General features: G+C 63.9%; 104 protein-coding genes, 2 tRNA genes and 3 pseudogenes (1 of these 109 only partly in view). 67 read left to right on the top strand and 42 right to left on the bottom strand.

Going from position 1 to position 114,944, the window contains the following annotated elements; all coding sequences use genetic code 11:
* Window positions 1-57: 57 nt before the first annotated feature.
* Window positions 58-1,062 carry a malate dehydrogenase gene (locus ACQY5K_RS11510; protein WP_428115297.1) on the top strand — a complete coding sequence of 335 codons (1,005 nt, stop codon included), beginning with the start codon at window positions 58-60 and terminating at the stop codon, window positions 1,060-1,062.
* A gap of 18 nt (window positions 1,063-1,080) precedes the next feature.
* Here ACQY5K_RS11510 and ACQY5K_RS11505 read toward each other — a convergent pair whose 3' ends face one another.
* Together ACQY5K_RS11505 and ACQY5K_RS11500 are read right to left on the bottom strand one after the other, a co-directional pair.
* On the bottom strand, window positions 1,081-1,482 hold the full coding sequence (locus tag ACQY5K_RS11505) for a type II toxin-antitoxin system VapC family toxin (RefSeq protein ID WP_419921322.1): 402 nt from the start codon (window positions 1,480-1,482) through the stop codon (window positions 1,081-1,083).
* Complete coding sequence (locus ACQY5K_RS11500) at window positions 1,479-1,727, bottom strand: FitA-like ribbon-helix-helix domain-containing protein (protein ID WP_428115294.1); 249 nt, start codon at window positions 1,725-1,727, stop codon at window positions 1,479-1,481. The genes ACQY5K_RS11505 and ACQY5K_RS11500 overlap by 4 nt, the downstream gene beginning before the upstream one ends.
* Before the next feature lie 318 nt (window positions 1,728-2,045).
* Here ACQY5K_RS11500 and ACQY5K_RS11495 point away from each other — a divergent pair, with 318 nt between their 5' ends.
* The 10 genes from ACQY5K_RS11495 to ACQY5K_RS11450 all read left to right on the top strand — a co-directional run bounded on the left by ACQY5K_RS11495 (window position 2,046) and on the right by ACQY5K_RS11450 (window position 16,723).
* Window positions 2,046-5,342 (top strand): bifunctional proline dehydrogenase/L-glutamate gamma-semialdehyde dehydrogenase, encoded by a 3,297-nt coding sequence (locus ACQY5K_RS11495; RefSeq protein ID WP_428115291.1) that lies wholly within the window; start codon window positions 2,046-2,048, stop codon window positions 5,340-5,342.
* Window positions 5,343-5,370: 28 nt separating this feature from the next.
* Window positions 5,371-6,504, top strand: coding sequence for an NAD(P)/FAD-dependent oxidoreductase (locus ACQY5K_RS11490; RefSeq protein WP_428115288.1), 1,134 nt, complete (start codon window positions 5,371-5,373; stop codon window positions 6,502-6,504).
* 117 nt (window positions 6,505-6,621) lie between these two features.
* Complete coding sequence (locus ACQY5K_RS11485; protein ID WP_428115285.1) at window positions 6,622-7,437, top strand: aspartate/glutamate racemase family protein; 816 nt, start codon at window positions 6,622-6,624, stop codon at window positions 7,435-7,437.
* A 56-nt stretch (window positions 7,438-7,493) separates the two neighbouring features.
* Window positions 7,494-8,561 carry a DUF917 domain-containing protein gene (locus ACQY5K_RS11480; protein WP_428115282.1) on the top strand — a complete coding sequence of 356 codons (1,068 nt, stop codon included), beginning with the start codon at window positions 7,494-7,496 and terminating at the stop codon, window positions 8,559-8,561.
* On the top strand, window positions 8,558-10,132 hold the full coding sequence (locus tag ACQY5K_RS11475; RefSeq protein ID WP_428115279.1) for a hydantoinase/oxoprolinase N-terminal domain-containing protein: 1,575 nt from the start codon (window positions 8,558-8,560) through the stop codon (window positions 10,130-10,132). Before ACQY5K_RS11480 ends, ACQY5K_RS11475 begins: the two co-directional genes overlap by 4 nt.
* Before the next feature lie 66 nt (window positions 10,133-10,198).
* Window positions 10,199-11,221, top strand: a complete 1,023-nt coding sequence (locus tag ACQY5K_RS11470) for a dipeptidase (protein WP_428115277.1) — start codon at window positions 10,199-10,201, stop codon at window positions 11,219-11,221.
* 79 nt (window positions 11,222-11,300) lie between these two features.
* On the top strand, window positions 11,301-12,908 hold the full coding sequence (locus ACQY5K_RS11465) for a helix-turn-helix domain-containing protein (RefSeq protein WP_428115274.1): 1,608 nt from the start codon (window positions 11,301-11,303) through the stop codon (window positions 12,906-12,908).
* Between the two features lie 104 nt (window positions 12,909-13,012).
* Window positions 13,013-14,182: a substrate-binding domain-containing protein gene (locus ACQY5K_RS11460; RefSeq protein WP_428115271.1), complete on the top strand. Its 1,170-nt coding sequence runs from the start codon at window positions 13,013-13,015 to the stop codon at window positions 14,180-14,182.
* Window positions 14,183-14,270: 88 nt separating this feature from the next.
* The gene (locus ACQY5K_RS11455) at window positions 14,271-15,779 is read left to right on the top strand and encodes a sugar ABC transporter ATP-binding protein (protein ID WP_428115269.1); all 1,509 of its coding nucleotides are present in this window, start codon (window positions 14,271-14,273) and stop codon (window positions 15,777-15,779) included.
* Between the two features lie 2 nt (window positions 15,780-15,781).
* Window positions 15,782-16,723: an ABC transporter permease gene (locus tag ACQY5K_RS11450; protein WP_428115266.1), complete on the top strand. Its 942-nt coding sequence runs from the start codon at window positions 15,782-15,784 to the stop codon at window positions 16,721-16,723.
* Between the two features lie 129 nt (window positions 16,724-16,852).
* Here ACQY5K_RS11450 and purH read toward each other — a convergent pair whose 3' ends face one another.
* Both purH and purN read right to left on the bottom strand, forming a co-directional pair.
* Window positions 16,853-18,430: a bifunctional phosphoribosylaminoimidazolecarboxamide formyltransferase/IMP cyclohydrolase gene (gene purH / locus ACQY5K_RS11445; RefSeq protein ID WP_428115263.1), complete on the bottom strand. Its 1,578-nt coding sequence runs from the start codon at window positions 18,428-18,430 to the stop codon at window positions 16,853-16,855.
* Window positions 18,427-19,065, bottom strand: a complete 639-nt coding sequence (gene purN / locus ACQY5K_RS11440) for a phosphoribosylglycinamide formyltransferase (RefSeq protein ID WP_428115260.1) — start codon at window positions 19,063-19,065, stop codon at window positions 18,427-18,429. The genes purH and purN overlap by 4 nt, the downstream gene beginning before the upstream one ends.
* A 38-nt stretch (window positions 19,066-19,103) precedes the next feature.
* Between purN and ACQY5K_RS11435 the strand changes: the two genes are divergently transcribed.
* From ACQY5K_RS11435 to ACQY5K_RS11395, 9 genes are all read left to right on the top strand, one after another.
* Complete coding sequence (locus tag ACQY5K_RS11435) at window positions 19,104-22,076, top strand: UPF0182 family protein (RefSeq protein WP_428115258.1); 2,973 nt, start codon at window positions 19,104-19,106, stop codon at window positions 22,074-22,076.
* A gap of 274 nt (window positions 22,077-22,350) precedes the next feature.
* Window positions 22,351-22,647, top strand: a complete 297-nt coding sequence (locus ACQY5K_RS11430; RefSeq protein ID WP_428115255.1) for an AbrB/MazE/SpoVT family DNA-binding domain-containing protein — start codon at window positions 22,351-22,353, stop codon at window positions 22,645-22,647.
* Window positions 22,607-23,077, top strand: a complete 471-nt coding sequence (locus ACQY5K_RS11425; protein WP_428115253.1) for a PIN domain-containing protein — start codon at window positions 22,607-22,609, stop codon at window positions 23,075-23,077. The genes ACQY5K_RS11430 and ACQY5K_RS11425 overlap by 41 nt, the downstream gene beginning before the upstream one ends.
* Before the next feature lie 111 nt (window positions 23,078-23,188).
* A tRNA-Met gene (locus ACQY5K_RS11420) sits at window positions 23,189-23,265 on the top strand.
* Window positions 23,266-23,368: 103 nt separating this feature from the next.
* The gene (locus ACQY5K_RS11415; RefSeq protein WP_428115250.1) at window positions 23,369-23,809 is read left to right on the top strand and encodes a hypothetical protein; all 441 of its coding nucleotides are present in this window, start codon (window positions 23,369-23,371) and stop codon (window positions 23,807-23,809) included.
* The gene (locus tag ACQY5K_RS11410; protein WP_428115247.1) at window positions 23,788-24,081 is read left to right on the top strand and encodes a helix-turn-helix domain-containing protein; all 294 of its coding nucleotides are present in this window, start codon (window positions 23,788-23,790) and stop codon (window positions 24,079-24,081) included. The genes ACQY5K_RS11415 and ACQY5K_RS11410 overlap by 22 nt, the downstream gene beginning before the upstream one ends.
* 19 nt (window positions 24,082-24,100) lie before the next feature.
* Entirely contained in the window at window positions 24,101-24,388 is a 288-nt protein-coding gene (locus ACQY5K_RS11405) for a DUF1971 domain-containing protein (protein ID WP_428115244.1), read from the top strand.
* Window positions 24,389-24,438: 50 nt separating this feature from the next.
* Complete coding sequence (locus tag ACQY5K_RS11400; RefSeq protein ID WP_428115242.1) at window positions 24,439-24,693, top strand: hypothetical protein; 255 nt, start codon at window positions 24,439-24,441, stop codon at window positions 24,691-24,693.
* 93 nt (window positions 24,694-24,786) lie between these two features.
* Window positions 24,787-25,155 carry a hypothetical protein gene (locus ACQY5K_RS11395; protein ID WP_428115239.1) on the top strand — a complete coding sequence of 123 codons (369 nt, stop codon included), beginning with the start codon at window positions 24,787-24,789 and terminating at the stop codon, window positions 25,153-25,155.
* Window positions 25,156-25,267: 112 nt separating this feature from the next.
* Here the strand turns inward: ACQY5K_RS11395 and ACQY5K_RS11390 are convergent, their stop codons facing one another.
* Window positions 25,268-25,987, bottom strand: a complete 720-nt coding sequence (locus tag ACQY5K_RS11390) for a Coenzyme F420 hydrogenase/dehydrogenase, beta subunit C-terminal domain (protein WP_428122650.1) — start codon at window positions 25,985-25,987, stop codon at window positions 25,268-25,270.
* Window positions 25,988-26,016: 29 nt separating this feature from the next.
* Between ACQY5K_RS11390 and ACQY5K_RS11385 the strand changes: the two genes are divergently transcribed.
* Both ACQY5K_RS11385 and ACQY5K_RS11380 read left to right on the top strand, forming a co-directional pair.
* On the top strand, window positions 26,017-26,373 hold the full coding sequence (locus ACQY5K_RS11385) for a hypothetical protein (RefSeq protein ID WP_428115237.1): 357 nt from the start codon (window positions 26,017-26,019) through the stop codon (window positions 26,371-26,373).
* A gap of 305 nt (window positions 26,374-26,678) precedes the next feature.
* Entirely contained in the window at window positions 26,679-27,074 is a 396-nt protein-coding gene (locus tag ACQY5K_RS11380; protein WP_428115234.1) for a hypothetical protein, read from the top strand.
* Between the two features lie 151 nt (window positions 27,075-27,225).
* On the opposite strand, the gene ACQY5K_RS11375 is transcribed toward ACQY5K_RS11380, so the two are convergent.
* The 6 genes from ACQY5K_RS11375 to ACQY5K_RS11350 form a co-directional block, all read right to left on the bottom strand.
* Window positions 27,226-27,963 (bottom strand): NYN domain-containing protein, encoded by a 738-nt coding sequence (locus ACQY5K_RS11375; RefSeq protein WP_428115231.1) that lies wholly within the window; start codon window positions 27,961-27,963, stop codon window positions 27,226-27,228.
* Window positions 27,964-28,123: 160 nt separating this feature from the next.
* Complete coding sequence (locus ACQY5K_RS11370) at window positions 28,124-28,672, bottom strand: peroxidase-related enzyme (protein WP_428122648.1); 549 nt, start codon at window positions 28,670-28,672, stop codon at window positions 28,124-28,126.
* 69 nt (window positions 28,673-28,741) lie between these two features.
* Entirely contained in the window at window positions 28,742-29,242 is a 501-nt protein-coding gene (locus ACQY5K_RS11365) for a DUF488 family protein (protein WP_428115229.1), read from the bottom strand.
* 11 nt (window positions 29,243-29,253) lie between these two features.
* Complete coding sequence (locus tag ACQY5K_RS11360) at window positions 29,254-29,628, bottom strand: type II toxin-antitoxin system PemK/MazF family toxin (RefSeq protein WP_428115227.1); 375 nt, start codon at window positions 29,626-29,628, stop codon at window positions 29,254-29,256.
* Window positions 29,628-30,284 (bottom strand): Panacea domain-containing protein, encoded by a 657-nt coding sequence (locus ACQY5K_RS11355; protein ID WP_428115224.1) that lies wholly within the window; start codon window positions 30,282-30,284, stop codon window positions 29,628-29,630. The genes ACQY5K_RS11360 and ACQY5K_RS11355 overlap by 1 nt, the downstream gene beginning before the upstream one ends.
* Window positions 30,285-30,459: 175 nt before the next feature.
* A complete protein-coding gene (locus tag ACQY5K_RS11350; RefSeq protein ID WP_428115222.1) occupies window positions 30,460-30,942 on the bottom strand; it encodes a DUF6642 family protein in 483 nt (160 codons plus the stop codon).
* Between the two features lie 145 nt (window positions 30,943-31,087).
* Here ACQY5K_RS11350 and ACQY5K_RS11345 point away from each other — a divergent pair, with 145 nt between their 5' ends.
* Both ACQY5K_RS11345 and ACQY5K_RS11340 read left to right on the top strand, forming a co-directional pair.
* Complete coding sequence (locus ACQY5K_RS11345) at window positions 31,088-31,852, top strand: DUF433 domain-containing protein (RefSeq protein WP_428115219.1); 765 nt, start codon at window positions 31,088-31,090, stop codon at window positions 31,850-31,852.
* A 77-nt stretch (window positions 31,853-31,929) separates the two neighbouring features.
* Window positions 31,930-32,085, top strand: coding sequence for a hypothetical protein (locus ACQY5K_RS11340; protein WP_428115217.1), 156 nt, complete (start codon window positions 31,930-31,932; stop codon window positions 32,083-32,085).
* Between the two features lie 40 nt (window positions 32,086-32,125).
* Here ACQY5K_RS11340 and ACQY5K_RS11335 read toward each other — a convergent pair whose 3' ends face one another.
* A complete protein-coding gene (locus ACQY5K_RS11335; RefSeq protein ID WP_428122646.1) occupies window positions 32,126-32,674 on the bottom strand; it encodes a peroxidase-related enzyme in 549 nt (182 codons plus the stop codon).
* A 155-nt stretch (window positions 32,675-32,829) separates the two neighbouring features.
* Between ACQY5K_RS11335 and ACQY5K_RS11330 the strand changes: the two genes are divergently transcribed.
* The 3 genes from ACQY5K_RS11330 (at window position 32,830) to ACQY5K_RS11320 (ending at window position 35,103) form a co-directional block, all read left to right on the top strand.
* Window positions 32,830-33,510 (top strand): hypothetical protein, encoded by a 681-nt coding sequence (locus ACQY5K_RS11330; protein WP_428115215.1) that lies wholly within the window; start codon window positions 32,830-32,832, stop codon window positions 33,508-33,510.
* A gap of 148 nt (window positions 33,511-33,658) precedes the next feature.
* On the top strand, window positions 33,659-34,309 hold the full coding sequence (locus tag ACQY5K_RS11325) for an NYN domain-containing protein (protein WP_428115212.1): 651 nt from the start codon (window positions 33,659-33,661) through the stop codon (window positions 34,307-34,309).
* A 197-nt stretch (window positions 34,310-34,506) separates the two neighbouring features.
* Window positions 34,507-35,103 (top strand): hypothetical protein, encoded by a 597-nt coding sequence (locus ACQY5K_RS11320; RefSeq protein WP_428115209.1) that lies wholly within the window; start codon window positions 34,507-34,509, stop codon window positions 35,101-35,103.
* Here the strand turns inward: ACQY5K_RS11320 and ACQY5K_RS11315 are convergent.
* Window positions 35,072-35,260 (bottom strand): hypothetical protein, encoded by a 189-nt coding sequence (locus tag ACQY5K_RS11315; protein WP_428115207.1) that lies wholly within the window; start codon window positions 35,258-35,260, stop codon window positions 35,072-35,074. The genes ACQY5K_RS11320 and ACQY5K_RS11315 overlap by 32 nt on opposite strands.
* A 162-nt stretch (window positions 35,261-35,422) precedes the next feature.
* Here ACQY5K_RS11315 and ACQY5K_RS11310 point away from each other — a divergent pair, with 162 nt between their 5' ends.
* The 5 genes from ACQY5K_RS11310 to ACQY5K_RS11290 all read left to right on the top strand — a co-directional run bounded on the left by ACQY5K_RS11310 (window position 35,423) and on the right by ACQY5K_RS11290 (window position 39,563).
* Window positions 35,423-36,382, top strand: a complete 960-nt coding sequence (locus tag ACQY5K_RS11310; RefSeq protein WP_428115205.1) for an RDD family protein — start codon at window positions 35,423-35,425, stop codon at window positions 36,380-36,382.
* A gap of 246 nt (window positions 36,383-36,628) precedes the next feature.
* Entirely contained in the window at window positions 36,629-37,570 is a 942-nt protein-coding gene (locus tag ACQY5K_RS11305; protein WP_428115203.1) for a DUF4268 domain-containing protein, read from the top strand.
* A 118-nt stretch (window positions 37,571-37,688) separates the two neighbouring features.
* Entirely contained in the window at window positions 37,689-37,919 is a 231-nt protein-coding gene (locus tag ACQY5K_RS11300; protein ID WP_428115201.1) for a hypothetical protein, read from the top strand.
* 127 nt (window positions 37,920-38,046) lie between these two features.
* Window positions 38,047-38,898, top strand: coding sequence for a TIGR04255 family protein (locus ACQY5K_RS11295; RefSeq protein WP_428115199.1), 852 nt, complete (start codon window positions 38,047-38,049; stop codon window positions 38,896-38,898).
* On the top strand, window positions 38,895-39,563 hold the full coding sequence (locus tag ACQY5K_RS11290) for a hypothetical protein (protein WP_428115197.1): 669 nt from the start codon (window positions 38,895-38,897) through the stop codon (window positions 39,561-39,563). Before ACQY5K_RS11295 ends, ACQY5K_RS11290 begins: the two co-directional genes overlap by 4 nt.
* Before the next feature lie 295 nt (window positions 39,564-39,858).
* Here the strand turns inward: ACQY5K_RS11290 and ACQY5K_RS11285 are convergent, their stop codons facing one another.
* The 4 genes from ACQY5K_RS11285 to ACQY5K_RS11270 form a co-directional block, all read right to left on the bottom strand.
* A complete protein-coding gene (locus tag ACQY5K_RS11285) occupies window positions 39,859-40,227 on the bottom strand; it encodes a type II toxin-antitoxin system PemK/MazF family toxin (protein ID WP_428115194.1) in 369 nt (122 codons plus the stop codon).
* Complete coding sequence (locus ACQY5K_RS11280) at window positions 40,227-40,883, bottom strand: Panacea domain-containing protein (RefSeq protein WP_428115192.1); 657 nt, start codon at window positions 40,881-40,883, stop codon at window positions 40,227-40,229. The genes ACQY5K_RS11285 and ACQY5K_RS11280 overlap by 1 nt, the downstream gene beginning before the upstream one ends.
* Window positions 40,884-41,059: 176 nt before the next feature.
* Window positions 41,060-41,281 (bottom strand): hypothetical protein, encoded by a 222-nt coding sequence (locus tag ACQY5K_RS11275; protein ID WP_428115190.1) that lies wholly within the window; start codon window positions 41,279-41,281, stop codon window positions 41,060-41,062.
* Window positions 41,275-42,798: a phospholipase D family protein gene (locus ACQY5K_RS11270; RefSeq protein ID WP_428115187.1), complete on the bottom strand. Its 1,524-nt coding sequence runs from the start codon at window positions 42,796-42,798 to the stop codon at window positions 41,275-41,277. Before ACQY5K_RS11270 ends, ACQY5K_RS11275 begins: the two co-directional genes overlap by 7 nt.
* A 320-nt stretch (window positions 42,799-43,118) precedes the next feature.
* Here ACQY5K_RS11270 and ACQY5K_RS11265 point away from each other — a divergent pair, with 320 nt between their 5' ends.
* Window positions 43,119-44,279, top strand: a complete 1,161-nt coding sequence (locus tag ACQY5K_RS11265) for an exonuclease domain-containing protein (protein WP_428115185.1) — start codon at window positions 43,119-43,121, stop codon at window positions 44,277-44,279.
* 96 nt (window positions 44,280-44,375) lie between these two features.
* On the opposite strand, the gene ACQY5K_RS11260 is transcribed toward ACQY5K_RS11265, so the two are convergent.
* Window positions 44,376-47,111 carry an ATP-dependent helicase gene (locus ACQY5K_RS11260; protein ID WP_428115182.1) on the bottom strand — a complete coding sequence of 912 codons (2,736 nt, stop codon included), beginning with the start codon at window positions 47,109-47,111 and terminating at the stop codon, window positions 44,376-44,378.
* A 172-nt stretch (window positions 47,112-47,283) separates the two neighbouring features.
* Here ACQY5K_RS11260 and ACQY5K_RS11255 point away from each other — a divergent pair, with 172 nt between their 5' ends.
* On the top strand, window positions 47,284-47,736 hold the full coding sequence (locus ACQY5K_RS11255) for a hypothetical protein (protein ID WP_428115180.1): 453 nt from the start codon (window positions 47,284-47,286) through the stop codon (window positions 47,734-47,736).
* On the opposite strand, the gene ACQY5K_RS11250 is transcribed toward ACQY5K_RS11255, so the two are convergent.
* Genes ACQY5K_RS11250 through ACQY5K_RS11240 form a run of 3 tightly spaced genes read right to left on the bottom strand, consistent with a single transcriptional unit; the run spans window position 47,733 to window position 48,697 of the window.
* Window positions 47,733-48,227, bottom strand: a complete 495-nt coding sequence (locus ACQY5K_RS11250) for a hypothetical protein (RefSeq protein ID WP_428115178.1) — start codon at window positions 48,225-48,227, stop codon at window positions 47,733-47,735. The genes ACQY5K_RS11255 and ACQY5K_RS11250 overlap by 4 nt on opposite strands.
* Entirely contained in the window at window positions 48,197-48,448 is a 252-nt protein-coding gene (locus ACQY5K_RS11245; RefSeq protein WP_428115175.1) for a helix-turn-helix domain-containing protein, read from the bottom strand. The genes ACQY5K_RS11250 and ACQY5K_RS11245 overlap by 31 nt, the downstream gene beginning before the upstream one ends.
* A 54-nt stretch (window positions 48,449-48,502) precedes the next feature.
* Window positions 48,503-48,697, bottom strand: a complete 195-nt coding sequence (locus ACQY5K_RS11240; protein WP_428115173.1) for a hypothetical protein — start codon at window positions 48,695-48,697, stop codon at window positions 48,503-48,505.
* Between the two features lie 90 nt (window positions 48,698-48,787).
* On the opposite strand from ACQY5K_RS11240, the gene ACQY5K_RS11235 reads away from it, so the two are divergent.
* Together ACQY5K_RS11235 and ACQY5K_RS11230 are read left to right on the top strand one after the other, a co-directional pair.
* Window positions 48,788-48,964, top strand: a complete 177-nt coding sequence (locus ACQY5K_RS11235; protein ID WP_428115170.1) for a hypothetical protein — start codon at window positions 48,788-48,790, stop codon at window positions 48,962-48,964.
* A 217-nt stretch (window positions 48,965-49,181) separates the two neighbouring features.
* A complete protein-coding gene (locus tag ACQY5K_RS11230) occupies window positions 49,182-54,383 on the top strand; it encodes a RecQ family ATP-dependent DNA helicase (protein ID WP_428115167.1) in 5,202 nt (1,733 codons plus the stop codon).
* A gap of 72 nt (window positions 54,384-54,455) precedes the next feature.
* Here the strand turns inward: ACQY5K_RS11230 and ACQY5K_RS11225 are convergent, their stop codons facing one another.
* Genes ACQY5K_RS11225 through ACQY5K_RS11210 form a run of 4 tightly spaced genes read right to left on the bottom strand, consistent with a single transcriptional unit; the run spans window position 54,456 to window position 59,011 of the window.
* Window positions 54,456-56,546, bottom strand: coding sequence for a reverse transcriptase domain-containing protein (locus ACQY5K_RS11225; RefSeq protein WP_428115165.1), 2,091 nt, complete (start codon window positions 56,544-56,546; stop codon window positions 54,456-54,458).
* Window positions 56,547-56,589: 43 nt separating this feature from the next.
* Window positions 56,590-57,924 carry a hypothetical protein gene (locus ACQY5K_RS11220; protein ID WP_428115163.1) on the bottom strand — a complete coding sequence of 445 codons (1,335 nt, stop codon included), beginning with the start codon at window positions 57,922-57,924 and terminating at the stop codon, window positions 56,590-56,592.
* Entirely contained in the window at window positions 57,921-58,559 is a 639-nt protein-coding gene (locus ACQY5K_RS11215; RefSeq protein WP_428115160.1) for a hypothetical protein, read from the bottom strand. The genes ACQY5K_RS11220 and ACQY5K_RS11215 overlap by 4 nt, the downstream gene beginning before the upstream one ends.
* Window positions 58,556-59,011 (bottom strand): MerR family transcriptional regulator, encoded by a 456-nt coding sequence (locus ACQY5K_RS11210; RefSeq protein ID WP_428115158.1) that lies wholly within the window; start codon window positions 59,009-59,011, stop codon window positions 58,556-58,558. The genes ACQY5K_RS11215 and ACQY5K_RS11210 overlap by 4 nt, the downstream gene beginning before the upstream one ends.
* Window positions 59,012-59,215: 204 nt before the next feature.
* Here ACQY5K_RS11210 and ACQY5K_RS11205 point away from each other — a divergent pair.
* Window positions 59,216-59,650 (top strand): annotated as a pseudogene (locus ACQY5K_RS11205) (DUF4011 domain-containing protein); the annotation flags it as partial.
* A gap of 298 nt (window positions 59,651-59,948) precedes the next feature.
* On the opposite strand, the gene ACQY5K_RS11200 reads toward ACQY5K_RS11205, so the two are convergent.
* Window positions 59,949-60,039 (bottom strand) — tRNA-Lys (locus ACQY5K_RS11200).
* Between ACQY5K_RS11200 and ACQY5K_RS11195 the strand changes: the two genes are divergently transcribed.
* From ACQY5K_RS11195 to ACQY5K_RS11175, 5 genes are all read left to right on the top strand, one after another.
* A complete protein-coding gene (locus ACQY5K_RS11195) occupies window positions 59,999-63,310 on the top strand; it encodes an AAA domain-containing protein (RefSeq protein ID WP_428115155.1) in 3,312 nt (1,103 codons plus the stop codon). The two genes, ACQY5K_RS11200 and ACQY5K_RS11195, sit on opposite strands and share 41 nt — an antisense overlap.
* Window positions 63,311-63,377: 67 nt before the next feature.
* Window positions 63,378-63,575: a hypothetical protein gene (locus tag ACQY5K_RS11190; protein WP_428115153.1), complete on the top strand. Its 198-nt coding sequence runs from the start codon at window positions 63,378-63,380 to the stop codon at window positions 63,573-63,575.
* Window positions 63,576-63,653: 78 nt separating this feature from the next.
* Window positions 63,654-63,821 carry a hypothetical protein gene (locus ACQY5K_RS11185; protein WP_428115150.1) on the top strand — a complete coding sequence of 56 codons (168 nt, stop codon included), beginning with the start codon at window positions 63,654-63,656 and terminating at the stop codon, window positions 63,819-63,821.
* A 190-nt stretch (window positions 63,822-64,011) separates the two neighbouring features.
* Complete coding sequence (locus ACQY5K_RS11180) at window positions 64,012-65,178, top strand: hypothetical protein (protein ID WP_428115148.1); 1,167 nt, start codon at window positions 64,012-64,014, stop codon at window positions 65,176-65,178.
* A gap of 454 nt (window positions 65,179-65,632) precedes the next feature.
* Window positions 65,633-66,664 (top strand): DUF4268 domain-containing protein, encoded by a 1,032-nt coding sequence (locus tag ACQY5K_RS11175; RefSeq protein WP_428115145.1) that lies wholly within the window; start codon window positions 65,633-65,635, stop codon window positions 66,662-66,664.
* A 16-nt stretch (window positions 66,665-66,680) separates the two neighbouring features.
* Here the strand turns inward: ACQY5K_RS11175 and ACQY5K_RS11170 are convergent, their stop codons facing one another.
* A complete protein-coding gene (locus tag ACQY5K_RS11170) occupies window positions 66,681-66,863 on the bottom strand; it encodes a YjzC family protein (RefSeq protein ID WP_428115143.1) in 183 nt (60 codons plus the stop codon).
* A 207-nt stretch (window positions 66,864-67,070) separates the two neighbouring features.
* On the opposite strand from ACQY5K_RS11170, the gene ACQY5K_RS11165 reads away from it, so the two are divergent.
* Together ACQY5K_RS11165 and ACQY5K_RS11160 are read left to right on the top strand one after the other, a co-directional pair.
* On the top strand, window positions 67,071-68,312 hold the full coding sequence (locus ACQY5K_RS11165; protein WP_428115140.1) for an HNH endonuclease: 1,242 nt from the start codon (window positions 67,071-67,073) through the stop codon (window positions 68,310-68,312).
* A gap of 211 nt (window positions 68,313-68,523) precedes the next feature.
* Window positions 68,524-68,943 carry a helix-turn-helix domain-containing protein gene (locus tag ACQY5K_RS11160; RefSeq protein WP_428115138.1) on the top strand — a complete coding sequence of 140 codons (420 nt, stop codon included), beginning with the start codon at window positions 68,524-68,526 and terminating at the stop codon, window positions 68,941-68,943.
* A gap of 573 nt (window positions 68,944-69,516) precedes the next feature.
* Here the strand turns inward: ACQY5K_RS11160 and ACQY5K_RS11155 are convergent.
* Entirely contained in the window at window positions 69,517-69,981 is a 465-nt protein-coding gene (locus tag ACQY5K_RS11155; protein ID WP_428115135.1) for a Panacea domain-containing protein, read from the bottom strand.
* A gap of 334 nt (window positions 69,982-70,315) precedes the next feature.
* Here ACQY5K_RS11155 and ACQY5K_RS11150 point away from each other — a divergent pair, with 334 nt between their 5' ends.
* The 3 genes from ACQY5K_RS11150 (at window position 70,316) to ACQY5K_RS11140 (ending at window position 74,527) form a co-directional block, all read left to right on the top strand.
* Complete coding sequence (locus ACQY5K_RS11150; RefSeq protein ID WP_428115133.1) at window positions 70,316-71,542, top strand: IS110 family transposase; 1,227 nt, start codon at window positions 70,316-70,318, stop codon at window positions 71,540-71,542.
* Window positions 71,543-71,759: 217 nt separating this feature from the next.
* On the top strand, window positions 71,760-72,848 hold the full coding sequence (locus tag ACQY5K_RS11145; protein WP_428115131.1) for a DNA sulfur modification protein DndB: 1,089 nt from the start codon (window positions 71,760-71,762) through the stop codon (window positions 72,846-72,848).
* A gap of 167 nt (window positions 72,849-73,015) precedes the next feature.
* Window positions 73,016-74,527, top strand: coding sequence for an RNA-directed DNA polymerase (locus ACQY5K_RS11140; protein ID WP_428115128.1), 1,512 nt, complete (start codon window positions 73,016-73,018; stop codon window positions 74,525-74,527).
* A 232-nt stretch (window positions 74,528-74,759) separates the two neighbouring features.
* On the opposite strand, the gene ACQY5K_RS11135 is transcribed toward ACQY5K_RS11140, so the two are convergent.
* Window positions 74,760-75,182, bottom strand: coding sequence for a hypothetical protein (locus ACQY5K_RS11135; protein WP_428115125.1), 423 nt, complete (start codon window positions 75,180-75,182; stop codon window positions 74,760-74,762).
* Between the two features lie 256 nt (window positions 75,183-75,438).
* On the opposite strand from ACQY5K_RS11135, the gene ACQY5K_RS11130 reads away from it, so the two are divergent.
* Window positions 75,439-76,725, top strand: a complete 1,287-nt coding sequence (locus ACQY5K_RS11130; protein ID WP_428115123.1) for an IS1380 family transposase — start codon at window positions 75,439-75,441, stop codon at window positions 76,723-76,725.
* Window positions 76,726-76,971: 246 nt separating this feature from the next.
* Here the strand turns inward: ACQY5K_RS11130 and ACQY5K_RS11125 are convergent.
* Window positions 76,972-78,103, bottom strand: a pseudogene (locus ACQY5K_RS11125) (IS630 family transposase).
* Window positions 78,104-78,506: 403 nt separating this feature from the next.
* Between ACQY5K_RS11125 and ACQY5K_RS11120 the strand changes: the two are divergent.
* A complete protein-coding gene (locus ACQY5K_RS11120; protein WP_428115120.1) occupies window positions 78,507-79,181 on the top strand; it encodes a type I restriction-modification system subunit M N-terminal domain-containing protein in 675 nt (224 codons plus the stop codon).
* A gap of 241 nt (window positions 79,182-79,422) precedes the next feature.
* On the opposite strand, the gene ACQY5K_RS11115 is transcribed toward ACQY5K_RS11120, so the two are convergent.
* Both ACQY5K_RS11115 and ACQY5K_RS11110 read right to left on the bottom strand, forming a co-directional pair.
* Window positions 79,423-80,439: a restriction endonuclease gene (locus tag ACQY5K_RS11115; protein ID WP_428115118.1), complete on the bottom strand. Its 1,017-nt coding sequence runs from the start codon at window positions 80,437-80,439 to the stop codon at window positions 79,423-79,425.
* The gene (locus ACQY5K_RS11110; protein ID WP_428115115.1) at window positions 80,430-81,668 is read right to left on the bottom strand and encodes a DNA cytosine methyltransferase; all 1,239 of its coding nucleotides are present in this window, start codon (window positions 81,666-81,668) and stop codon (window positions 80,430-80,432) included. Before ACQY5K_RS11110 ends, ACQY5K_RS11115 begins: the two co-directional genes overlap by 10 nt.
* A 99-nt stretch (window positions 81,669-81,767) precedes the next feature.
* Here ACQY5K_RS11110 and ACQY5K_RS11105 point away from each other — a divergent pair, with 99 nt between their 5' ends.
* Window positions 81,768-84,947, top strand: coding sequence for a DEAD/DEAH box helicase family protein (locus ACQY5K_RS11105; RefSeq protein WP_428115113.1), 3,180 nt, complete (start codon window positions 81,768-81,770; stop codon window positions 84,945-84,947).
* A 19-nt stretch (window positions 84,948-84,966) separates the two neighbouring features.
* Here the strand turns inward: ACQY5K_RS11105 and ACQY5K_RS11100 are convergent, their stop codons facing one another.
* Both ACQY5K_RS11100 and ACQY5K_RS11095 read right to left on the bottom strand, forming a co-directional pair.
* Complete coding sequence (locus tag ACQY5K_RS11100; protein WP_428115110.1) at window positions 84,967-85,500, bottom strand: RES family NAD+ phosphorylase; 534 nt, start codon at window positions 85,498-85,500, stop codon at window positions 84,967-84,969.
* A 1-nt stretch (window position 85,501) separates the two neighbouring features.
* Window positions 85,502-85,837, bottom strand: coding sequence for an antitoxin Xre/MbcA/ParS toxin-binding domain-containing protein (locus ACQY5K_RS11095; protein ID WP_428115108.1), 336 nt, complete (start codon window positions 85,835-85,837; stop codon window positions 85,502-85,504).
* Window positions 85,838-85,917: 80 nt separating this feature from the next.
* Between ACQY5K_RS11095 and ACQY5K_RS11090 the strand changes: the two genes are divergently transcribed.
* Window positions 85,918-86,859 carry a hypothetical protein gene (locus ACQY5K_RS11090; protein ID WP_428115105.1) on the top strand — a complete coding sequence of 314 codons (942 nt, stop codon included), beginning with the start codon at window positions 85,918-85,920 and terminating at the stop codon, window positions 86,857-86,859.
* Window positions 86,860-87,014: 155 nt separating this feature from the next.
* Here the strand turns inward: ACQY5K_RS11090 and ACQY5K_RS11085 are convergent, their stop codons facing one another.
* Window positions 87,015-88,325, bottom strand: a complete 1,311-nt coding sequence (locus tag ACQY5K_RS11085) for an IS1380 family transposase (protein WP_428115102.1) — start codon at window positions 88,323-88,325, stop codon at window positions 87,015-87,017.
* Window positions 88,326-88,434: 109 nt separating this feature from the next.
* Here ACQY5K_RS11085 and ACQY5K_RS11080 point away from each other — a divergent pair, with 109 nt between their 5' ends.
* Entirely contained in the window at window positions 88,435-89,175 is a 741-nt protein-coding gene (locus ACQY5K_RS11080) for a helicase-related protein (RefSeq protein WP_428115100.1), read from the top strand.
* Between the two features lie 661 nt (window positions 89,176-89,836).
* Window positions 89,837-90,853, top strand: coding sequence for a hypothetical protein (locus ACQY5K_RS11075; RefSeq protein ID WP_428115097.1), 1,017 nt, complete (start codon window positions 89,837-89,839; stop codon window positions 90,851-90,853).
* Here the strand turns inward: ACQY5K_RS11075 and ACQY5K_RS11070 are convergent, their stop codons facing one another.
* Window positions 90,854-92,392, bottom strand: coding sequence for an RNA-binding domain-containing protein (locus tag ACQY5K_RS11070; RefSeq protein ID WP_428115095.1), 1,539 nt, complete (start codon window positions 92,390-92,392; stop codon window positions 90,854-90,856).
* Between the two features lie 103 nt (window positions 92,393-92,495).
* Between ACQY5K_RS11070 and ACQY5K_RS11065 the strand changes: the two genes are divergently transcribed.
* Window positions 92,496-93,167: a hypothetical protein gene (locus ACQY5K_RS11065; protein WP_428115092.1), complete on the top strand. Its 672-nt coding sequence runs from the start codon at window positions 92,496-92,498 to the stop codon at window positions 93,165-93,167.
* Window positions 93,164-93,589 (top strand): hypothetical protein, encoded by a 426-nt coding sequence (locus ACQY5K_RS11060; RefSeq protein ID WP_428115090.1) that lies wholly within the window; start codon window positions 93,164-93,166, stop codon window positions 93,587-93,589. The genes ACQY5K_RS11065 and ACQY5K_RS11060 overlap by 4 nt, the downstream gene beginning before the upstream one ends.
* Before the next feature lie 219 nt (window positions 93,590-93,808).
* On the opposite strand, the gene ACQY5K_RS11055 is transcribed toward ACQY5K_RS11060, so the two are convergent.
* Window positions 93,809-94,906 carry a DUF2806 domain-containing protein gene (locus ACQY5K_RS11055; RefSeq protein WP_428115088.1) on the bottom strand — a complete coding sequence of 366 codons (1,098 nt, stop codon included), beginning with the start codon at window positions 94,904-94,906 and terminating at the stop codon, window positions 93,809-93,811.
* 327 nt (window positions 94,907-95,233) lie between these two features.
* Window positions 95,234-96,184, bottom strand: a complete 951-nt coding sequence (locus ACQY5K_RS11050; protein ID WP_428115086.1) for a hypothetical protein — start codon at window positions 96,182-96,184, stop codon at window positions 95,234-95,236.
* 19 nt (window positions 96,185-96,203) lie between these two features.
* On the opposite strand from ACQY5K_RS11050, the gene ACQY5K_RS11045 reads away from it, so the two are divergent.
* The 12 genes and pseudogenes from ACQY5K_RS11045 to tcmP all read left to right on the top strand — a co-directional run bounded on the left by ACQY5K_RS11045 (window position 96,204) and on the right by tcmP (window position 112,832).
* Window positions 96,204-96,515, top strand: coding sequence for a DUF4268 domain-containing protein (locus ACQY5K_RS11045; RefSeq protein ID WP_428115083.1), 312 nt, complete (start codon window positions 96,204-96,206; stop codon window positions 96,513-96,515).
* Between the two features lie 434 nt (window positions 96,516-96,949).
* Window positions 96,950-98,308 (top strand): ATP-binding protein, encoded by a 1,359-nt coding sequence (locus ACQY5K_RS11040; protein ID WP_428115080.1) that lies wholly within the window; start codon window positions 96,950-96,952, stop codon window positions 98,306-98,308.
* Window positions 98,308-99,252, top strand: a complete 945-nt coding sequence (locus ACQY5K_RS11035; protein WP_428115078.1) for an O-methyltransferase — start codon at window positions 98,308-98,310, stop codon at window positions 99,250-99,252. Before ACQY5K_RS11040 ends, ACQY5K_RS11035 begins: the two co-directional genes overlap by 1 nt.
* Window positions 99,253-99,270: 18 nt before the next feature.
* Window positions 99,271-100,365, top strand: coding sequence for a DNA cytosine methyltransferase (locus tag ACQY5K_RS11030; RefSeq protein ID WP_428115076.1), 1,095 nt, complete (start codon window positions 99,271-99,273; stop codon window positions 100,363-100,365).
* A gap of 121 nt (window positions 100,366-100,486) precedes the next feature.
* Window positions 100,487-102,046, top strand: a complete 1,560-nt coding sequence (locus tag ACQY5K_RS11025; RefSeq protein WP_428115074.1) for a type I restriction-modification system subunit M — start codon at window positions 100,487-100,489, stop codon at window positions 102,044-102,046.
* Window positions 102,043-103,164 carry a restriction endonuclease subunit S gene (locus ACQY5K_RS11020; RefSeq protein WP_428115072.1) on the top strand — a complete coding sequence of 374 codons (1,122 nt, stop codon included), beginning with the start codon at window positions 102,043-102,045 and terminating at the stop codon, window positions 103,162-103,164. Before ACQY5K_RS11025 ends, ACQY5K_RS11020 begins: the two co-directional genes overlap by 4 nt.
* Window positions 103,161-106,607, top strand: coding sequence for a DEAD/DEAH box helicase family protein (locus tag ACQY5K_RS11015; RefSeq protein ID WP_428115069.1), 3,447 nt, complete (start codon window positions 103,161-103,163; stop codon window positions 106,605-106,607). The genes ACQY5K_RS11020 and ACQY5K_RS11015 overlap by 4 nt, the downstream gene beginning before the upstream one ends.
* 122 nt (window positions 106,608-106,729) lie before the next feature.
* Complete coding sequence (locus ACQY5K_RS11010; RefSeq protein ID WP_428115067.1) at window positions 106,730-107,704, top strand: AAA family ATPase; 975 nt, start codon at window positions 106,730-106,732, stop codon at window positions 107,702-107,704.
* A 183-nt stretch (window positions 107,705-107,887) separates the two neighbouring features.
* On the top strand, window positions 107,888-110,035 hold the full coding sequence (locus tag ACQY5K_RS11005; protein ID WP_428115064.1) for a S8 family peptidase: 2,148 nt from the start codon (window positions 107,888-107,890) through the stop codon (window positions 110,033-110,035).
* 134 nt (window positions 110,036-110,169) lie between these two features.
* A pseudogene (locus ACQY5K_RS11000) lies at window positions 110,170-110,304 on the top strand (topoisomerase DNA-binding C4 zinc finger domain-containing protein); the annotation flags it as partial.
* A 697-nt stretch (window positions 110,305-111,001) separates the two neighbouring features.
* A complete protein-coding gene (locus ACQY5K_RS10995) occupies window positions 111,002-111,748 on the top strand; it encodes a DUF5131 family protein (RefSeq protein ID WP_428115062.1) in 747 nt (248 codons plus the stop codon).
* 4 nt (window positions 111,749-111,752) lie between these two features.
* Complete coding sequence (gene tcmP, locus ACQY5K_RS10990; RefSeq protein WP_428115060.1) at window positions 111,753-112,832, top strand: three-Cys-motif partner protein TcmP; 1,080 nt, start codon at window positions 111,753-111,755, stop codon at window positions 112,830-112,832.
* A 53-nt stretch (window positions 112,833-112,885) separates the two neighbouring features.
* Here the strand turns inward: tcmP and ACQY5K_RS10985 are convergent, their stop codons facing one another.
* The 4 genes from ACQY5K_RS10985 to ACQY5K_RS10970 all read right to left on the bottom strand — a co-directional run.
* Window positions 112,886-113,056: a hypothetical protein gene (locus ACQY5K_RS10985; RefSeq protein ID WP_428115057.1), complete on the bottom strand. Its 171-nt coding sequence runs from the start codon at window positions 113,054-113,056 to the stop codon at window positions 112,886-112,888.
* Between the two features lie 144 nt (window positions 113,057-113,200).
* Window positions 113,201-114,145, bottom strand: coding sequence for a nucleotidyl transferase AbiEii/AbiGii toxin family protein (locus ACQY5K_RS10980; RefSeq protein WP_428115055.1), 945 nt, complete (start codon window positions 114,143-114,145; stop codon window positions 113,201-113,203).
* Window positions 114,142-114,759: a hypothetical protein gene (locus tag ACQY5K_RS10975; RefSeq protein ID WP_428115053.1), complete on the bottom strand. Its 618-nt coding sequence runs from the start codon at window positions 114,757-114,759 to the stop codon at window positions 114,142-114,144. The genes ACQY5K_RS10980 and ACQY5K_RS10975 overlap by 4 nt, the downstream gene beginning before the upstream one ends.
* A gap of 84 nt (window positions 114,760-114,843) precedes the next feature.
* On the bottom strand, window positions 114,844-114,944 hold the 3' portion of the coding sequence (locus tag ACQY5K_RS10970; protein ID WP_428115051.1) for a helix-turn-helix domain-containing protein. 727 nt of this gene lie beyond the right edge of the window; the window shows 101 of its 828 coding nt (coding positions 728-828); its start codon lies off the right edge, out of view — the gene reads right to left on this strand; it ends in the stop codon at window positions 114,844-114,846.

Here is a 114,944-nt window from a genome sequence, read left to right as displayed (position 1 = left end):
GCCGGGACGAGGTGTCCGCGCCCGAACCGAGCCCGCAACTGACCCAGGGAGAATGCCGTGAACGATGCAGCCGTCAAGAATCCAGTCCGGGTAGCCGTGACGGGAGCTGCGGGACAGATCGGTTACAGCCTGCTGTTCCGCATTGCGTCGGGTGCGATGCTCGGCCCCGATCAGCCAGTCGAGCTGGCGATGCTGGAGATCCCGCCGGCGATGGGCGCGCTCGACGGTGTGATGATGGAACTGGACGACTGCGCATTCCCGCTGCTGGCCGGGCGCAAGGGCACCTCCGATCCGAACGAGGCCTTCGACGGCGCTGACTATGCGCTGCTGGTGGGATCGATGCCGCGCAAGGCGGGCATGGAGCGCAGCGATTTGCTGGAAGCCAACGGCGGCATCTTCACTGTGCAGGGCAAGGCGCTGAGCGACGCGGCGAGCCGCTATGTGCGAGTGCTGGTGGTGGGCAACCCGGCCAACACCAACTGCCTGATCGCCATGCGCAACGCGCCCGACATCGACGACTCGCAGTTCACGGCGATGACCCGCCTCGACCACAACCGGGCCATCGCGCAGCTGGCTAGCAAGGCCGGCATGTCGGTGAATGACGTGACCCGCATGACGATCTGGGGCAACCACTCGGCCACGCAGTACCCCGACATCTTTCACGCCGAGGTCGGCGGCCACAACGCGGCGGCACTGGTCGACGATCAGGCGTGGCTGGAGGACGACTTCATCCCCACGGTCCAGCAGCGCGGCGCAGCCATCATCGGCGCCCGCGGCGCTTCCTCCGCCGCGTCGGCAGCTTCGGCAGCCGTCGATCACATGCGCAACTGGGCCGCAGGCACGCCCGGCGGCGACTGGGTATCCATGGCGATCCCCTCAAGCGGCGACTACGGGGCTCCCGAGGGGATCATCACGTCGTACCCGGTAACGACGTCCGGCGGTGCCTACCACGTCGTCACCGGCCTCGACATCGACGGCTTCAGCCGCGCTCGCATCGAAGCCTCCTGGGCCGAACTGGTCGAAGAGCGCGACAGCGTCGCCGGAATGGGCCTGCTCGGCTGATCTCGCCCGCCCCACCGTTCACGTCAACGAGACGTAGTGAACGGCAATCCCAAGGTTCGGTGCCCGGGCTAGTTTGCCGTCCGCTGTCATCAGTGGAGCATCGACAGCTTCGGCTGTGGCCACATACATGGCGTCGTAAGCGGAGACGTTTTGTCTGTGCTTCCACGCCGAACTCGTGAGAAACCGATGCGAAATGCGATTGATGGGCCACGACGCGAGGTCTTCGATCAATAGCTCAGCCTGTGCGTCGGTGAGCAGCCCTGCGTTGACGTGTCGGCGCAAGGCTGACACGACTTCGGGATCAAGCAATTCTGGAGCGTCAATAGAAGCCGAGTCGAGCGTGCTGGCAAGCGCTGCTCCGACGGGCGATTGCATCAGGTACTCAACTGCCACCGATGCGTCGACAACGTATCGAGTCATGGGACGTAGCGACGTGCGAGTTCTTCATCGCGTTCGCGGCGCACCTCAGCAATCACGTCGGCGGCGCTGATGCCAAGGTCGAACTTTGGCCGCGTCGCCCGACGCTCCAGCCAGTCCCACCGCTCGAGTTCGCGTTCGATGGCCTGAAGCACCACCGCACTCATCGAACAGTTGCGCTGCTGTGCGCAGCGGCGGAGGCGCTCATGGAGTTCATCCGGCATGTTCCGCACCTGAAGGCTCGTCATTGCATGAAGTTAGCATGAAGAATTCATGCTTTATGCCTGCACAAGGCCCAGCGATTTGCGTCGGAAAGACACTGAAATTCATCGGACAAATGTGACACGCCCGACAGTGGCGCGCATCATGGATATCCGATCAGGTGCATCCCGACTCTGCGAGAGGCTCGCCTGTGGAGGGCAGAGTGCGCTCTTGGCCAAGCCTGGGGTTGCGAAGTGCCCATCGATGGCGTCTTCGTCGGCTACATAGGTTTTGGACTCAGGCAGTCACCCCGTCATACCGATTGCCGTTCGGGTCTGTTCTTGGACGAAGGGAGCGGTTGACTCATGGCCAGCGACACTGGTCTGCTCGTGGACGCGGCAATCGAGCGCGTCGTCCGATGGCTCGAGGCGGCTGATCGGAGCATTCCCAAACGGGAACGAGCTGGAGCCAAACGTCTGGCCGGGCTGGTCACCGATGAATCCGCCACCGCATTTGCGATGCGATTCGTCGACCGAGTGGTACGGCCAGAGAACCCGGCCGTCGCCGCTGATCAGCTCGGATCGCTTGTCAACGAGGCACCATTGCCTGCGTTCTTGTCCCCCCTGGATCGGACGCTGCTGCGAGCGGGCGCACGGCTTGGCCGGTGGCTGCCTCGCTTGGTAATGCCGATTGCTCTTCACAGGATGAGGTCGCTCGTCGGGCACCTCGTCGTTGACGCGGAACCCGACCGACTCGCTAGCCACCTTCGTGCGAGGACTCTGGAAGGCTTCGCACTCAATGTCAACATGCTCGGCGAAACCGTCCTCGGTGACGTCGAAGCCAAACGACGGCACCGAGAGGTCCTCGACACCTTGACGTTGCCTGACGTGAACTATGTCTCCGTCAAAGTGTCATCGATCGTGTCCCAGCTGAATGTCTGGGATTTTGATGGCTCACTCATGCGCGTCTCGGAGGCTTTGCGCCCGCTGCTGAGAGCGGCGGCGACTACGCAACCCGCCACTTTCGTCAATCTCGACATGGAGGAATATTGCGATCTGGAACTCACAGCAACGGTCTTCCGCACGCTTCTCGATGAACCTGAATACGCAGATCTCGACGTAGGCATCGCATTGCAGGCCTATCTCCCGGACTCATTCGAGACGCTGAGGAACATTGTCGAGTGGCACAACCGCAAGGCCGCCGCAGGTCAGCGGCGTGGCACCATCAAGATCCGTTTGGTGAAGGGTGCGAATCTCGCGATGGAGCGAGTTGAAGCGGCCATACACGGCTGGGTTCAAGCTCCGTACGCCACAAAGGCCGAGACCGACGCGAACTACAAGCGCTGTCTCGACTGGGTTCTCGCCGAAGATCGCACGGCGTCAGTCCGGTTAGGCGTGGCCAGCCACAATTTGTTCGACGTGGCATGGGCCGACTTGCTTGCCGGCCAGCGCGATGTCCGTCACCGAGTGGAGTTCGAGATGCTTGAGGGCATGGCTCCCGCTCAGGCAGCGCTGCTCCGCCGTGAGCGCCGAAGTGTGCTGCTCTACACCCCCGCAGTCGCCGAGAGGGACTTCGACGTAGCGATCAGTTATCTCTTCCGGCGCCTAGAGGAGAACGCTTCCGACGAGAACTTCATCCATCATCTGTTCGGCCTTCGGCCTCGAAGTGCCGCTTTCGAATCTGAGGCCCGCAAGTTCCGGACCGCCGTTGCGCAACGCTGGGCCGTCGGCAGCTCCCCGCGCCGCCACCAAAACCGCCGCCGCGGACCCCAAGCCGTCCAATCAGGTATCGGATTCTTCAATGAAGCCGACACCGACCCAGCTCTGGCAGATAATCGGGTCTGGGCACAGGATCTACTGCGCCAGGCTCTGAGCAACGACGGGAGCGACCCGATCGCGACCGTCACCCGAGAGCTGGCGACCGTCGATTCCGTCGTGAACGCGGCCGCCTCCGCGCAGCAGGAGTGGGCCGCCACACCGGCGAGCGAACGCCGTGAGTTCTTATGGCAAGCGGCCGCAGAACTGAGCCGGAGGCGGGGTGACTTGGTAGCCGCGATGATTCGTGAAGGCCACAAGACGATGGCCGAAGCGGATCCGGAAGTGTCCGAGGCAATCGACTTTGCCCGCTGGTACTCCGAATGCGGGCGCGGCTTGACGGAATATCGACATGCCCGGTTTCAGCCATTCGGCACCGTGCTCGTCGTGCCGCCGTGGAACTTCCCAGTGGCCATTCCGGCTGGTGGCGTGTTTGCGGCGTTGGCAGCGGGCAATGCGTCCATCCTCAAGCCCGCGCCCGAGACACCGGGCTGCGCTGAGTTGCTGGCCCAGTGCTGCTGGACTGCGGGCCTGCCCCCCGGGTTGGTCGGTTTCATCCGGACTCTTGACGACGAAGTCGGACGCCACCTGGTCAGCCATCCAGGCGTGGATGCCGTCATCCTCACCGGCGCGCACGACACGGCACGCATGTTCCAGTCGTGGAAACCCGACCATCGGCTCTTTGCAGAAACGTCAGGCAAGAACGCCATGGTGATCACGCCCAATGCCGACATCGACTTGGCAGTGGGCGACCTTGTGTCATCGGCCTTCGGACATGCTGGCCAGAAGTGCTCAGCTGCCAGCCTGGCGATCTGCGTGGGAGACGCCTACACGTCCCCTCGTCTGCGTCGCCAGCTCGCCGACGCAGTGAGGAGTATTGCCGTCGGCGACGCGACGAACATAGCCACCACGGTGGGGCCGCTTATCCGTCCGCCCGAACCCCGACTGCTGCGTGCGCTGACACAGCTCGACTCCGGCGAGGAATGGCTCGTTGAGCCTCGACAGATCAGCGATCGATCGTGGACACCCGGAGTGCGGATCGGTGTGAGGGCCGATTCGTGGTTCGCCAGCACCGAGTGCTTCGGCCCAGTGCTTGGACTCATGCGGGCCGAGTCGCTCGACCACGCCATCCACATGCAGAACTCGAGCCCCTTCGGACTGACTGGGGGCATCCATACGCTCGACCCGGAGGAGATCCGCCGCTGGACCGATGCCGTCGAAGTCGGCAACGCCTACGTCAACCGTGCCACGACTGGCGCCATCGTGCGGCGGCAGCCCTTCGGTGGATGGAAGCAGTCCTCGATCGGCCCCGGTGCGAAGACCGGCGGACCGAACTACGTGTCTCAGCTCGGAACGTGGCACCCCGTAGATGCCGGTCTCGGTGACGACGAATGGCTGACAACGGCACGCGCTAGCGACGAGAAAGCGTGGCAGGCTGAGTTCGTCGCCGAGCACGACCCGTCGGGTTTGTTCTGCGAGAGCAACATATTTCGCTACCGGCCGCTGGCATCGCTGGCGCTTCGCGTCGAAGCCGATGCTGCTCCTCGAGACGTCGAACGCGTGCGTATCGCGGCAAGTCGGTGCGGTGTGCGGCTGGTCGAGTCACACGCCCCCTCAGAGTCGAGTGCCGAATTCGCTGCGCGGCTCAGTTCGCTTGGCGTCGAGCGCATGCGGCTGGTGGGAACCTGCAGCACCGATATAAAGGCGGCTGCAAATGACGCCGGCGTGCACATCTGCGGAGATCCGGTGACTGCCGAGGGCCGTCTTGAGCTAGTCCACTATCTCCGCGAGCAAGCGGTCAGCCAAGCCACACACCGCTACGGCAATGTCTTCTTGGCAGGGCCATAGCGACGACGTCGTGGAGAGGGCGCGAGTCATGGCAGGAGAGGATTCCCAATCGTTCGATGTGGTCGTAGTCGGTGGCGGCATTGCCGGAATGTCAGCTGCATTCGCCCTGGCGCAGCGTGGTCACGAGGTGGCTGTGGTCGAGCGGGAAGCGACGCTGACCGCTCACAGCACGGGCCGTTCGGCAGCACAGTTCTTGGCCTCCTACGGCGAGCCGGCGAACCGGGTGCTGAGCGCTGCGTCCCGGGACTTCTTGGCCTCCGATGCCGATGGTCTCGCCGACAATGCCGTGCTCGTGCCGCGCAACGTCTTGTGGGTGGCGCCAGCCGGATTCGAGGATCATCTGGTCGAACGGGTCGACGCCAACCGGGTCGCCGCGACCGAGTGCGAGCTGATCGATGCCGCCCGCACGATCGAGATCTGCGCTGCGCTCGACCCCGATTGGCTCGCCGGGGGCGTTATCGAGTACGGCGGCTTTGACATTGACGTCGCCGGGCTGCACCAGGCCTACGTACGGGGCGCCCGTGCGAGTGGCGTGACGATCCTTCGGGACCACGGCGTGCGTGGGCTCGACCGGCAGGGCAGCAGTTGGAAGGTCGAGACGGGCAGTGGTTCACTGAGCTGTGATGTCGTGGTGAATGCCGCTGGCGCATGGGCTGATGAAGTGGCAGCGGTGGCGGGCACCGAGACCTTGGGCATGCAACCGCTCCGGCGCACGATCTTCACCTTCTCGACCGGTCATAACACCGATGAGTGGCCGCTCGTGATTGCTGCCGATGAAACGTTCTACTTCAAACCCGAAGGACCGAGCCAGCTGCTGGGATCGCCAGCCGACGAGCATCTCGACAGACCGTGTGACGCTCGGCCGCGCGAGATCGACGTAGCGGTCGGCATCGAGGCCGTCAACCAGGCGACGAGGCTCGAGATCCGCTCGGTTCGCTCGACGTGGGCCGGTCTGCGGACATTTGCGCCAGACCGCGTCCCCGTCGTCGGGTTCGATCGCAATGTCGGGGGCTTCTTTTGGTGCGCCGGCCAGGGTGGCACGGGGATACAAACCGCACCGGCCATTGCCTCGCTAACAGCCGACTTGATCTGCGGCGACAGGCCCGCTGGCGGCGTCGGAGACCTAGAGGCCGAACTCAGTGCCGAGCGATTCACCGCCTGAGCAGTGCTTGCTGCACAATTGACGACACTGCACCAAGCGAATTGCCCAAGATTCGGTGGTGAGGCCTCCACATAGTGTGCTTCTCGACTCCCGCTGCACGAGGAGGCGAGATAGCAGATGGCCCGGATCTTGTGGATCAATCCTGTAGGCACTGACGCCTACGACGCACCAATTGGGGCAGAGCTGCGTCGCGAGGCCGCACCGACGACACGCGTTGATGTCTGCTCGCTTCCCGATGTCGGCCCCCAGCATCTTGAGTGGAATGCGCTCGAGGCTGTCGTTGCCGGCCCGACGATGGGCGTGGTGCGCTGGGCTGCCGAGCAGCGAGCTTACGATGCCGCAGTCGTCGGCTGCTTCTACGACCCCTTTTTGCGCGGGGCTCGGGAGCTGGCAGGCCGAATGGCAGTCACGGCCCCCGCCGAGGCCTGCCTGCGCATAGCTGCCACCATCGGCGAGCGAGTCTCCATCCTCGTCGGCCGCCGCAAGTGGATCCCCGAAATGCACGAGAACGTCGTGAAGTACGGCTTTGGTGAGCATCTGGCGTCGTTTCGAGTCCTGGAAATGAGCGTTGACGAGTTTCAAGCCGATGCAGTGGAGACGCAGCAGCGCATCGTGCACGAAGCCGAACGCGCCGTGCGCGACGACGGCGCTGACGCAGTTGTGCTGGGCTGCACCATTGAATTTGGCTTCTACCGTCAGGTGCAGGACAAGATCGGCGTGCCCGTCATCGATGCCATCACCGCCCCGTTGCGATACGCAGAGTTCCTTGCAGAACTGGGAACAGATCATGGTTGGCGCACGAGCCGAGCGGGCGGCTACGAGTCGGTGCCTGCGCGCGAGCTGGGATGGATTCCGATCGTGGAGCCGGTTCTCGACGCGGACCCGCGTCCCGAGCCGGCGAAGACATCGTCCCACCCGCCTCCTGCGTCGTGAACATAGACAGGTCTTGCCGCCGAGACTCGTTGGACCGACCACTTGAGGGACACGCCATGGAAACGCTGACAGCCGACGACATCGAAGCACTCTGTCTCGGCGCGACCCTGCTGGGCAGCGGCGGCGGCGGAGACCCCTACATCGCCAAGCTCGTCGCCCACCAAGCACTCGAGACCTACGGTCCGGTCCAGGTGGTGAACGCCGCGGACCTGCCGCCCGATGCCCTAGTGCTCACGACCGCGGTGATCGGCGCTCCAACCGTGATATTGGAGAAGATCCCCGCAGGCACCGAATACGTCGCCGGCGTCCGGGCGCTTGCTTCCTACCTCGGAAAGGAGCCCGCGGCGATCATGCCCATCGAGGTCGGCGGATGCAACACCTTGCTCCCGATCGCCACAGCTGCCGAGATGGGCCTTCCCATCGTCAACGCCGACTCGATGCGCCGGGCCTTCCCGCAGATCGAAATGACGGTCTTCACGCTTGCCGGACTGCCGGCGGGGCCGTTGTCTGTCGCGGACGAGAAGGGCAATCAAGCCGTCTTCGAGACGACCACAAACCATGTTGCTGAGACACTGGCCCGCACCACGGTTATCCAGCTGGGACTCGCCAACTCCATCAGCTGCTATCCCCTCACTGCCGCGCAGGTGGCGGAGCACGCGATTCAGGGCTCGCTGACCTACTGCACCGAAATGGGCCGACTGCTCCAAGCCGTGAAGGACGGCGCCGTGGGGGCGTGGGAGCGCTTCTTGAGCGAGTCCGGTTCGAGAAAGTTTTTCACCGGCAAGGTGATGGACCTCGACAGGCGAACCACCGATGGCTTCGCCCGCTCCACCGTCATTCTCGAAGATCTCGACGGTCTCGACGCAACGATGCGCATCGAGGTGCAGAACGAGAATCTCATCGCGTTTGTCGACGGCGAACCCGCCATCACCACACCCAACCTCATCTGCCTGCTCGACTGCGAGACCTTCGAACCCATCACCACCGAGGCATTGGCGTATGGAAATCGGGTGATCGTGATCGGCATGCCGTGTGCACCCGAATGGCATCAAGACGGGATGCTCGACCTCGTCGGGCCTCGGGCGTTCGGCTACGACATCGACTTCGTGGAGCTTCCAGCATGAGCACGGTCGACGAATTCCGCATCGGCATCGACGTCGGGGGCACGAACACCGACGCGGTCGTCATCGACAGCGCCGGCAATGTCGTCAGGGCGGTCAAGGTCGCCACGACCCCCGCACCCATCGAGGGCATCCGTGAGTCCCTCGACGAACTGCTCTCGGACGTGGAAAAATCGCTGGTCGCCAAAGCGATGCTCGGCACGACCCACCCAACGAACGCGATCATCCAGCGACAAGGGCTCGACACCGTGGGCGTGTTGCGCTTGGCAGCACCCTCGTCACTGGGCGTGCGCCCCGGCGCAGCATGGCCCGCTGACATCCGAGACATGGTGATCGGCGCCTCGTCGATCATCGAAGGTGGCAATGAGTACACCGGTGCAGAGATTGCGCCGCTCGACACGGATGCCGTTCGACGATTCGCGGCCGAGGCCACCGCCGCGGGTTGCACAGCGATCGCCGTATCGGCTGCCTTCAGCCCAGCCACCAGCGACCATGAGCTGCGTGCTGGCGACATCCTGGGCACCGAACTCGGCGCGGCCTTTCCGGTGTCGCTGAGCCATCAGGTGGGTTCGCTCGGCCTGCTGGAACGCGAGAACGCCACGATCCTCAACGCAGCATTGCTGAGCGTGGCGTCCAACGTCGTGAACGGTTTTGGAGAGGCCCTTGCCGCTCATGATCTCGCCGTCGACGCCTACCTCACACAGAACGACGGAACACTGCTGACTGCGGCTGAAGCTGGGCGCTTTCCGGTGCTGACACTGGGATCGGGGCCCACAAACTCGATGCGAGGCGCGTGCGCACTGGCCGGGGTGAATGACGCGGTCGTCATCGATGTGGGCGGCACATCGGCCGACGCCGGAATCTTGGTGGACGGCTTCCCGCGTGAGTCGACCGCCGCAGTCGAAGTAGGCGGTGTGCGGACCAACTTCCGCATGCCGGACCTGATCTCCATCGGACTCGGCGGCGGCACCATCGTGCGCGACGCGCGGGCTGGCAACGGTTCGGATCTCGTGATCGGCCCCGATTCAGTCGGCTATGCCGTGGCCACCGAAGCCATCTGCGTCGGCGGCGAGACCTTGACGCTCTCGGATGTGTCGCTGGCGTCTGGGCGCCTCGACGGTTTCGGCGACCCGGCGCTGGTCCAGCATCTCGACACTGGTCTCGTCCGCGACACCTTGGCGTGGGTGGATGACCAAGTGTCGATCATGAGCGATCGAATGAAGTCGAGCAGGGCCGAGATCACGCTGCTCGCGGTCGGCGGAGGCGCTCACCTCATCACCGAGCGGGTGCCCGGGACCTCACAGGTCCTCAGGCCCCAGCACTACTCGGTCGCAAACGCGTACGGGGCCGGCATCGCCGAGGCTTCGGGGACCGTCGACCGCGTCTACAGCTATGACCGCACGAGCCGCGAGGAGTGCCTTGACGATGCGAAGGAGCTCGCGGCGAACTCTGCGGTTCGATCAGGTGCCCATCCCGACCGCATTCGCATCACCGCGATCACTGAGGTGCCGATGACCTACGTGCCCGGCGGCGGCTGCCGGGTCCTGGTGAAGGCCGTCGGCCCGCTCGCTTGAGATGTGCATGCGACCAGCTCGCCCTCTGCTCTGCGTCCGGGGTCATCCCGGTGAGGATGCGTCACGGTGACCTCCGAAGAGGCTGAGCGCGCTCACCTGCCGATCGCCGATGCCCACAACGACCTGCTGTTGGCGTGCATGCATCGCAAAGAGCGCGGTGTTGCCGATCCCTTCGGTGACGATTGGCTGCCAGGCCTGCGAGTGGGCGGCGTCGTGTTCCAAGTGCTCCCCATCTTCACCGAAGAGCAATTCGTCGGCGAGGCCGCGCTGCGGCGGACGTTGGAGATCATCGCCCTCGCCCATGAGATCGCTGACCTGCACCGGGCAGATGTCGCCATAGTCGAGCACGGTTCTGACATCGACCCCGTCATCGACAGCGGCCGGATAGCGTTGCTGCTCGCCCTGGAGGGCGCTGAGCCCATCGGCTCGTCGCTCGCCATGTTCGAGACGATGTCTCGCTTGGGGGTGCGCCTCGCATCGCTGACGTGGAATCGGCGCACCATGCTGGCGGACGGAACAGCGGAAGCGGGTACCGGAAGCCGGCTCTCTTCGCTCGGCATTGAGGCCGTCGCTGAGATGGAGCGTCTGCAGATGGTGCTGGACGTCAGCCACCTTTCTGACGCGGGGGTGCAGCACATCGCCGAGGTGGCGGTAGCGCCATTTGTGGCAACTCATTCCTCATGCCGAGCGCTGTGCCGCCACGCTCGAAACCTCACGGATGTCCAGATCCGAACGGTGGCGGGCTCCGGCGGGTTCGTCGGGATCAATGCCTTCGGGCCGTTCGTGTCGGAAACGGCACCCACGCTCGACGACTTCATCGACCACATCGCCCATGCAGCACGCGTCGCCGGCGACGATCATGTAGGCATCGGCGCCGACTTCATCGACGATCTTGTTCGCACCGTTAACCCGATACTCGGCCGTCAACTCTTGATCGACCCCGATGAAATCTCCTTCATCGACGTTCTGAAAGCACCAGCCGACTTCGCGGGCCTGTCGAGCCGCCTGGTTGAGCGATTCGGGGTGCATCGGGCACTCCGATTCGCCAGCGCGAACATGGTTGATTTCTTTCGAGCGGCAGTGATCTGACGCGAAGGTCCTACGGCGCGACACGATGAGACTGATGAGCGAAGTCATTCGCGAAGAACTTCCTCAGTAGGTTTGAACCATGGGCAATGAGCGCCCGGTCACGGTGGCGCAGATGCTGGCTTCGCCCGCATTCACCGACGCCGAGATCCTCGCCGGTGAGAGCGGTCTGCATGCGACGGTTTCGGAGGTCGCCCTGCGCATGCGGTTGAGAGACGATTCGCCGCCGAGCCCGGGCGAATTCGTCGTGCTCGATGCTGCTGGAATCGGGGAGCACTTCTACCAGGTCGACATGGCCATCCGCATCATCGCCGACGCTGGGGCGGTGAGCCTTGTCGTCACGAATCCTGGCTTCGAATTGGGACTGGGCGTTCGCCGGCTCGCCAACCGCTTCGATGTCCCCCTGATCGTCGTACCTGACGCCGACGCGTTGCACTTGACTCACCGTCTGCGATCCCAGTTGTGGGCGTCCGACGTCGAGCAGGCCTCAGCAGTGAACTCGTTGCTGGCCACGCTCAGCCAATCACACGTTGCAAGCGTTGACCGGGTGCTCGAGGTCCTTGCCAACCTCAGCGCCTCAAGAGTCTGCTTGCTCGGCCAGGACCGCAGCTTGGTGGCAGGCGAGCCGGTCGACATCGGTGATCGCCGGCTGGCATCCGGCGCGGCTCATCTCGTGGACAACTCGACCGCCGCGGCCTTGCACAGCACTCCGATAGTGCTGACCTTCGGCGAGCGCGCCGAGGAAGCCGACTACTGGCTGGTGGCCGAATGCGGTGGTTCGCGTGGCATGCAGCGCCTGCTCCGATCCCTGATGCTGATCGGCTCCTGGCACTTGGCGGCATTGCTGTCATCGGCGCGAGCACGAACGGAGAGCGACGCGCGCAGACGAATCGCCGTGCTGAATGAGCTCTTGGCGACCAGCGACCTTCACGAACGCGACATCCGCCATCAGATGCTGGCGTTGGGATGGAGCGCTGCGGGATGGAACACCGGTCTCCACTTGACGCTGCGAGGTGCTGACACGACCAGAATCATCGACTTGCACGCAGAAGTGCGCGAGCGGCTGCGCGATGCCGGCCTGGACGGCCCTCTCGTCGAGCGCAACGACGGATGGAGCGGTTGGGTCACCGATGCGGCGGAACCGGCAGCGGAGAGCTACTCGGCGACGGTGCGGCAGCTGGGCGACGCGTTGGAAGCATTCGTGAATGCACACTCGGGCCTACAGGTCCACGCCGGCATCGGCCGCCCCTATCTCGATCTGAACGGACTGCGTCGATCGCTCACGGAGGCTCACGAGGCAGCACTCATCGCCAACGCACGGTTCGGCGGCCGATCCGGTGCTGCTCACATCGACCAACTTGGCGTCCAACGAGTGCTCATGGGCTGGTTCGGTTCCGACGATTTTGCCCGCTATGCGCGGTTCATCCTGCAGCCGGTCCTTGACGTCGACAGCGATCACGAGCTCCTGCGAACCCTCGAGGTGTATCTCGATTCCAGTTGCTCCACGACCGTGGCGGCGCAGATGCTGGGGCTCCATCGCAATACGATCGCCAACCGGATGCGTCGCATCGCCGATCTCTTGGGAGTAGCCCTCGACGACGCTGAGAACAGGCTCTCCCTCCAGCTCGCTTGCCGGATGCTGCGGATACACCGCCAACCGAGCCTTATTGTGCAAAATGCACTTCAATAGGGATTCAGCAGGTCAAGAGGCATAGATCTCCAATTTTGGGCGCACCTTAGTGTGAGGGCGACTCGACACCAGTCGAGTGACACACCAATTGGGGGTGACGCCTTATGGCGACAATCTCGCGAAGGAGACGCTCATTCATCTGGCTGGCTCTCGTTGCAGCCATTTCGTTGGCCACCGCCGCGTGCGGCGACAGCGACGACGGTGGCACGACTGCGAGCCCGGCGGAGACCGCAGCCTCACCCGATGACGGAACCGAGGCCGCTTCGGCGACGGAGCCCGAGGTCGCCGATGAGACCGAACCGACAGCGGCAATGCCTACAGACGACGACGATGCAGAAAGCGAGCCGGATCCCGCCGAGCCCGCTGAACCGTTCCAAGTCGCATACCTGTCGGCCAGTTCGGCGAACACGTGGCTGCTGTCATCCCGCAATGAAATGGAGGCGGTCGCGGCAGCCAACAATGCGGAGGTCACCGAATTCGACGCTCAATTCGACCCGAGCCTGCAGACGACGCAGTTTCAGGACGTGATTGCGTCGGGTGCGTACGACGGTGTCATATTGGTCTCGATCAACGGGATCGGCTCTGCTCCCGACATCGCCGCCGCAGTCGACGCAGGCATGGAAGTAGTCATCTTGAACCAGGTCGTCGGCGAGGACTTCTCCACCTCAGAACCCCAAGTGCCTGGCGTCAGCGCCAACGTGATGGCTGCGCCGTTTGTCAACGGCAGACGTCTCGGCGAGCTCACCGTGCTTGCCTGCGCCGATCGCGACCCGTGCGAAGTCGTGTACATCTACGGGATCAAGGGGCTGCCCATCGATGACGCCGCCCGCGCCGGGCTCGACGAGGTCATCGCTGACCATCCGTCCATCTCGATCGTGGCCGAGGGCGAAGGCCAGTACCTGGGCCCAGAGGGTGGCATCAACGCCACGCAGGACATCCTGCAAGTGGCGCCGGACTTCGACGTGCTCGTCGGTGCAGACCAATCGGTGCAGGGCGCCGAGATCGTGCTTGCCGAAGAAGGCAAGCTGGACCATGTGCGACTCGTCGGATGGGGAGGCTCGACCCCATCGCTTGAAGGCATCGCTGCAGGTCGGTGGTTCGGCGGCGTCTTCGGCGCCCCAGGCGACGAGGGCCGCATCGCGATGGAAGCCATGGTCTCGGCCCTCACTGGCGGCCCCGACTTCGGAGGAGTGGATCCCCTAGCCGCACTGCCAGACAATGGATTGGTGACAGCCGACAACGTGGATCTGTTCACCGCGCAGTGGGACGGCTGAGCCCGTCCTCCGCGCCCCTCCCTCCCGGGGCGGCAACTGGCGCGGCTCAGCGATGACAACCGCCGAAGCGCTTGTGAGCGTGCGCAACGTGAGCAAGCGCTTCGGCGCGACCAATGCCCTGACCGACGTCAGCGTGGAGTTCCACGCCGGACGAGTTCACGGACTCGTCGGCGAGAACGGTGCCGGCAAGTCCACCCTGGCCGGCGTTGTGCTCGGGGTTCATGCGCCTGAGGGGGGCGAACTGTGTCTCGACGGATCGCCGCTGCGCCTCGACAACCCGGCGGATGGCGTTGCTCATGGTCTGGTGGGCGTCGCTCAAGAGCTCTCGCTGCTGCCCGCGATGAGCGTCGTGGACAACGTGGTGCTCGGCACCGAAGAGCACATCGGGCCGTTCTCGAAGCGTCGGGCCGATCGAGCCAGGGTCGAGGCGCTGATTGCCGAACACGGTTTGGAAGTACCCGTCGACGCTCGGGTCGGCTCCCTGCCGGTCGCAGATCAGCAGAAAGTGGAAATACTGCGCGCATTGGGGCGCCGATCCCGCCTGATGGTTCTCGACGAACCCACTGCTCGGCTGGCCAGTCACGAAGCCCTCGAACTGGGGCGCACCGTGCGCGAGCTGGCAGCGCGCGGCGTGGCCGTGGTGTATGTGTCGCATTTTCTGGACGAGGTGCTGTCGGTCTCCGACACGGTGACGATCATGCGGGACGGCCGAATCGTCCGCACCGGCCCGGCAAGCGACGAGACCCACGAGTCGCTGGTGGAGGGCATGACCGGCCACCGTATAGGAGATGTGTTTCCCGCCAAGCCTCCTGCGCCGACACGCGGCGCACCGTTGGTGCTGCAAGTCGACGGGTTGTACTCGGCTCGTACAGACGCACGCGTCATCGACTTCTTCGACGTGTCCTTCAGCATCCGGGCAGGCGAGATTGTCGGGCTGGTGGGGCTGGTCGGCGCAGGAAGAAGTGAGGTCGCGCACGCTGTCTACGGGGGGTCGCGTTTCGGGGCAGGCTCCATCCGGGTGTGCGGGAGCCGCTTGGCGGGTTCGATCACGGATGCACTGGCTGCTGGCGTCTCGCTGATTCCGGAGTCGCGCCGCCAGCAGGGCCTGATCGCCCAGAGATCCGTGCGTGACAACACGACGCTGCCGCACCTTGGCAGCTTCAAAGGCCGGCTCGGCATCCGGACACGCCAGGAAGAACGAGCAGCTGCTGTCGCATGCGACCGCGTGGGAGTGCGCAGGTCGGGCTTGACTGCACGGGTAGCAACGCTCTCGGGCGGCAACCAACAGAAGGTGCTGTTCGCCCGGGCGGCGATGGGACAACCGAGGCTGCTCATCGCCGATGAACCGACGCGAGGCGTGGACGTCGGATCGAAGCGTTCGATCTACGAGACGATCAACGACATGGCCGACACGGGTTGCGCGGTGCTCATGATCTCGTCCGAGCTCGAGGAGGTGATCGGCACCTGCCACCGCGTACTAGTGATGCGCAGAGGCCGGATAGTCGCTGAGTTCGCCGGCGACGAGATCGTCGAGGCTGACCTCCTCGCCGCCGCCTTCGGCAACACGAGCCGATCGACCACCGACACGGACGGCTAAGCGTGAACTCCCGCGCGCTTCCAGCGATCCGGCACTACGGAATCGCCGTCGTCACTGCGGTCCTGTTTGTCTTGTTGGCTGCGACGACGGACGGCTTCTTGAGTCAGGCGAACTTCCGCAACATCCTCGATCAGCAATCAGCGCTGCTCATTGCTGCCTCATTCGCCACCATCACCATGATTGCGGGCGGGTTCGACATCTCGGCTGCATCGGTCTTTGTGGTGGCCCCCCTGTTTGCCCTGCAGGTCGAGAACGCCACCGGCAATGCCGTCTTGGCGGCAGCAGTTGGTGTGGCTGTCGGGCTAGTTGTCGGTGTTGCGAACGGTCTGGTGGTGACCGCCCTGAAGGTCAATTCGTTCATCGCCACGCTGGCCACGTCATTCATGGTGTTCGGAATCGGCTTCCTGGTGAGCGACCGCAGTGTCCTGCGCGCCGCCACCGACGCGTATCCCGCCATCGCACGCACCCGATGGCTGGGTATCACCACCGGCGCATGGCTAGCGGCCGTGGTTGTAGCGACAGCGTGGTTGTTGTTGAGCCGGACACGCTTTGGTCGCCACGTCTACGCGACCGGTGGCAACGCCGAGGCCGCACGTCTCGCGGGTGTTCCGGTCGCGCGTGTCAAGACGATCTGTTTTGCTCTCTCGGGAGCTGCCGCCGGATTGGCCGGGGTGGTGTCGTCGTCGCGTTCGTTGTCGGCGTTGCCCTCGGACGACTTCAGCTTCGTTTTCGGCGTCATCGCCGCGGTGGTGGTGGGTGGGACGTCCATCGCGGGCGGTGAGGGTGCCGTTTGGCGCACCATCGCGGGCGCATTCTTCATTGCCCTGATGATCAACGGCTTCAACCTGCACCAGGTCGACCCCATCTGGCAGAGGGTCATTCAAGGAGCGGTGATTCTTGGAGCCGTATCAATCGACTCCTGGACCCAACGCCGCGAGCGCTAGCACTTGGCCTGTCTGCAGCTTCTGCCTCCGGCAGATGCGTCCCATGCGCGAGGCATTCCTGACGCCCGAGAATGCCCAATGTGTCTGATGGTTTCGGCACTAGTGCCGCTGTGTCTGATGGTTCCGGCACTAGTGCCGGAACTGGCGCTCTCCGGTGAAGAGCATGGCGATGCCGAGGGCGTTGGCGCGGGCGACGACATCGTCGTCGCGCAGGGCGCCGCCGGGTTGGACGACGACGACGGCACCGGCTTCCGCGGCGGCTTCGACGCCGTCGGGAAAGGGGTAGAACGCGTCGCTGGCGCAGGCGCCCCCGGCTGCCCGGCCGTCGGCCTTCGAGGCTGCCAGCAGGCCTGATTCGACTCGGTTCTGCTGGCCTGCGCCGATGCCCCACGCGGTGCGATCACGCGCCAGCACGATGGCGTTCGAGGTGACGTGCCCGCACACACGCCAGGCGAAGCGGGCGTCGGCCAGCTCACGCTCGGTCGGCTTGCGCTCGGTCACCACCTGCCACTCATCGGGCGCAGCGGCGAACGTGTGCGGTGATTGCACCAGCCAGCCGCCGTTGATCTGCCGCAGCGAGAGGCCCACCGGATCCGGTCGCGGCCCCTCCAGCACCCGCGTATTGCGACGCTTGGCTGCGATTCGCTCGATGACGCCGTCCTCGTAGCCGGGAGCGATCACCAAGTCGGCCTGCGCTGCTTCCTCGAGACGCTCGACGGTGGCCAGGTCCACCACTCGGTTGAACGCCACGATGCCGCCGAACGCCGAGCGCGCATCACAGTCGTATGCACGCTGGTACGTGTCGGCCAGGTCGTCGCCCGCGGCCGCTCCACACGGGTTGGCATGCTTGACGATCACGACAGCCGGCGAGCCCTCAGCGCCGCCGAGGTCATGCACGATCCGCCAGGCCGCGTCGGCATCGAAGAAGTTCAGGTAGCTGAGCGCCAGCCCGCCGTGCTGGACGGTGTGGTCCCACCACGTCAACGACCCCACCGGCCGGTACCGGGCCCCGAGGTGGTGCGGGTTCTCGCCGTATCGGCACTCGTCGACACGCTCCAGCGCCAGATGAACCGTGGGCGGCAGCGACGAAGCATCGCCCGCATCGGCTGTACCGCCTGCACCGCGCGCTTCACCCCCATCGCCGGCGATCTCCTCATCGAGCCAGCCGACGATGGCGGCGTCATACGCGGCGGTGTGTGCGAACGCGGCACGCGCCAGGCGGCGTCGCGTCGCAGCACTCAGCGCGCCGTGCTCGCCCAGCTCAGCCAGCACCGGTTCGTAGTCGGCCGGATCCACCAGCACGCCCACGCCGCCGGCGTCGTTGCCGTGGTTCTTGGCCGCTGCGCGCACCATTGCCGGCCCGCCGATATCGATCAGCTCGGGCCCGGGCTCAGATCGAAACGGGTACAGGTTGCACACCACCAGGTCGATGGCCGCAATGCCGTGCTCGTCCAGCGACGCCAAGTGCACGGGCTTCGACCGGTCGGCCAGGATCCCGCCGTGGATGCGCGGGTGCAACGTCTTCACCCGGCCGTCGAGCATCTCCGGGTTGCCGGTCACGTCCTCGACGGCCAGCACCGCCACGCCGGCACCGGCCAGCGCCGACGCTGTGCCGCCGCTCGAGACGATCTCCCATCCCAGCTCCGACAGCCGCGCAGCGAAGTCCACCACGTCTGTCTTGTCCCACACCGAGATCAACGCCCTCATCGGCTTCCCTTCTCCGCTCTGCGGCGTTTCGCTTGCTCGCAGCTTGCTCGGCGGCATTGCTCGACGAACTCTGCGATTGTCGCCGGGTAGAGCTCTCGCTCAACCGTCTTGATGCGTTCGTGCAGTGACGCTTCGTCATCGGTGGCCGCCACGGGCACCGCACGCTGCGCCAGGATCGGGCCGGCGTCCACCTCGGGGATCGCCACATGCACCGTGCAGCCGGTCTCGGAAACCCCCGCTGCCAGCGCATCGCGCACCGCGTGCCAGCCCGGGAATGCGGGCAGCAGCGATGGGTGCGTGTTCAGTACCTGTCCGGCAAAGCGGCCCAAGCAGCACTCGAAGAACGTCTCGCTCAGCACGGTCCCGAAGCCGGCCATCGCCACCACGTCGATCTGGCGCGCTGCCAGCACCCGAGCCAGCTCGGCGCTGTAGCCGTCGCGGTCGAACCGGCGTCGCGAGCCGTCGGCGGCCGTCCACTCGTCCCGAATGACCGACACCGTGTCCATGCCGGCGTCGGCGGCTACCGCCAGCCCCCTGCATGGGCGGTCCGCTGCCACGAGGTCCACACCCAGCCCACGGCCGAGCATTGCTTCGAGATTCGAGCCGGTTCCCGAGACCAATACCGCTAGGCGCACCCCGACGAACCTACGCGCCCCAGTAGCCTCGCACCTGTATGCGCCCACCCGAGGAAATGCCGCCCTCCACCCCCCCACAGCAGCCTCCGCAGGTGCCGCGCCGCCGCAATGTGAGGCGCTTCCGCGTCATCATCGGCCTCGTCGTGCTTGTCGGCTTCATTCTGCTGCTGTCGGTGCGTGGACTGGCCGGCTTCTACACCGACTATCTGTGGTTCGACAGCCTGGGCTACGCCTCGGTGTTTTGGAAGGTGCTGTGGGCCAAGATCGGCCTCGGCCTGCTGTTCACGGCGATCTTCTTCGTCCTGTTGTGGGTGAACCTGTTCATCGCCGAGCGCTTTGCGAGCAAGTCGCAGCTTCCGGGGCCGGCCGAGGACGTCGCTGCGCGCTGGCACCAGCTGACCGGTCGCCGCCGGGGCCTGGTGCGCCTCGGGGTCTCGCTGATCTTGGCGCTGATGGTCGGGGCTGGGGTCTCGGGCCGCTGGCAGGAGTGGCTGTTCTTCATCAACGCCACCGACTTCGATCTCGCCGATCCGCAGTTCGGCCGCGACGTCGGCTTCTACCTCTTCCGCCTGCCCTTCCTGACGTTCTTGGTGAGCTGGGTGTTCGCGGCCGTCTTGGTCACGTTCATCTTCACCGCCATCTGGCATTACCTCAATGGCGCGATCCGGCTGCAGGCCCCCGCGGGCAGCCGTGTCATGCCGCAGGTGAAGGCCCACCTGTCGCTGCTGCTGGGCATCTTGGCGCTCACCAAGGCGGTCGGCTACTACTTCGACCAGTTCGAGCTGACGCTGTCGACGCGGGGCTTCGTGGACGGCGCCACCTACACCGACGTCAAGGCGCAGCTGCCGGTGCTGCAGCTGCTCATGGTCATCAGCGTGTTCAGCTTCGTGCTGCTGGTGGTGAACATCTGGCGGCGCGGCTTCACCTATCCGGTGCTCGCTGTGGCGCTGTGGGCGGTGATCGCCGGCCTGGCCGGGGCGGCGTACCCAGCAATCGTCCAGCGGTTCCAGGTGGAGCCGTCGGAGTCCACCAAAGAGGCTCCCTATATCCAGCGCAACATCGAGATGACCCGCATCGCGCTCGGCATCGACGGCGTGATGCCGCGCGAGTTCAACTATGTGCCGACGCTGACCGCGGAAGACATCGAGAACAACATCGACACGGTCCGCAATGTGCGGTTGCTCGACCCCGCCGTCATGCAGGACACGTTCCAGCAGACGCAGGGCATCAAGAGCTTCTACGACTTCCGCGACATCGACGTCGACCGCTACGAGATTGACGGCAAGATCACCCAGATCGTGCTGGCGGCGCGCGAGCTGAACCCGGCCGACCTCCCGACCGACACCTGGGAGACCGAGCACGTCGCGTACACCCACGGCTACGGCGTGGCGGCGGCGCCGGCCAACGCAGTGAACGCCAACGGCCGTCCGGCGTACGCGCTGGGCGACATTCCGAACGTGGCAATCCCCGGCGCCGAAGCGCTCGCGCTGGACGAGCCGGGGCTGTATGTGGGCGAGGGCCTGTCGGGCTACGCCATCGTCGGCGCCCAGCGTGACGAGGTCGACTTCCAGGATGACGACGACCGCACCGAGTCCACTCGCTATGACGGCGCCGACGGCGTCGGCATCGGCGGGTTCCTGCGCCGGATCGCGTTCGCGCTGCGCTTCGCCGAGCCGAACTTGGTGGTGTCGGGCGAGATCAGCGGCGACAGCCGCATCCTGTACAACCGCGATGTCGCCGATCGGGTGAAGCTGCTAGCGCCGTTCCTGGACTACGACAACGATCCGTATCCCGTCGTCATCGACGGGAAAGTGAAATGGGTGCTCGACGCCTACACCACCAGCACGCAGTTCCCGTACGCGCAGCGTGCCAGCACCCGGGCGGTGCGGTCAGGCGATCTCAGCCGGCCGCACAACTACGTGCGCAACTCGGTGAAAGCCGTGGTGGATGCGCACGACGGGACGGTCACCTTCTACATCATCGACCCGAGCGATCCGATCGCCCAGTCCTACGCCAGGCAGTTCGGCGACCTGTTCGCCGACGGCGATCCGCCGATCGAGCTGCAAGAGCACTTCCGCTATCCCGAGGACCTGTTCCGGATTCAGACCGATGCCTGGGGCCGCTACCGCATCACCGACCCGGCCGAGTTCTACGACGCCGCCGGCGCGTGGGCCGTGGCGCAGGACCCGGGCGACTCGATCGGTCAGACCACCGTCGAGACGGTGCGTGACGCGACCACGGGCCAGATCATCTCGACATCCGAGGCTCGGATCTCGCCGCAGTACCTGCTGTTCCGATTGCCGGGGGACGACTCTGAGTCGTTCGTGATCTTCCGGCCGTTCGTGCCGTTCTCCGAGGATGATTCTCGAAAGAACCTTGAAGGCTTCATGATCGTGCACAACGATCCGGACCGGTATGGCCAGATCGAGGTGTTCGAGATCCGCTCCGATCAGCCGATCGATGGGCCTGCGCTGTTCAACTCGAACATCCAGACCGAAGAAGAGATCTCCGAGCGCCTGACGCTGTTGAACCAGAACGGCTCGGTGGTGCGGCCCGGCAACCTGCTGCTGATCCCGGTGGAGAACTCGCTGCTGTACGTGCGCCCGCTGTTCATCGCGGCGACGGGCCCGACGGCGGTGCCCGAGCTGCAGCTGGTGATCGCCGGCATCGGGTCTGAAGTGGTCATCGCCGAGACGTTCGAAGCCGCCCTTGAGAAAGCCATCGGCGCGGTCGACCTCGCATTGAGCGACGCCGCGAGCCGCGCAACACTTGGCGACGTCGCAGACGATCAGGCCGACGACACGTCGAGTGCGGGCGATGATGATGCTCCTGCCGACGGCGAACCCGACACCGCGACAGTGAGCAACCTGCTGGAGCGGGCCGCACGGGCGTTCGACCGGGCCGACACCGCCCTGCGTGACGGCGACTTGGCCACCTATCAGGAAGCCGTCGACGAGGCTCAGGGCCTCATCGCCAGGGCCGCCCGCATCCTCGAACAAGCCGCCAACTAGCGCTGTTCCGGCCCCATCGCCCGCGGTGCGGCTGCCAACTGTGGGCTGAGATGTTCGCGAGCGGTGGACTAGGAGCGCTACCGCTTGGTGGGCTCGCAATCCTCTGAGATGTCTGCTCATCCCATGTGATGTCGATAAATCGCTGGTGCCCGCGACGAGCGAGCGACATGATGGGCGGACTTTGGGGGCTGGTGGAGTGGTCGAGAACTCGTATTGCACGTGCCGACGGCCACGGATGATGAGACAAGGAATATGTCCTTGTTAGAGTAAGGATATGTCCAAAGTGACAAGCAAGTTGCAAGTGACGGTGCCCAAGGCGTTGGCGGATCGTTACGGCATTCGCCCCGGCGATGACATTCGATTCGAAGAAGCCGGTGAGGTCATTCGAGTAGTGCCCGCTTCGGCGTCTGCGCAGGTTGACCTAGCGGACGTAGCAACTCGTCTTCGCCTCTTCGATGTCGCGACCGAGCGGCAACGAGAACGGGACGCGGTTTGGACGCAAGTCGACGCAGGCTCAAGGGGTTGGACCCGTGACGAGCTCCATTTGCGTGGCGGGCCCCGTGCTGATTGACACCAACATCCTCGTGTATCGCGTCGATCCGAGGTTCCCCGAGAAGCAACAGATCGCGACCGAGCAGATGCGCGCCGGCATCGCATCAAGCAGCGCGCACATCGCCCACCAGTCGATCATCGAATTCGTTGCCGCGACCACCCGAGGTGGGCCGGAGCGACGCCTCCTCGACTTCGCCGAAGCCGCCCGAGAGGCCGAGGAGATGATGGTTCAGTTCCCAATCGTCTACCCCGATGCGGCCGTCCTGCGCACTGCACTGCGGGGCGTGGCGGCATATGGCATGTCGTGGTTCGATGCGCATATGTGGGCCTGCGCCGAGGTCAACGGCATCACCGAACTGCTGTCCGAAGACTTCGAACACGGTCGGATGTACGGCACGGTGATGGTGCGAAACCCCTTCGTTCGTCCGGCCGCAAGGCCGAACGCCTGATCGCAAGGGCTGCCCGCATCCTCGAACAAACCGCCAACTAACGCTGTTCGCAGGGTCGCGGCAGCCGCATTGCTGGTCTCGGGAGGCCGCTGGTAGCCTTGCCGTTCTCGCCGCGGGGTGGAGCAGTCTGGAAGCTCGTCGGGCTCATAACCCGAAGGTCGCAGGTTCAAATCCTGCCCCCGCCACCAATTTGGGAGGCCCGGAACCTGTTGAAGTTCCGGGCCTTGCGCATTTGGAGCCAGCCCTTGACGTGCGTCGTGAGGGCTGTGGGTGCCCGATATTCGGACGTGAGTGCTGACCAGGCACGATGTGCTGCGATTCTCGTGCCTCGTGTTTCGCATTCTGTACCGCTTCCTCGCGGCGCTGGCCGGTCTGGCCGTGCGCTCGGGCCGTTCCAACGATCTCGAGATCATCGTGTTACGCCACCAACTGACGGTGCTGCGCCGGCAGGACAATCGGCCCCAGCTCAACCACAACGACCGGACCCTGCTGGGCGCGATCGCCGCTGCGGTTCGCCGGCTGGTCATCGACATGGCCACCGACAACCCCACCTGGCGATACCGCCCTACTGCGCCGCTGCTACCTGCTGTTGTGCATCGACACCACAAACCGAGAGGTCTTCTTCGCCGGCATCACCACCAACCCAACCGGCGCCTGGACCACCCAAGCAGCCCGCAGCCTGTTCCTGCGCCACAACGAACGACTCGCCGATGCCCGAGCACTCGTCGGTGACCGTGGCAGCCAATTCATCGACACCTCCGACCCTGGGGGATCCCCCGCATTCAGACCAGGACGCTCGCACCACCGACTCCACCCTCAAACGCGAAGCGCCGGCAAACACGGGCCACGATCTGACCCAGGCTGAGTTGGCTGAGCGCTGCGGCATCGATCAGGCTGACATCAGTCGGATCGAACGCGGTGCGACGAGTCCCACCGCTCGCACACTGCAACGAACCGCAGCTGCTCTCGACGCCGACGTTCGTGTCGTGGCACGCGCCTCGTGACCGGTCACGGGCGAGTTCGGTGACCGAGAGCGGCGACGGGCCGGAAGTCCCGGCGACGGCGGTCCGAGGGCGCCGCACACCCACATTCAGCCTCGACACGGTGCCTGCCGCGCTCACGAACGCACACGTCACGGCCACATGGGCCGAGCTCGTTGTGCTCGGCGGCTCGGTGGTCTTCGTCGACGAGTCGCCGCGGCGGATCGTCGCTGCGCCCGGCAGTCGAGTCCCGATCATTCCCGGCGTCCGCCACCACGTCGAGCCCGACACGAGCGCCGAGTTCTACGTCCAGTTCTACGAGCGGAGCTAGCCGTGCTTTCGGGCTTTGCTCGTTGTCGGCACCAATAGCCTCCAAGACACATGCTGATGGCTGCGTCAGCACCACCGCTGTTGACCGAACTTGCGATTCTGCTGGTAGCAGGAACGCTGATCGCTTTCCTTTCTTCGCGGTTCGGTGTCTTGCCGATCGTCGGCTTCCTGATCGCCGGCGCGGTGATCGGACCCGGCGGCGCCATTCAGGTGGGCCTGACCACCGGAGTCGTCACAGCGATCGTCGCTGCCTTCGGCGTCGATTGGCGAACGTCGATCTTCACCTGCGCGACCACGCTGTCGTGAACGGCTTCGGGCCCCGGGCCCGCCGGATCGTGGCTGCCCTCGAGTTGGCGAACGTGCCCCACACCGTCGTCTCGATGGACCCAGCAGCGAGCAATGGGCAGCCGCGACGGGCCGCACGGTGGTGGCAGGCGACATGTCCGTCAATTCATCGCGGACCGGGCAGGCTTGCGAGACGCGCGGGTTGCTCTTTCGGTGGACAGCCCGCCGTTCGCCATCGAACAATTCGCTCGCATCGCACGTGAGCACAACCCTGAGATTGCGGTGCTCGCTTGGGCGGCCGACCCCGCCGATCTGGAGCGCGACGGGCTCGTCGACCATGTCGTCGCTGAACGGCAGGCTGCCCTCGATGCGCTCATTGTCCATGTTCTCGGTCACTTCGAAGTGCCCGAGCCGGACAGCGAAGCTGTCACGCACGCGGTCTTGCATGACGATGACTCCGAAGACGATCGCCCGAGTCACTGACCCCCAGGCATTCGTCCTGAGGCTCGTCGGGCTCGTACGTATCTTCAACGCTGATTGCCTTGGTCGGAGCGCCAGAGATCGCGTCGGCAGCTTGACCTCGCGAGGTTGCAGGTCAGTCTGTGAGCTGGCGGGATCGCGCCGCCTCGATCCTTTGTTGTGCGCCGGCGCGCTGTTGTTCGAACCGTTCCGGGTCCATCCGGCTGCCGAGTTCGGCGATCCGCAGGCCGTGGGTCTCGATGGGGGAGATGCCGGCGTCTGACAGCCCTTGGTAGCGGGTGGCCAGGGCTTCCTTCCTGCGTACCTGGTGCGGTTGGAGGTTGTCGAATTGGCGGGGTGTGATGGGGTCGTCGAGGGCGAGGTCGCCGGATGCGATCGCCGAGGCCACCAGTTCATCGCCGACGACGGTGCGGACGATGATGCCGTTGAACCCCTCGTCCTCGCCCGTCGGTGCACCCCCGGGCCAGACATCGGCCGCGGCGACGTCGGAGGCTTCGCCGAGGGCGTCGGGGCACAGCTTGCAGCGGGTCTCGACCTCCCAGCCGGACTCGTCTTCCCACATGTCCAGGTAGGTCTTGGCGTAGCGATCGCCGGCGGCGGTCTCGATGACCGTGGGTCCCGGGTTGCCGTGCCCGCGGTAGCGGAACAGCGTGACCTCGCTTTCGTCGACGCCGAGTTCGTGGAGGACCGCTTGCGACTTCGACAGGCGCGACTGGCCGCCGCAAACGAGCGCCAAGCGGATCACGCACAGCTCGTCGACCCGGGGGTCGGACTTCGAGAGGGCATGCACGGCCCCGAGATCGCAGGTCGGGCCTCGGCGACTGCGCCCGGGCAGGCAGCCAAGAGCTGGGTTCTTCGTGGTGCGTGAACGCGTCAGTAGTCGAGGGCCGCAGCGACCCTGCGGGAGTCATCTCCATCGTGACCCTGCCGCCGGTGAGCGCCTCGCACAGCCCGCAGCCCATGCACAGGTCGTTGGCGACGACCTCCGCAATGGAGTTCGCTGTGATGGGCGGCGCTGGCTCGTCGGTCATTGTGTGGTTCAGCGTGACACACGGGCGTGGGGGCGCGAACGAGCTGTCTGAGGCGGATCGGCGCCTCACTATGGTGGGCCGCGTCGAGGTGAACGTCTATGAGTGTCGGCGCCGAGTCCAACCCTTCCCCTCGAGAGCCACCGGTGAGGTCGTCGTCGCCGTCTTCGTGGCGTCGGCCCCGCTGGGCTGATGGGCGGTTGATCAGTCCGCGCGATGACGGGATCGCCGCGTGGATCAAGATCGGCTCCTGGTGTCTGGCCGCAGCCGGATTCTGGTTGTTCGGGTTGGCGGGCATTCCGACCAGTGCAACGGTGCCTGGGGCCGGGTTGGTGGTTGTGCTGTTGGTGGCTGTGTCGGTTGGTGCTCTGCGGGTGGTGAACGTTCGGGCTCTTTCGGTGGCTGAGCGTGGGTCGTGGGCCGTTGCCCCAGTCGAGTACATGTTGCTCGACACTGCTGGTTCGACGACTTGGTGGCGGGCGGCACGTTGGCCGTTATGTGGCCGCCGGTGGCGTCATCGCCTACATCGCCGGGTTCGCCGCGCCGGTGTTGTTGTCCTTGGCACTGTGGGCGCTTGGGCGGATGAGCGCGCCGGATCTCGGCGTTTCGTCATGGTGGGGATCGTTGGGCTCCGCGCTGCTCATGCCGCTCGCCGCGGTGTGGCTGGCGTTCCGGCGCAGCGTGCGGCTGGGTGCTGCGTTGTTCGCCGCGTCGATGTATGCCTCGTTCGTGTTCGGCTACCTGCTCCACTTCGTCATCGACAGCCCAGACCTGCACTCGAATGTCGTCGGTGACGGCGCCGGCGTGTTCTTCCACACGGCGCTGAGCCTGGCGCTCATCGAGTTCGTCGGTTTCGCGATCGGGCTGGTTGCCGCGGTACGACGGATTCGCTGAGAGCTGTGCGGGCAGTGTCGCGGTGGGCTCGACGGCGAAGCAATGCTCGACGCTGTCGGGCATGGGGACTATTTCCTTGCTTTCGCGAATGGCACCACCTAGGGTGAGCACTTAGACCACCCGGCCCTTGAGGGGCCGGGTTTTCTTTTGCCTACCAGCCCGTCGGTTTGGACAGGGTGCCGACCGGATCGGGGAGTTGGCAGCTGGTGAAGTCAGTCGCACTCAGCTGTCGCCACCAGTGGCCGCCAACGCCGTCGTTGGGTTGACCTGCGAGATCGCCTGCAAGCCATCGGTTGCTTGGGTTGACGGTTCCCACTGGCACGCGCAGACGGCTTTCGCGAACGGGAAGGCTCAGGTCGCTGTCATTCGTGATCACGACGGCTGCGTCGACACGTTCCGTCAGCACGTCAACCAGGAGCTGCGAAGCGAGGTTGACATCGGCCCCCTTCTCTTCGCTGCGGATATGTGACGCCATGAAGACCGCATCGGGGACATCAACGCCCGAGGAATCCTGCACCATGATTGGCCACTGCGATGTCACGACCTTCGGTTTGCGGTCTCGGCCGGCGACAGCGAGTGGTGACCGCACGACTCGTGCAACGAATCTGCCCACCAGGATTCGGTCAAACGATTGGTGGTGCCGCAGCGCCGCCACATAGCGGTCTTGATGACTCCTGCCGTTGCTGTTTCTGCGCCCGTCAACGAACGCCGTGCAGTACACGACTCGATCCAGCACCGCACCTTGAGCAACCCACGACGGGACTCCACCGATCAAGCGCAATGCGAGTTGGCGGAGGTCGAGCCAGCGCCATCCGGCCTGGCTGCGTCCGCAGATTGAGCGCCCTCCGTAGAACAGGTTCAGTCCGTCGATGTAGGCCCCGACTCTCATCAGTCACCTTCGCTCGCGAGGTTTGAACACGAGACGGTTGCACAGACTGTGCCACGCGGCCTTCTACTTTTCTCCTGACCGGACTGCTGACGCTGCGCAGGCGCAGGGAGCGGTCCGTCGCCGGACACGGCGTCTAACCGGGCGCAGCGTGGGCTGGGGGTCAGTCGGGGATCCAGTCTTCGGTTTGGAGGCCGAGCCCGTCGGCGATGCGGTTGGCATACGCGTAGTAGCCGACGACTTCTGTGATGTCGAGGATGTCCCGGTCGCTGAAGCCGGCTTCGCGCAGGGCGTCGACGTCGGCGTCGCTGGTCGCGGCTGGGGTCTGGGTGAGCTTGACGGCGAATCGGAGCATGGCGGTGCGCTTGGGCGACAGCGGGGCGGTGGTCCAGTCGTGCTCGACGGCGGCGACGAGTTCGTCGTGTTTGAGGAGGCGGCGCAGACCGCGCCGGTGGTGGACCACTCAGTAGTGGCAGTCGTTGGTGAGGCTGACGACCAGGGCGATGAGCTCGCGTTCGGCCTTGCGCAGCGTGGCGGTGCCGGCCATGGCCGACTCGTATAGGCCTTGGTGTGCAGCCATGGAGCGGGGGTTCAGCGAGTGGATGGCGAGGATGTTGTCGACCCGGCCGTAGGTGGGGTCCACGACCCGGGGATACAGCTCGCCGAGGGGGCCGTCCCAGGCGTCGTCAGGAATGACCGTGATGCGTGCCATGAGCCAGCGTGACACACGAGCAGGCGAATCCGTGAGCTGGCGACTCCGCGGTTGCTCGTAGCCGCCGCGCTAGAGGTTCGTCACGCGCAGGGCTCGGTCCTCGGTCTGGAGCGCACGCGCGATCAGGCTGCGATGGCACGTCCGATGGTCGCGTTCGAAACACAAGAGGGCTACGTGCTCGTTTCGCAGCACTTGTTTCAGGTGCTTCAAGTCTTCCGCGCCGTCGGCGAGCAGCCGATTGTCAAAGAATCTGACGGCGCGTTCATCGCCTGAACGGAGAGCGGCACGATTCTCCTTGGGATTGCCCAGTTCCTTCAGGTGTTCGTAGGAAATTCCGGACTCTGCAAGCGCCTCGTGCAGCTTGCGCTTCGAGAAGCCTCGAATACGGCTCACCGCGTTCTCGCGAACATCGACGACCAGCGTGACGCCTGCCGCAGCGAGGACTTCGATGAACTCGGCGATGTCGCGTCCCTGGTAGCCGATGGTGCCGATGCGATGGAGGCTCGAATGGGCAAGCCTGTGCTCCTGGCCGACAGACATGCGGGCTGCGGAGCCGTCTTCGCATTGCATCGTCAGCCGGCTCAACCCTCGCCGACGAGTCCGACGTACTGAGCGACTCTCGTTTGGGTCTCGGACAGTTTCTGCGGTGTAAGCGTTCCGCTCAGATCGCCGAGTCGTCGCTTCGCAATCGGCTGCAATGCCGGCACCCTGATCCACGATTTCTTGACGCAGCCAGACTCGCCTGCACCGAGCTTCACGCACAATCTCGTTCGGGAGGTCGTGGAGCTTGACAATGGGCACCCCAGCACGAGGCTCCAATCCTGCTCCCCATTGAACATCGCTGCGCTGAGCACGACGAATCGTCTCCCGTCCGGGTGCGGGTCATATTCGTCGCCGAAGGTGATGTGCTCATCCGCGACAAAGTAGATGCCGCCAGCGACGGGGGAGCGCTGCACTATTCCGCAAGGAGAATGCGGTTCGCCTCAGCGCGTGCCGTCTGGAGTGGCACCAACAGCTCTTCGCTGCAGCCCGCGGGTGCCGGTCCGTCTTCGTCGTCGTGAGATTCGAGTTCTGTCAGCCGCCGCTGCAGTTTCCCGACAACTCCGGTGATGTCGGGCAGCGGTGCGCTCTCGCCGAGGTCAAGGAAGCCGCCGCGTTCGCCACCGTCTTGAGCTTCGAGCATCGGCTCAGTCTCGTACGTCAGGTCCTTCAGTTCCGTGGCACTGAGGTGCCCGTGCTCGGCCAACACCGCGTCGAGGTGTGCGATGTACCGATCGGATTCGTCGAGGAGTTCGACTGAGCGTGCCGGAGCAGACAAGCGGTACTCGGGCTTGCCGTACCAGTTCCACGTTCGGTTCATTGTGACGTGCCCTGCCGCGACGAGATCGTTCTCGACGTTCAGAAGCCGATCTGAGAACGGGCCATGTTTCAGCCACTGCCAAGCGACCCCCGACCCTGGCGCGCCGTCATGGTTGATGGATCGCAAGTCGGCCAAGTACAGGAGCTTGGCGACCTTCGTGCGGCTCATGCGCAACTGTCGCGATGCGGCCAGCCCGAGCAGTTCGCGTATGGCTCGGGCGGCTCGCGTTGCGTCCGTCCGAAGCCGAGCCACGATGCCAGCGTAACCACCCGTCGCTCGAATGGGCGGTGCCCCTCGACGTCTCAACATGTCGAAATGCTGCAGGAGGGGTGTGACATCGAGCCATTTCCACGGCACGCCGTTCAGACACGGCAGTCACGTCGACAGGTTCACTTCCTGCAACTCCGGGAGTAGGAGGACTTCTCGCTCAGTAGATGTATTCGAAGCCGAGCTTGTCGCAGAGGTAGGCGTGGTTGTCGCGCAGGTGCCGGGCGGGAGCGCCGATCTGGCGATATCGGCTCAGCGCCTCCAATAGCAGGATCTCGAACGCGGCCCAGTTGAGGTCGCTGTCGACGTCCCGTCTGTAGCCGATGACGGCGCGTGCTCGGGTGTTTTCCTGGAACGCCTTCAGCCGTGTCTCGGCGGCCCGCATGACCGAGCACGAGCCGAAGTGGATGATGCGGCCGTCGGCGCGTCCGTCGGTCATCGCCTCAAGGTCTTCCAGCGAGACGTAGCGCTTGCCGCCCAGCCACAGGCTGCCGGGCCCGCCGTGGAAGCCGAAGTAACCGACTTGGTAACCGGCGTAGCGCTTCTGGAGCCACTTGTCGACGTAGTGCTCCAGTTCGGGCACGGTGGCGACGTTGCGGCGGATGCAATCGATCTCGCCAATGTCTCGCAGGGCGTGGAGCATCGGTTCGATGCTCCATGGATCACGCCGGGAAGCTGATCACCGACGTAGCTGGCGCTTCGAAGCCGGATTGCAGCCCACGAGCCAAGCGTCAGGGCACACAGGGCCTTTGGAATCTGCGCCCACTGTTGTGGGCGACGGGCGCCAAATGTCTCTTCGCTCGACCCAATCTGGTGGTAGTGATGGTGTTCGACAGCCCCATGGACTGGAGTGGACCCTGAACGGAACGCAAGAATTCGACCTGAGCCGACCCGTCTACTCGCTGACCGACGCGGCGGAAATCCTTGCCGTCAACCGAAGCACGCTCGGTTGGTGGCTCGAGGGTGGCGAACGTCGCGGTCGCTACTACGGACCGGTCATCCGGGCTGAAGCGACTGGTGAGACCAGTCTCACTTGGCCCGAATTCGTGGAAGCAGGGCTCCTGCGGCAGTACCGGCGCAAGCTCCGTGTCCGGCTCCACGAGATCCGGAGCTTCGTTTCCGCCCTCCGGGACGAGTTGGGGGTGGCGCATCCTTTGGCATACGCGGCGCCCTGGGTTGGCGAGGGCCGGCGGCTTCTTGTCCGCTTCCAAGAGCTATGCGAGCTGCGTGGCGAGCTGCGTCTCATAGCACTCGTTGACGGTCAACCGTTGCTGCTTCCGCCTGCTGACTCGTTCGTGAAGCGAGTCGAATGGGAAGGAGATCAGCCGGTCGCTTGGCGACCGCATGCCGATGATGCGTCGCCAGTTCGGTGCCGACCAGATCGGCGGTTCGGACGGCCAGCCATCGCGGGCATCAGCACGTCGGCAATCGTTGAGCACCTCGACGGAGGCGAGACCGAGAGCGAAGTGGCCGATCAGTTCGACCTCGCGCTCGCGAGCGTCAGGTGGGCCGTCGCCTACGAGACATCGCGTGTCGCAGTGCACGCCGCGTGAAACCCGCCATCACTCGTGACGGGAGAATCAGTCAACGGGTTGCGGAGGTGGGTGCCATCGTCCAACACAATGCACGCTTGGTCGTGCTTACAAGCGCCGACGCCAAGACGGTGTGGGACCAGCTTGAGGTTGTGATGACCCAATGGCGGCGGATCGAGAAGTTGCACGAGCTGCAGGGGCCGTTCATCTACCGGGCGAGCCGCAGCAAGCTCAACGCCGTGGCGCTTCCCTGAGAGAGAATGCTGGGCCTATTGCGCAGTCCGGCGCTGCGGGTCAGTCGGGGATCCAGGGTTCGGTTTGGAGGCCGAGCCCGTCGGCGATGCGGTTGGCGTACGCGTAGTAGCCGACGACTTCTGTGATGTCGAGGATGTCGCGGTCGCTGAAGCCGGCTTCGCGCAGGGCGTCGACGTCGGCGTCACTGGTGGCGGCGGGGGTTTCGGTGAGCTTGACGGCGAATCGGAGCATGGCGGTGCGCTTGGACGACAGCGCAGCGGTGGTCCAGTCGTGCTCGACGGCGGCGACCAGTTCGTCGTCTTTGATGAGGCGGCGCAGACCGCGCCGGTGGTGGACCACTCAGTAGTGGCAGTCGTTGGTGAGGCTGACGACCAGGGCGATGAGCTCGCGTTCGGCTTTGCGCAGCGTGGCGGTGCCGGCCATGGCCGATTCGTAGAGGCCTTGGTGTGCGGCCATGGAGCGGGGGTTCAGCGAGTGGATGGCGAGGATGTTGTCGACTCGGCCGTAGGTGCGATCAACGACCCGGGGATACAGCTCGCCGAGGGGGCCGTCCCAGGCGTCGTCAGGAATGACCGTGATGCGTGCCATAAGCCAGCGTCCCACACCGGCAGGGCATCGGCCGTACCGGGCCACGCCTCGCTTGGAAACAATTCTTCGGCGCTTCGGGTCGTCGGTACATTGAGGCACAGTTCAGCGTCGGTGAGGCCCGTTCGCGGCCGAGGACTCGGAGCCAGATCAGATCGATGACCGCTTACGAGCCCCTCTCGGCACGCTTGAGCGCCGCCTTCGACGGCTGCTACGAGGCTCATCGCGCCTCGGCCCTGTCGGGCGTGCCGCAGTCGACGGTGTACCTCTGGGCTCGCAACGGGCTCGTGACACCGTCAGTGTCACCCACTCGGGTGAAGCTCTGGTCCTACGCCGACTTGATGGCACTGCGCATCGTCTATTGGCTGCGACATCCGAAGTGCGAGATAGAGGGGAGTGTTCCCGCGAGCCCGATGCCGCGCGTGCGTGAAGTGCTGGCCGAGCTGGAGCAGCTCGGCATGGATATCTGGGACGACAGCGGCGGCCGGCTGACGTCGCCGTTGCGGGTCGATGCCTCCGGCAAGATCTGGGTGGACGTGGAGGGCATCCCTCATCAGGCGGGGCAAGCGGCGATGCTGGAGTCATTGGACCTCTTGGGTCCGTTCGATGTCGCCGACCGTCGAGGACCCGATCTCATCCGTCCCCGCCCAAGCCTGCGCATCGTTCCGGGCAGGGTTTCAGGCGAGCCACACCTCGCCGGGTCACGCATCACGACCCTGTCCGCCGCCGCTCTCTACGAGAGCATCGGCGACTACAAGGCGATCGCCGACCTCTACCCGGGCTTCGACGCGGAGGCATTGAGGGATGCAGTCGAGTTCGAGAGTTCATTGGCTGCGTGATGCAGCTCCCGCTGGATCACAACTTTCCTGAACCGATCGATGCTGCAGAGCAGCGTGGTGCATTAGGTACCGGATTGCGGTACCGTATGTCCATTCCTCCCCGCCGTCCCGGCCTCGCCGGGCCTGGCGGGGTTATTTTTTTGGCGCCGTGGCCAGCACAGCGATGAGCATGTCGGGCACGAGGGTCGTGGTCTTCTTGGACTACCAGAACGCTTGGCACACCACCCGAGCGCTGTTCGTGCCGGCAACGTCGCCGTCATGGCATGGCCACGTGCATCCGGATCGGCTGGGAGAGCTGTTGTGTCGCCGAGGCGACGCCGTGGACTCTCGCCGCTGGCTCGCAGAAGTGCGGGTATACCGGGGCCAGCCGGGGCCGCGCAGCTCCGGGCGGTTGCGCTCAGCGTTCGGCCGTCAGACCGCCCACTGGGCCGGCCTCGACGGCGTAAGCGTTCACACCCGCCCTATGCGCTACTGGCCTGACGGCCGCACCAACGACGGCCGGCAGCGGTGGCGCGCCGAGGAGAAGGGCGTCGACGTGCTGCTGGCGCTGCACTTGGCGCTGGGTGCCCGTGACGACCTCTACGACGTCGCCGTGGTGGTGTCTGCCGACACTGATCTGTTGCCTGCCATCGAGGAAGCGGTGCGCCTCGGCAAGCGTGTTGAGACCGCTACTTGGTGGGCACCGCCCCAACCGCAGAGGGCGCTGCGCATCCCCGGCCGTTCGTTGTGGAACCACTATCTCGACGCGGGCGACTTCGACGCCGTGCGCGACGACACTGACTACTTGGCGTTGCCCTGAGCGGCGCCGGTGAGGACAGGTCCTAACCGTCGGTTCGCACAGTCGACGCTTGTGGATTGCGCATAGCCCCAGCGTCGATGACGGGGCTCGGGTTGTTCAAGTGACAAACGGCACGATTCAACGGGTTGAGCAGTGGCGAGGCACTGTCTGACCGGTCAGCGCTCAGTCTGTGCTGACCGCGTCTCGACTGCTCAGGCGTGCATCTCGAAGCGGCCGTCGCACATGTCGAACCGGCCAGGAGTCGTTTCTGCGCGTCAGCCGGGGGCCTCTCGCTTGCAGCGAGACCTGAGCGCTGGTCAGTCGCTATCGCCGGATTCCGGCGGCACGTCTGCATCTTGAATTGCGGGCAGAGTCATCTTCTGACGACGTTCCCGTTGCGCGACGTATCGGCCGATGAGGTTGACACCAACCAGCGGCGCGACAGCTGTGACGATGACGGCGATGCCCTAGGACGAACGGTCCGTGCGCCGGTCGTTTCCTCGAACCACAACGCGCTCAATTTCCTGGCGGTGCTGACCCTTGTCGATGATGTCGTCGACGATCTTGTGGGCAATTTCGGGGTGCCTGTCGGCTACGTCACCGATGACTTGGATCATCGACGGCACGAACAGTTGCACCTGTCGGATGCTCTGACTGATCGAGATCGCGGTCAGCGAGGTCTCATTTCTTCTTTGGGATTCGCTGCCGCGGATTCTGACGGTTCGGGAGTGACCGGCATAGGGAGCGCTTCGACCGGATCGTCGGCGTCTGACCTCGGTTCGTTCACTCGGGGAGAGGTCTCGGCGATGTCATGAGCGCTGCGTGCGCATCCTCCTCCATCGTCGGCCAGTCTTGGAGGATTGCGGTCAGGAGATCGTGTTCTGGTTCGTCGCTGAGGTTGTAGTCGTCGTAGACACCCCAGAAGTCGAAGATCCGAGCAGCGCCGTGCAACCCGCTCGGCGCAGCGAACATTTAACCGGTCCGTGGACTGATCCTCGTCGCTATGGCGCGCACCCTATTCCCGCTCGATCTCGGCCTGCGCCGCATTTGCAAGGGTAAGCGGCACGTGGATCGTGGTGCCATCGCTCGTGTGCTCCGGTCCATCCTGTCGAGCTTGATCTAGAGTCCGACGCCGTGCGTGAGCCCAAGAGCGGGACCCGCAGGATGAGAGCGGCACGCACCGACGATGCGTGGCTGGCCCGGCTGGACTCGTTCACTCCCGACGCGCAGCTGTTCTGGCAGGACGAGCAGGCGCAGCTGCTACTCGAACACGTGTGGTGGCGGGATCTGGGCCGCTGCGGCATCTGTGGTGAGGAATTGTCGCTCGTGGGTGCCGAGCTGGATTGGATCGTGCCGGCCGGGCTCGGCAAGTTGGACCTCGCCGATGGCACGGGGTATGTGGGTACGACGTTTCAGAGTCGTCGCCATCGTCGCCAGAACTTGCAGGCAGCTCACCCTCACTGCGCCGAGAACAAAGTCGGGGTGTGGGAGATCGCCCAGTGGCGTAGCCGCTTCATGCCCTTGACGGATGTCGCAGAGGGATTGTTCGCAGCGGACTCGTTGTGGCTGCCCGCCATTCCCGTGGAGTTGCCCGACTCGATGGCCGCCGACCTTGAACGGCAACGGCAACGCAATTGGGCGCAGTACATCAAGCAACGCGCCCGCATCGGGAACTACTTGCCGGAGGCGAGTCGACGGCGACGCGGAGTAGCTCGAATCGTGGACATGTTGGTTGCGTTCACCATTGCCGGTCTGCTGCCGTCGTGGGAGGCGCTGGACAAAGTGCTGGACGATGTCCACTACGGGCTGATTCTCGCTGGGGTGTGGGTGCTGTATGAATGGCCGCAAACGGCTCTGTGGGGAACGACTTTCGGCAAGTGGCTCACGGGGATCCGGATCGTGCGTGTGGCGGGAGACGCCCGAATCGGGTGGATCCGGACGGCGCTTCGACTGGTTCTCCCCGCAATGGCTGTGGCATTGCTGTCCTGGTTCGGGATTGCGATCGCCTTGCTGATCTACGCCACTTGCTTGCTAAACCCGGCCAGACGTGGCCTGCACGACCTGATCTCTCGATCAAAGGTCGTGGAAGTCTGAATCGTCAAATCTGTCGAGGCTGCCGCGCGGCCTCAGCGCTCCGGTTTCCCTGACGGCGGCGTGCTGCTCACCGGAGCATTTGCAGAGGTGCCCGCTGGGCCGGGAAATCGGATTTGCCCTGCTGCAAAGGAGCGAGTGTTCCTCGGTTGGGCCGACACAGTGGCCCCAACGCTCCATAGCGCGGATAGTCCGAGGCGCCACCGGTCGCTACCGTTTGAGACTGGTCTGCACGGAGGGAAGTTTCCCATGGTTGAAGTTGTGTCACTCGACGAGGTTCCGCTGCGCGATGTTTGGCCCGACGAAGCCCGGGACTTCACACCATGGCTGGCCCAGCACCCGGGCCATCTCGGCAAGGCGCTCCAGACGGACCTGGAACTCGAGGGCGACGAGGTCGCGGTCGGGCCGTTCTCGGCAGATGTCGTGTTTCGGGATGCGAACACCGGTCACCGTCTCGTCGTCGAGAATCTCCTCGAGGCGACTGATCACGATCACCTTGGGAAGCTGATCACCTACGCCGCAGGATTGGAAGCGCACTGGGCTGTCCTGGTGGCGAAGGCGTTCCGCCCCGAGCACCGGTCTGCGCTCAACTGGCTCAATTCGCTCTCGGGCGAGGGGAGCGGCTTCTTCGGAATCGAGGTCCACGCCGTTCGCATCGGCGACTCGCCTGCTGCGGTCCAGCTGGAGGTTGTTGTCGAGCCAGACGACTTCTCGCGCCGCGCACGCGCCGCAGCGAAGACGATGTCCGCGTCGACTGCTCGCTACATCGAATGGTGGGCAGAGTTCCTTCCGGCGTTTCACGAAGCGCATCCCGATTGGAGCAACGCAAGGGCTCCATCGTCCACCAACTGGATGAATTTTCCGAGCGGGAAGAGCGGTGTTCGTTACGACCTCAGCTTTGCCTACCCAACCGGCGCTTCGAACTACAGCCTCCGAGCTGGGTTGTACATCGACGATGGAGACTCGGTGTACCCGGCGCTGGAGACTCAACGCGTGGCGGTCGAAGCGGCACTCGGTTTCACGCTGCAGTGGGAGCCCATCGAGAATGCGCGGGCTTCACGGTTCTGTGCCTACCTCGATCCTGTTGATCCTGCTGACCGGGCGAGTTGGCCGGCGTATCGCAACTGGGCCATCGAGACCCTCGGCGAGCTACGCCGAGTCTTCGCTGAACCGGTCCGCAACCTGACGTAACACGCGAAGCGCGACCACTACCTCGAAGCGCTGGTTGGCTGCCGCCGCATGGCACCGCTGTCGCGGGGTTGAAGACCGTCGGTGGCGGCATTGTCTGGGCCGGTAAGTTGCCGTGGGTATGAGCGAGCGCGTTCCTTGGCCCCAGACAGGCGAAGTGCTCGCTGACGGCCGTATCGCTCTTCATGTGGGCAACATCTGGGTCGAAATGCATCCGGATGCCGACATCGGCGAAGTCATCTGGCAGAGCCGAGGTGAGCGTCACTCACGAGCGCTCACCCACCAACAGTGTCTGGCTGCGCTGCAACTCGCCCAGGATGATGCCGTCAATGGCGGCTTCGGCGCCAGTTAACGCAACGCAGCCCTGCGCATCGAGCGGAAACTCCGCGTTTGCCTGCGAGCGCTCGAGCGAGGCTGACCGGGTCGGGTCACCGCATGTTCCCAGGCGGCGCGGTTGTGTAACACGCTTGGTTACACTTTTGGTTATCGCCGAGCAACTGTCATGCGTCACGCCGCCGTTCCGGAATCCGCCGCTCGTCCTGACCGTGTTGGAGATTCGCTATCCCGATATTGCCGGGGGCCTCACCGTCGACGCCGTCGCAGCGATCAAGGAAGCGGTGCATGACAGCCTGCCGATCATGGTGTCGCTGGTCGAGCATCAGATCGGCGTGGCCATCGACGCACCAGCTCCGTCGCAAGTGACACTGCGCCCGTCGTCAAGGTTCTGTGCTCGCGACCAAACCACCGCGCTGGTTGTGAGGAACGACGCGCTGGTCCTGGAGACGACGGCCTATGCGGGCTGGGCCGAGCACTTCCGGCCACTGACGCGACTGGTCACCGAGGCGTTGGAGCGCATCTGCGCGCCCGACGGCGTGTTGCGGATCGGTTTGCGGTACATCGACGAGATTCGAGTGCCGGGCATCGGCGGCGAGTCGGAACACTGGGACGGCTACATCAACCCCCGGTTGCTGGCCGCGGCTGCTGCTGACCTGAGGCCGGCCGGGATGAATCCGACGGCTTGGCAAGGCAACATCCAGTACCAGACCGACGCTTCGTGCGCTTTGACCGTGCGCTATGGGCCTCAGACGGGCTACGCCGTGGACCCCGAGGGGCCGACCCGGCGCAAGTCGGTGCTCCCATCTGGGCCGTATTTCTTGCTTGACTCCGATGCGTTCTGGACCAGCGACAATGAGATTCCCGAGTTCGCGGCAGATGGCATCCTCGAACGCTGCGATCGGGTGCATCAGGCGGCGAGCGACTTCTTCAAGATTGCCGTCACCGACAAGCTGCGCACAGAAGTGTTCGATCAGCGCACGGAGGACCCAACATGAGCACTGTCAGCCGCATCGAAGACGAGCCCACCGGCGCGTCGGTCGGCCATGCCCCGCCTCGCCTGGAACGGACCAGGACGATTCAGGATGTCGTGGACGACATCGGGTTCCTGCGCAACCACAGCGAGCTGCTGGTCAACGATTCTCGGAACCTTCACGAGTCGATCGGGCGCATGCACTCCGACAGCCTTGAGGAGGAACTGCGCTCGACAACCGTGCGTCACGCCCGGGAGCGCTTGCCGGCGCTGTTGGATCGGCTCAGCACGTTGGGGTTCTCGTGGCGGGACATTGCATGGATCTGTGGAGTCTCAGTGCCCGCCGTCCGCAAGTGGCGACAGGGCGAGTCAGCGACGGGCGAGAACCGGCAGCGCGTCGCACGTGTCGTTGCGCTGTGCGAGATTGCGGCAGAGCGCTACCACATAGCGGATGTTGCAGGTTGGCTCGAAACGCCAGTCCACCCAGAGGCACCGATCAGCGGGCTCGACTTGATGGCGTCTGAACGCTTCGATCTCGTTCTAGCGCTGGCCTGCGAGCAGCCCGGCGACCCCGAACAGGTCTTGGACGAGTTCGAACCTGACTGGCGCGTTCGGTATCGCTCGGACGTAGAGGTGTTCACAGCGGCCGATGGTCGGCCAGGCCTGCGACTCACCAGCCCTGACAACTAGAGCGCCCCAGTTGTCTGCTGAAGCGCTTGAGGCCCCAGGCTCGCCGTCGGACCTGTACCTCGCGTCTTCGCCCGCAGAGGTGGAACGAGCACGCCCTTTCATGACGGGTGACGTGTTCAGAGGAATCACCATTCCCGGCACGACGCCACATAGCGAGGGACTCGGCATTGTGCTGACCCACCCCGCGACCGAGCGTGGCGCCGAGCGTCACACATCCGTTGAGGCGTTTCATGAGTGGGTCCGTTCTTCCGACGCATCCGGAACGTCGCGGTCGGCACACGGCCTACTTCGGTCACTAACCGACAAGCCCGATGTACTGAGTGACTCTCGTTTGAGTGTCGAGCAGCTTCTCGGGTGTCAGCGTTCCGCTCAGATCGCCGAGGAGTCGCTTCGCGATTGGCTGTAGCGCGGGCACCCTGATCCAGGACTTCTTGACACAGCCGGACTCACCCGCGCCGAGCTTGACGCACAATCTGGTTCGAGAGGTTGTTGAACTCGACAATGGGCACCCCAAGACGAGGCTCCAATCCGGTTCGCCATTGAATGCGGCGGCGCTGAGCACAGCGAATCGTCTCCCGTCTGGGTGCGGTTCGTGCTCATCGCCGAAAGTGATGTGCTCGTCCGCGACGAAGTAAATGCCGCCAACGACGGGGGAGCGCTGCACTATTCCGCGAGCAGGATCCGGTTCGCATCGGCGCGTGCCGACTGGAGCGGGATCAACAGCTCTTCACTGCATCCTGCAGGGGCCGGCCCGTCTTCATCGTCGCGTGATTCGAGCTCCGCAAGATGCCGGCGCAGGTTCCCAACAACTCCGGAGATATCGGGCAGCGTTGCATTCTCGCCAAGGTCTAGGAACACACCGCGCTCGCCCTCGGTTTGAGCTTCGAGCATCGGCTCGGTCTCGTAAGTCAGGTCCTTGAGTTCAGTTGCGCTGAGGTGCCCATGCTCGGCCAGCACCGCATCGAGGTGTGCGATGTATCGGTCGGTTTCATCAAGGAGTTCAGCTGCAAGTGTCGGGGCGGTCAAGCGGTATTCGGGTTTGCCGTACCAGTTCCATGTTCGGTCCCTTGCCACGTTGCCTGCTGCCACGAGATCGTTCTCGACATGCAAGAGCCGGTCTGAGAACGGTCCATGCTTGAGCCACTGCCAAGCCACGCCCGACCCAGGCACGCCGTCATGGCTGATGGACCGCAAGTCGGCCAGGTACAAGAGCTTGGCGACTTTCGTGCGGCTCATGCGCAACTCACGCGCTTCCGCCAGCCCGAGCAAGACCCTGATGGCACGAGCCGCTCGCGCTGCATCCGTCTGAAGCCGAGCCACGATGCCAGCGTAACCACGTACCGCTGAAATGGATGGCGCCCCTTGAAGTCGCAACATGCCGACAAGTTGCTCGAGGGGTGTCACATTCTCGCGGTCTCACGAATTGCCGTGCTGCTGGAGCGTCCTGTGTGTATGGGAGCGCCTGACAGTCCCGGTAGAGCCTGTGATCGTTGGGTTCAGCAGATGTACTCGAAGCCGAGCTTGTCGCAGAGGTGGGCGTAGTTGTCGCGCAGGTGCCGGGCGGGAGCGCCGGTCTGGCGATATTGGCTTAGCGCCTCCAGCAGCAGGATCTCGAACGCGGCCAGTCGCAGTGTCATGAGATCGCGGCGGTGGCCTCTCGTTGGGCTGTCGACGAGCCGATCGACATCGGGGCACATCCGCTGCGCTTGGCTCAGCATTTCGGCCAGATGACTCCCGATTCGGCTCGGTATGGGCCAGGTGATCTTCGTTCGTCTTCGCGACGAGGCAACGAGTCTGCCCAGGAGCCGCTCTCGTCGGGCTCGGCGCCGGTCCAGGCCCAGTAGTCGCATTCGATTCGGACGTTGCCGGGCGGGACATCGACGCCCACGAGGAGCGGATAGTGGCGGCCTTCGTGTTGGGCAGCCCCGATGACGCCGTCGGCTCCGGGTCCGAGTCCCGCATGTTCTGCTGGCACCCAGCCGCAGCCGCTGGTGGTGATCGTGGCGCCGGGAGTCAGCCGGAGCAGTGCATAGGAGACCCAGCCGGCGCGCTCGTAGTCGGCGCGGGAGATCACGACCGTGCCGGCCTCGTCGTACACCTCGAAGCGGCACGCGCCCGTTCCCGACACGGTTGCGTTCATGGCACGCAGGTCGCCCGCGGGAATTGTCTCGCCGGCCACGAATGTGCCGCCGTCGATCCATGTGCAGGCCAGCTCTGGGGATTTCTCGGCCAGTTGGTACCCGGCGGGGTTGGCGTCACCCGAGAGGCGCAGCGGTCGGGCGTCCAGCGGCAGCGAATCGCACGGCACCGAATCCAAGCCCCCCAACGACTCCAGCAGCCCGCACGCGTCACTGCCGTCGGGCAGTGCGTAGGGACAGCTCGCAGCCGCAATCGCGTTCTCGGGCGGTTCGGTGCTCGCTGCGGCCACGGCGGCTGGCGCCGTGATGCTCGACCGTGATCCCTCGTCGGCAGCGACGCTGGTCGTCGACGTCCCAGGCTCAGCCACGACGGCATCCGGCTCGCTCACCGCTGCAGGGGGAACGGAACCATCGGGTGCAGTAGACGGGCCGCTCGTGAGATTGTCGAACAAGCCCAGCAACAGGTTCAACGCCAGCAAGCCGGCACCGATCGTCACCGCAGCCATCACGAGAACCGCCAGCACCCGCGGCAAGAGTCCGCCCGTGCCCCATGGCAGCCATCCCCGGGTGGCGGCATGCAGTTCCCCGACATCTGTTGCGTCGCGGCCGAGCCGCACCATCAGCTCGGCCTTGGCGTCCCAGCTTCGGCGCATGGAGCGTGCCAGCTCGGCGTGGATTCGCCGGTATTCCTCCGGCGCGGCGCGGGCGACGGTCTCGTCGTTCTTGAACAGGCCGTTCCTCGTCAGATTGGCCGAACCCACCAGCACGCTGCTCGGTTCGTCGGAGCCCTCGGGATTAAGCGCGATCCACACCTTGGAATGCAGCATCCCCTCGGGCGCATAGCACCCGCGCACCGACACGTCTTCACGCGCCAGGAACGCCAACGCTGACTTCTGATCTTCTTCGGACCACCGATCGAACCCTGTGCGGAGGTCTCCGATCAGCAGCCGAACCGGACGGTGACGTGTCCGCTGATGGAGCCAGCCCAAGCCGAACGCCGACCCGTACCCCGTGCCCACCTGCAGCTCGCCCCGAGAATGACGGCTCAGGAAATCGTCGATCACACCCGCCGCGGCACGCCCTCCTGACACAGACACAGCCGCAGTTTGCCCAGAACGGGACGCTGTCGGCCTCTGTGCCACCTCCCGCTCAGCCCTGTCGTGAGCGAGCTGTCCTTACCGTTTGGAGCCGGTCTGCACGAAAGGGTCGAATCCCATGGTTGAAGTTGCGTCACTCGATGCCCCTGATCGCGCAGTGGAGTACCGGGACTGCGGGCTGGGGCAGACTGCTGAGAGAGGTCCGGCATATCTGGCGACGCGCAGGGGAGTGCAGCCCACAAAGATCTTGACGGAAACCCATTGCTTGTCAGACTCGCGGGCCGCAGGATGTCAGAGTCCAGTGACGACAGGGGTGCATTGTGGACCGACGCTGGTTGGTAGTCGATTGCGAGACGACGGGGTTTGGGAAGCGCGATCGGATCGTCGAGATTGCCGCGGTTGAGGTGGACGTGGACACCGGCGATGTGGTTGATGAATTCGACACCTTGGTGAACCCGGAGCGCGATGTAGGTCCGACGAACGTGCACGGCATCACCGCTTCAATGGTCGAGGCTGCGCCCACATTCGCCGAGATCGCTGCTGCGTTGGCTCGCCGTATGCATGGCAGCACCTTGGTGGCGCACAACCTGTCGTTTGATTCCCGCATGCTCAGCCAGGAGTTCGGGCGGATCGACACGACTTTCGTTGCGGGGTCGGGCTATTGCACCCTCAGGGCTACGTCGGAGAAGCTCGGCGTTGCATGCCGACGCCATGAAATTGCGGCTACCGAGCAACATCAAGCCTTGGCCGACGCGCGCGCCACAGCAGTTCTGCTCACGCGGGTATACGAGGCTGAGGAAGCAGACGGGAGTGACCAGGGCTTGGCCCCATGCCACATCGGCTACATCGATGGGAGTGGGACGCCCCGTACACAGCGGCGCACGGGCATGGGCATGGTTTCCAACGAGATGGTGCGCACCGTCAGCAAAGCCCACTACCCCTACTCCGATGAGGCGATGTTGGCGTACCTGGACATGCTCGACTGGGTGCTCGACGATCACGTGATCACTGCGGATGAGCGCCGTGAACTGACTGAGCTGGCGCAGGACCTTGGAGTCAGTCCAGCGCAGGCACGGCTGGCCCACCAGCGATACTTCGATGCGGTCGTCGCCGCTGCGCTACGCGACCACGTCGTCACGCCCGACGAGCATGAGCTGATGCAGCTGATCGCCGTCGCGCTCGAACTGCCCGAAGTCCCGATTCCAGACATCACGGAATTGCCGTCCGTGAGCGGCATCGATGTCGGCGCACGTGTTTGCTTCACCGGGACAGCGGTAGTGGACGGCAGGCACTTTGAACGGGACGATCTGGAGCACCTCGCTACCAGGGCTGGCCTGCAACCAGTCGGGTCGGTAACAAAGAAGGGCTGCGACTTGTTGGTAGCTGCCGACGCCTCGAGCCTCTCAGGCAAGGCCAAGAAGGCGAGGCAATACCAGATCCCGATCATGGAAGTTTCCGACTTCCTGGACTGCATCAACTAGGACGAGTCCAACCACTTGCCGAGATCCGGAGTTGGCCGCCCCCGAACCGGTCGAGATGGGAAGCGAGAACCGGCTGAGTGGGACGATTCTCGGCGTCTACTGGTGCCTCGCGCTGCAGATGGTGCGAACGTCGCACGTGCGGCATCGCGTCCCAGGCGCAGGTTCGAACTCGCGGTTGCGAATCTTGTGGGCTGCTTCCTCAACTTTGCGTTCGGCGGACGCAATCGTGACGGTGTCGATCTCGATGCGTTGTCGGGTGCCCTTGAGATCGTGAAGGTAGGCACCGCGCACGTCAAGACCTTCTCTGCGACCGGCCTCGGCGTAGACCTGCAACTGGAGTTCGTAGGGATCAGTCGAACCATCGGTTGATGTCTTGTAGTCGACGATCGCGAGCGCGCTCGGGACTCCGTTCTCCTCGTCCAAGATGACGTCGGCGCGCCCAGACACAGTGACTGCGTCGAGGTGGAGCTCGAACGGACGCTCGGTTTCCCACACGCGGTGCAGATCGTCCTCGTGGTTCTTGATGTAGTCCTGAATGAGAACCTTGGCTGCATCCTTCATGGTCCGGTGGGCGGCCTTGTTGGCAGCCGGCAAGAAGAAGTGGTTGTCGAGCATCTGCTCAACGTCGCTCTCGGTCGGTACCGCCCCGACGGATTGCGTTTGCTCCGCGACGCGTCGCAGGAGGTGGTGTACGGCTCTTCCGTAGCCCAGTTCTGGGGCGAGCCGGGGTTGAAAGCCGATAAGGGTGCGGAGCCGGTATGCCATCCCGCAGTCGAGAAATGAAGCCAGATCGCTAAAGGTGACCGCAAGCGGGTCTTCGTCAGTCGAGGAGCGGGAGTCGACGGTTGGCAAGTCGATGTCGCTCGGGTCGATGTGGTGGGCGTTGAGTTCCGTCCAGTAGGGGCTGGGCTGGGCGGATTGCTTGGTGACCCGAGCGTGCCGCGAGACCGACAACCATTCACGCGCACGCGAGATCGCTACGTAGAACAGCCGGCGCTCGTCAGCATCAGAGCCCTCATATCGGGCGGCGTCGAATAGCCCGCGAGGAACGATCCAATCCCGCTTTCGTCCCATCCTGGAAGGTGGGAAGCGGTTCTTGGTCATCGAAGGGACGAATACTGCTTGCCACTCCAGACCCTTGGCCTTGTGAATCGTGGTGATGTCGACCGCGTCGACGGTGACATCTGGTTCACCGTCGAATCCGTCGTAGTTCCCATGGGCGTAGTTGACGATGTGAATTGCGAGATTCTTGTGGTACCACTCGCCGGCCCACTCACCCCCTACCTGCTCGCCGTAGTTGTCCGCGTCCTGTCGAGAACGACGCCGGACGCTCTCGTAGTCGGCGAGAAGCGACGTGAAGCGGGCAAGCGTGCCCAGCGAGCTGAGCCGGACTGGATCGTCGAGGTCCCAATTGCGAACTTCAAGGACGTCGATGAGGTCATAGAAGTCACCCACGAGATCGGCGGTTCGGTCCTCGTCGCGTGAAGTCGTACGCCACCTGCTGAGGTGGCGCTTCAGCCGGTTCACGTGCTGCTGATCTTGAAGTCCGAACACCGATTCGTGCTCCGCCAACAGTGACCCGAGTTCGACGCCACTGCCGGGCTCGTATGGCCTCCGCCAGTCAACGTCAGTCAGCCAGCAGTAAGTCTTGCCGAGCACCTCGGCTTCCGGCTGATCAAAGAGCCCCGTGCGGCCGCCGGGCTGAACCGGCACACCGCTTGCGTTGAGTTCTGCGAGCAGCTTCGAATAGGCCGCTCTGGTCCGCACGAGTACGCCGATGTCCTTGTACGGAAGACCCGCGTCATGCAAGTCGCAGACCATCTCGGCAATCCAGCTGGCTTCTGCCTGTTCGTCTTCCGCGTCCCACACGACCACCCGCGGGGCAGACCCAGCCGAAGGCCGATGCGACCGCATGGCCTTGGCCAGTCGGTCGGGGATGGATTTGGCGAAACTGTTGGCTGTCCTCACTATTTCAGGCCTGCTTCGCCGATTTGTCGTGATGGTGAAGCTGGTCACCGGCGCGTAGCGATCCGCGAACGTGACGATGTTCTCGACGTCTGAACCACGCCACTGGTAGATGGCCTGATCGTCGTCGCCGACGACGCACAGCTCGGTGTGCGGACCGGTGAGCCGCCCGATCAGTGTTTCTTGCGCAGGATTGATGTCCTGGTACTCATCGACGATCAGGTGTCGAAGTTGGTCGTGGACTCTTGCAGCGACCTCGGGACGGCCTAGCTCCTCAACAGCCGAGCGGATCTGCTGACCGTACGTCAGCAGCCGGTATCGGCCCAGAGCCGCGTAGTAGTCCGTGAGGACCGACCTGAATTCCTCGGGGAGCTCGTCGCCGTCCAGCAGCTCGTTTTCGACTACGTCGACGTTCTCGAGGAACCTTGCAACAGAGCGAAAGAGTCGGTTGCTCTCGTCGAACTGTCGAAGCCCAAGCCGGCTCGCCTCCCGGCATGCAAAGGCTGTGAGTTGATTCTCGTCGAGGACATCGAAGTTCTCATACTCGGGCACGTGCATCTGGAGCAGCCTGAAGCAATAGGCATGGATGGTGCCGACAAAGAGGCCGCTGAGCTGGTCGATGGATGCGGGCCCCATCCGGTCGACTACCCGAAGTTCGATGCGCTCCTTGAGCTCACTCGCCGCTCGCTCCGTGAAGGTGAAGGCGACGATGCCATCAGGCCGGACACCATCCGCCAGGAGGTCTGCGACTCGCTGGGACACCACTTCGGTCTTGCCGGAGCCAGCAGACGCGATGATCTGCAGGTGCGTGCCTCGGTGCTTGACGGCCTTGAGGGCCTCACCGTTCAACTGTGGTGTTGCGACCATTGCCTCCCACGCCCTCTCATGCGAATTAGGTCGACGAGAACCGACAGACTGGCGCATTCTGGCCGACAGCCGTTGGTCACGCGACCCCTGCGTGAGATGTCTCGGCTCGATGCCGTGCTCCGCGGACCGTCGTTACGGTGTGGACCCGGTCTGCACAAAGGGGACGAGTCCCGTGGTTGAAGTTGAGTCGCTCGAAGACGTGCCGCTGCGTGAGGTGTGGCCCGATGAGGCCCGGGATTTCAGTCCCTGGCTGGCCCAGCATCCTGACCACCTCGGCAAGGCGCTGCAGATGGATCTGGAACTGGAGGGTGGCGAGGTCCCGGTCGGGCCGTTCTCGGCTGATGTCGTGTTCCGGGATGCGAACACCGGACACCGTCTCGTCGTCGAGAACCTCCTGGAACCCACCGACCACGACCACCTGGGCAAGCTGATCACCTACGCCGCCAGGCTGGAAGCGCACTGGGCCGTGCTGGTCGCGAAGTCGTTCCGTCCCGAGCATCGCTCGGCACTGAATTGGCTGAATTCGCTGTCAGGCGAGGGAAGCGGTTTCTTCGGGATCGAGGTGCACGCGGTGCGCATCGGTGACTCGCCGGCCGCCGTGCAGTTGAACGTCGGCAAGCTCTAGCGGTGGTTGCAAGTGAGTTGAGTGTAGATGTCGTGTGCTGATGCCCAGTGGTGGAGTCGGCGGGGCATGTGGTTGAGTTTGTCCTCGATGACCGAGAGCCGCAGCTGCCCGATGTCGAGGCTGGTGCCTTTGGGGAGCCATCGGCGCAGCGGTGCGTTGGTGGGTCGCTGCCACGGCGAGCGCGGCTCGCAGAACAACACCTCGATGCCGAGCGCGGCCTCGATGTCGGCCCAGCGGGCCGTCTCGCGGCCTTGGTCCCAGGTGAGGGTGCGCACCAGCCCGCCGGGCTGGCGGCCCAGCGCCGCGGTGACCGCGGCGGCGACGGCCGGCGCGCTGTAGCCGGCGGGCAGGCCGCTGCGCGCGTCGTTCGCGTAGCACGCCCGATAGATCGTCTCCGCGCACACGCTCATGCCCGCCTCGCGCAGGTCCGCCGCCGCGGCGTGCGGGGACCACCTCAGCCTCAAGCGCTCATCGACCGCAGCGGCCAGCACCCGATCGACCGCCAGCTTGGAGACCCGAACGCGTCGCGCCCTCGCGCACGCCCACGCGTCCGCCGAGCGGGCGTCATAGCCCGCACGCCGCAGCGGGCCAGCTCGCGATGCACCGCCGACGGATCACGGCCCAGCCGGGCCGCTGCGTCCGCGACGCTGCGGCCCGCCCCCAGCGACGACTCGATGAACACCCGCTCATCCAAACTCAGCCTCGCTGCCATACTCGACACCTCCATCGGTCGGCTGCATGTGTAGGCAACGGTCATCATGACCGTTCACTTGCAACCACCGATGGAGTTCGCCAGGCCTTGGTGTGCCGCCATGGAGCGGGGGTTCAGCGAGTGGATGGCGAGGATGTGGTCGACCCGGCCGTAGGTGCGGTCCACGACCCGGGGGTGCAGCTCGCCGAGCTCCCCGTCCCAGGAGTCGTCGGGAATGACCGTGATGCGTGCCATGGGCCAGCGTTTCACACTGCTAACGGACCCCGCGAACCGCCCCAGCACCACATGTCATCGAGAATCAGCCGCTTGGCCCGATCAGGCTGGCCCTATGGTCGGCATGTGTCCGACGACATCGTGACGGCAGCTGAGCTTGAGAAGCTCAACCCGGCCGAGCGCCACGAACTGTTCGAAGCGAGCATCGTTACGGACCTCGATGAGGCACCCCAGCAACTCGTCGAAGAGGCGCGGACGCGGGTGCAGCAGAGGGTCGCGGAATCTGAGCCCCAGCGAGCGTGACCGCCCAACGTCGAGAGGTTCGCGCTGGGCTTCGATGAACTGCCAGCGTTGATTCCTGGACGAGATGACTATCGGATCTTGATCTCGACCGACAAGCCAGATTGACGGGCGCCCGTTGGTTGTTCGAGCCGTTACGCGCGTCTGGAGGTGTGGCTAATCGGCGAAGTCGTCGCCTATGTGGTCAGGTCCCGACAAGATCGGGGATGATGTCGTAGTCATGCCCACTATTTCTGAAGCGCTGTCCCGATGTCTCGCGTTAGACCTCGAGGTCGCTGGCGATGGCGGCCGCATCTACGCATTCGCGGGTGTGCGCGCCGACACGGGCCAGAGTGTCGTGTGGGCCAAGAATGCAAGATCGACTGCGCTCGACAACGCGAACCTCGTTGTCAAGGAGGGTGACGAAGTCGTCGGGAAAAGGCGGGTTGATTCTGCCGATCAGGCACTTCGGGATCTAGACGCCCTGGCGGAAGGTGCCGAGTTTGTCCTGGGCCACAATCTGATCGAATTTGATCTGCCGATCCTGCGAGCAGCAGATCCTGGACTGCGATTGTTGCAGTTGCCCGCCTTGGACACGCTGTGGATCAATCCACTGGCGTTTCCTCGGAACCCCTACCACCATCTCGTCAAGCACTACAAGGACGCTCCGCTGACGCGCAGCGAACGCAACGATCCATACCTCGACGCACGGTTGGCGTTGCAGTTGTTCATCGACCAGCGTGAGGCGTTGCACGAAGCGCCGCCGGAAACGCTGACGGCGTGGCACTGGCTGACCACCAGAGGCCCCCAATCGGCCGGCTTCGACCTGTTCTTCGCTGCGTTGCGAGGCTCGCAGAGCCCCAGCGCGTCCGGGGCGCGAGAGGCGATCCGCAGCCGCCTCGACGAACACGCATGCCAGACACAGCTTCGACGGGCGATCGCTGACGCCCCTGAGCACGGCTGGGTCCTTGCGTTCGCGATGGCGTGGATCTCGGTGTCGGGAGGAACCTCGGTGATGCCGCCGTGGGTGCGCCACCAGTTCCCGGGCGCCAGTCGGCTCGTTCGGAGCCTGCGCGACAACGCATGCAACGACGAGCGCTGCGCATGGTGTCGCGCTCACCACAATTCGGTGCAGGAACTCAAGCGGTGGTTCGGCTTCGATTCGTTCCGAGAGCAGCCCGCTGACCCGGAGTCCGATGAGTCATTGCAGCAGCGGATCGTCGAGACAGCGATGGCGGGCCAAGATGCGCTGGCGATACTGCCTACCGGTGCAGGCAAGTCGCTGTGCTACCAGTTGCCGGCGCTGTCCCGTTACGACAAAACGGGTGCGCTGACGGTGGTGATCTCGCCGCTCGTGGCGCTCATGGCGGACCAAGTGGCCGGTCTCGAGAAGCAAGGCATCACCTCGTGCGTCACCGTCAACGGGATGATGTCGCTGCCCGAACGCGCCGACGCGCTCAACAAGGTCCGGCTGGGTGATGCAGCGATTGTGTTGATCTCCCCCGAGCAGCTGCGCAGCCCATCGGTGCGCAGCGCCATGGCGCAACGCGAAATCGGTGCCTGGGTGCTCGATGAAGCCCATTGCCTGTCGAAATGGGGTCACGACTTCCGCCCCGACTACCGCTATGTGGGACGTTTCATCCGCGAAAAGTCCGCCAGTGAGCGAGCGCCGCCGGTGCTGTGCCTGACCGCAACTGCCAAACCGGAGGTCAAGACCGAAATCTGCGAGTACTTCGGCAGACACCTCGGTATCGAATTGCGCTTGGTCGACGGCGGAACCCGCAGGACCAACCTGAACTTTGTGGTGTCGCCGACGACAACTGCGATGAAGCTTCCAGACATCAAGATGACCCTGGAGCACCATCTGCCCCAGCACCTGCCGGGAGGGGCGATCGTGTACTGCGCGACCCGCAGGCGCACCAGCGAGGTCGCCGAATTCCTCGGGGCGCAAGGAATCGACGCTGACCGCTTCCACGCCGGCTTGCAACCCGAAGAGAAGAAGACCATCCAACAGCGCTTCATTGACGGCGAGCTTCGGGTCATCGTCGCCACCAATGCGTTCGGGATGGGGATCGACAAGCCTGACGTACGACTGGTCATCCACGCCGATATCCCATCTTCACTGGAGAACTACCTGCAAGAAGCAGGACGGGCCGGGCGGGACCAGCAGCAGGCGCACTGTGTGCTGCTCTACACCGAGGATGACGTGGAGCGCCAGTTCGGGTTGTCGGCGAGGTCGCGTCTGACTCGACGCGAGATCCACGGGGTGCTGCGCTCGCTGCGTGCCCTCGACCGCCGAAGCGGACGAACCGGTGAGGTCGTGGCCACGTCCGGTGAGATCCTCACCGAGGATGAAGCGGACGACTTCACCCGCGATTCAGCGACAGATGACACACGGGTGCGAACAGCAGTGGCGTGGCTCGAAGAAGCGGAGTTGTTGACCCGCGAAGAGAACCGGGTGAGCGTTTTTCCGTCGTCATTGCGCGTCGGCACCGTCGAAGAGGCCCGCACGAGGCTTGGCGGTGGTGACCTCAACGAGGGTCAAAGAATTGCGCTGTTGGCAATCGTGAAGGCGCTAATTGACGCGGACCCTGACGACGGCATTTCGACGGACGCGCTGATGGGAGTCGCCGGTCTCAATTCGGACAAGCTGCGAGCTGCCTTGTACGACCTCGAACGACGCGGGCTCGCCTCAAATGACACCGTCGTGACGGCGTTCGTTCATGTCGGCGTGCGACGGCCGTCCCGCAGCCGCCTCACCGAAGCCTCCGGCATGGAGGAAACCCTGGTCGGCCTGATGCAAGAGTCGGCGCCTGACCTGCCGCTGGACGGTTCGGCTCCGCTGAACTTGCGGGTAGCCGCTCAGCAACTCCACGACGCAGGTTTCGCCGACGCACGACCTGAGTTCATCGTCCGCACCCTGGGGGGCATTGCCCAGGACGGACGCGGTGATGGCGGCGGCAGAGGCAGCGTCACTGTGCGTAAGCACGGTGTTGAGAGCGTTTGGGTGACGCTCAAGCGTGAATGGTCCTCGCTCGAGAGCCTTGCCCAGCGCCGCCGTGGCGCAGCCGGCGTGCTCCTGAAGCACCTGTTGTCGAAACTGACGCCGGGAAGCCGAGGCAACGACCTGCTTGTCTCCACGACACTTGGCGACCTGCAGAAAGCAGTGGACGAGGCGATCAAGGTTGACCCGACGCTGCGTGCTGGCACCAAGGATGCGCGCAGGCTTATGGAGCGCGCACTGATGTGGCTCCACGAACAGGAGGTGGTCAGACTGAACAGAGGCCTCACGGTGTTTCGCCCCGCGATGACTATCTCGCTTGAGCCGGTGACACGAGGCTTCAGGCAAACCGACTTCACCGAACTTGACGATCACTACGGCCGCACTGTGCGGCAGATCCACGTGATGGCAGAATTCGCCGAGCAGGGCCTCACCAAGGTTGCCGACGCGTTGCGCTTGTCGCTCGACTATTTCGAGCTTGGCGACGACGAGTTCGTGCGCCGCTGGCTTCCTCGGCGTCGCGCCGAGATCGACCGTCCGACCACGGCGGCGTCGTGGAAGTCGATCGTTGGGAACCTGTCCAGCGCGCAGCGAGCGATCGTGGCAAGTGATCGCGAAACCACGAATGTGTTGGTGCTCGCGGGACCAGGCTCAGGCAAGACCAGGGTGCTGGTGCACCGCATCGCGTATCTCATTCGGGTGAAACGCCAGAACCCGCGGGGCATCTTGGCGCTCGCCTACAACCGGCATGCAGCGGCCGACGTCCGACGGCGTCTGCGCGAACTGATCGGTGATGACGCGAACGGCGTGATGGTGCTGACATGCCACGCGCTCGCGATGAGGCTCGTCGGGGCCAGCTTCTCAGGGACTGCGAGCCAGACCAGCGACAGCAAGTTCGAGGAGAAGCTCAACGAAGTCATGGCGAAAGCCATCGCGCTGCTGCAAGGAGATGAGCTTGAACCCGAAGAGGCCGAGGAGTCACGGACGCGCCTGCTGGCAGGCTTCCGCTGGATACTCGTCGACGAGTACCAAGACATCGGCGACGATGAGTACAAGCTGATCTCAGCGCTCGCGGGCCGAACCGCAACCGATGCCGACGCCCGGCTGACCCTGTTCACTGTGGGCGACGACGACCAGAACATCTACTCGTTCAACGGGACGTCGCCGGAGTTCATCCGACGCTTCGAGCAGGACTACGGCGCCAAGACCGAGTACTTGATCGATAACTACCGCTCCAGCGGTCACATCATCGACGCCGCCAATGCGGTCATTGCCCCGGCGACCTCACGCATGAAGGCCAAACACACGATCAGCAGCGACAGAGCGCGTCGGGGCGACCCGGCTGGAGGAGTTTGGAGTGAGCTGGATCGGGTTGCTGCGGGCAGGGTGCAGGTTCTGCCATCGGGGAACAGTTGGGTCTCCCAAGCGCAAGCGGTGATGGCCGAGCTGGGCCGGCTGTGCGGCCTGGCGCGTGACTGGGACTGGTCGCGCTGCGCGGTGATTGCGCGCGAATGGAGCCAGCTCGAACCGGTTCGCAGCATCTGCATACGGGACGACATCCCGGTGCAGCTTGCCAATGAGAACGAGATGAGCCTGTGGCACTTGCGAGAGACCCAGGCGCTCAGACACGAAATCCAACAACACGGCACAGCTCTGGTTCGAAACGGTGATCTCACGGCGTGGCTGGACCGTCAACCGTCGGGGCCGTGGACAGAGCTTCTGTCCCAAGCCATCGAGGAACATGACATCGAGACAGGTGGCGCCGAGATGCCGGCGGTCTCGGTCATTGAATGGCTGGCGGAGTGGTGCCGCGACACTCGACGGCGCCAGCGGGGACTGCTGCTGTTGACGGCGCATCGGGCCAAGGGCCTTGAGTTCGACCACGTGGCGGTGCTCGATGGAGGCTGGGACAGGCACGGCCGCGACGAGGATGCCGACGCACCTCGCCGCTTGTATTACGTGGCAATGACCCGGGCCAAACAGACGCTGACCCTGTCGCACCTGGACAGTGCCCATCCGTTCGGTGGGCCGCTCCAAGGCAGCGATTCGGTGCTGTGGCGCCGCCCCGTCGCACTGCCGCCGACGGCGGAGCTGGGTCGCAGCTACCGCAGCCTCACTCTCCGAGATGTGTATCTCAGCTTCACCGGTCGCAAGCCAGCCGGTGACCGCATACATCGCAGCATCGTGGCGCTGTCACCGGGAGATCCCCTGCAAATGCGTCACCGCAATGACCGCTGGGAGATCCTCGATCGCGGCGGGGTCGTCGTCGGCGTGCTGGCCGGCAGTTTCGAGGTTCCGAACGGCATGCGCTGCGTTGAAGCCAGCGTCTCAGCCATTGCGACCTGGGGCAAGAACCAGTCTGATCCGCAGTACACAAGCGAGCTGAAGTGCGACCAGTGGGAGGTCGTGATACCAGATCTCGTCTTCGAGCCGGGTGGTTGATCTTGGCGGCGGGTCAGTCGGGGATCCGCACTGAAACTTTGACATCGCGAGTGGTCCGGCGTATCGACGGTTTCAAGCTGTAGCGGCGAGGAGGGTGGCGACGGTGGCACCCTCGTGCTTCGCGACATCGTTGAAGGAGAACGGCGCGACGTGCCGCGTGAGATCCAAGACGTCATCGCGAAGCGCTGCCGGCGCCTCTGCGGAGATCTCTGGAACGCAGTCGGCGTCAAGCTTGCCGCGGTCCGCCATGAATCGGGCTGCTCGGAGCCGTCGCATCCATCCTCCATCCGTTGAATGAAGATGGGTCCGTGCGAGGCTGTCGAATTCTCCAGACTTGCCGGCATCGCCGAGCGCTTCGTAAAAGCGGAGCCACTGAGCGCCCGAGATCACACCGGAATCCTCGATTCGCTGCAACAGCCCTGCAACGGCGGTCGGATTTGAGGGTGCCGCTGTCCCGATGTAGGTCGACAGCGCATCGGCGTACTCCGGACGTGCCACGACGGCGGCCTCGAGTTCTGCGGCCGGTTCGGCCGACCCAGCGACCGCGAGCAGGGAGATTCCCGCCCGCATCAACACGGTGCCCGGCTGCGCACAATGACCTCTCCACCGTTGTTCGAAGCGGGCGGAAGCCTCCTCCGCGGCGGCCACCTCCTTCAACAGAATTATCAATGCACTGGTGTCGCTCGGGTCCCATGGGGTTCCGACTGATTCCATGACATCGCTGACACTGAGGGTTTCGTGGTACCAACTCCACGACAGTTCGTCATCGGCGCCGAGCGCGTCGAGCAGCTGGAATATCGCTGAGTGACGTTCGACATGGTCTGATGCATCGAGATACTCCCGCACTGCGTCGCTGACCTCGTTTCGACGGTCCATATACGTGGCGTGGCGAAGCACCCGAGTCTTGTCGTCGTTGACGGTGAGTTCCAGCGATCTCAGTTCTTTGCGAATCAGCCGCGCCGCGTCTGCAACATCGGAGTGCGAGCCGAGCACTCTGAGATCATCTCCGTGCCGCACATAGCGAAACCCGGCTGAGCGCAGCGTCATGTCGAGCGGTGCCAGCACGGCCGTTGCCAGCGGATCGGATGCGATGAGTCCTTGCGGAAGACCTCTCTTCAGGCCACCCATGACCGTGCCGAGCCACTCGTTCAAGGCTGACACCACCGTCTCGTCGCATCCTGCTCGCGTCAGCGTTTGGGCGAGTATGTCGTGGCGAATCGAGTCATAGAAGGACTGAATGTCAACTGACAGCACATGCGTCGCGCCGCTCTGGTTGACGAACCCTTCCAGCGCAATCCACTGCTTGTCGCGTCTGAATCCTCGCGGCCACAGAACCTCGCGCGCGGAGACCAGGCTGGCTTCGATCTCGGGACGGCAGCGTTCGACGAGTGCCGCGTATGCCAGCCGGTCGGCAAATCGCAGCGCCGCGGCGGGGCGAACGCCTCCGCTCGTCTTGGGGATCTCCACCTCGTGTGCGGGCGTCGGCACGTAGCGACCCGAGAAGAAGTCTTCTCGAAGAGCCGCGCAGACGCTGGCCATCCCCGCGGCAGTTAGGCGGTCGCCGACACGCCCCGGCAGCAGGTCGCTGTACACGTCGTCGGCGCTCAGTACCGGCAATCGTTCCGCGAAGGTCCGCCAACTCCAGCGGCGTCGGGCAGCGGAACCGTCCCGAACCGACCGGTAGATGCGCCGTCGCCGGTCGCCGGTCGCATGTTCAACCTCGATCAGTCCGTCTTCGCGAAGCGCCCGTGCTGCTCTGCTGATCTGGCTGATGTCGACGCCAAGCCGGCCAGCCAACTCGGTGGGCGTGGCGGTCTGCTGCTCCAGTTCGACCAGCATGCGTTCGCCGACACTGTGCGCGTACTCGCGGGCTTCTCGCCGAGTCTCGGAGGTGGCCGTCGCCAACAGCGCTTCCTGCAACTCGTCGCCGAGCGACACCAGTTCGCCAATGGGCAGATTGCGGCGTCGCAGGATGCGGATCGAGATGTCCAACTCTGCCGCGGCTGCCGCCAGATCCTCGGGGGCCGGGTCGTCGAGCAGTGCTCGGCCGCGTACAACGATGTCGGCGAGAGCAGCGCTCGCTGCGGCGTCGTGAGCAGCTTCCGTGCGTTCCAGCGCCGCCCGCATCTCATTCAGAAATGCGTCGAGCAACGCTCCGCTCATGCGTCAAGCATATGTCAAGCAAATGTCGCGTGCAAGCTTGACATCACGACCACCCACTGCCGAGCCGAGCGATTCCGAGGTCGGGCGCGGCGAGGCTCTGGCGCTCGAGGCATCTGCCCTCGGTCTGGCGCACCGGCTGGCCCAGCAGCGCATGACCTACCGAGGCGCCATCCCACACGCGGGGGTTGTTGGCGACCACCGTCGTCCCCTGCGAACGTGAGATGAGCAGGTTCGCCGCTGTGCTGAATTCCCCCAAGGTGTTCGACATGGCGGGTACGGCCAGCAGATGGACTCCCAAGTCTGCGACCGGGCTGGCGATGTCAACGCTGAGTGCGTCTTTGCAAACCAAGGTGGCCACGCGCACCAGATGGCCGCAGCCCACCGTGATGCACGGCTCGGCCGGATCGATGGGCTCCCGGATGCCGTCGCGGTCTTCGAATACTGTGAACTTGTCGTGGTGCCACGCGGCACCGACGCCAGGCAGCAGGACGGCAGTTCGGTTGATGCGTCGGCCGTCCTCGACCAGATGAGCACTGCCTGCAAACAGAATCGGTAGGTCCACTGCGTTGGCCCACTGTTCGCTGAGCCATTCGACGATGTCTTGATCGACGCTCAACTCGGGCAGCACGACAACATCGACACCCGCCTCGCGGGCTTCGCGCAGGAGCCGGTTGATCGTCGACCGCTGAGCCTGAGAATTGGCAGGACCCATCCGGTTGGGTGGAAGGTTGAGTTCGGTCAACGATTCGTTAGGCAGCACAACGGCTGCTTCCAAAGGCGGCGACGCGGCCAGGCGGTCGATAATGGGGGCGTACTCGCCGACCACGCGAACACGGGTCCCGTCCACAGCACGACGGCGAACATGATCCAACTCACCCTGACGCAAAGGCAGCCGATGAGGCCAGGCGCTGTGTCCGACGGTGCCCATGAGCCGCATCTCGCCAACCGGGTACAGATCCCCTGCCCCGAGTTCGAAGGATGTACCTCGTTCTGCCAGCCAGTCACGAGTGAAACTGGGCCAGTACAGCTGATCCAACGCTGTGGCGGCGGCATGGGCCAGCGCTCGGTCGGACAACAGAATCTCAGCGGCAGGAATCGCAGCGATCGCCCCGGCAGCCTCTATGGGCCTGTAGCTGGTGACTGCGCTAGACCTTGATTCACCTTGGGGTGTCAAGCGCTGCTCGAGGGCCGCCGACACAGCAACTGCGTGTTCGTGGACGCTCTCTACCGAGTCTCCGATGCTGTCGCCGCTGGCCTGCGAGTCTGCGTGTTCCAGCAGGGCACAAACCGCTTGCCACGCAGAATCGGACTCGCGGCAGATTGCCGCGATCACGGGACCTGCTTCGCCACCGCGGCGGGCTGCGGGCGTTCGGTTCATGGTGGATCTGCTGTGTCCGTGCTGTGGCCGGCGGGGGTGCCGACAACGTCTGGTCGGTGCGGCTGGTCCACCGTGTCGAACAGTTCCGGTGTTCGTTGGCTCGGGCTCTCTCGCCACGGCGCTGGAAGCGGCTCAGGAAGCAGATCGTCGTGGAGATAGCGCTGCAAGCGCTGAAACCCGGCGAAGTCGCCATTCGTGGCGAACACATCGAGCAGATTGGCCGCGCAATCCGCGAGCATTTCCTTCGCGGCACCGCTTTCGGGCAGATGTGACGTAAGCACCAGCACCGGCTGATTCTGGAGTCGGCCAATCATGATTGCGTCGAAGCCCATCTTCTTCACCGTGTCGGTCCGCCTCAGGCCTGCCCGCTCGCCGTCGTCCGGCACGCCATGAACCAGGACCAAGAATCGTTGACCGTTCAGGCCGACGATCTCGGCTTCGACTTCGTAGGCGCCCACCTTGTGCCGGCTGCGCACAATGCTGGCACCGGCTTCCTGCATCCACTTGTGGGCCTGGGCCTTGAATTCCTCGTTCACCGCCTTGGCTCGGGACTGGCCTGCTTGGGCAGGGTTGGGAATGTCTCCTTCGAAGAGTTCGCTGACTGCTCGGTCGGGTACTGGCCTGAGCGCGTTCATGCCGTCTTCCTTTGAGTCCTCATTGGACTTACCTCAGCCAAGCCACTGGGCGGCTGAACGTTGAGAAGACTCGTGCGTAGCGGTTCGAGGTGGTAGACGCTGAAGCGGCCTTCACGGGTGATCGCCTCGTGCAGCCTGCCGTCGTCAATGCAGGCTTCTACGGCTGATTCCGTGCCAGCCACGAGCCAGGTTGCATACTCCAGGTCCACCGTGCTGACTCGCTCACCGAGATCGCTGACCTGCCAGCCAGACTTGGCAAAGTGACGCAGCGCGGCGAGGCGCAGGACATCAGTCACCGAGTACCGCCGACGACCGCCGCGTCCCGACCCCGGCTGGATCGAGGGTGTGACCCAGCCTTGGCGTGCCCAGTGGTCGAGCTGCCGGTAGGTGATGCCGGCTGCATTGGCAGCTTCCGTCGCTGTGATTACACAATCATCGCCCGGTGTGTTCATAGCGGGGATTACACTACACGCGGTATGTGTAGTCAAGCGCGAGTTTCGGTTAGTAGGTCTGGAATCGATAGCGCACTCAGATTTGGCTGCTGAATCCGGCTGCTCGCAGGGCGTCGACATCTGCGTCGCTGGTCGCAGCTGGCGTTTCGGTGAGCTGGCGGCGAAGCCCAGCATGGCAGTGCGCTTCGCTACGATGCCGCGGCTATGCCGCAACCCGATCACGAACGCCTCGCTGCAGTGCGCAGAGCCGCTCAGCGGTGGCAGAACGAGCTACTTGACACGACCGGCCGCAATCGGTTGCGCCGATACCGCGACCTGAAGACCGGCACGCTCGATCTCACGCCAGGGGCAGATGCCGGCGCGAGTGCCCAGGCGCTCGATCGGCTGCTGGCTGGCCGCAAAGTGCGCCTCAGCGACATCTACTCCACGGTGATGTCTGCTGCCGCGGCGGCGCCTTTCGACGATGCGCGGCGACGAGTGTTTGCGATCCACAAGACGGCGCTGACGAACCTTGAAGAGAAGGGCATTGACACGTGCTTCGCCGCGATCGGACTTGCGAGTTGGAGGGTCGAGCAAGGCACCGAACCCATTGCGCCGGTCATCCTCGTGCCGTTGCACACAGTGCCTACCGGGGCTGCCACCCGCGATTTCGAAGTCTCCGTCGCCGGTGATGCGCACCTGAATCCAGTGCTTGCGCGCATGGTGCGCAGCGATCATGGCATCGAGATGGACGACATCGAGGCTGATGTTGCCGAGGATCCTCCCACCTCGCTCGAAGCCTTCGATGAATTCTTGGACCAGTTGACCGGTGCATGGAGTGAGCTGCCGGAATTTGCGATCACACCTCGTGTCGTGGCAGGCAACTTCTCGTACTCGACGATGCCGCTCGTCCAAGACCTCGATCAAAGCGCCGAGGCGTTCGCACAGAACGACCTCGTGGCGGCGATCGCGGGGGTCGAACCCGCCCGGGCCGCACTCACAGCAAGAATGTGCGATCCCAGCCCTAGCCAGCCCGATCTCGATCCGCCGGAATCGGAGTTTCTGATTCTCGACGCGGACTCGAGCCAGCACTTGGCCATCAACCGGGTCCTCGGAGGCGAGTCCGTGGTCATTCAGGGCCCGCCTGGGACCGGCAAGTCACAGACGATCTCGAACTTGATCGGCACCCTTGTCGCACACGGCAAGCGAGTGCTGTTCGTGGCAGAGAAACGCGCAGCCATTGAAGCTGTCACAAAGCGGCTGGACTTGGTCGGTCTCGACGATCTGGTGATGGACCTGCATGGAGGAGTCACCTCTCGGCGGGAGTTTGCAAGCCGTCTTTCAGATTCGCTCGATCACGTCGCGACGATTCCGGCCCAAGACCACACCGAGTTGCACAGTCGCCTGCAAGACCGCCGGGGCGAACTTCTTGCCGACAAGGCCGCCGTGCACGACCAACGCGCACCGTGGAACCTCAGCGTGTTCGAAATGCGCCAGCGCCTGCTCGGCGTTCCTGTTGAGGCACATACCCCGTCGCGGTTGTCGTCCGATTCGGCGAACGGCATCGATCGCGAGAGCTTTGAGCAACTCAGCCACGACATCACCGAGTGGGTCGACCTTGCCGGACATGATCTGCCGACTTCGCACCCGGAATGGTCAAGAAGCACCATCGAAACGACTCAAGAGGCGCAAGCTGCCTTTGAACTCGTTCGGGGCCTTGCCCTTGATCGGCTGCCTGCAGCTCGCAGTGCGATCGAGGCCTGTCTCGACGAAATCGGGGCCGCCCTTCCGGACGCCTATGCACAATGGCGCGATGCGTTGGATTCGCTCGCCGACATCAGGCAGACGCTTGAGCGGTTCAGCGACGACCTGTACGCATTGGATGTATCCGAGTTGCGGAGCTCGCTGGCGTCGGCACGGAAGTCGGGGATGGCGCGCGCCAGCGCACGGCTGTTCTCCGGCGCCTATCGAAGAGCGCGCGAGTCGGTCGCCACAACGCTGCGCGAGTCGGGGGATCTGTCGCCCATAGACGCGCTCGACACGTTGGAACAAGTGGGGAAGCATCTCACAGCGTGGTCGGAGTTCTCAGCGGAGGGCCTGCCCCGAGTACCGCAGGGTCTCGACGACGCGATCGACGGGGTCACGGCGGCGGCCGAGAGCCTCGCATCGCTGCAGAAATACGGGCTTCTGACCGAGAGCGACACGACGGCTAAGCCGGTGCCGGCGCTGGCCGAAACGCTCGACCGCTTGGCATCGAGTTCCGATGTCGCCCAGAAGCTGCCGCGGATACGCGAGCTCGAGTCCGGCTTTCGCATCGCCGAGGTGATGTCGCTTCTTGAGCAAGCCGGCAACTCATACCCGGCTCACATGGCTGCCCGCGCTGTCGAGCACGCCTGGCTGTCCCGGGTGTTGGAGGACTTGAGCTTCACCGACCCGCGGCTGTCCGGATTCGACAGCGATCGCGCGACGCGGGTCCGCGACGAATTTGCACAGTTCGACCGGCAGCACCTGAACGTGGCACCGATGCGCCTGCGTCGCCGTATCGCCCAAAGCGTGATTGCCGCGATGGACGCGCACCCTGAGGAAGCAACGTTGATCCGCACCGAAGCCGGCAAGAAGCGCCGTCACTTGAGCATTCGCCAACTGCTCGCACGCGCACCACATGTGCTGACAGCGCTGCGACCTTGCTGGACCATGTCTCCGGTGCTCACGGCCGAGATGATTCCATCCGATGCGAACATCTTCGATGTCGTCGTGTTTGACGAGGCCTCCCAGATTCCTCCCGCCGAAGCCATCGGCAGCCTCGCCCGCGCTCCCCAAGCTGTCATCGCCGGCGACAGTCGTCAGCTGCCTCCCACAGCGTTCTTCGGCCGCGAAAGCACGCATGACGATGACGCGGATGCCGACGAGGCGCCGATTGCCACAGACGACATCGAATCGCTGCTCGAAGTCGCTGACATCTTCTTGCGCGACACGATGCTCACATGGCACTACCGCAGTCGCGACGATCGGCTCATCGCTTTCTCGAACGAGCACATCTACGGCGGGTCGTTGACAGCATTCCCCGGGTCCGCCAAGGAATGTCCGCTGACCCACCATCTGGTTCCGTTCCGGCCACATGCCGAGGTCAATGGCACTCGGTCGAATCCCGATGAAGCGCTGCTTGTAGCTGAGCGGGTGCTCGACCACGCTCGCACCTCGCCCGACGAGACGCTTGGTGTCATCGCGTTCGGCCAGGCGCATGCAGACGCCATCGAAAATGCACTCATGCGCGAGTTGCGGGACCTCAATGACCCCGCGCTCGACGAGTTCTTCTCTGAAGCCAACGATGAACGCTTCTTCGTGAAGAACATCGAGCGTGTTCAGGGCGACGAGCGCGACGCCATCATTCTCAGCGTCGGATACCACAAGGATGCGAACGGCCGGCTGCCGTACCGCTTCGGTCCGCTGAATCAGGAAGGCGGGGAGCGTCGGCTCAATGTTGCCGTGACCCGAGCCCGATCACGCGTGGACGTCGTGTCGTCATTCGGCCATCACGACATGGAACCGGGTCGTTCCTCCGCGAAGGGCGTCGAACTCCTGCGGCAGTACCTGCAGTACGCCGCCACCGAAGGTCGCGTACTCGGCGCAAGCGCTCATGACGTGCCGCTCAATCCCTTTGAACTGTCGGTCAAGGAAGGTCTCGAGCGCCGCGGGATCCCGGTGACGCCTCAATACGGGGTCTCGGGATACCGAATCGACTTCGCGTGCGCGCACCCTGACAAGCCCGGCCAGATGGTGCTGGCCATCGAAGCCGACGGCGCCACGTATCACTCCACACCGACAGCTCGTGACGCCGATCGGCTGCGCCAAGAGGTGCTGGAAGGCAAGGGATGGCGCGTCCATCGCATCTGGTCGACCTCATGGTTCAACGACCGGGAAGCGGAACTCGACAAGGCCGAAGCTGCCTGGCGCAATGCTGTCCGTGCTTCCGACGGGTTCGTAGGCATAGGAGCTGGCGCGAACAGCGCGACGCAGCGGCAAGTTCGCACCGGGCCGACGATGACCGGGCCCTCGTCTACAACCGATCGGCCCGAGATGCCGCCAGTCCAACGGGCACCTCGGCCGGCAGTCCCTCGTCGTGGATCGCTTGGCTACGACAACATCACCGACTATCGGCACGATCAACTCGTCGCGCTCGCACGCTGGATCGAGTCGGACACCCTGCTGCGCACCGAGAGCGGCATGATTGCAGCCATGATCGACGAGCTGGGCTTTCGGCGGGGCGGCAAGAGGATCGTCACCGCCCTTGAGATCGCGATCCGCGAAGCCCGGAGTTGAGGCCCAGTTCCGCATCGGCAAACAGAGTCTCGTTGGCACGTGCCGGTGGAGCGCGAGACTTTCCCACATGGCAAACGAACGCAGCTACCAAGGGCTTCCCCTGCACGAAGCTGTGAGACGTATTGCGCGCCACCATGTGCACCGTGACGTTCGACATATCAACGATGAGGAAATGCACATCTTGCTGGACGCCGCTGACTGGCTGGCACGGAACGGCTGTGAGGAACACATCGGGGGCCGGCAGTTGTTCGGTGACAACGACTAGTCCAAGACCGCTCGCCGCACCTGCTCGGCGCGCTCAGCCGGACAAGGCGAGGTTCTCGGCGGCTGAGCATCCTTGGTCGTGGTCTCAGTTGAGCAGACGACGGAGTGCCTCTGCCTGCTCGGGGAGGTAGGCGCTGAACTCGACGTGGGTGCGCCCTTGTTGCGGGTGACCAACGCGCTGTCTGATCACGACAAGGAGCAGGTGCTGCGCTTTGCCGAGTTCCTCGCCGACGCCGGCCGGCCATGATCCTCCGGAGCCGAGCGGGCGGGGTAACCCGCCGCTTCGGGACACCCGGCCCGACCACTCCGAGACCGGCGAGGACGTGGAGACTCTCGTTCTGGCCTCCGCCAATGGCCGCGGTGTCGATGTAACCACCTAACGCATTCGCATACCTGTGGCGGCTTGGTGTAAGGATTCGCTGTCGAAGGGTGCGCTCGTGACAGCTGAGGTTGTGATCCTTAATCGTGAAGCCGTGGCCATCGCCGCGGACAGCGCGGCCACCGTCGCAGGCCGAGGCCCCAAGATCTACAACACCGCCAACAAGCTGTTCTCGCTGTCGACCGTGGAACCAGTCGCAGTGATGATCTATGGTGCCGGGACCTTTGGTCCAATCCCATGGGAAACGGTTGTGAAGGAGTATCGAAAGGCAGCCGGCACGAAGACTTTCGAAACCGTTGCTGAGTACGCCGCCGACTTCATCGACCACCTTTCGGATCTGACTCAGCACGTGACCCGAGACGAGCAACTCGAGCGAGTCGCGATGACTGCACGCTGGGAACTTGAGATGATCCGCGACATCGTGGACGACGAAATCGTTGCAGCATCGGCCGATGGCACAGAACTGGACGACTCCGTGGTCATCGAGCGCATCCTTGGCCAAATCGATGCGACGATTGACCGGCTCGGGCGCGGCACGCTCGTCGAGGGGCTCAGTGCTGCGATCGTTGGGCGCGAGATCGGCAGCGCAGCGCCTGATTGGCCCGGCTTCGTCGCCGCCGCATTTCGAGGCCTGCCGATAGATGGTCGCGTTGTGCGACGCGCAAGGGTGCTTGTACGCACGTCGTTGCGGCTCGCGGATCGATCACCCGGAAGCGGAGGAGTGGTCATAGCAGGATTCGGCGAGTCAGAGATCTTCCCCGCGCTCTCGCACTATCTCCTTGACGGTGTCGTCGCGAACCGGGTTCGAGTGCGTCCGGGCGGGCATGACCGCATCGACGGGAGCCAATCGGCAGGCATCTATCCGTTCGCGCAGGAGGACATGGTGGCCACGTTCATGGATGGCGTGCACCCGGGCTTTCGTGTGGCGCTTAACGGGTTCGTCCACGAGACGATCACACTGCTCACCGAGCACTTCTGCGACGTGGTCGAGGACGCACTCCCAGCAGCGGTTTACGGACAGTTGCGGCACGCCATGCAGGAGGCTCGCGCCGGGATCACCGACCACTTTGGGAACCTGCTGGACGAGTTCCTGGAGCACAACAATTCGGGACCGATCATGTCGGTCGTGGAAGTGCTGCCCAAAGAAGAGCTAGCCGAGATGGCCGAGGCGCTTGTCAACCTCACCTCGTTCAAGCGAAGGGTGACGCCGGGGCTGAGACTGTAGGCGGCCCCATCGACGTCGCCGTGATCTCGAAAGGTGACGGCCTCGTGTGGATCAAGCGGAAACACTATTTCGACCCGGATCTGAACCACCGGTACTTCGAGCGTGACCGCCAACTTCGAGGTTCTGGCACACTAGGAGGAGCACCATGACACGGACGCCCGATAACGACATACGACAGGAACTCGCGCGGTCGCGGGCGATCAGGGTCCGCCCGGGGCTGAACAGGCCCGAGGATCCGCGCGAATTCGGGCGCCGAGTCGCTCAAGAGACCTTTGAGCGCTACGTGAGATCTCGGGACCGAACAGAGGACATCGAGAAGCGCTGACGCTGGCATTACCTAGCGCTGTCTTCAGCCGGTCGGTGATAGCGGCGCAGCGTTTCTCAGCCCCCGAGACCCGACCAGGTGGTCTCTACCGTTCTCGCTCTAGCCGGTCCGCACGAGGAGACGAGTGCTGTGGTTCATGTTGCGTCGCTTGAAGATGTGCCGTTGCGCGACGTGTGGCCAGACGAGGCCAGAGACTTCACGCCGTGGCTGGCGGCGCACCCGGATCATCTCGGCAAGGCGCTCCAGATGGATCTGGAACTGGAAGGAGACGAGGTCGCTGTCGGGCCGTTCTCGGCTGATGTCGTGTACCGGGATGCGAACACCGGCCACCGTCTCGTCGTCGAGAACCTGCTTGAGCCCACCGACCACGACCACCTGGGCAAGCTGATCACCTACGCCGCCGGGCTGGAAGCGCACTGGGCCGTGCTGGTCGCGAAGTCGTTCCGCCCCGAGCATCGCTCCGCACTGAATTGGCTGAATTCGCTGTCAGGCGAGGGAAGCGGCTTCTTCGGGATCGAGGTCCACGCAGTTCGCATCGGCGACTCGCCAGCCGCAGTGCAGTTGAACGTCGTTGTGGAGCCAGACGACTTCTCGCGCAGCGCACGCGCAGCGTCCAAGACCGTGTCCGCGTGGAACGCCGGCTATGCCGACTGGTGGGCTGAGTTCCTTCCCGCTTTCCACCAAGCGCACCCTGGTTGGAGCAACGCCCAGACCCCGCAACCCGTCAACTGGATGAGCTTCCCCACCGGCCGCAGTGGTGTCCGCTATCTGCTGAGCTTCTCCTATCCAACAGGTGCCACGAACTACAGCCTCCGGGCTGAGGTGTACATCGACGACGGAGAGTCGGTCCTGCCTTTGATGGAGGCCCGCCGTGCTGAGATTGAGGTGTCGTGCGATCTAGCGCTTCGATGGGAGCCCATCGAGAACGCAAGAGCATCGCGGGTCGCCGCCTACCTCGACCCCGTCGATCCGGCTGATCGCGAAAGCTGGCCGAGGTATCGGGCTTGGGCCATCGAAACGCTGGGCGAACTGCGCCGTGTCTTTGCGGAGCCGATCAGGAACCTGCAGCAGCCGTCAGTTGGTAGCGCGCATCCGCCAATCGAGATAGGTGCCGTGGACCATCAACCGATCACTCGCTGTACTACCGATCAGCGATCGTAGGAATATGGGCGGCTGGTCAGGGCCTCGGCGGGCCTGTTCGCTCCCACTTGTGGCCGGACTCTGAGGTGGGAGGGAGGGGCTTGTCCCCCTCTTCAATCGTGACCTGTCGAGGATCACTGATCTGACCCCCACGCGGGCCGCGTTCTTCGTATTCGCCAGGACGTGAAGGCGTTTCACCTGGCTTCTGGAGCTTGCCCATGTCAATTCCTTTCGTAGTCCACCGGTGCTGGAACTGACATCGGTCGGTTCCCACCAGTTACCGCGGTGTAATTCCTCAGATGTAACTCATCTGTGGCGAGTTGCACTGTATCGGTCGACAAGCGCGAACTCGCGGGTGCACCTGCCTCAGGCCGCGATGCATCTTCGGGAGAGTGATTCGTGAGCCATGCGTCACTACGTTGGCACGATGCCAAGCTCATCCTCGAGACCCGCGCGGTTCAGTGTCGCGTTCCCTGACGATGGCTCCGTGCCGTATGTGGTGTTGCCGCTGGGCTCAATCTGGCCGAGTCACCCTGAGGCGGCGGCGATCGCGAACCTCATTTGGGACTCCGGCCATCGGGACCGTGACTGGGGAATGACCGTGAGCCGCTGCATCGAGGCTCGTGCGATTGCCGGTCGCCATGCGAGGGGCGTTGATGCGCTCGGCAATCCGGTGAGCGCGCAAGTGCGCGACGGCGCCCGACGTGTGCTCAAGAAGCTCGACACGGGCCTGCGAGCGCTCGCAGCGCATGGAGTAGCTGGAGCCGCTGAGGGGAGCATCTCATTGTCCGAAGCGGTCGCGTCGCTCGGTGGCGACGGGAGCGATTCGCATGGCACACCGCAGCGTCCGATGTTTGTACTCACGTGGAGCCCTCGGCCGCAGGACATGAGTTCTGCCGAGCTGGTTGAGCATCGGGGCTATTGGCTGGACAAGATCCAGTCAACCGAAGGCGAAGTCACATCAGATGGCTGGTGGTCGACGGGTTCACGCATAGGCGGCATCAGCGAGGGTGATGATCTGGTCTTGTTTCTGCACGGCGCCGGGGGCGGAATCATCGCGAGCGGCACGGCCGCTAGCGAGGTCTACGAGGATTCTGCCGATGGGACGAATTGGATCGATGTCGAATGGGAGCACTGGGTGGCAGCCGAGGATTGCCTGCCGGTCGAGCTGCTCCGTAGCTCCATCGCACCGAGGTTCTTCGAGTTCGCACCTAGAGGATCCGGCCAGCGGCTCTCCGACGAAGAAGCAGCTTCGCTCAAACGGGCCTGGCAGGAACTGCTCGGGCAGTCCCCTTCGCTCTCAGGTGACGAGGCAGGGGTGCGAGTTCCCGGCGGCCAGACGGTGCCGGAAGGTGCGATCAGTCGTGCTGAGGTGAACCGGTATGAGCGCAGCAGATGGGCCCGCGCGGAGTGCCTGAAGCACTACGGGCGCACATGCCAGGTGTGCGGCCTTGACTTCGAGGAGCGCTACGGCGAACTCGGCCGAGGCTTCATGCACGTGCATCACGTCACGCCGCTGCACGAGATCGCCGGCAACCCCGAGTACCGGCTCGTCCCTATCAAGGACTTGCGACCCGTGTGCCCTAACTGCCACGCAATGCTCCATCGACCCAAGGACCGTACGCTGAGCGTGGAGGAGCTTCGATTGCACCTCAACCGGTACATCTGAACTGACCACAGGGAATCGAATCGCGAGCGAACGCGGTCAACTCGACGTGTCAGCGAACAGGAGCGGTATGGCCTGCCGTTGCTGTCGAGTCCCTGACTTGGAGCTTGGCCAGCGTGCATCCCCGATTCGGACAACGGCCCAGCGAGCCTCTTGGTCCGCACTGCCGGAGTAGGAACCGGACCGCTTGGCAGCAGATGTCAGATAATATGACATGTATGTCATATCAGGCGACATCAACGTGAGAAAACGGGTCACGAAAACCGATGAGCCTGGTTCCGACGAGGACGCAGAGATGGCGCTGGCGCGGCGCCTGCGGTTTGCGCGCGAGCACATCGGTCTGGTGCAGGCGGATGTTGCAACTGCGCTGGACATTCCCCGAGCAAGCGTGTCGGCGATTGAGTCCGGGAAGCGTCGGGTCTCGTCGCTTGAGCTCAGGCGCCTCGGCCGTCTGTACCGTCGCCCCGTGGCGTGGCTTCTTGGGGAGGAAGGCACTGAACTTGACGCCGACGCACCCTTGTTGCAGGTGACCAGGGTGCTGTCGGATCACGACAAGGAGCAGGTGCTGCGCTTTGCCGAGTTCCTCGCCGACGCGGGACGGCCTGGGTCCGCCCCGGCCGAGCGGGTGGAGTGACATGGTTTTCAGAGGGACATCAGGACCCATTGCTCCGAGAACGGCGAGATTCTCTTCCTAGCGGCCGCCAGTGGAGACGGCGCCGGTTGAGCCGTATCTTCAGTGGATCAGGTATTGCGTGGTTCGGTTGGGTAGATCTCGTGATTCGGGTCCCACCACAGCATTTCGAAGATGCCTCGGGGCGTCCTAACTGCGTAGAGCCGTTTGGCGCTGCCGATTCGGATCCTTGCGATCTCGGTCGCGTCGTCTCGTTCTTAGTTGGCCAGTTGCCGTTTCGCGTCTGCGCTGAAGCCGCGGTCGATTGTCGTTTGGTCGTAGACCGTGAAATCGCGCTGAGATGTGGACGATCCGACAAGGACCTGCGTCATGGACCTGTCGTCCAACGCCGAGACACGGTCAACGATTCGGCGCAGGTCGGCATCGTCTATTGCGCTCCAGCCGCCCTGTTGAGGGTAAGTACGGTCCAGCGTCGAGAACCGCCACGAGAGGGCAGCGTTGTCAGGGCCTGGCGGCGTTGCGCTTGGGCGGGGGCCGTGCTGTTTCGAGCGCTTCGGCTGAGTGCCCTTCGGGCGTTTAGCCATCCTCGGACTGTTGGTCCATCAGTCCGCTGAAATAGTCCTGCATCGTGTCAAGGCTGATGGTGCGCGTGCCGCGTTCAGTGGGCGCAAGACCCTCGCGCGCTTCGATCCACGGCCGTTCGCCGTGCGTTGCGCGCGACAACTGATCCGCGGACCAGTCGCCGTAGAAGTCCACGACGGCTTCGACAGTTTCGCGCTCGTCCTTCGTCAGCCGTTCATGGTCAGCGCCCCAGGAAGCAGGGAGCGGATGGTTCAGTCGGAACGTGCCGCGATGCAGGTCGTAGATGTCGCGGACGACGGGCCCGTTTGCCCACGCCTCGATGCGCTCGTCGAATAGTGCCTCGCCATCCCACGCCAAGTGCCAGCCTTGGCAGTAATACAGCAGCTTCTGCAGCTTCATGGTCGTGGCCGACCCGAGCAGGCTCAGCACGAGGTCAGATGAGTCATGTGCGCTTGACATCGCCGGCCTCCTTCCCATCGGTCGCCCCGGCGTTCATTCTGGGCTGCGACACGCTACCGACGACCACACAGGCCGTACGGCACCAGTATGGCAACGGGGTGCCACAGCCATGATGTTGGGGTCAGCAGTCGGGCCCGGGTCTGACCCAGGGTGTCACGGGCTTTGTGCCTTTTTCGTGATTTGTCGGCTCGGTGTCCTGGCTGCTGGCGCGCACCGGCCGGTCGGGCGGACGTGACTTGATAGGAGCCTTGGCTATGCACCGTGGCTGTGCTGTCCGCCGTCCCGGCCGGTGGTGCCTTGATCACCCGGTTAGGGAGAAAGGCAGGGGTTCATCATGGCTGATGAGGCGGTCGGCGTCTACGGGGGCGTCGACACGCACAAGGAGGTCCATGTCGCTGCGGCGGCCGACCAGGCGGGCCGGGTGCTCGCCACGGCGTCGTTCGGGGCGGACCCGGCGGGGTATCGCCGGCTCGCAGAGTGGCTGGGGTCGTTCGGCCCTGTGGTGCGCGTCGGCGTGGAGGGCACCGGCTCTTATGGGGCGGGGCTGACGCGCCACCTGGTCGGCTCGGGTGTCGAGGTGGTCGAGGTGAACCGGCCGAACCGTCAGATGCGTCGCCGCCGCGGCAAGTCCGACACCGTCGACGCCGAGGCCGCGGCACGCGCTGCGCTCAACGGCGAGGCGGCCACCGTTCCCAAGGGCGGCGACGGGATTGTGGAGTCGATCCGGGCGATCCGGGTCGTGTTGTGCTCGACGCGTGCTCATCGCACCCGCATCTCCAATCAGATCCGCGATCTCATCGTCACCGCTCCCGACCGGCTGCGCAGCGCCCTGGAGCCGCTCACCACTGCGCAGCGGGTGGCTCGGTGCGCTCGGTTCCGTCCCGGCGACCCCGCCGAGCCCGCCGAGGCGGCAAAGATCGCGTTGCGCACCCTGGCCCGCCAATACCAGGCCCTCGACGCCGACCTCGACGAGCTGCGCCGCCATCTCGACAAGCTCACCAACACCGCCAACCCGGCGCTGCGAGCCGCCAAAGGCATCGGCGCCGACACGGCGTCGATCCTGCTCATCGCAGCCGGCGACAACCCCGCCCGGCTCACCACCGAAGCCGCGTTCGCGGCGCTGTGCGGCGCATCACCCGTCGAGGCGTCATCAGGCAAGACCACCCGCCACCGCCTCAACCCCGGCGGGAACCGCCAGGCCAACCACGCCCTGTGGCGCATCGCCATGGTCCGCCTCGCCACCTGCCCCCGAACACGCGCCTACGCCGCCCGCCGCCAAACAGAAGGCAAATCACGCCGAGAGATCATCCGATGCCTCAAGCGCTACATCGCCCGAGAAGTCTTCGCCCTGCTCGCCGACCCCCACCACACCAACAGCGCCGACAACCCAGGCGAGCTGCGACACCGACGACAAGCAGCAGGCCTCAGCCTCGCCCACGCCGCCGACCAGCTCAACACCTGGCCCGCAACCATCTCGGTGATCGAACGCGGCAAAGCACCCCACCACCCCCTCATACCCGCCTACCGCGACTGGCTCAACACACTCCAACCCGCCGCTTGACGAACCATAGGAGCATCGCGAAACGCGTTCCGGTCGTCCTGCGATGTCCGGCGACCGCCCCGCTGGGTGTGCTGCATAGGCCGACGGATCAGCGCTATCGAGCGCCGCTAGCCATTTGTCAACGCGTGTGTTTGCAAAATATGTCTCCAATTGAGTCCTTGTATACGTATACTTCGCAATGTCTTGAATCAGCCGATGTCCATAAGGAGGCAAACGGATGCGTACATCACTTCAAGCTACGTTTCGAGTTCCTGCGACGCGGGGGCGCATGGGGAACACCACCTACTACACGACGTCCTTGCGGTTCGGGATCGTTGTGAAGGTCTTCGTTTACGACCCCGAGGACATGCCCGCCCTCCCGCCCGAGGACCGGACGCAGCGGGAGTTGAAGAAGCGGCGAGTGCCTGAGATAGCGGAGTACATCCTCGGCCATGACGACTACATCTTCTCCGCGGTCACGGTATCAGTCGATGTCAACTCGTTCGAATTCGAATCCGTCGAGCCGGGCAGCGACATCGGCGTGCTGCACTTGCCGCCCGATGCCGACTACATCGTGAACGACGGTCAGCACCGGATCGCGGGCATCGCACAGGCGTTGCGCGAGGACCCGACGCTCGCCAACGACTCGATTTCCGTGGTCTTGCTGCCCGACGGGGGCACGCAGCGCAGCCAGCAGATCTTCAGCGACCTCAATCGCACTGTCCACAAGACCTCCAAGTCGTTGGACATCCTCTACGACCACCGCCTGCCCATTAACCAGATCACCATGGACTGCGTTGACGCTGTGCAGCTGTTCCAAGGACGAACCGACAAGGAGCGTGTCTCGTTGTCCGTGCGGAACCAGAACTTCGCCACGCTGTCCGGCATTCAACGGGCCAACACCCAACTGCTGGGCGACATCCCCGAGGGAGCCGACGACGCGGACATCAGCGCTGCACGTGATTACGCCATTGACTTCTGGAACCGGCTGACGCAGGTCGTGAGTCCGTGGCCCGAGATCGCGGCTGGGACGAAGACCCCCGCCGAGGCGCGCCAGGATTACCTGTCGTCGTACACGCTCGTGCTGTGGGCGCTTGGCCGGGTCGGCGCATCGCTTCGGGAGCAAGGCATCGACCTCAGCGCCCTTGATGCACTCGCCGAGGTCGACTGGCGCAAGAGCAACTCTGAATGGGAAGGCATCTGCGTCTTGGGGCAGAGCATCATCACTAGGACCTCCACGCGCGACGCCACCGGTGAGCTCCTGAAGTACAAACTCGGGCTCCGACCCGACGCCCCGGCCGCAGTGCTCGATACGGAGACCTCGTGACGGACGATGGTCGGCCGGCCTCGTGTTCATGCAAGTCGGGGAGACGAGGTCTGCAGCAGGACCTGCCTGTGTCGGCGCTGTTCACGTCAGCGTTGAGAGCAGGCAGCCGAGGATCAGATTCAAATGACGGCTATGTAGTTTCTTTGGCCCCAAGAAAGGGGGATGTCATGCAACAAGATCGATCACTGCACTGCAGTGCACAACCGCGCGATGCAGTGGCGGCGAATGTGCAGGCGGGCCAGGAGTACTCCCGCCTGCGCGATCTTCCCGATGTGTTGGGATGGAAGGACTTCGTAGCTCATCCTGATGCAACATTCGACGCTCTTCATCGGCGAGCGTCGGAAGGTCGGGTACCAGGCGCGGCGTGCGGGTTCCCGCTGCCGAAGCCCGGCAAGGATGAACTGCGGCGACTAACCCACTTGCATCCGCTGGACGACTTGCAGATGCGCATGCTGGTTGACCAGATGCTCGGCGGCACGCCGGTCGGCGCCCATTGTCATGCCTTCGGCGCCCGCCTCGTGAACGGCCCGCCGGGCTGGAGGATCGAACCCAGCAACCGTGCATGGAGGTACCTGCGGGACGTCGCATCGTCACACATCGCTTCCGGCCATTACTCAATGCTCGTGAAGTGCGACGTTCGCCGGTGCTATCCGAGCATCACCGCCGAAATCGTCGAACGGGCGTTGGTGTGGCAGGGGCTCGATTCCAAGCAAGTTGGCTCGCTTGTGGAGATGCTGCGCGAATTGGTCCTCGTCGGTGCACCGAGCGGACTTCCCATCGGTCCTGATGCGTCAGCGGTGATCGCGGGCCTCGTACTTGGTGTCGTGGATCGGGCGCTCGCCGAAGCGGGATTGGCACATCTGCGCTACTCCGACGACAGCTTCATATTCGTTCCCATCGGTGCCTCCGTGGCTCATGCGTATGACGTCTACTGCCAGGCCCTCGACTCGATCGGCTTGGAACCGAACTCGGGCAAGCACGAAGAGCATTCCGTTGCTGACGGGAGCGCATGGTCAGCCGTGCAGGACCCGACGGTGTCTGCGCTGCAGTGCTATCCCGCACTTGTCGGCGACGACCGGCATCTTGAGGTCGCCCTCGATGAGGAATTGAGCCGGGATCAGCCCAACTGGACGGCTGTGTCATTCTGCGTCGGCAGTCTTCGCTATCGGCGTAGTCCGTGCGCATTGCCGAGGATTTACGACTGCCCGGCGGTGCTGCTGACCTTGCCGCGGCAGGTCGGAAGGTACTTGACCGAACTGTCTGAGCACCGGCCGACCCGCCACGAGGTTGACCAAGACTGGTTGGTCGAGCAGGCAACTGCCGATCGCGGTGATGTCGGCCTGGCGGCTCAACTGCATGCGTGCGAGGCCGCTTCGCGGGTCAGAGTAGGCAAGGCGAACGGGCAACGCCTCGAAGAGATCGTCGTTGCATCATCGGGTTGCGCCGCGCACCAAGTGCCGGTTCGCGCCGCTGCTGCACACGCATGGGCGCAATCACGTGCGTACCGCCAAAGCCGGGCCGAAGACCTCGCACAAGAGTTCGGCCACTACAGCATGCGGCGAGGACTCATCGATGCCATTGCGACCAAGAGCCAAGGGTCCCGGCGGATCCGTTCATTCCGCCAGAAGATGTGGTCCGCCGATCACGACCTCGAACCAGTGCTTGAGGGATTGCGCTAGCCCATTTCACACTTGTGGCGGAAAGCCGACATCGATGGGCCCCGTGGTGCTGCACTTGCATGCGTCGGATGGCGTGCAGCCCTACGCAAGGAGCCGATGGTCGGGAGGCACGCTGCTCGACACACTCATGCCGCGCCAAGGCGCGAGGGGCCTAAAGGACGGGTGATGAGCCTTCTTGGGCTAGCCGTGTCGGCGGTGAACCGGTTTTCGATGAACCGGTAGCGCCGTCGCGCTACGGCCTTCCTCGAGGTCGCCGAATCGAGCGAATGATCGCGTTCAGCAACAGCACGCCAGGAATCGCGTCGTCGACTTGGGTGAGCTTGCCCAGAACGCGCACCACGCACAGAAGATCCTGCACCGCCTGAGTCATGTGAGCCATCGAGGTGGCCCACAGGCCAGGGAACACAGCTACAACCACGAGGATGAGCAGCAGACTCAAATCGGCTTCTTCGAGACTCGGCTCCACGATCTCGTTGAGGGCGCTGTCATGGCTCAACGGTTCGCTGCCCAGTGGGTTTGTGAGGTCAGCAAAATAATCCGCTCGGCTGGCGGCGCGCGCTATGTGCTGAATGTCAGAGGTGAGCGCTTTCGATAGTCCGACCGATTGGATCAGGCTCGCAGCGCCCTCGGCGACAGCGGCGAGATCGGGCCTCATCGACAGTTGCCGCACTGTTTCCGACAACTGCCTATGCGACAGCGCCGCTGCGCCAACTCGATGCGCCTTGAGGGCACTAGCCCTGATTATTCACGAGTCGGGCGGACTGGGTTGTCTGGGTCCGCGGAAAGGCCCCTCTGACCTGCGACGATGCGTGTCTGTGATGAACGCATCCGCGAGTTCAGGGGGGCATCTCCGAGGTGAAACTTAGCAGTGTCACAAACGCGCGTCTGGCAGGCGGCGGGGATCGTGTGGTGTGGGGTTGTTCGCTTTGGGCGGGTTCGCGGACCGGGTCGGGCTGACCGAGGCGCTGTCGGCCGCGGTGCCCCCACGCGGCGAGCGGGCCCCGGTTCATGACCGGGGCGCGGTGCTGGTCCATGCGTTGTTGATGCTGGCCGGCGGCGGGGAGGCGTGCACCGACATCGAGCATCTGCGTGCTCAGCGGGAGCTGTTCGGCGACGTGGCGTCGGACTCGACGCTGTACCGCACCCTCACGGGCCTGGGCGAGGGCGGCGCCGCGGCGCTTTTGGGCGCGGCCGCAGCGGTGCGCGAGCTGTTGTGGGCCGACCGTGACCGCAGCGCGCCGCTGGTGGTCGATGTCGACTCGACGCTGGTGGAGGTCCACTCGGAGAACAAGGCGGGAGCTGCGCCGCATTACAAGGGCGGGTTCGGGTTCCATCCGATGGTGTGCTCCACTGCGGACGGGGAGCCTCTGTGGATCAAGCAGCGGCCCGGCAACGCCGCCGCGAACGACATCGCCGATCACCTCGAGGTGATCGACGCCGCTGTGGCGACGCTGCCCGAGCCCGACGCCGTGGGCCACCGCGAAGGCGACGACGACAGCGTCGTGGAACGCCCGCTGGTGGTGCGCATCGACGCCGCGGGCTGCTCGCCCAGACTCGCCGCGGCACTGCGGGACCGCAACATCGGCTACGCGGTGTCAGCTCGGTCGGCTCCGGGCGTCCAAGCAGCGATCCGCGGCGGCCTGGGCGACCCGGACCGCTGGCACAACGCCCCAAAGCGGCCCGCCCAGCGCAAGCGGCGCGGTGCTCAGGTCACCGACCTCACCGACCTCGCGGACCTGTCGGGCTGGCCCGGCCGCACCCGGCTGATCGTGCGCCGCGAGCCGCGCCACCCCGGAGCGCAGCGCAGCCTGTTCCCCAGCGAGAACTTCCGATACTGGGGATTCCTGACCGACCAGCCCCGCAGCGCCGTGCAACCGGATCGGCTGATGCGCAGCCACGCCGACGTCGAGAACGCCGTGTGCCGGCTCAACCACAGCGGCCTGACGCGCATGCCGTTCACCGACTGGCACGCGAACAGCGCCTGGGCCGCCATGTGCATCATCGGCCTCGCGCCCCTCGGCTGGTTCCAGAACGCCTGCCTCACCGGGGCGCTGCGCCGCGCGGCCCCCAAACGGCTCCGCTGGGAGCTGTGGCACCTCCCCGCGCTCGTGTGCCGCACCGCCAGACGCGTCCTTTTGCGCCTGCCCGAACAGCACCCCGGCGCCAAAGCGCTCCTCGCCATCGCCCACCCCCGCTGACCCCCCAGCCAACCGGTCCCGCGCGACGCCTGCCCCCGGCGGGACAGCCCCGCCACGCCCCCAGCGCCGCCCAGCGCCGCCTGAGCGCCACAACCGGGGCCATCGGCTCCCCTGCGACGCTCCCGCCGACGCCCCAACAGCCCCACACCACCAAACCGGGCGCAAAGCACACCGAAAATACGATCAGCAGCATTCTCGTGAATAATCAGGGCTAGTGCTGTGTCCGCAAACGTTTGCGCGCTTTGGTCATGCGGCTTGTTTGGTGGGTCTGCCCCAGCGGTGTTGTTTTTCGGCTCGGGTTCTGGCTCGTTCGCGTCGTTGGGCTGCGAGCAGTTCGGGTGAGCGTTTGTTGGCGTTGCGCCAGCGCAGGTGGGCGTGCAGCGCGCGGGTGAGCACGGTGTGGTTGGGGTGGTCGGAGTTGTTGAGCACGAACTCGCGCAGCGGCCCGAAGTGCGCTTCGATGGGGTTCGCCCATGAGCTGTAGGTGGGGGTGAAGCACAGATCGACTTTGTTGCGCTTGGCCCATTTGGCGATGTCGGTGCGGTTGTGGGCGGACAGGTTGTCCAAGATCACATAGACCCGCTCGCCGTCGGGGCGCCGGGCGCGGATGGTCTTGAGCGCTGCGAGGGTGTTGGCTGCGGACTTGCGGTGCCGCACGACGCCCCACAGCTCGTCGTCGCCGACGCTGTAGCAGCCGTGGAACTGGCGCACCCCGTGATGCTTGTTGTAGTTCGCGCGCAGCCGCTGGGGACGCGACCGCGGCGCCCAGCATGCCCCGCCGGTCGGGCGAATGGCCAGCGGCCCGAACTCGTCGAACGCGAACACCCGGTCCGGGGCCTTGTCGGTCACATGCTCGACGCGGTCCAGCTTCGCGTCCCGCTGCGGGTCGTTGGACTCCTTCCAGGTCTTGGTGCGCCCGAACGTGATGCCTGACTCGGTGAGGATCTCGTGCAGCCGCTGCCGGCCGACGCGCACCACCCGGGTCGGGTTGTCGGCCAGATACGCCGCGAGCTTGCGGACGCTCCACCGCGTGAACGGCTGCGCCAGCTTCTTTGGGCGGGTGCGGGCCGTCTCGACGATGAACGCATCATCGTCAGTCGTGATCCGGCGACCACGGCCACCCGCCCACTGAGGGACCCGACGACGCCATCCCCGACTCGTTGAACCTGTGGATCATCTCGCGCACCCGATCAGGCGACGTCGCCGCCAACTGCGCGATCACCGCCACCGAGTTCCCGCCCGCCGACGCATGGACCACCACCCCACGCCGCCATCGCACATGAGACCCCGGCGACTTGCCGGCGCCGCGACGCACGATCCGCTGCAACGCCTGGCCTTCCTCATGGGTCAACCGACGGACCCGAACACTCTCACTCATACCCCCGACCAAACCACAAACCACACCCCGCCACGCGGACACCAACCCGACGAACGTTTGCGGACACAGCACTAGCGAAGCTCGCCCTTGCCGAAACGAGCAAGCCGCCTCATCCGGTCGGCGCCACACTCGGCGTCCGAATGGGTGCCGCGGCTCCCAACCACTACGCGATGTCACTCCATTGACGATGTGGAAGCCTCGTGTTCATCACGGTGAGGGAATATCAACAAACCCGTGTGATCGTGAGCGGGCTTGCGAGCACTTGGCTTGGCCATGCTTGCGGGATTCTTGAACCGTCGCGATCTGCACCGTGGCATCTCCTCTGGCCGCTGCGACGCGCGGGCCGCAGCGCCGATCCTTCCGCAACCCGGAGGGATGGCGCGGCGGGCGAGAATGGTGGGCCATGGTGACGGGAGAGCTAAAGCGGCAGATCGATGCGGTGTGGAACGACTTTTGGTCGGGAGGCATCTCGAACCCGCTGGAGGTGATGGAGCAGTTCACCTACTTGCTGTTCATCAAGGCGCTCGACGAGCAGCAGACCCCGGCGGAGAACAAGGCGAACCGTACGCACCAGCCGATCCCCGCCGTGGACGACATCTTCCCCGACGGGCAGGAGTTCCGGCCCGAGCGGCGAGCGGCGGGACGGCCCTACGGCGACCTGCGTTGGCTACGGTTCAAGCACCGCCCAGCCGCCGAGATGTTTGACATCGTCGAGAACTACGTGTTTCCGTTCCTGCAGCAGCGGTCAGACGAAAGCACCCATGCCAAACACATGATCGGTGCCAAGCTCACGATCCCCACGCCTGGGCTGTTGCAGAAGGCGGTGGACGGGCTCGATGCGGTCGAAATGAAGGATCGGAACACCAAGGGCGATGTCTGTGAGTTCATGCAGTCGAAGACCGCTACTGCCGGCCAGAACGGGCAGTTTCGCGCGCCGCGGCACATCATCAAGTTGATGGTCGCGACGATGGCACCCCGACCCGACGACGTGATCTGCGACCCGGCCAGCGGCACGTGTGGGTTCTTGGTGGGCGCCGGGGCAGTACATCCGCCGCCGTCATCCCGGAGCGCTCACTGACCCCGCCCTAGCGAAGCACTTCCACAACGGGATGTTCTCGGGCTTCGACTTCGACAACACGCTGCTGTACATCGGGTCGATCAATATGCAGCTCATTGGCGTGCAGAGCCCCAACGTCACCTACCGAGACTCGCTCGCAGCAGACCATGTCGCTACAGATCCGCTGTTCTCGTTCGTGAGCCTGGAAGGAAGCTCGACCGAGGGACCCGCGCGCCGTTCGACTGTTGAACGAGCACGGGGGTCAGGGACCCGTGCTCGGGGTTGTCGTCCCGCTCCGGTTGACATTCAGCGTCTCGGTGCCGATCTGTAGGTGGATGTTGTCGGAGCGGAGGCGCAGTCTCAGTTCGGGAATGTCGGTGGGTGTGTGCTTGAGTAGGTCGTCGAAGGGGTCACGAATGTACTTCTCGATGAATACGCTCATCGTCGGCCCGGCTTCTGCCTCCAAGTGCGCCCACGCGTCTTCGCCGATGTGGGCGTGGCCGCCATGCCGTATGAACGTTTCGGCGAGTTCCGCCAACTTGGGGTTTTCGGTTCCGTCGAGCACCAGGAGTATTGGGGTGAATCCGCTGGCTTCGCAGTCTGCGGGGAATGAGAGCTCCTCGCCCCAGCGGCCCTGGCCCGATGCGGCGATCGTGACGCGAATCTTGATTTCGTATGCCTTCGTGCCGCGCAGGCAGTCCACTTGGCGGCCTCGACCTGTGCCACCTCTCTGGACGGGGCTGGAACCAGCCGGTATCGGCGATCCGCCTATTGCGCCAGCCATGACAGGCTCGAACAGGTAGCCCGTTTCCTGCGCCGCTCGGTTGTCGATGTCGTACATCCACTTGCGCAGGATCAGCAGAGAACCGAGCGCCTCGGCACTCAGGCCACCGTATTGCAGAAGTCCCCGCGGGCCGACTTGTTCCAGCGAAGGAGTCGCTTGAAGACAGAATATGTTGGCGAACTTGAGTCGTGCGCGGTGAAGGGCTGCGAGCGACAAGAAATACGTGTCGGTGTCGAGCGGACCGATTCGCAGCAGCGTCTCGTAGGCGTCGAGCCCCGAGGCCTCGCCTTCGAGCAAGATGTCCTGTGGCGCGATCTCGTAGAACTCCCGGTCGTCCATGGTGTTGAGTCCAGCGAGAGATGTCAGGCCGAGATCGCGGGCGGTGATGGCGACGAGCGCCCGCACTGCACTGTCGCTCAGCGAGACGGCTTGGCCGCCCGCGCCCGGCGCCCGCGCCTTCTCAAACGCGGCGGACTGCGCCCTGCTCAGCGCCACAACGGCACGGCTCCGATCTGGTACCGGGCGTTCACGCGCTCGGTGACCCGGCTCAAGGCGGGACTCGACCCGCTTCCGTTGGTGACGTGGAACTCGTGCAGCCGCGGCGACTCATCGGCGCACAACAGTCCTGAACGGACACGGTCTGCTATCCAGCCTCCGAGCAGCTCGGCGAACGGCGGCGGTATAGCGTTGCCGATGAGGATGGCCTGGTCGGACCGGCTGCCGGAGAATTCGAAACCGTCGGGGAAACCCTGCAGACGAGCGCATTCACGCAGTGTCAAGCAGCGGTCTTGGGTGGGATGCACGAACTCCCGGCTCGCCGCACTCGTAATCGCCTTGGACGGTTCATCGGCGAGCAGTCGGCGGATCCCAGCTGGCGCACCGCCGCGCCGTTCTGAGGGCATCCCGTCCGAGACTCGCCGGTTGGCACGGCGGGCGTAACTGTGGTGCTGAAGTTCCTCGGGCAGATCGCGCATGGTCTGGCCCGGCTCCAACAGACCGAAGCGACGGGCATCAGACTCCGAGACAGACGCCGCGACATGGCCCTGAACATTCGCCCGGTCCGCGCAGCGGGCAGGCTCGCCCAATCCCGCCAAAGCGTCCGCGACGGTCGGTGCCGGCGGCAGCGACGCCGTGCTGCCGGTTAGTGCGCCGGGCGCACCGTACGCGCGGTGCGACGGGTCTGGAAAGCCCGGGTCCGCGCCGAGCGTCCCGATCGCGATGACCCGCTTGCGAAGCTGAGCCGCTCCATAGTTCGCAACGTTCACCTTGCGCAGCCGCACCGAATAGCCGCCGTCAAGCACTCCGTCGAGCAAGTCGATCACGAAATCGCCATCCGCTGCGGTCAGCATCCCCTCGACGTTCTCGAACAGAAACCACCGTGGCCGCACCTCAGCCACCAAACGAGCGAACTCGCCCACCAGCGTGTTACGCAGATCGTCAGCACGCCGAGCGCCGGCCGAGGTGAAGCCCTGACACGGCGGCCCCCCGGCCACCAACGACGGCGTCACGCCGCCCGCGCGCGCCAACACACAGGCCCCCGTGAGTTCTCGAACACAAGCCGCCTCCACCGCCGCCTCACCGAAATTGTGCCGCAGCGTGTCGACGGCTGGACGCCAGTTGTCGTTCGCCAGCAGTGTGTCGAACCCGGTCCGCTGTAAGCCCAATGTCAGCCCCCCAGCGCCCGCGAACAGGTCAACGCTCGACAGTCGCGCGGCGCCGCTCATGACATCACGCCCAGTGCCATTCCATCGCCCCATCATCGCGGACCGTTGTCACACCGACCGGACAATCCGGTTCTTCGCGTCTCTTGGCATGGGGTAAGAGTGTCAAGAACGCCGTCGAAGCTGGAGGCGGTCGAGATTGTCTCAGCATTGCTCCAATTCTGCTTCTGGTTCGCGTTCACCTACGGCCGTACGGCTAAGCCGGATCCGTCGCTGCGATTCAATCTGCGCCGATTGCTCGACACTGACATAGCCGAGCATGCGTCGCTGTGGGAGCGCCAGGAGCTTCAGGAACGGCTGGAGCGGGAGACCGCAAAGCTTGCCGCCGCCCAGCTGCGGCTGGCGGAATCGACTCGCACTGCCGAGGAGCTGAATGCCGAGCTGGCGAAGCTGCGGGCAGAGGTCGCCGCGGCGAAGAAGAAGGCGGCCGAGACCGTCCCACCCGAAGCGTTCGACTGGTCTGAGGCCGAGACCCGCAGGTTCAAGATCGACGCACTGCTGGCGGAAGCCGTCTGGACCGATCTCGTCGAGGGCCAAGACACCGAGTACGAGATGCACGGGATGCCCTCCGACTCGGGCGTGGGCTACGTGGACTATGTGCTGTGGGGCGCCGACGGGCTGCCGCTGGCCGTGGTGGAGGCCAAGAAGGCGCTGGTTGATCCGAAGGTCGGCATGGAGCAGGCGAAGCTGTACGCCGACTGCTTGGAGGCCGAGACGGGGCAGCGGCCGGTCATCTATTGCAGCAACGGTTACGAGCACTGGCTGTGGGACGACACCCAGTACCCGGCCCGGCGAGTGCAAGGGTTCGCCACCCGCGACGAGCTGGCGTTGCTCATCGGGCGGCGTACCGCCCGCACCTCGCTGGCGTCGCTGGCCATCAGCGAGCAGATCGTGGACCGCCCCTACCAGCAGCGGGCCATCCGCGCCATCGCAGAGCACTTCGAGCGTGACAATCAGCGCAAGTCGCTGCTGGTGATGGCCACCGGCGCAGGCAAGACCCGAACGCTGATCGCGTTGGCGGATGTGTTGATGCGCGCCGGATGGGTGAAGCGGGTGCTGTTCCTGGCCGACCGCACGGCGCTGGTGAACCAGACGGTGAACGCGTTCAAGGCGCACCTGCCCGATGCGGCGCCGGTGAACCTGGTGACCGAGGGCAACGTGGACGGCCGGGTGTGCGTGTCCACCTATCAGACGATGGTCGGCAAGATCGACGAGTACCGGGCCGACGGGACTCGCCGGTTCGGGGTGGGGCACTTCGACCTGGTGGTGATCGACGAGGCGCACCGGTCGGTGTATCGCAAGTACCGGGGCATCTTCGAGTACTTCGACTCGCTGCTGGTGGGCCTGACGGCGACTCCCAAGGACGAGGTCGACAAGAACACCTACGACCTGTTCGACCTGGAGACGGGCGTGCCCACCGACGCCTACTCGCTGGACGAAGCCATCGACGACGGCTTCCTGGTGCCGCCGCTAGGTGTGTCAGTGCAGCTCAAGTTCGTGCGTGAAGGCATCCGCTATGCGGACTTGGGCGAGGACGAGAAGGACCAGTGGGACGAGCTGGACTGGGGTGAGGACGACGAAGGCAGCCCCCTGGAACCGCCCACCGAGGTGGATGCGGCGGAGCTCAACAAGTGGCTGTTCAACAAGGACACCGTCGACCAGGTGCTCGAATATCTGATGACCGATGGCATCAAGGTGGCCGGCGGCGACCGGCTGGGCAAGACGATCGTCTTCGCCAAGAACCAGCGCCATGCCACGTTCATCAAGGAACGCTTCGACGCCAACTACCCGGCGCTGGACGCTGGGAACTTCGCTCGGGTCATCACCCACCAGACCAAGTACAGCCAGAGCCTCATCGACGACTTCTCCAACCGGTCCAAGGCGCCGCACATCGCGATCAGTGTGGACATGCTGGACACCGGCATCGATGTGCCCGAGGTGGTCAACCTCGTGTACTTCAAGCCGGTGCGCTCGAAGACCAAGTTCTGGCAGATGCTCGGACGCGGCACCCGGCTGTGCCCGAACCTGTTCGGCCCCGGCAGCAACAAGACGCACTTCAAGGTGTTCGACTTCTGCGGGAATCTCGAGTACTTCAGCCACCCGCTGGAGAATGCGGAGGCTTCGAGCGGGAAGTCGCTGAGCGAGATCCTGTTCTGCGCTCGGCTGGAACTGTTGCAGGCGCTCGACGGCATAGCGGCGCTCGGCGATGAGCGCGCTGAGGTCGCGGCCACGCTGCATCGGACCGTGGCGTCGATGAACCCCGACAACTTCTTGGTGCGGCCCCACTTGGAGTTGGTGGAGCGGTTCAGGCGCCTCGATGCGTGGGAGGCGGTCTCGCTAGGGGACCTTGCGGCGCTGGCGGATCGGGTGGCCAAGCTGCCCGATCAGCTCGACGCCGACAGCGAGGAAGCCAAGCGCTTCGACGTGGTGATGCTGAACGCCCAGCTGGGCTTGCTCACTTATATGCCATTCGAACGGCAGCGCACCCGCATCCTCGGCATCGCGTCTGCGCTGGAGGACCTCGGCACCGCCATCCCAGCGGTGGCTGCGCGGCTGGAGCTGATCTTGGACATCCAGACCGACGAATGGTGGGCCGATGTCACCTATCCGATGCTGGAGGATGCCCGCAAGCGGCTGCGTGACCTCGTTCACCTAATCCAGCACACCGCCAAGAACGTGCTCTACAGCGACTTCACCGACGAGCTCGGCCAAGCCACCGAGGTGGAGCTTCCCGGCACCGGTGGTGGCGGTGGCGCTGGTGGTACCGGCGGCGGCGATGCTGGCGACGGGCCCGGCGGTGCGGGCAGCGACGAGTTCGCCCAGTTCCGCAAGAAGGCGCAGCACTTTCTCACGGAGCATCTGGCCGAGGGCGTGGTGGCCAAGGTCCGCAGCGGCGAGCCGCTTACACCGGCCGATATGGGCGATCTGCAGCGGGTGCTCGTGGCCGCGGGCATCGGCGACAGCGACACATTCGCCCAGGCCTCCCAGCGTGCGGGCAGCTTCGGGCTGTTCATCCGCTCGCTGGTCGGCTTGGACCGGGCCGCCGCCAAGCGGGCCTTCGCCAAGTTCCTCGACGACAAGCGTTATAGCGCCAACCAGATCCGCTTCGTCGAGTTGGTTATCAACTTCCTCACCGAGAACGGCGCCATCGACCCCGGCCGCGTCTTCGCCTCGCCGTTCACCGATGTCGCCCCCGAGGGCCCCGAGACCATCTTCGTGTCCGACGACGTGGACGAGTTCTTCGAGATCGTCAAGCACTTCCACCACACCGCTGACGTCTGACCCGCTGACGCCCGGAGGATCAGGCGCTGAGGTCGCCGGGAACCTCCCATGTTTCGACCAACGCCGTGCCGAGCAGGGAAGCGCCAAGATTCTCGGGAAACACAGCGATAACGATGTCCACACCCGTAGCGGATGGGCTCCGAATCGCGTGAAACCGGTGCTCGTAGGCGGCTTCGCCCAACTGTTGAGTGACCTCGAGGCTGTCGCTGACGACATCGTCGAGCGAGATGCCGAGCTGGGAGAGCGTGTTGCCGTCAGTGAGGTCGAGGATGGACGCGAGGTCGGCTTCCAGTCGCCAAAGTTCGCGGGGCAACAGGTCGTCTGGCAGGAGGCCTTGGCGCGTCGCTTGACGAGTGAGTTCCGCCACGGCGCACGCCCGCGTCGAGCACAAGTAGACCACTGGGAAACTCCGCGGCGGATTGAAGCGTCCGCCGTGGCGGCGAGCACCATCCCCGCTCCGCGGGTTGTGGCCGAGGGCTTGGTTGCGAAACCCAACGATGAGTTCTGAGCGCTTCGGTGCGCGCGCGACGACAACGGGGTCAACCGGGGTCATGTCAGGCGGTGACGCCTTCCGCGAGCGCGAGCAGCAGATCGACGACGCGGCGGTAGTCGCCCCGCGCAACGAGGTCCAGAGGCTTCTCGTAATCGAGATCGCGGTTAGGAGATCGCAACCAGAGCCTCGCGGCGTCGTCGCGGATGACGCTCCGAGTGAGGTCGACGACCGCACGCAACTCGAGAAGCCGCTCTTCGGAGTCGCGGCGTGGCGCCGTTTCTTCAGTGCGCCATCGGACCACGCTCCGCGGATTGGAATCGCTCACCCGCGCGAGGTCTGCCGTGTCCACGACATCACCTTCGTAGAGGTGTTCCAACAGAGAGGAGACCGTGTTCATTGGTGCCTGTCTTCCTTGTGCCTATAGTTGTGTCGCGTTCTTGGCATAGTATATGTCGAGAGAATGTAAGGAGAAGGCCCGTGGATCTCGACTTCGGACATGGATTCCTGCCTCGAATTGGAATGGACAACTACAAGGCGGTGGACCGTTGCATCGGGCCAGCCGATCTGTTCGCCACCGATCGCGTTGATCTTCCGTGGGCCTTTGTCGATGGCGTATGCGCGGAGGCACGGCCTGATCTGCTTGGCACCCTGCGAGCCAACAAGACCAACATGCTCATCGACACTTCAACTTGGCGATACCGCTACGAAGCCACGATGAATGTCAAGAGGCTCGCGAGCGCAAGCTGGGCGCCTGCGCAGGTCGTTGACATAGGCGACCGACGACAAGTTCGGCAGCTGGTCGAGGCGAGCCTGCGTACGCAGCAAGAACTTGGTGCAGCGGCGTACCTCTTGCCGGGCTGGATGCCCGAACACGACGACGAGGACTTGCGCCCGGCGCTCGCGGAGATCTTCGAGGCCGCGTACCAACTGAAGGACCTTGATGCTCGACCGTTCATCGCATTTGTCGGTGGTTCGAGTCAAGGACTCGAGCGGATGACGACGCTCATTGACATGATCCCGCACTTCATTTCGGCGGTGTACCTCCAAGTCTCGCCCTTCAAGCCCATCGGCGATAGTGCATCGAAGCTTGAGAACATCACCAGCGTGTATCTCTACGCGGCGAGTCGCGGGTTCAAGGTCATCGCGGGACGGTCAGGCGCTCTGACGCCCGAGTTGCGAGCACTCGGCGTGAACGCTGCAGACGCGGGATTGGGGACCGGCGAGACCTTTGATCGCAACCGCTTTCGCAGGATTCGGCGCCGGGAGACAAGCGACTCCTCGAAGTGGGGCGGTCCTCGTTCCCGGATCTACTTTCCCCAGTTGGGTCTGTCCCTCCCGGCATCGCGGGTAGAAGAACTCCTTGAGGTGCCTGCGGTTGCGGCTGAGCTAAGCCTGAATCCACCGATTGGTTGTTGGTGAGCGCGGGTTTCGCGGGCCGGTGGCGGGTTGGGGTCGCGTCGGGTTGTTGGGGGTGTGGTTTGGTGTGTTTGGGCGTGTTCGGCTAGGGGTGCGGGTGTGGTTTGGGGTTGTCGACGCTGGGTTTGTGTGGGGGCGTCAGTTCCGGGCTGTGCTGTTTAGCCGGAGGGTCCGGGCAGAGCCCTGAGAGCGCTGAGCGTGGCTGTGAATTGTGGTGCCCAGGGCCAGCGGGCGGGGTATCGCAGGGTGGGTGTGCCCGAGCGGTTGACTGCCACGGCGGCGAGTGCGACGAGTCGGGTGCGGCGCGAGCGGTTCGTGGCCGCCGGCGCGCCGGCGAGCGTGTCGGTCCAGTGGCCGATGTTGTGGGCGAGCGCTGCGCAGGCGAGCGGTGCGCAGTTCGCGCCGTAGTGGCCTGAGGGGACGTGTTCGAGTCCGGAGCCTTCTTTGAGGTCGCGGATGGCGAGCTCGACCACGGCGTGGCCGCGGTGGAACTCATCCGCGGCGGCGGTGTCGTGTTCGGTGTTGGTGATGAATGCGTGGTGCCGCCAGTCGGGCCACAGCCGTCGCTGTGCGCCCTGGGCGAGGCGGGTGCGGCGCACCACGAGACGAACGGTGCGCTTGGCTTTGCCGCGGCCGGTGGCATAGGTCGTCTCGGCGACTTGGGCGTGGCCGTCTTTGGTGTAGTCGATGTCGGCCCACGCGTCGTCGCTGATCGCTTGGATCGCTGTGCGCACAGAGGATCTGAGGGCGACGGTGATCGACCATTTGATGTCGTGGGCGTCGAGACGGTCGATCAGTTTCCATGACCAGAATCCCGAGTCGGCGCGCACCGTGGTCGGCCCGGTCGCCCCGGCGCGTCGCAGGTTCGCGACGAGCTTGTCGACGAAGCGCACCACGCCTCGCGACGACCCCGCGGAGCCTTTGCGCATGCGTGCGCCGAGCACCTCGCGGGTGTCGGCGCGTGCAGCGAGCAGCGGGTGATAGCCGAGCACGCTGGTGTAGCCGTACGCGGCTCCTTGTTTTTGTTTGCCGTGGACCTCGCAGACCGTGGAGTCCAGATCGACCACCAGCGGCGCCTTGCCGGGGCCTGCGCCCAGCGCCCAGGCGCGAGCCAGCGTGCGCGACGCCACCGCTTCGAGCTGGCGGACGTGACCGAACGTGAACGTCCGCAAAAACGACCCCACCGTCGAGGGCGCCATCGGGGCGAACCCCAGCACCCGCCCGGTGCGTCCGGCGCGCAGCATCTCGACGTGATCGATGTGGGTGCCGCCAGCGAGCATCGCGGCGACCACGGTGCAGATCTTGGGACCCGGGTTCGCGGAACCGGTGCGCACCCACCGCTCGATCAGCCCCAACAGGCCCAGACGGGCCATCAGCGTTCCCGCCAGGATCAGGCCCGCGTTGGCCACCAGGCCCTCATGATCGAACGTCGTTGCGAACCGGTCCAGACTGCGCGATGATCCAGACACAAAAAGTGCCTCCTGTTTTTGAGACGAATGTGACAACGAACATCACAATCGTCGCAGATCAGGAGGCCTTTTTCGCGGACGCGGCAACCCCCACACACCCACCACACCGGTGGATTCAGGCTTAGATCTCCGCACCTCCTCGTTCCGCGTCGACATCCCGCGCCAAGAGCGGAACGGCCGCGACATCGCGCTGGACGAACACCGGATGCGCACGCGATTCGCCGTCGCCTTCGGCAACCAGGCACTCGATGGGGGAGGCGAGGCCCGGGTCGAATCCGTTTCCAGGGCGTTCAACTCCCCGTTCTGGCCCTTTGTCCTCACCTCCACCTCAGTCGGGCAGGAGGGCCTCGACTTTCATCTCTGGTGTCACGCTGTAGTCCACTGGAACTTGCCCACCAACCCCGTCGATTTGGAGCAGCGAGAGGGACGTGTTCACCGGTACAAGGGCCACGCCGTCCGCCGAAACATCGCCGCGACCCTTGGCCCGGACCTCCTAACGAACGGCCTGGCCCCCGGCGTCGATCTCTGGAACGAACTCTTTGACGCAGCGGCGGCCACCAGGGGGTCGGGCGACGGAGAGATGGTGCCGTACTGGGTCTTCCACCGAGGGCCGGCGAAGATCGAGCGCCATGTGCCGGTCCTGCCGTTCAGCCGAGACGAGGCAGCGGTCCCGCAGTTGCGCAAGTCCCTCGCGGCGTACCGCCTCGCGTTCGGTCAGCCCCGCCAGGAGGAGCTGGTCGAGTTCCTCGGCGCCGACCGCACCGATGAGGAGCTACTGCAGCTGGCCTCACGTCTCCGCATCGACCTGTCGCCGCCCGAGCTTGACGGATTGAGCGAGCGGTTCCGCTAGGGCTGGGTCTCCTCAGCGTGCGGGTTGTGGACCCTGAGCTGTCGGTCGTGTTGAGTTGAGAGTCGTCGAGATTCGGCTCCTTCGGGTCCTTGCTGTGCTTGTCGATCACATGGGCCGAAATTAATCACAGCTATGTGATTTAGAATTGGGGCGAACGAGGAATCGAATGTCACGCCACAACCTTTCATATCAAACCGAACAAACGCGCGCCCGTGTCCAAGCCAATGTGCAGGCAGGGCTGAAGAACGTGAGACTGCGCGACCTCCCAGATGTCCTCCAATGGAGTGACTTTGCGGAGCAGCCCAGCGCGACGTACGAGGCTCTTCAACGGCGTCAGTCAGAGGGGCGAGTCCCCGGGGCGGTCATTGGCTTCCCTCTGCCGAAGCCCGGAAAGGACGATCTTCGGCGGCTCGCGCACTTGCATCCCCTCGACGAGCTGCGTTTGAGGGTGCTTGTCGGCCATCTCCTCGATCGGACTACGCATCGCGCCCATGAGGGCGCCTACGGCGCGCGGCTTGTCATGGGCCCTCCCGGTTGGCAGATTGAAACAAGTAACGATGCTTGGAACAACCTCCGAGCTAGAGCGTCGGCACTCATCGGGTCCGGCCGTTTCGGCACGCTGTTGAAGTGTGACGTACGCCGGTGCTACCCGAGTATGTCGATGGAAGTCATCGAACGGGCTCTGATCTATCAAGGAGTCGATTCCAAGCAAAGCCGGCCAGTTCTCGAGCTGTTGGATGGGTTGCAGTCAGTTGGCGCGCCGCCGGGACTTCCCATCGGTCCCGAGGCGTCCGCGGTCGTCGCAGGCCTCGTGCTCGGCGTCGTCGATTCGAAACTCAAGGATGCTGGCATCGCGCACTTGCGCTACTCGGATGACATCTTCATCTTCGTTCCGGAGGGCTTGAGCCCAAGAACGGCCAATAAGACATTCTGCGAAGCGCTCGATTTGGTCGGACTTGCGCCCAACACGGACAAGTACGAAGAGCACTCGGTTCATGACGGGAGCGCGTGGTCGGCCGTACAGGATCCGAAGGTTTCCGACCTGCAGCATGACCCCAACCCGGCTGGCGATGGCCGTCATCTAGTTGAGGGCATCGAAGAGGAGTTGGAGAGCGGCAGGCCGAATTGGACGGCTGTCTCCTTCTGTCTCGGAGGCCTTCGCTACCGCAACAATCCGCAAGCACTTTCCCTGATTTGCGAACGCCCACAAATCTTCCAAACCCTGCCGAGGCAAACCGCTAGGTACCTCACCCAGATGTGCGATGACAAGGTGAATCGCAAGCAGATCGATCAGGACTGGATGGTTGAGCAAGCAACCACTGATCGAGGCGACAAGGGTCTGGCGGCGCAACTTCACGCGTGCCGCGTCGCCGCTCGCCTCAAGGTGGGCGAACCGAATGGCAACTGTGTGGAGTCAATCATTGCCGAAGCTGATCGATTCGAAGCCCAGAGGACGCCACTTCGGGCTGCAGCTGCGCTTGCTTGGGGAAGCTCATTTGCATTCCGCCAGCATCGTGCCGAAGAATTCGCGTTGGAGGTCGGGAATTACGACGTCCGGCGCGTCCTTGTAGCTGCTGTGGCAGGCCGGGTAGCCAAGGGCCGCAAGACACAAGCGTTTCACCAGAAGCTGCGATCAGCTGACCGAGACCTTGATCCCGTCCTCAGCCGTCTGGTCTAGTCAGGGTGCGGCCGCAGCTTGCCTATCGGTGCTGGCGGGCCAGCGGCGGGCGATGATGCGATCGCGTTCATCCGGGTCGCGGACTGTCACCATCGAAGTCGGCGTGCGGAGCCAGAGGACCTGGTTGTCGCCGCGGCGTTCGTAGACCGGGAAACCTGACGGGTCGATGCTGATCCGGGCGAGGTGGTTGCCGTCGATGGTGTGGAATTCGGTTGCCACCAGCGGCAACACAGAGTCGCCGAGCCGGCTGCGGATCATGTTTTCCAGGTGCTGGCCCCATAGGTCGCGGTCACCCCGCTCGCCTCGCTTGGAGAACGTGGCGAAGTCGTCCTCAAGCCCGTGGACCGAGCCGTCGTCGGCAACGCCCACCAGCAGCGTTCCGCCGAGCGGAGAGTTGGCAAACCCGGCGACCGTCTTGGTGACGGCGTCTTCGGGGTGTCCGCCCTTGCGCTTCTCACGGATGTCCCAGCGCAGGGTGGACTTGTACTCCAGGTACTGCGACTCTCGGTCGGTGCCGAGCAGGTCGCCGATGGGGCAGGTTCGCTGGCGGGCCACCGTGGCGCGCCGGTGCACTTCGACGGCGTAGATGTCCCTGACGGCTGCTTGCAGTTCCTCGTTGTCGAGATAGTCGTAGATCAGGCCGCTGTTTCGGTCCATGCGAGACAGCAGGGCCTTCTGGTATCGCTCCGGGAACACGTGGTCACGGAACGTGGCCTCGTCGTTGATGACCGCCTGGTTCTGAACGTCAACATCTGCGATCAGGTCGCCGGCGGCCGCCTCGAACACCAAGCGATCCTCGTCGGACCAGTCGGTGCCGAGACGCTTGTTGATGCGGGCGATGATCTCTGACAGGCGTTCTTCGTCGGGGTCGACCAGCGGCCCGGTGCCCGAGTAGATGGTGGTCACCTCGGCCTCGCCGCCGGGCAGCGCGATCGAGCCGTCGAAGGCCAGTTCGTGGCGGAGGTGGGTGAGCTCCACCTCCGAGCCCAGGTTGATGCTGTCGCCGGCGTTCGAGTCTCGGATCATCGCCGCCAATGCCCGGCAGTACAGATAGTCCCGCTCGAGTTCGGGGTTGCGGAACGGCACGACAAGCGACAGAAACCCGTACACGCGCACGAACCGCCCGAGCGCGTCCCGAAAGGCCTCCTGATCCTCGTCGGACAGCCCCCCGAAGCGCTCAACCGCCGGCTGGAGGGCCGCGTGGATCTGGGCGTGAGCGTTCTCGCTCAGCAGCAACGAAGCGGTCCGCTGCATTTCGCCAGTGTCGAGAACGCCGAAGCCGTCGAGGTCGTGCCGAGTGTCGAACAGCAGGTTCGGATCGGTCGGCGGCGCGACGGTCTTGCCGTGGTACACCGCGAACGCCTCGCCGATCTCGTCGGCCTTGTTCACGAAGTCCACGACGAAAGTCCCCGACTTGTCGGGATGGATTCGGTTGAGCCGCGACAGGGTCTGCACTGCAGCCAGCCCCGTCAGCGTCTTGTCGACGTACATCGCGGCCAGCTTCGGCTGATCAAAACCCGTCTGGAACTTCTCTGCCACCACCATGATCTGCCATCAGCACGCGGGATGACCTTGCGCGTATGCCCGTCGCGATCTTCGCCAGTGGTCGGCAGCATCAAGAGTGCATCGTTACGCTGCGGGCATGGAGAGGGTCAAAGTGGCGCTCAGTTCCGAGCAGGCACTCTTCTTGCACGAGCGGGCCGCAGCTCTGAACAGCACTCCCGACGAACTGATTTCTGCGCTTCTCGACGCCGTGCTCATGGTCGTCGGACAGGGCGACGAGCAGTCCGTTCAGGAGAGGTTCGTCGAGCTTGCCGATCACTACGGGGAGATCAGCAAGGACCTTTTCGTGGACGACCCGGATCTTTGTTTGGATGCGGTCGAAGGGCCGGGTGGCGAGGATGCCCCATCAATCGCCGAATCCGATGCTGGGGATGAACCTGCCGAGGTGTCCGCGCCAGAGATGAGCGAAACAGAGGTGCAGCGGGCGTTCGGGAAGCTTGCTGATCGCTACGAGGAGATCAGCAGAGAGGTCTTCGGCGACCAGCCGCCCCTGTCGGCGGATCTCCCGGATCGGCACATCTACGCGGTGGGCATTCCGATTTCGGGCGAGCCCGGCAAAGCCGACCGGTTGCCATCAGCTGTTGCGAGAATGGAACGGTTCCTCGATCTGGGCGCAGTGCGGTTCGATCTACGGAGCGACTACATCGTGCACATGCAGGTGCCAGCCGGGGAGCAGATCGTCGGGCCGGCGCTCATGTACCTCCGGCCACAAGCAGACCTCACAGGCCAGCACATCTCAGCCGACTCGTGATCCTTGTCGACGACGGGCTCGCGATGCGTGCGCTCGCGGGCGCAGACGACACCTACTGGACGGGCGAGACACCAGCCGTACCGTGGTTCTTCTACCTCAGGTTGCTGATCGCCCTTCGCGGCTCGCGGCCCCCCGGCAGACTCAGCAATCTGGCCACCCCACAGATGATCGAGTATGCATCGGCGCCTCCTGCTGAGGTGCTCCGCGTCCTCGATCCGCGGCCATATACACACTTGACGGCAGATCTGCTAAATCGCCGGCAGCCCGGCATCAACAAGCTCTCAGCAGACTTCTTGGCAGCCGCGATCTATCACGAGTCCGCCGTTCATGTCATCGCGGGCAACGTCGGCAGGAACTGGGGAGACCTGTGCGACATGTTGGGAGTGGAACTACGCATCGTGCCCGCTGCCACGTCACCGTGAGCAGTATCGGTGGAACTCGCTCCCGTGGGGCTTCGCGCAGATGCTCGTACGACGAGTTGGCGATCACAGACGCTTGCCACGGATGATGGTGGAAGGCTCCTCAGCCGCCAAATCCCACAAATCCGCGAAGGCGCAACTCACCAACCTCACCCCGATCGGCCAGCAACCCAAACCCACCGCGAAATTCAGCGAACGTGGACCGCGGCTTCTCTCGAGCGCTCACAATTTCAGGATCTCAACCATTTGCAGGCGTTGCAACGCAAAATAGTCGACCAGATCGGCGAGATATTGCTGATTCGGCATGATCTCAATCACTCGCGACAGTTCCCGCCCCGAGGTGGTGAGGTTAACTCCCGCAAGATCGAGTTTGTAATCTGTTGGCAGCTCATCCGAGGAAACAAGAAACCAATCTTTTCCACCATGCACCAGTCTTGCCTGCGGGTTATCGATTTCGCTTCGTTCAAATACGCAGAATTCGTAGCCGTGCCAAGATTCGAAGTCTGAGGTGATAAGTCCATATTCGTTGAGGACGTTTAGAACGCCGTATCCGAGGCCATATTTTGCGAGCGAATTCTTGCCAGGATGTCCACTAAAGATAACTACGCGCTGATCAACGAGTCTTCTTCCGTTAGGCGGGTCATATGTGTGGTCATAGACTACGTTGAGAGAATTTGCTGATGCATCAAACATCTCAGCCTCGAGGAAAAGCGAGCACGTCACAGAGCAAAGTCGCTGAAATACTATCGCGACATTCCGGTCCATGTTTCGCAACAACTCAAGCGTACGCAACGAAGTGCTTCCAGGTTGCCTTACCTCACCGGCCAAGATTCGGGCCCAAAGCTGCTGTAAGCCGGCAGAAGAAACATCTTGGACTTCGCTAAAGAAGCGTGCCGTCCAGTCACTATCAGGTTCGTGGGCGTTTACTTCGTCATTTCCTAGACTAGCTGCTGCGGCCTCTGCAACGGTCTGAATATTTCGTAGTCTCTTCTCCTGTTGAAACCTCCAGGCTTCGGAGATGAGATCCGGATCGAATGTCTCATCGGCACTGTCAATTTTCGACGACTCCCAACTTCGGCGTGCCTCTAGCATTTCGCCTCTCGAAGCCTCGTCACGGTGTGCTTCCGCAGTGTCATAGATACTCCGAATCTCGACTTTCGACTTAGCCTTGATAATGGCAACCTTGGCATGCTGGCGCGCCGTCCATGGCGCGAGCAGAGGTCCCGCGACAGCGCCGATACCGACTGCCAAGTAGTCTAGGAGCTTTTCGATTGCTAGCACCGTTGTCACAATGGAATTGTTCGAACCGCTGTCAGCCATACGACGACCTCCGAGTATCCGTGGGTTTCGCGCTGGAAAGGAACGCTACCCGAACAGTGGAGGTATGACCAACGAAGCAGCGATGAGGTAACGTTCTGCGCACTATAGGGCTATCGATATTCAAAACTGGAATCTGGTGACGCGAGGTCCCGCTGTTGAGACGGAAGCTCGCTGATTCTTGTGACTTAACCGATTGCCCACGAGTGGGACTGTCAGACTTGACATTCGCGATGGTGATGGCCACCTGACCATATTGGCGGCATTTTCACGGCGGCGGAGAGCAAGGATCTGCGTTGTTCTGGTGGGATGCCGTCGAGCTATCGGAACTCAGCACTTCGGCCAGATGACTCCCGCTTCGGCGCGGTACGGGCCAGGCGATCTTCGTTCGTCCTCGCGACGAGGCAACGAGTCCGCCCAGGAGCCGTTCTCGTCGGGCTCAGCATCAGGCCAGGCCCAGAATTCGCGCTCGATGCGGACGTTGCCAGGCGGGACATCCACGCCGACGAGGAGGGGATAGCGGCGACCCGAGTGCTGGGCAGCCCCGATGATGCCGTCGGCTCCGGGTCCGAGGCCCGCATGTTCTGTCGGTACCCAGCCGCAGCCGCTGGTGGTGATCGTGGCGCCGGGAGTCAGCCGGAGCGGTGCATAGGAGACCCAGCCGGCGCGCTCATAGTCGGCGCGGGAGACCACGACCGTGCTGGCTTCGTCGTACACCTCGAAGCGGCAGGCGCCGTTCCCCCAGACGGTCGCATTCACCGCTCGCAGGTCGCCCGCGGGAATCGTCTTGCCAGCCACGAATGTGCCGCCGTCGATCCATGTGCAGACCAAATCCGGGGCGTCATGGGCCGGCTCGTAGCCGGCGGGGTTGGCATCGCCCGAGAAGCGCAGCGGTCGGGCGTTCAGCGGCAGCGAATCACATGGCACCGAGTCCGAGCCGCCCAACGATTCCAGCAGCCCGCACGCGTCGCTGCCGTCGGGCAGCGCGTAGGGACAGCTCGCAGCCCCACTGGCGTTCTCGGGCGGTGCGGTGCTCGCTGCGGCCACGGCAACCGGCGCTGTGATGCTCGGCTGTGATGTTTCGTCGGCAGCGACGTTGGTTGTCGACGTCTCAGGCTCCGCCACGAGGGCTTCTGGCTCGCTGGCCGCTGCAGGGGGAGCGGAACCGCCGGGTGCGGTAGACGGGCTGCCGGCGAGATTGTCGAGCGCGCTCTGCAACAGGTTCAACGCGAGCAAGCCGGCACCGATCGTCACCGCAGCTATCACGAGCACCGCCAGCACCCGCGGCAAGAGTCCGCCCGTGGTCCACCTCCTCAGCTTCTCCTATCCCACTGGGGCTACGAACTACAGCCTCCGAGCCGAGGTGTACATCGACGACGGGGAATCGGTGTTCCCGGAGCTGGAGGCTCAACGTGCCGCGATCGAGGCGACGTGCGATCTGGCGCTGCGATGGGAGCCGATCGAGAACGCACGGGCTTCACGAGTCGCCGCGTACCTCGACCCTGTTGACCCGGCTGATCGGGAGAGCTGGCCGGCGTATCGCCACTGGGCCATCGAAACGCTCGGCGAGCTGCGGCGAGTCTTCGCCGAACCCATCCGGAACCTGTCATGAGAGTCGTGTCATACCGATGTCCGGCAGACCGTGGGAGCGGTGAGGTCGGTGAGCAGTGGGTTTGGACGCACATCACGGGTGTCAGATCGCACGCTGACGGCGCGCGGACCGTCAACGACCTCCGTCTGTTGTAGATCTAGTGGCGCGCAACCAGTCCAGCACACGGCGGGGGTGGCCCAGCCGGGCATCGGCAACGGGCGGGCACGCCAAACGGGCCGTAACGTCGGGCACACTCGCACCTCCAGCTCACGAGGGCGTCAGCGAGCACTCCAAGCACACGGGCCTGCGGAAACCACAGCCGCACCGACATAACATCGCACCCTATTGAGGCCCTCTTGGAATGCAGATGCAGCTATTACCGATTCCGGCAGGGCTTCGACACCTACACAGGGATCCTCAGCCACACCATCCCACAAGACCGCGAAGGCTCAAGCATGGCACCAGAGGCACACTCCGAAGCGTTGGGCAAAGCCAACGCTTACCCAACTAAGGCATTCTTCGTTCGCATGCTCACGCGGGACATTTCCCTTGACGCATGTATTCTTGATCTTATCGACAATGCGGTCGACGCAGCTTGGCGAACAGCGAACGGAATGCCCACCACATTCAAGACCGGCAACACCCTTGACAAGTACGAAGTGCAATTGAATATTGACGTCAGTGGCAAGCAGTTCCGAATCCTCGATAACTGTGGCGGCATCTCACTTGACGACGCGGCGGCATACGCTTTTACCTTCGGACGTGACGAAGAACAAGCGACTGGTGATTTTGCGGTCGGCGTCTACGGTATCGGGATGAAGCGAGCCATCTTCAAGCTAGGTACGCAGATCCGCGTGCGAAGTACACACTCCGATGATCCACCTTTTTCTGTACCGATTGATGTGGACGCTTGGATGGCTCAAGAATCCAAGATATGGGATTTTGACATCGATACCGATGCGGCCCTGCCAGAACCCGGGGTAGAAATCCTTGTATCCAGTTTGACCGACGCGACGCGCGTCGCGTTCTCTGATCCCGCATTCCTAAACCGGCTTCGTTCAACAATCGCACAAGACTATCTCTTGGCACTGATGCAAGGATTCCGCATCGTACTAAACGGCGACGCGGTTAAACCTTGGGGGCTACGCCTTCGGAGCGGTGCTGGCTTTGAACCAATGCGCGAGCTATATCAGGACGAGGAAGTCTCCGTTGAGATATTTGCTGGCATGGTAGGACTACCTGAGGACGATGCTTCTGACACATCACGCGAAGCTGACAGGCGTTCCGGTTGGTACATCTTGTGTAACGGACGAGTCGTCGTAACGGCCGACCGAACCTCTACAACCGTGTGGGGTCGGCACCCATTTCCATCTTGGCATCCCCAATATGAAGGATTCGTCGGAGTCGCCCTCTTTTCCTCCCGACGACCTGAACTGCTTCCGATGACCACAACCAAAAGCGGCGTCGATACAGCTTCACCCATCTATAGACGAGCGATCACCCGGATGCAGCAGCCCACACGAGCCTGGATCGACTACACCAACTCTCGCAAAGCATTCCTCGAAGACGCGAGAGCAAAGGAAGAGAGCACACGGGCAGTGGCGATTGCCGAGGTGCCTACGAGAAAGGGCGTAAAACTGCCGGCAAGCCGAAAGCCTGTAGCTCGCCACGAAGCTAACATACTCTACACCGTGCCGCTAACAAAACTGCAACCTTTGGCTCGTGCATTTGGGAGAGCAACAATGGCCTACAAACAAGTTGGTCTTCGCTCCTTTGAATACGCCTACGAGCAACTCGTGGATGAAGATGATTGATGTCCTCCACCAAGACACTCAACTTCAGCTTGCGTCAAAACAAAGCAGTAGAACGATCAATTGCGTTTGAGTCACTACGGCGTTCGCGTGCCTTCCTGGGCGAACAATTAGCCTACATCGGATTTGGGTCTGTTTGGTTCCAGGACTTTCAGATGGCGCACCGAATACTAGGCATCGAACAGATGATATCGATCGAATCCGACTCAAAGGTTTTTGCACGCGCTGATTTCAATCGCCCTTTTCGGTCGATTGAAATCATCAAGGGTCATAGTGGCACGGTATTACCGCGAGTGTTGGCACGAAAGACAATGCGCGCGCGAGCTTGTGTAGTCTGGTTGGACTACGACAGCTCCCTCGACAGAGCCATACTTAGCGAATTGCTGCATCTCGTTGTCGAGCTTCCAGAACAATCTGCGTTGCTCGTCACAGTTAATGCACAACAAGGATCATATGCAGACAGTGTCGATCACCGACGTCTAGCTATGACAGAGTTGTTCGGCGAAGAACTTATAGATAGCCGTATGGATGATAGCGCTTTCAAGGGACATGGCTTCATGAATACGCTGGCCGACTCACTGTTGAATGCGTTAAGCCATCATGCTCTAAGCAATGGCCGTGAAGGATCATTTGTGCCATGTATCCGGTTACCCTACCGGGACACGGCCAACATGGTCACGGTTGGAGGCCTTCTTCCTCGAAAAGTAGACGCAGCTTTGTTCCGAGCTGAAGTTGCAGCTGAGGACTGGCCCGGCCTTGAAACGGGTATTATTGCGACCCAGCCTTTGACTATACGGGAAGTTCAAACGTTGAGCAGGCTATTGCCCACAAATAACCCAATTACGTCGGCGGACGTTCAGGCATTAGGCTTTGAGTTGGATATTGAGCAAATCGCAGCCTTTGAGAAACATTATTTGCGGTATCCAATATATGCAGAAGTACGCTGAAATGCGGTGATCTAGATCATGTCTTCGGTTGTGGACCTCTATTGTGGTGCCGGCGGCTTCAGCTTGGGTGCATGGTTGGCTGGCTTTGAAGTACTAGCGGGAATTGACAATGACCCGGATGTCACCTCAAAGTTTGAGAACAATTTTCCCAATTCGAAGCTTTGCTTGGCGGACTTGGACACAGACGAAATACAGGTCAATCTAAACCGTGTAGCCAACAGACACATAGTCGGCGTCGTTGGTGGCCCACCGTGCCAAGGTATAAGTCTAATCGGTCGCCGTGATATCACGGATGAGCGCAACAGGTTGGTAGTCCGTTTTTTCCAACACATCGCCAAGATCCGTCCGAATTTTTTTGTGATGGAGAATGTGCCAGCACTAGGTAGCGATGCTTATTCCGGTTTGCTAGAAGAAGCCTTAGGCCAGGTGCCCAGCAGTTACAGCGTGTTGAAGCCGATGTTGCTAGATGCTGGCAAATTCGGAGCAGCCACGAGACGGAAGCGGTTCGTCATCGTTGGGTACGATCCGAGTCGAGTGGATCGTGTCACGGAGGCACAGTTTGAACCGCCTAGTCTGACGACTCTTGTGACAGTGCAGGATGCGATTGCAGATGTCCCTCGACCTCAGAGTGTGTATGAAAATGTGGCTTTGCCGTATCGCGAAATCGAGTCTATATCGCTCTACGCCAAACAGATGCGAGCCTGCCCAGCTGCTGAGTTAGGTAGCGCTCTGTCGAGGGAGTACTGCTTGACCGGTAGAGTCACGGGCAATTCAGGCACGAGGCACTCCGCAGAGGTTCAGCGGCGTTTTGCGCATACTGTACCCGGTGCGATTGACCCAATCAGTCGGTATGTACGGCTGCAGTGGGACCGTCCAGCTCCGGTGCTACGCGCCGGGACCGGACGTGATCGAGGCTCATATCAGGCGGCGCGGCCGATTCATCCTGCAGAGCCCCGTGTTATAACGGTCAGGGAAGCGGCTCGGATTCAAGGATTCCCTGATTGGTTCCAATTCTCGGAAACGAAATGGCATAGTCATCGGATGATCGGCAATAGCATTTCGCCGCTATTCGGGGCAGCGCTTTTGTCCGTGTTCCGATCAAGAACGGAATGATGCCGGGTGATGGCATTAGATTGCGACGTACGGGTCGTAAACGGACGCTCTGGCCGGGCCTCGGGGGGATCGTGTCCGCGAAATGTGCCTGGTGTCGGTAGGCCGGGTGAAATGGGGGACGATGATCACGGGTGAGCTGAAGCGGCAGATCGATGCGGTGTGGAACGACTTCTGGTCGGGGGGCATCTCGAACCCGCTGGAGGTGATGGAGCAGCTCACCTACCTGCTGTTCATCAAGGCGCTCGACGAGCAGCAGACCCTGGCGGAGAACAAGGCGAACCGCACGGGCGAGCCGATCCCCGCCGAGGACGACATCTTCCCCGACGGGCAGGAGTTCCGGCCCGAGGGGCGAGCGGCGGGACGGCCCTACGGCGACCTGCGCTGGTCGTGGTTCAAGCACCTCGCCCCCGCCGAGATGCTCGACGTCGTCAGCAACTACGTGTTCGCGTTTCTGCAACAGCGGGCGTCCCACAGCACTCATGCGAAGCACATGCGCGACGCCCGCCTCACAATCCCGACCGCGGCGTTGCTGGCCAAGGCGGTGGACGGCCTCGACGCCGTCACGATGGCGGACCGGGACACCAAGGGTGATGTCTACGAGTACATGCTGTCGAAGATCGCCACGGCGGGTCAGAACGGGCAGTTCCGCACGCCGCGCCACATCATCGAGCTGATGGTCGAGATGATGGCGCCTCAGCCCGACGACGTGATCTGTGACCCCGCCAGCGGCACCTGCGGGTTCCTCGTCGGCGCAGGGGAGTTCATCCGCCGCGAGCACCCCAGCGCACTCACACGACCCGCCGCGGCGAAGCACTTTCACAATGGGATGTTCTCCGGCTACGACTTCGACAACACAATGCTTCGCATCGGGTCGATGAACATGCAGCTCCACGGAGTGCAGAACCCGAACATCAGCTACCGGGACTCGCTGGCCGAGGACTTCGCCGGGGATGCCGAGGTCTACAGCTTGATCCTCGCCAATCCGCCGTTCGCGGGATCGCTCGACTACGCGGGCACGGCCAAGGGTCTTCTACAGGTGGTCAGGACCAAGAAGACAGAGCTGTTGTTCGTGGCGCTGTTCTTGCGGTTGCTCAGACCGGGCGGCCGGGCAGCGGTCATCGTTCCCGACGGCGTGCTGTTCGGCTCGACCAAGGCGCACAAGGAGCTTCGTCGGATCTTGGTCGAGGACCAGAAGCTCGACGGGATTGTGTCGCTGCCCGCCGGTGTGTTCAAGCCGTACTCGGGAGTCTCGACCGCGATCCTGCTGTTCACCAAGACCAACTCTGGCGGCACCGACCTCGTCTGGTTCTACGACCTCCAAGCCGACGGGTACAGCCTCGATGACAAACGTGACCGGCTGCTGGACGAAGCCAAGCTCGGTGCAGTCGTCGAAGAGGCACTGACGGTGGACGAACACGAGAAGAACAACCTCCCCGATGCGCTCGCTCGCTGGCTACAGAAAGATGGCGCCGAGTTGGAACGAGCACCGACTGAGCAGTCGTTCTGTGTGCCGAAGGCCGACATCGCGGCTAGCGACTACGACCTCAGCATCAATCGGTACATGGAGATCGTCTACGACGAGGCCGAGTACGTGCCGCCGGCTGAAATCCTCGATGAACTTGCCACTCTCGAGCGAGAGATTCTGGAGGGCATCGAGGACCTGAAGGCAGCTCTGGGATGAGCACTGTCGGCGTCCCGCTTGGCGAACTCATGCTGGCTAAGGGGCGTTCCATCGATCCGCGCAAGCACCCGAACGAGAAGTTTGAGCTCTTCAGCATCCCGGCATTCGATGCCGGAGCACCGGAGATCGTCTGCGGTAGTCAGGTTGGTTCCAGCAAACAGGTGCTCGAACGGCACGACGTTCTGCTGTCCAAGATCGTGCCGCACATCCGGCGTTCATGGGTTGTCGAGCCGAAGTCTGAATGCCGTGCAGTTGGCTCGAGCGAGTGGATTGTCTTCCGGAGCGAGCACTTCGAACCGAAATACTTGCGCCATGTGCTGACGTCCGACCGGTTCCACCAGGAATTCATGCGGACCGTCGCGGGGGTGGGCGGTTCCTTGCTGCGGGCGAGGCCGGCATACGTTGCCGAGATCGAAATTCCATTGCCGCCTATTGACGAGCAGCGGCGGATTGCGGCGGTATTGGATGCGGCTGAGGCGCTCTGGGCGAAGCGCAGTGAGGCGTTGGCCAAGCTTGAGACCCTGATTCAGGCCGTCTTTGTCGACCTGTTCGGCGATTCTCGTCAACCAAGTGCCAAGACGGTACCGCTTGCCGATCTGGCAGAGATCGTGATGGGCCAATCTCCACCAGGCGATACCTATAACGAGAGTGGGATCGGAGTTCCGTTGCTGAACGGCCCGTCCGAATTTGGCGATAAACACCCGGTTCCAGTGCAGTGGACGACGTCTCCTACGCGCATGTCACGAGAAGGAGACATCTTGTTTTGCGTTCGAGGCGCTACGGCTGGCAGGCTCAACTGGGCCGACGCGGACTATTGTCTCGGTCGCGGTCTAGCTGCGATTAGAGCGGAACCTTCGCATCGAGCATTTCTCTTTCGCGTCTTGGATGCGCACTATGTGCGTTTCCAGTCGAGCGGCGTTGGAAGCACATTTATCAACATAGGCAAGTCCGATTTACACGGTGTTCCAGTGCCGATGGCCAGCACGAGTGCTGTACTTGAGTATGCGCGAATCTATTCAGCATTGAGTGAACAACGGACTGCCTTGAACGTGAGTCTGGCCAAGATCGATGAACTCTACTTGTCGCTGCAGCAGCGGGCGTTTCGGGGCGAGCTGTGAGCGAGTCGCAGTTCTCGTTCCTCGAGGCTGAGTTCAGTCCCGAGTACGAGTCTGCGTCGCGGGCCGAGGGTTACTCGCTCTCGGACCCGGGTGCTGCCGTCATTTATGCGAGGAAGTGCTTGGAATCCGGCGTCAAGTGGGTGTATCAGCATGACCGGTCGCTGCCTCAGCCGTATGACGACTCGCTCAACGCGCTGCTGAATGAGCCGGCGTTCAAAGCATTGGAGGGTGGCCGGGTCTTCGAGGTGGCGCGCAAGATTCAGCGGGCCGGGAACCGCGCGGTGCATGAGTCGAAGGCGCCGTCGAAGTTGGAGGCGGTCGAGATCGTCTCGGCGCTGTTTCGATTCTGCTTCTGGCTGGCGTTCACCTACGGTCGTACCTCGAAGCCGGAATCGTCGCTGCGCTTCAATCCGCATCGGCTGCTTGCCGCTGGCACGACTGGGCAGGCGTCGCTGCGTGAGCGCCAGCAGCTTGAGGAGCGGCTCGCGAACGAGTCAGCGGAGCTCGGCGCTGCACAGATGCGGTTGGCCGAATCGACCCAGACCGCCGACGAGCTGAACGCCGAACTGGCGAAGCTGCGGGCGGAGGTCGCCGCGGCGAAGAAGAAAGCTGCCGAGACGGTTCCGCCCGAGGCGTTCGACTGGTCCGAGGCTGAGACACGCAGGTTCAAGGTCGACGCCTTGCTGGCTGAGGCGGGTTGGACTGGTCTCACCGAGGGCCACGACATCGAGTACGAGGTCCACGGCATGCCGACGGACTCGGGCGTGGGCTACGTCGACTATGTGCTGTGGGGTGCCGATGGGCTGCCGTTGGCGGTGGTGGAGGCCAAGCGGGCGCTGGTCGATCCTCAGGTGGGCCAGCAGCAGGCGAGGCTGTACGCCGACTGCTTGGAGGCCGAGACGGGGCAGCGGCCGGTCATCTATTGCAGCAACGGTTACGAGCACTGGCTGTGGGACGACACCCAGTACCCGGCCCGGCGAGTGCAAGGATTCGCCACCCGCGACGAACTGGCGTTGCTCATCGGGCGGCGCACCGCCCGCACCTCGCTGGCGTCGCTGGCCATCAGCGAGCAGATCGTGGACCGCCCCTACCAGCAGCGGGCCATCCGCGCCATCGCAGAGCACTTCGAGCGTGACAACCAACACAAGTCGCTGCTGGTGATGGCCACCGGCGCAGGCAAGACCCGAACGCTGATCGCGTTGACGGATTTGTTGATGCGCGCCGGATGGGTGAAGCGGGTGCTGTTCCTGGCCGACCGCACGGCGCTGGTGAACCAGACGGTGAACGCGTTCAAGGCGCACCTGCCCGATGCGGCGCCGGTGAACCTGGTGACCGAGGGCAACGTGGACGGCCGGGTGTACGTGTCCACCTATCAGACGATGGTCGGCAAGATCGACGAGTACCGGGCCGACGGGACCCGCCGGTTCGGGGTGGGGCACTTCGACCTGGTGGTGATCGACGAGGCGCACCGGTCGGTGTACCGCAAGTACCGGGGCATCTTCGAGTACTTCGACTCGCTGCTGGTGGGCCTGACTGCCACCCCCAAGGATGAGGTCGACAAGAACACCTACGACCTGTTCGATCTGGAGACGGGGGTGCCCACCGACGCCTACTCGCTGGACGAAGCCATCGACGACGGCTTCCTGGTGCCGCCGCTGGGTGTGTCAGTGCAGCTCAAGTTCGTGCGTGAAGGCATCCGCTATGCGGACTTGGGCGAGGACGAGAAGGACCAGTGGGACGAGCTGGACTGGGGTGAGGACGACGACGGCAGCCCGCTGGAACCGCCCACCGAGGTCGATGCGGCGGAGCTCAACAAGTGGCTGTTCAACAAGGACACCGTCGACCAGGTACTCGAATATCTGATGACCGATGGCGTCAAGGTGGCCGGCGGCGACCGGCTGGGCAAAACGATCGTCTTCGCCAAGAACCAGCGCCATGCCAAGTTCATCAAGGAACGCTTCGACGCCAACTACCCGGCGCTGGACGCTGGGAACTTCGCTCGGGTCATCACCCACCAGACCAAGTACAGCCAGAGCCTCATCGACGACTTCTCCAACCGGTCCAAGACGCCGCACATCGCGATCAGCGTGGACATGCTGGACACCGGCATCGACGTGCCCGAAGTGGTCAACCTCGTGTACTTCAAGCCGGTGCGCTCGAAGACCAAGTTCTGGCAGATGCTGGGCCGCGGCACCCGTCTGTGCCCGAACCTGTTCGGCCCCGGCAGGCACAAGACGCACTTCAAGGTGTTCGACTTCTGCGGGAACCTCGAGTACTTCAGCCACCCGCTGGAGAATGCGGAGGCTTCGAGCGGGAAGTCGCTGAGCGAGATTCTGTTCTGCGCTCGGCTGGAGCTGTTGCAGGCGCTCGACGGCATAGCGGCGCTCGGCGATGAGCGGGCTGAGGTCGCGGCCACGCTGCATCGGACCGTGGAGTCGATGAACCCCGACAACTTCCTGGTGCGGCCACACCTGGAGCTGGTAGAGCGGTTCAGCCGCCTCGATGCGTGGGAGACGGTCTCGCTTGGGGACCTTGCGGCGCTGGCGGATCGGGTGGCCAAGCTGCCCGACCAGCTCGACGCCGACAGCGAGGAAGCCAAACGCTTCGACGTGGTGATGCTGAACGCCCAGCTGGGCTTGCTCACCCTTGTGCCATTCGAACGGCAGCGCCTCCGCATCCTCGGCATCGCGTCAGCGCTGGAGGACCTCGGCACCGCCATCCCAGCGGTGGCTGCGCGGCTGGAGCTGATCTTGGATATCCAGACCGACGAATGGTGGGCCGATGTCACCTATCCGATGCTGGAGGATGCCCGCAAGCGGCTGCGTGACCTCGTTCACCTAATCCAGCACACCGCCAAGAACGTGCTCTACAGCGACTTCACCGACGAGCTCGGCCAAGCCACCGAGGTGGAGCTTCCCGGCACCGGTGGCGGCGGCGGCGCTGGTGGTACCGACGGCGGCGATGCTGGCGACGATTATGCCCAGTTCCGTAAGAAGGCGGCGCACTTCCTGAAGGAGAACCTGGCCGAGGGCGTCGTGGCCAAGGTCCGCAGCGGTGAGCCGCTGACACTGGTCGACATGGACGCTTTGCAGCGGGTGCTTGTTGGGGCCGGCATCGGCGACACGGACACCTTCGCCGAGGCGTCAAAGCGTGCCGGCAGCTTCGGGCTGTTCATCCGCTCGCTGGTAGGGCTCGACCGGGCCGCCGCGAAGCGTGCTTTCGCCAAGTTCCTCGACGACAAGCGCTACAGCGTCAACCAGATCCGCTTCGTCGAGTTGGTGATCGACTACCTCACCGAGCACGGCACCGTCGAGGAGCGCCGTGTCTACGAGTCGCCCTTCATCAGCGTGGCGCCCGAGGGACCCGACGCCATCTTCGTATCCGACGACGGCGACGAGTTCTTCGAGATCGTCAAGCACTTCCACGACACCGCCGCCGTTTGACCGGCTGACGTCGTGATTCTTGTTTCTCGCTTGGAACCGCGTGCCGCCTGAGCTAGACCGTCAATGACCGCCGTCAGCCTCGGCTCTAGGCTCGAAGCTGCGACGCGGACCCGGAGGGGTGCATGGCTGGGCGTGATCTCAAGGAGCTGTTCCGCGCGTTCCGCAACGCTGACGAGCTGGCGTTTCGCCGGGCGGCGAACACGATCATCGAGGAGGAAGAGGCGCGCCATCACGTTGCGCTCGCTCGCGACTTGCGCAAGATCCTTGCCAGCGGTGAGTCCATCGACATCGGCCAGGGCGATGTGCGGCTCGTGCCTCCCCCGACCGACCCAGATCAAGGTTGGGATCTGGCGACCGTCCAGCGCCCAGAGCGCTACCTCGGCAACCTCGTCCTTCGCCCCGCAGTGCGGACGGTGCTGACCGATCTTGCCAAGGAAGTCCCTGATTGGAACCGGCTCGAGGAGCTCGGTGTACCCCGTCGAAACCGGGTCATCTTCTTTGGACCGCCTGGCTGCGGGAAAACCTCGGCAGCTGAGGCGCTCGCAGCTGAGCTCGGCGTTCCCCTAGTCGTGGTTCGACTTGACGCGATCGTGTCGTCGTACCTCGGGCAAACGGCGAGCAACCTCAGACGGATCTTCGAGTACGCAAGCTCCGCACAGTGGGTCGTGCTGTTCGACGAGTTCGATGCGCTCGGTCGCGAGCGGAGCGACCCCAGCGAGCATGGCGAGATCAAGCGAGTGGTGAATTCGTTCCTCCAGCTGCTCGACTCGTACGCGGGTCCCGGCATGCTGATTGCTGCGACAAACCACGAAGAGACACTTGACCGAGGGCTGTGGCGGCGCTTCGACGAGGTGGTCGAGTTTCCGCTGCCGACGGTCAGGGAGATCCGATCGCTCCTGCGGCGGGGCCTCAAGCACGTCAAGGCGGAACCGCTGCCCATCGACGAGATGGGAACTGAGCTGCGCGGTCTGCCCCATGCAGCCGCCGAGGCAACTGTGTGGACGGCGATACGGATCGCAGTGAGAGACAACCGAACGGCAGTGTCGGTCGACGATCTCACGGAGGCCGTCACTGCGACGAAACGGCGTCGTTGGTAATTCGTGCCGAAGCATCTTCCGTTGCCACGGCCGCACGAGGTCGGATCACGCCGTTCGCTGCCTACGCCAGTCGGCGGCCCGCGGCCAGAGCACCGATCGCATGGCAGCAAGCTCCGAGCACGGCTCGAAGCGGCACTCGGTCCTCCCCAAGTACCGGTGCGGATAGGGGGGATTGATCCAAGATTGGTCTTCAAGATCAGTGCCGGTTCGCGACTGACGGATGACGCGCTGCGGAACAAGGGCCTCCAGCACCTCGCTGAATCCTCGGGCTGGGATTACTTCGTGTTGCCCCACGATGACAATGCGACGAGTTTCCGCGATGCGCTCGAGGCGTACCGGCGCAGTGAGGTGGGCCGGTCGTTCTTCGGGCTGATCAAGGACATCGAGCCGTACGGTCCCGAGGACCGTCGAGGACCCGGTCTCGAGTCCGATCAGACGCTGACGTTTCCCCTGCTCGTCGACATCCATCTGTGGCCGGCTTCATCTGGTCCGGATGCACGGGAGCGCCTCGCGTCCGTCCGAGCCTTGCTAGGTGAACAAGAACTCGCGTCAGACGAGCAGCCCGCATTCCTGCTGGTACGTGGGTCGGTAGATGAAGAGACGCTGAGTGGCTTGCTCGTGCTCCCCGTTGTTGAGCGCGTCCGCGTTCCACCGAGCCCCTACATGTCTCCTACCGACTGGATAGGCGCATCAGCTCTGGACGCAGTTGAGCAGCCACCATCGCGATCCGGCGTTGTTGGCGTGATCGACGACGGAGTACAGGCCGGTCACCCGCTCCTGCAAGGACTCGTCGACAGCTTCGAAGTTCCGGCTGAACGCGCCTGGGCGCCGCCCACGCAGCACGGGACCATGGTCGCGGGCCTCGCGGCGTACGGAGACTTCGAGAGTGCATTGCGGGACGGAGCGTCGTTGCCGTCGCCCATTCGGGTAGTCGCTGCCCGCGTAGTTGAGAACTCTGCGGAACTTGGCAAGGCGACCTACCCGACAGCCACACCCGAGCACCGGATCCTTGAATCCGCGATTCGCGAAATCGTCCGACGGGGCGCACGGGTAGTGAACATTTCGCTCTCCGACCGGTCGCGGTACGCAGGGCCTCACGTCGACCACCGAACCGAGATGCTGGACCAGCTCGTGCGGGAACTCGACGTCGTCATCGTCGCCGCGTCAGGGAACGTCGGGGAAGCACTCCTTCCAGACGTCGAAGAACTGCATGCCGGCCATCCGGGTCACCTTCTCGACGACGAGAGCCGGGTGGCGGAGCCCGCAATCGCGGCCAACTGTCTCACTGTGGGGAGCGTCGCCCGTTCCGGTCAAGGCGCTCATCCCGACGGTGATTCACATCCGCAACTTCGAGCCGTCGCCGAGGTCGACCAGGTGTCACCGTTCTCACGCTCTGGGCCAGGATTCCGCCCGAAGGGCTCAGTCAAGCCGGACCTTGTGCATTACGGCGGCAATCTCGTGAGCCAGGCCAGGCTTTCGCAACGGACGCTTTCCGACACGAATGTTGGAGTGGCAACGGTGTCGCTCGGGTTTCCCGATCTGTTCCGAGCTTCGAGCGGTACATCGTTTGCGGCACCGCGTGTCGCCAGAATCGCTGCCATCGTTCGCGACGAGTACCCGGAGGCCTCGGCGAATCTGACCAGGGCGCTGGTCGGGCTCTCGGCACGGGTGCCAGATCCGCATAGGACGAAGGGCAACGCCAAGGCCGCAGAGTTCGCGAAGCATCTGAGGCTGGTGGGTTATGGCCTTCCGGAAGAGCAACGGGCAGTCGAATCGCTCCAAAACAGGGTCGTGATGACATTCGATGGAGACATCGAGACGAACACCAGCGTCATCCATCCGATACCCGTTCCGGAGGAGTTCGCCAGCGGCAAGTCAGACCGGACAATTGCTATTGCTCTTGCCTACGACCCGCCGACGCGTCGCTTTCGCCGTGAGTACCTGGCAAGCCGGATGCGGGTCGATCTGTATCGGGCGTTCGACCTGGACGAGCTGAGCGCAATCGTGAAGAGGCAACCGCTCGATGGAGACAAGTTGAGCCTGCCCAGCGACCGGCGACGAGTACAGCGCCTCAAGCCATCCTCAGAGGCAGTCCTTTACTCGACGCTTCAGGTACGACGCTGGCACGCCTCAGCAGCCACGTCTCTCGATCCCGACGATGGGGAGACGTACTACCTGGTCGTTACCCACATCAGCGAAGCTTGGGCTGAGCGAGCGGAGCCGGGCTACGGCCGGCAGCGCTACGCACTTGCGGTGGAACTTGAGGACCGTGGGCGCCAACAGATCAACATCCTTGAACGAGTTCGGGCACGCCTACGCGCCGTTGTCTGAGCTTCGATGTTGGCCGTCTGCCGCTGTCGCCTAAAGCGAAGCTCGAGATTTCATGAGTCACGAGGTCAAGCGCCCGGCGTCGCTAAGATCCGCCGTTCGTGGAGCACACGTTGAACGAACCGTCGCCAGGTCCGGCTGAGACGCCGCCTGACTGCCCGCGTTGCGGTGCCGGAATGGTCCTGCGCACCGCTCGAAAAGGAGCGAATCAGGGGAACCAGTTCTGGGGATGTCCGACCTTCCCGAAGTGCCGCGGTGTCGTCCCAATTGGAGGTCCGGAAGCGGCCGTCAGCGGTGCCGACGGTCTGTCGGGTCCCATTGCTGAGAGTCCTGATGACCTGTCGGAGGCGGCCGAAACGCATGCTGGCGCTGAACCGGATGCACCGGATGCGAACGGCAGCGGCAGCGGCAACGAACGACGTCGTTGGCGCGACAAGCTCGCCACGGCTGCCATCGGCACGGGCAAGACGATCGAAAAGGTTCGGCGATCCAGGTTGGAGGCCGTGGAACCGGACGCATCGGGCCGCTGGAGCAAGGAGCATCGCAGCAAGTTGCTTCGTTACGTCTACGAGCGAGACGATCGGCGCTGCGGCGTGTGCGGCGCCGAGACACGCATCGAAGCCGCCCAGGTCGAGCACATCGTCCCGAAGATCTTCGCCTTCTTCGACATCAGCAAGGCCGGCAAGGCGGTGCGGGGCACCCGGTACAAGAGCGTGTTGCACAAGCTGGACAACCTCCAGGCGTCTCACACCTACTGCAACAAGAACAAGGGCAACGCGGCGGATGTGACCCGCTGGCGGCACCCGACGATGCCTCCGCTGACGGTGGCTCTGGCCGAAGACGGTGCCGAGTTCCGGGTGCCGCCCGAACCAGTCAAGGGCCACTAGCCGACTTCGCGCAGAGGGGATCCTCTCGGCTCGGCCGACTCCAACTTCTTGGCTGTGACACCCCGCCTCTACCGTGGGGGGCGTGGCTGACAAGTCGGCGATCGAGTGGACCGAGGCAACGTGGAACCCGACCACGGGTTGCGACCGGACGTCCCCGGGGTGCGACCGTTGCTACGCGCTCACGCTGTCGAAGCGGCTCAAGGCGATGGGTTCGCCGAAGTACCAGCTCGATGGTGACCCGAGGACGAGCGGGCCGGGCTTCAAGCTCACCCTCCATCCCTCATCGCTCGACGTGCCTCGACGCTGGGGCGCACCGCGGCTCGTGTTCGTGAACTCGATGAGCGACCTCTTCCACGACGACGTCCCGCTCGAGTTCATCGAGCGGGTCTTCGAGGTCATCCGTGAGACGCCTCAGCACACCTATCAGGTGCTCACCAAGCGAGCGCAGCGGCTGAGCCGCGTTGCAAGCGAGCTCGACTGGCCGCGGAACCTGTGGATGGGCGTCAGCGTGGAGTCTCGCCGGTACGCCTTCCGAATCAATCACCTTCGCAAGGTTCCGGCAGCAGTGAGATTCGTGAGCGCCGAGCCTCTTCTCGGCCCGCTCGGCGCACTGGGTCTTGAGGGCATCCAGTGGGTCATCGCCGGCGGTGAGTCCGGTGCCAACGCACGGCCCATGGAGCACGACTGGGTCACCGAACTTCGAGACACCTGCACGTCAGCGGGCGTCTCGTTCTTCTTCAAGCAATGGGGAGGCAGAACGCCGAAGGCAGGTGGCCGAGAACTCGACGGCGAATTGTGGGACCAGCTGCCGCTCGAGGCGGCGAGCTAGCCGAGTGGCGGTTCCAACCGGGGTTCTCTGGAAGCGCGATCTGCACACGGCAGCGAAGCACACGCTGCTGCGCCGCTATGTGTCGGCGTGGTTTCCGATCATGGCAAGCCAGTTTCGCGACGTCGGGATCACGTTCTTCGACGGCTTCGCCGGGCCAGGGGCGTACACGAACTCCTCAGAAAGCTCGCCCTTGATCGCCATGGAGCATGCGTTGAGGGGCGAGGTGACGCGCTGGGGCACCCAGACACGTCTCGTCTTCGTAGAGGACCATCGCGGGCGCGCTGAGCACCTCACGAATCTTCTCAACGCTCGGTTCCCGCCCACGATCAGGCCACCCGGCTTGGAGGTTCGCGTCCGTCGCGGCAAGTGTGGCGATCTCTACGGGCAGGCGATCGCCGAACTGGGCGGGTGGGAAGGACCAGTCTTCGCCAATCTCGATGGCTGGGGTGCCGATACCAACTACGAGATCGTGCAACGGATCGGTCAGCAGCAATCATCCGAGGTGCTCGTCACGTTTGAAGATCAGTTCTTCATCCGGTTCGCCAATGGCGAACAAGAAGCAGGCGAACGTGTTTTCGGGCGCAGCAATTGGCGGCGCGTTGATCGGTTGAACACTGCTGGGAAGAAGCCGTTCCTTCTGGGGCTGTACCACCAGGGTCTACACACGGCCGGCTTTCCGCACGTGCTGACGTTCGAAATGATCGACGAAGGAGGACACTCTCTTCATCTCTTCTTCGGGACCACGAGTGACGTCGCCGTACGGAAGTTCAAGGATGGGTTGTGGGAGGTTGATGGTGTCTCCGGCCAGCGCTTCCGAGATCCTCGTGACCCCGACCAGATGTCATTCGACATTCTTCGCCCGGACTTCACCCCACTCGCGAACGGCATCGTGGAGCTGCTCGGTGGGCGCGAACACAGCATGGCTGAGCTCTGCAAGCACGCCCTCCTCGAGACGATCTACAAAGAGACCCACGTCAAACCGGTCGTGGACTCGCTCCTCGAGCAGCGCAGAGTGGAGCTGGCGCGCACCGGCAGGTCCTATGAGGATCGAGTGCTTCGCCTGGCGGAGCAATCGCTGTTCTGATTTCTTCCTCGGTTGACAACAGTTCCCCAATAGCCAGGACGAGTCCTCGTCACTCACCGGCGAGGACGCTGCGGTAGGCGTCGATGCTCCACTACACGGGTATGGCTGGGGTGATGGCCCGCATCCAGCCCGGCAGCTTCCTCAGCAGTGCGAAGGTACGGCAGCAACGTCAGTGCAATCGCAATGGTGACGTACATCATCGAGCTGGCGGCGGCGACCGGCATGAGTCGGGCTGCGCCGCATCGACATCACTCAGGGGTGACCGGCCTCGGGTCATTCTCTTCACTGATCCGTCGAGCGCCGACTACCTGAGCAAGGCGCCAGGCAGGTTTCGCTAGTCCGGTGTCTGTCGCACCCCGTGGAACGTGTCAGAGCAATTCGCCGTGATCTCGGACTCGTTGACAGCACTGTTCGAGCGTCGAGATGTGTGCAGTCGGCCAAACCAGTCGTCGGGTGACGTCGTCGTATGCCTGGACGAGCCAGTCCGGGCACTCCCCCCAAGCTGAACTCTCTGCGAAACCGCCACTCGGCCGGTCGGAGCTGGACAACTGGACAGCCTGTGAGTGCTGGGAAACCTCTCGGGCAAGCACGTCGACTCGCACCTGCTCAAGTTCGGCCAAGATCCGCGGCTCTCGCAGCAGTGCATCGACGTCGTAGTAGTGGCGCGCTGTCTTGCGTCGCCGCTCGTTATCTCCGACTTCGGCAGCATTGTGAAGGATCATGAGCTTTTCGACGAGGGTCCGAATGGGATCAAGAACCAGGAGCGGCACCGGTCGATTCTCGGCATAGTCAGGGTCAAGTCCTGCGCTGGCGGTGTACTCCGAGATGAGTGACGAGACCTTGATGAGCGTGCTTGGTATTGCTCCCCCGCGGGAACCGATTTCCATCACCACATCGCTCTTCAGCGAAACAGACGAGAATCTCGCCGGGTAGTGCAAGTTGACCGTGCGCTTGACTCCCATTGTGGTCGTGGAGGCGTCCGTCGTGCCCTGCAGACCTGTCTTACTTTCGGCCGCGGCCGCGAATTCCTTCAGGATCGAGTCTCGTGATTTCTTGCCTCCGCTGGGAAGCACCACGAGCAAGTCGACGTCCTCGGAGAACCTCTGGATGAGCCGGCGAGCTTTCGACAAGCTCGTGCCGCCCTTGAAGATCACCGAGCAGCCAGTGGCTTGCGACGCATCGGCGATGCCTCGCAGCGCCTCCGTGACCCAGAAGTCCTTCTCGACATGGGACACGGGAATGCCTGAGGCGAGTGCAACGGCGCTCACGTATCCCTCGAGTTCGTCCAACTCGTCATACAGGCTGAGCATCATGATCCGATTCGTTCGGCGAGGAGTCGCCAGCGTCCGCGCGCGGCCACATGATGCTCGCTGTGGATCTGCTCGCCGATCTGTTGGGGGCGGATGGCGCCGGACTCGGCGAGCTGTTCAACAACAGCGGCCGCCCGCTCCCAGTCGACCTCGATGAAACGAGTGCCGTCCCGCATCAACTCGAGCACTGCCACCTCCAGCGACTGCAGACTTCGGAACCCGCGATCAGCAGAACGAGACACGAACGCCACTCCCTTGGGAGGTCGTGGCGCCCGCCCAGCCACAGCGACAACGTCGACCGAAGGAACCTGAGTAGTGAGGCCGAGGCTCGCGGCAGCTGAGAATCCCGCGGGCCCAGAGCCGCTGCCGGCGACGCGCAGACCGACGTCCATGGGCGCCGGTGCGGGCATGCCAGCGCGGGTTTGAGGCCCTTTCCAATAGAGCCCCTTGTAGACGCGTACTAGCTCGTTCCTGCTCGCCATCCGTGCCAACTCGCAGTCGATCGCGTGGCAGGCCTCAGGCAGGTCAGCGCGGGACACGAATGAACGCGTGGGGATGCGCTCGACATGGTCACGAACGACCCGGGCATTGCTTATGAGAAAATATCGTAGCAACATTTTCTCATTCTTGCGATCAGGCGCCAGGGCGATCGCCCTGGCGGTGACATCTACACCAGTCAGCGGTGAACGGCCTCAGGTCATTCAGCTCGCTGATCCGGCGCGCGCCAATTCTTCGCCAGGTTTTCTTGCCGTGTCGCCGCCCGTGAGCGTCGAGTACAGCTTGCGGCGCCCCACGCGTTCCG

The organism is Candidatus Poriferisodalis sp., from assembly GCF_965262965.1.
GTDB lineage: Bacteria > Actinomycetota > Acidimicrobiia > Acidimicrobiales > Poriferisodalaceae > Poriferisodalis.
The sequence above is the reverse complement of the archived record's forward strand: the minus strand, read 5'-3'. Positions and strand labels throughout refer to the sequence as shown.

Coding starts and splice junctions, on each gene's coding strand:
- ACQY5K_RS11505 (WP_419921322.1), bottom strand. CDS start 1,482: ATGACTCGATACGTTGTCGACGCATCGGTGGCAGTTGAGTACCTGATG.
- ACQY5K_RS11500 (WP_428115294.1), bottom strand. CDS start 1,727: ATGACGAGCCTTCAGGTGCGGAACATGCCGGATGAACTCCATGAGCGC.
- ACQY5K_RS11495 (WP_428115291.1), top strand. CDS start 2,046: ATGGCCAGCGACACTGGTCTGCTCGTGGACGCGGCAATCGAGCGCGTC.
- ACQY5K_RS11490 (WP_428115288.1), top strand. CDS start 5,371: ATGGCAGGAGAGGATTCCCAATCGTTCGATGTGGTCGTAGTCGGTGGC.
- ACQY5K_RS11485 (WP_428115285.1), top strand. CDS start 6,622: ATGGCCCGGATCTTGTGGATCAATCCTGTAGGCACTGACGCCTACGAC.
- ACQY5K_RS11480 (WP_428115282.1), top strand. CDS start 7,494: ATGGAAACGCTGACAGCCGACGACATCGAAGCACTCTGTCTCGGCGCG.
- ACQY5K_RS11475 (WP_428115279.1), top strand. CDS start 8,558: ATGAGCACGGTCGACGAATTCCGCATCGGCATCGACGTCGGGGGCACG.
- ACQY5K_RS11465 (WP_428115274.1), top strand. CDS start 11,301: ATGGGCAATGAGCGCCCGGTCACGGTGGCGCAGATGCTGGCTTCGCCC.
- ACQY5K_RS11460 (WP_428115271.1), top strand. CDS start 13,013: ATGGCGACAATCTCGCGAAGGAGACGCTCATTCATCTGGCTGGCTCTC.
- purH (WP_428115263.1), bottom strand. CDS start 18,430: ATGAGGGCGTTGATCTCGGTGTGGGACAAGACAGACGTGGTGGACTTC.
- ACQY5K_RS11435 (WP_428115258.1), top strand. CDS start 19,104: ATGCGCCCACCCGAGGAAATGCCGCCCTCCACCCCCCCACAGCAGCCT.
- ACQY5K_RS11430 (WP_428115255.1), top strand. CDS start 22,351: ATGTCCAAAGTGACAAGCAAGTTGCAAGTGACGGTGCCCAAGGCGTTG.
- ACQY5K_RS11410 (WP_428115247.1), top strand. CDS start 23,788: ATGCCCGAGCACTCGTCGGTGACCGTGGCAGCCAATTCATCGACACCT.
- ACQY5K_RS11400 (WP_428115242.1), top strand. CDS start 24,439: ATGCTGATGGCTGCGTCAGCACCACCGCTGTTGACCGAACTTGCGATT.
- ACQY5K_RS11395 (WP_428115239.1), top strand. CDS start 24,787: ATGGGCAGCCGCGACGGGCCGCACGGTGGTGGCAGGCGACATGTCCGT.
- ACQY5K_RS11375 (WP_428115231.1), bottom strand. CDS start 27,963: ATGAGAGTCGGGGCCTACATCGACGGACTGAACCTGTTCTACGGAGGG.
- ACQY5K_RS11365 (WP_428115229.1), bottom strand. CDS start 29,242: ATGCAATGCGAAGACGGCTCCGCAGCCCGCATGTCTGTCGGCCAGGAG.
- ACQY5K_RS11350 (WP_428115222.1), bottom strand. CDS start 30,942: ATGCTCCACGCCCTGCGAGACATTGGCGAGATCGATTGCATCCGCCGC.
- ACQY5K_RS11345 (WP_428115219.1), top strand. CDS start 31,088: ATGTCTCTTCGCTCGACCCAATCTGGTGGTAGTGATGGTGTTCGACAG.
- ACQY5K_RS11330 (WP_428115215.1), top strand. CDS start 32,830: ATGACCGCTTACGAGCCCCTCTCGGCACGCTTGAGCGCCGCCTTCGAC.
- ACQY5K_RS11315 (WP_428115207.1), bottom strand. CDS start 35,260: ATGTTCGCTGCGCCGAGCGGGTTGCACGGCGCTGCTCGGATCTTCGAC.
- ACQY5K_RS11305 (WP_428115203.1), top strand. CDS start 36,629: ATGGTTGAAGTTGTGTCACTCGACGAGGTTCCGCTGCGCGATGTTTGG.
- ACQY5K_RS11300 (WP_428115201.1), top strand. CDS start 37,689: ATGAGCGAGCGCGTTCCTTGGCCCCAGACAGGCGAAGTGCTCGCTGAC.
- ACQY5K_RS11290 (WP_428115197.1), top strand. CDS start 38,895: ATGAGCACTGTCAGCCGCATCGAAGACGAGCCCACCGGCGCGTCGGTC.
- ACQY5K_RS11275 (WP_428115190.1), bottom strand. CDS start 41,281: ATGCTGAGCCAAGCGCAGCGGATGTGCCCCGATGTCGATCGGCTCGTC.
- ACQY5K_RS11260 (WP_428115182.1), bottom strand. CDS start 47,111: ATGGTCGCAACACCACAGTTGAACGGTGAGGCCCTCAAGGCCGTCAAG.
- ACQY5K_RS11245 (WP_428115175.1), bottom strand. CDS start 48,448: ATGGCAGCGAGGCTGAGTTTGGATGAGCGGGTGTTCATCGAGTCGTCG.
- ACQY5K_RS11230 (WP_428115167.1), top strand. CDS start 49,182: ATGCCCACTATTTCTGAAGCGCTGTCCCGATGTCTCGCGTTAGACCTC.
- ACQY5K_RS11225 (WP_428115165.1), bottom strand. CDS start 56,546: ATGAGCGGAGCGTTGCTCGACGCATTTCTGAATGAGATGCGGGCGGCG.
- ACQY5K_RS11220 (WP_428115163.1), bottom strand. CDS start 57,924: ATGAACCGAACGCCCGCAGCCCGCCGCGGTGGCGAAGCAGGTCCCGTG.
- ACQY5K_RS11215 (WP_428115160.1), bottom strand. CDS start 58,559: ATGAACGCGCTCAGGCCAGTACCCGACCGAGCAGTCAGCGAACTCTTC.
- ACQY5K_RS11210 (WP_428115158.1), bottom strand. CDS start 59,011: ATGAACACACCGGGCGATGATTGTGTAATCACAGCGACGGAAGCTGCC.
- ACQY5K_RS11195 (WP_428115155.1), top strand. CDS start 59,999: ATGTGCGATCCCAGCCCTAGCCAGCCCGATCTCGATCCGCCGGAATCG.
- ACQY5K_RS11190 (WP_428115153.1), top strand. CDS start 63,378: ATGGCAAACGAACGCAGCTACCAAGGGCTTCCCCTGCACGAAGCTGTG.
- ACQY5K_RS11170 (WP_428115143.1), bottom strand. CDS start 66,863: ATGGGCAAGCTCCAGAAGCCAGGTGAAACGCCTTCACGTCCTGGCGAA.
- ACQY5K_RS11165 (WP_428115140.1), top strand. CDS start 67,071: ATGCCAAGCTCATCCTCGAGACCCGCGCGGTTCAGTGTCGCGTTCCCT.
- ACQY5K_RS11160 (WP_428115138.1), top strand. CDS start 68,524: ATGTATGTCATATCAGGCGACATCAACGTGAGAAAACGGGTCACGAAA.
- ACQY5K_RS11155 (WP_428115135.1), bottom strand. CDS start 69,981: ATGTCAAGCGCACATGACTCATCTGACCTCGTGCTGAGCCTGCTCGGG.
- ACQY5K_RS11150 (WP_428115133.1), top strand. CDS start 70,316: ATGGCTGATGAGGCGGTCGGCGTCTACGGGGGCGTCGACACGCACAAG.
- ACQY5K_RS11145 (WP_428115131.1), top strand. CDS start 71,760: ATGCGTACATCACTTCAAGCTACGTTTCGAGTTCCTGCGACGCGGGGG.
- ACQY5K_RS11140 (WP_428115128.1), top strand. CDS start 73,016: ATGCAACAAGATCGATCACTGCACTGCAGTGCACAACCGCGCGATGCA.
- ACQY5K_RS11135 (WP_428115125.1), bottom strand. CDS start 75,182: ATGAGGCCCGATCTCGCCGCTGTCGCCGAGGGCGCTGCGAGCCTGATC.
- ACQY5K_RS11120 (WP_428115120.1), top strand. CDS start 78,507: ATGGTGACGGGAGAGCTAAAGCGGCAGATCGATGCGGTGTGGAACGAC.
- ACQY5K_RS11110 (WP_428115115.1), bottom strand. CDS start 81,668: ATGAGCGGCGCCGCGCGACTGTCGAGCGTTGACCTGTTCGCGGGCGCT.
- ACQY5K_RS11100 (WP_428115110.1), bottom strand. CDS start 85,500: ATGACCCCGGTTGACCCCGTTGTCGTCGCGCGCGCACCGAAGCGCTCA.
- ACQY5K_RS11095 (WP_428115108.1), bottom strand. CDS start 85,837: ATGAACACGGTCTCCTCTCTGTTGGAACACCTCTACGAAGGTGATGTC.
- ACQY5K_RS11075 (WP_428115097.1), top strand. CDS start 89,837: ATGGAAGTCATCGAACGGGCTCTGATCTATCAAGGAGTCGATTCCAAG.
- ACQY5K_RS11065 (WP_428115092.1), top strand. CDS start 92,496: ATGGAGAGGGTCAAAGTGGCGCTCAGTTCCGAGCAGGCACTCTTCTTG.
- ACQY5K_RS11055 (WP_428115088.1), bottom strand. CDS start 94,906: ATGGCTGACAGCGGTTCGAACAATTCCATTGTGACAACGGTGCTAGCA.
- ACQY5K_RS11040 (WP_428115080.1), top strand. CDS start 96,950: ATGGCACCAGAGGCACACTCCGAAGCGTTGGGCAAAGCCAACGCTTAC.
- ACQY5K_RS11035 (WP_428115078.1), top strand. CDS start 98,308: ATGTCCTCCACCAAGACACTCAACTTCAGCTTGCGTCAAAACAAAGCA.
- ACQY5K_RS11030 (WP_428115076.1), top strand. CDS start 99,271: ATGTCTTCGGTTGTGGACCTCTATTGTGGTGCCGGCGGCTTCAGCTTG.
- ACQY5K_RS11025 (WP_428115074.1), top strand. CDS start 100,487: ATGATCACGGGTGAGCTGAAGCGGCAGATCGATGCGGTGTGGAACGAC.
- ACQY5K_RS11020 (WP_428115072.1), top strand. CDS start 102,043: ATGAGCACTGTCGGCGTCCCGCTTGGCGAACTCATGCTGGCTAAGGGG.
- ACQY5K_RS11010 (WP_428115067.1), top strand. CDS start 106,730: ATGGCTGGGCGTGATCTCAAGGAGCTGTTCCGCGCGTTCCGCAACGCT.
- ACQY5K_RS10985 (WP_428115057.1), bottom strand. CDS start 113,056: ATGCCGGTCGCCGCCGCCAGCTCGATGATGTACGTCACCATTGCGATT.
- ACQY5K_RS10980 (WP_428115055.1), bottom strand. CDS start 114,145: ATGATGCTCAGCCTGTATGACGAGTTGGACGAACTCGAGGGATACGTG.
- ACQY5K_RS10975 (WP_428115053.1), bottom strand. CDS start 114,759: ATGTTGCTACGATATTTTCTCATAAGCAATGCCCGGGTCGTTCGTGAC.